Raw genomic sequence first — 112,627 nt, forward strand, 5'->3', positions numbered from 1 at the left:
GCGGTGGGTTTCGGTATTTATTTTCAGTGGCTTAGGGGTATCTGGTTTTGCTGCTTGTGTCAGCCCGCTGTAACACTTTGTGTGGTGTGACGGGCATTGTTTGCAGCCCAGCATTGGTGCCCGTTGAATTGGTATCCCCTACAGAGGCGAAAAACGCCTTCTCGCTCGCTTCATTCATCAAGACTCTTCTCGTTGAAGCGACTTCCCGCGCTTGCAGTTTTTTTCTGCGTGCTGCGGCTTTCTCAGGACAGCCCCCAACAAGCTGCCCAGCCCATCCAGCTTCCCAACATCACTTTTCCCCATGACCTCCATTACCATCGACCTCAACCGGCCCGCCCGCAAAGGCCCCTGTGCGATCTCGCGTGACCTTCTGGAAGACGGACATGCGCCCGATACACTCGTCGCCTTCGTTCGCGGCTCGACACCCTGTTTCAGTCCTGCCCCGCTTTCCAAATGGGCGGGTTTGACCGCCGAAGAGTCAAGCTCCGGTGCTCACATGCGCTTCCGGCCCTATCGCGAACGGTAAACTCCGGTCCGAGATTTGGCCCTTTGGGTGCCCCCAAGTTCCCCCGGGCACCCTCCGCCTACCCCGAGGCCGCAAGGCCATCCTGCGCCCCAAATCCACAGGTCTGCGGATGTCCGGACCAACAACAAGGCAACGCATATCGGTACCCGGTGGGAGACACCCAGCGGCGTCCAAGGATGGCGGTGTGGCGATCCACGCTTTCACCGAGAAAACTCTCCTGACCGATCAAGGGCCGGAAGCGGACTCTGCAAGCCAACCGGAGCCGATCATATACCGTGGCCCTTCGTGTAAGGATGGATGGGGATTTGGCCGAAAGAGTGCCCCCGGGAACTCTCTGGTATCGTGAGGCCCGAGATATCCCGAGTTGGCCTGTGGGGCGCAAATCCACGGGCGTGCGGGCCTGCCAAGGGGCGGAGTTTCCACAGTATCGAGCGCCCCCAAGACGTCGCGGAAGACGTAGCCAGGCGCTTCGGTTTCAAAGGCTTGGATAGGGGGCGTGTACAGCACCGCAAGCGGTGGAAATATGCTCAAGGAGACTTCGGCGCAGGTCGGGCGTCGCGGGGGCGTTTGGGTATTCGGCTTGCCGCACCCTGCATCTTGAGAAACTGGATCTTTATCAATGACTTAGAATTTGCATCCCCTACGGCTGGTTGGGCCGTTTGAGATTTCTATAGATTCTTAAAGAGGTCTCTGAGAGTAACCTGAGGGTTATTATTGTTTTTTTATAGGTGCTTAAGTGTTCTTGGGGTTCCCCAGAGAGTCCCCTTGGTTGGCAACGCTGATCTGTCAGGGCAGCACCTCCCCAACCCCAAACAGGACATTCCCTCGTTTGCATCCCGAGTGGTCCCCGAGGGTATCTTGGGGATGAATGGTCTGCTGGGCCTCCGTCTCTACTGTCACAGGGCAGGCAGCAATTGCGATCCTGCGGCCGCCCCCACCCCATCGGATATTTCCACAGAAAATCTATCATCTTAATGCGCATGGGCGTCCCCCCAGTTTTCCCCCATGGCCCCCCCCGTAGCGACGGCTCAGCGCTCGCCACCTTCCCCATCCCCGATCCTGTGAACACTCCGGGGCAAAGGCGGGTCTGCCGGATGCCCCCCAGAGTGTCCCACAGGGCAAGGTCTAGTGAGTCGTCTCACCGCCCGGCGCAGAATGTCCCATAAACATGGTCTTTCATTTCTGAGACGCTGCGGCCTATAACGTTTAAGATCTTGTGAGACAGTCTTGATGGAGGTGAGACGATGTTGGTGGGATATGCCCGGACTTCGACGCTGGACCAGAGGGCGGGCCTTGAGGGGCAGCAAAGGGACCTTGAGGCCGCCGGGTGCGACCGGGTGTTCGTGGAACAGGTGTCCTCGGTGGACGTGACAGCCCGTGAGAAGCTCGCTGAGGCCCTGTCCTACGTCCGCGAGGGGGACACGCTGGTCGTAACCAAGCTGGACCGTCTGGCCCGCTCAGTGGCGCACCTGCTGGAAATCCTCGACACGCTGACGGAGCGCGGCGCAGCCCTGCGCATCCTGAGCATGGGGATCGACACCGCCAGCCCCACCGGCAAGTTGATGCTGACGGTCCTTGGGGGCGTCGCTGAGTTCGAACGGGAGATCATGCTTGAGCGGCAGCGGGAGGGCATCGCCAAGGCGAAGGCCGCGGGGAAATACAAGGGCCGCAAACCCACCGCACAGGCCAAGGCCGACGAGGTGCGAAAGCTGAGGGCCGAAGGGGTCGGGGCAACGGAGATTGCCCGGCGGCTGGGGATCGGGCGGGCCAGTGTCTATCGGATCATGGGGGGTAGCCCTGAGCGGCCCCAAAGGTAGGGCGGATTGCGGCCATTCACCGTCCCTTTGATCACTGCGTGGATGCTTCAGTATGCATTAACGCCGCCCGCCGAGCCAGAAAACGTCTGGTCGAATTCTCTTTGAACACATATATGCTGGACAGCTAACGTGCGACTGGCGAGGAGCTTTCGGCATGATAATTACGGTTGCCTTTGACGTGAAAAATTATGTCGAGGTTATGGAGGGGTGGCCGCTCAAGGATGATAATATGACTTTCTTTTTGGAGAGGGAGGGCAATGTTCTGAAGAAAGTGTGTCTATCATTTTCCGGTGTTAGTATTGAGCATGCGCCACACTTCAAGCAGTCCACCGAAACAAGCGGAAGAGCGGAGTTGAAAGCAAGCAGTGGCGGTTACGCTGTGTTGGCCAGAAAGAGGATCATGAACTGGCAAGCAGTTGTCAGCGGAATACAAATCGTTGACTTGGACTACGATAGTTTTGACATACGCTTTCACGCCGAGAATATCGAGGAAGAGTCTCGTATTCACCTAAAGTCCTTTAAGTCCAGCTATGATAAAGCCCTCAATTCTGCTTGTGACTTTGAGCAGATCGGTAGGGCCTTTTGCGCTAATTCTATCCCAGATGATCGAATAGAATCGACATCTCACTACCGCGAAGGTCGTCTGGCGTTCGAAGCTGGTCGGTATGTAGATGCATATAATAACATGTTTTTGTTTTTAGAGGCGCGATACTGCGACGGAAAGACTAAAACGGCGCAGCAGGTTGAGCTGCTATCAAAAAACCAAGCTCTCTGCTTGAGCATTGAGGAAGCTACTGCTGAGCATACAAATTCGCACCAAGCCGACAGCAAAGAGAAGTTTGATTTGTTCAAATCTTGCACCAGTGTTGCGGACAAAATTAAGGCCCTTGTCCTTCTTCGAGGAAAGCTCCGCCATCATTCTCTCAAGAGTCCATACCGATGGGATCCTAATGAGCAAGAAAAACACAAAGGCGAGGCTCGGTTTTTAATTGCCGTCGTGCATGATATCGTTATCAGGGAGTCTCTGGAAGATATTTATTCCCCCGCTTCTCTGGAAAATTTCAGGGAGCAGTCCGTTAGCCGTGGGAATGAAATCAAGGTCAGACTTACAACCCGCCGAGTGAATAACGAGCGTGCGCTTGAACTAGAGAAGTTATCCGACAACCGTTGTCTCTAGTTTGCTATGTGTAAACACGGTTCGGTATGCGATTGGGGCGTGTAAAAAGGGCGATCAGCTCGCTGACACGGTCAAGTTTGAGGCTGTCCACAGCGGACGAGGTTTAGAACTGTTTTCAATCGATTTTGATGTTTGGGCATATTCAAAAGCTAGAGAAATTGAGACCAAGCAACCGATTAAATACATACGATGCAGTTTTGAACATTTCCGCAGCGATTTGATAACCAGGCGTGAGTTCTCTATCCCCTGTCAGGGAAATAGGCTCACTGTTTTGGATGTGTGGAATTTGTTACAGCGCAGCTATGATCATATTGAGCACCGGGACCCAACAACGCGAATAATGAGCCTGAAGCTCTTCATTAACGATGGCAATAGAGCAATTGCTTCGTATCGTGTCGGGGCACTGGCGAGGTTTTGACCGTGCCCAATAGGGCCTGTTCAATAACAGGGCAGTGTTTTATGATCAATGCCAGTTTTATAGAGGCTACGATGCAAAATCCATCTCCGCATTGAGTGCCCGCTGTGGGCCGCTTTGCCCATCAGGCCCACCTTCAGGACTTTCGAGCACGACCCTGTGCGCCCGGGCCTTTGCGAACCGCATTTTCCGTGCATTGCGCCGCGTCAGAGCCCCGCGCCGACAACCGGGGTAGCCGGACGATTGCCAAGGGGACGCCTGTGCCTGTTATTCGGGAAGACCCGCCGTCGATGAAAGCACTCAGGGCAGCCCGTGGAACCGCTTGATCTTGCTCAAGTCCACCTCGGGATAGGCAACCTTCGCGATGTGCTCCGCCAGTGTCCCAAGGTGAACCTTTCGGTTCCCGTAGCGGCCCGCCATGCCGCCCGGTGCGTGCCCCTGTAGAATATCGGCAATCTCTGACGGAACGCCGTTGTTCAGGCAGGCATCCTTGAAGTTGTGCCGTAGGGAATGGAACGAGGTCTTGTCCGTCTTGGCCTCCACCTGCTTCAGGTAGCGGGCGAAATCCTTGGACGGCTGGCTTGAGTAGTACCCCTTGCTGTCCCGCTTCAGCGCCGGGAAAAGCATGAGGTCCTTGGCTGCCCGCCGTGCGGCAAGGTAGTCCCAGAAGCCAAGTTGGAGGATGCTGGGATGCAGCGGCACGTCCCGTGTCTTGTGGTTCTTGACGCGCTGGTGTTCCCCGTCCTCCGAGATAGACAGATACCGGACGCCGCCATCCTCGCAGACATCGTCCACGCGGAGTTGGCAAAGCTCATTCAGGCGGGCGCCGGAATAGAGGCCCAGCAGGGGGAGCCAGTACCAATGCGTATGGCTCATGTTCGTCTTCCCAGACCGGGAGCGCCGCCGTTCCGACTCGCAGCCCGTGAACAGGGGGCCGTGAAAGACCTTTTGTAGCTGCGCTGGGCTGAGCGGGTCGCGTTGATCCCGGGGCGCGATCTGGACGTTCAGCTTCATCGGGCCGAAGATGTCGGACACGTCTTCGTCCATCTGCTTGTCGGCCCATTTCCAAATGGCCTGCAAGCGGCCCAGCGCCTTGTTGACCGTTGTCACGCTGAGAAGGGGCAAGCCCAACCGCTTCGCCACCTCGACTTGCTCTTTCGCCGGGCGCCCCCGTGTTTCCGGGTGCTTCTGCCGGTTGCTTGGCAGCCCGACCAGCAGGGTCTTGAAGTCCCGGGCGTCCTGCTTTGTGTAGTCGAGGATGGGGCGGTCTCCGGCGGTTTCCAGAAAGAGCCCGATCCAGCTTTCGTAGTCATCCGAGAGCTTCGCGGTCCACTGGTTCGCGCGGTCGGCTTCGGCCTTGCGGTCCTCGAACAGGGCCGACAGCGGTTTGCCCTTGGGGGCGCTCAGGGGCTCCCTTGGGGCGGCTTCGGGTGTCTCGACCACGTCCCCCTTGTTGCGGCGCTGGATGGCCTCAGCCGCCTGTATCGCCGCCTCCTGCAACGCCCTGACGAGAGGGGCCCAGGACGGCGAGTCCTCGGCAAGCCGGATGTCGATCCCGCCCCAGGTCAGGACTTCTTCGGCCTCCCCCCGGAAGAATGCGTCTCGCTTCCCCCGGGCATAGTTTGCGCGGTTCACCGCGTCGATGTCGTGCCCCAGTTCCTCGTATTCGTCGAAACTGGGCCTTGGGTCGTGCTGTTCCTCGGGAACCGGGCAGGCGGTTCCGGTCTCCTCGAACCCGCTGAGCCTGACGTCCTCGTCCTCCTCCAGACGAAACCGGAAGTATTCCGCCTTGATCCGCTTGATTTGCTCGGGCGCAAGCTCTGAGACCGCTTCCCGGCGCTCCGCCGCCACCTGTCGCCGGTGGGCGTCAAACCTCCGGTCGACCTCGACAGCGGCCATCCTGACCCGCCTGAGGGCTTCCGGGTGGTCCCGCGTGCGCAGGCTGAAGGTTTCTTCGCGCTTTCCGTAGGTATCCCGGATGTCATTCGGGACGGTTGCGCGGTGGTAATAGACAGCGCCGCGGCGGTAGAGTCGGGTGTGACCTGAGGCTTTCACGATCTTGCTCACTGTAACACCTTACCGCAACAGTGGCCTCGGAAAACCCTTTCCTGTCAGCGCTTTACTTGAAAATCAAGGCTTTAGGAAGGAATGGTGGAGCCGAGGGGAATCGAACCCCTGACCTCTTGCATGCCATGCAAGCGCTCTCCCAACTGAGCTACGGCCCCGACCGGCGCGCGATCATTTCGCGTCGCCTGCGTGTGTCTATGGAAGTGCCGGGGGGAGTTCAAGCAAAAAAATGCGCCCCCGATCCTTCAACTTTCGTCGTCGTCATTCGCCGACATGTCGGCGATGTCGTCCAGAGACACATTGTCATCGTCGTCGTCGTCCAGAACGTCGTCGCCAAGATCGACGTCGGTGCTTTCATCGTCGTCGTCGATCACGGCATCATCGTCGTCGATCTCGGGTTGGGCGGCGGCCTTTTGCGGTCTCGGCTTCTCGGCAATCAGCGACCGGCCCTTGCCCGAAGAAAGGCTCTCCAGCGAGAAGCTGTGACCGCAGGACGGGCAGGTCATCGGGTCGCGCTGCAGATCGTAGAAGCGGATCGAGCAGTTCGGGCAAACGCGCTTTACACCCCATTCTTCCTTGGGCATGAAGGTCCTCTCAAAGGGTCTCGTTTCGTGCGGTTGCAGCCACCTGCCACAAGTGCCCAAAGGTGTCAAAGCTCTTTTGGCGCTGTTATAGTCCGTTAAGATTCCGAGGCATCGATGCGTGTAACCACACTGCCGGGTGATCCGCCGCTGGAGGTGACCTTGCGCCGGTCGTCCCGCGCGCGCCGCTACAGCCTGCGGGTTTCGCAACTGGACGGTCGCGTGACACTGACCCTGCCGGCCCGGGCGCCTGTGGCGGACGGGCTGGCCTTTGTCCGGGAAAAGGAAGGGTGGATCAGGGGGCATCTGGCCGCACAGCCCGCGGATCAGCCGGTGCACCTGGGTGGCAGCGTGCCGTTTCGCGGGGGCGCACTGGTGATCGTGGCCGGCGCATCCCGCCGTCCGCGCGTCGTTGACGCGGCCTTGCAGGTGCCGGGAGAGGCGGAGCAGGTGCCCGCCCGGGTGCGCGCTTTCCTGAAGGTCGCGGCGCGCGCGGATTTGGCCGCGGCCGTAGAAAGGCATGCCAGCGCTCTGGGCCGACCCTATGGTCGTTTGACGCTGCGCGATGTGCGGTCGCGCTGGGGCTCGTGCTCCTCGAAAGGGGACCTGATGTTTTCCTGGCGGCTGATCATGGCGCCGCCCGATGTGCTGGACTATGTCGCCGCGCATGAGGTGGCGCATCTGGCCGAGATGAACCACTCCCCGGCGTTCTGGGCGGTGGTGGGGCGCCTGATGCCTAACTATGCCGCACCGCGGGCGTGGCTACGCGAAAACGGGGCAGCCCTGCACCGCGTCCGTTTCGACAATTGACGCCCCGGGTCCGTGTGATCACAATCGATCCCATGTTGATCCAGACCCGCCCGGGCGAGGCCGGCACCGCGGCGCATGAGCGGCTTTACCGGACCTTGCGCACGCAGATCATGCACGGTGAACTGACGCCGGGCGCGGCCCTGACCTTGCGCGGCATCGGCCGGCAATTCGGTGTGTCGATGACCCCGGCGCGGGAGGCGGTGCGCCGTCTTGTGGCCGAAGGGGCGCTGACGCTCTCCTCCTCCGGTCGGGTGTCCACGCCGGAATTGTCGAATGAGCGGATCGAGGAATTATCGGCGCTTCGCACCCTCTTGGAGCCGGAGCTGGCAAGCCGTGCGCTGCCGCGGGCGCATATGGCGCTGATCGAGCGGATGCAGAAGATCAATGCCGAGATCGGGGAGGCCGTCGGCCGGGGCGACGCGGTGGCCTATATCCGGACCAATCTGGAATTCCACCGGGCGCTTTACCTGCGCGCACAGGCCCCGGCGATGCTGGCCATGGCCGAAACGGTCTGGCTGCAACTGGGGCCGACCATGCGGTCGCTTTACGGGCGTCTGGGGCGGACGGAACCGCCACAGCATCACCGGATGATCCTGGCGGCGCTGAAGGCGGGGGATGAACCCGCCTTGCGGCTTGCCGTGCGCACGGATGTGACGCAGGGGCTGCGGATGCTTGCGGCGTGACGGTGGGGCCGTCTGCACGTCTGCGTCAACTGCCCCGGTAGGTCGAATACCCATAGGGTGAGAGCAGGAGCGGCACGTGATAGTGGTCGGCCTCTGTCATCGAAAAGCGCAGCGGGATCACGTCCAGGAAATCCGCCGCAAGCCCCAAGCCTCGCAGATAGTCGCCCGCATGGAACACAAGCTCATATGGGCCGGGTGCGAACGCCGCCTCCGGCAGGATCGGCGCATCGGTGCGCCCGTCGGCATTGGTCTCCATCGTGGCAAGCAGTGTGCGGGTCTCGCCCTCCAGGCGGAACAGCTCGATCTTCAGCCCCGGGGCGGGGCAACCCCGCGCGGTGTCCAGAACATGGGTTGTCAGATATCCGGGCATGGGCGATCCTCCGTGCTGCCATCCTGTTCATGGCGAACTGCGGCGCAAGGATAAACGCCGCCGCGGCCGGAAACACTTTCAAAAATTCCTTGAAAGACGCAAAAGCTTTCATGGTTTATGCGAAAGTGAAAGAGCCGGAGGATGCACGTGATCCGCTACCCACGCGACTTGAGGGGCCACGGCCCGACGCCCCCCGATCCGAAATGGCCCGGCGGGGCAAAGCTTGCCGTTCAGTTCGTCATCAATTTCGAGGAAGGCGGTGAAAACTGCCTGTTGCATGGCGATGCCGCGTCCGAGGCGTTCCTGTCCGAAATCGTGGGCGCGGCCGCGTGGCAGGGCCAGCGTCACTGGAACATGGAGACGATCTACGACTACGGCGCGCGGGCGGGATTCTGGCGCCTGCACCGCCTGTTCACCGAACGCGGCATGCCCGTGACTGTCTACGGCGTGGCCACGGCGCTGGCCCGCGCGCCGGAGCAGGTCGCCGCGATGCAGGACGCGAGCTGGGAGATCGCCAGTCACGGCCTGAAATGGATCGAGTACAAGGATTTCACCGAGGCCGAGGAGCGCGCCCATATGGAGGAGGCCAAGCGCCTGCATGCCGCGGTGACCGGTGAAGCGCCCCGCGGCTGGTACACGGGCCGGACGTCGATGCATACCGTCCGGCTGGCGGCCGAGGATGGCAGTTTCGCCTATGTCGCCGATACCTATGACGACGAACTGCCCTATTGGAAGCGGTACGGCGACCGGCACCAGTTGATCGTGCCTTACACGCTGGATGCCAACGACATGCGCTTTGCCACGCCGCAGGGGTTCAACTCCGGCGAACAGTTCTTTGCCTATCTTCGGGACAGTTTCGACTTGCTTTACGAGGAAGGCACCAACGGCGCGCCGAAGATGATGTCGGTGGGGCTCCATTGCCGTCTGGTCGGCCGTCCGGGGCGGGCCGCGGCGCTGAAGCGGTTTCTCGACTATATTGCCGATTTCGATGATGTCTGGGTGGCCCGTCGCATCGACATTGCCGACCACTGGGCCGCGACCCATCCGCCGGTTGAAATCGAACGGCCCTCGGAACTGGATCGCGACACCTTTGTCGCCCGGTTCGGCGGGGTGTTCGAACATTCCCCCTGGATTGCCGAGGGCGCGCACGGGCTGGAACTTGGCCCTGCCCATGACTGCGCGGTGGGGGTGCACAATGCGCTGGCCCGTGTGTTCCGGATGGCGGATGACGAAAAGCGGCTGGCGGTGCTTAGGGCCCATCCCGACCTTGCCGGCAAACTGGCGCAGGCCAAACGCCTGACGGCAGAGTCCACTGCCGAACAGGCCGGCGCCGGGCTGGATGCGCTGACCGATGCCGAACGCGCGCGTTTTGAGGATTTGAACCGCCGTTATACCGACCGCTTCGGCTTTCCGTTCATCATCGCCGTGCGCGACCATGACAAGGCGTCGATCCTGTCGGCGTTCGAGCGTCGGCTTGAAAATGACGCGGACAGCGAGTTTGCCGAGGCCTGCCGCCAGGTCGAACGCATCGCGCTGCATCGCCTGAAAGACATGCTACCGTGCTGAGGCGTCGGGCGGGGGTGCCTGCCCGCGCAGGCGTCCGGATCGAGAAAGGGGAGGGTGTGCCATGTACCAGCTTTTCATAGGCAACAAGAACTACAGTTCATGGTCGCTCCGGCCGTGGGTGCTGATGAAGGCCCACGGTATCCCGTTTCAGGAGACACTGGTTCCCTTCCATGACCAGGCCGCATGGGCCGCGTATCGCACGCACGTGCCAACCGGGCTTGTCCCGCTGCTGAAAGACGGCGATCTCGCCATCTGGGACTCCCTTGCCATCGCAGAGTATCTGGCGGAGCCGCATCCCGGCATATGGCCCGAGGATCGCGCGGCCCGCGCCTTCGCCCGCTCTGCCACGGCAGAGATGCATTCAGGGTTCTCTGCTGTTCGGCAGGTCTGCGGCATGAATGTCGGTATCCGCGTCGCGCTTGGTGACGCGGCCCGGCAGGCTGTCGCGGCCGATCTTGTCCGGCTCGATGCGCTCTGGTCCGAAGGGCTCGACCGGTTTGGCGGTCCCTACCTCGCGGGGCAGAGTTTCACTGCCGCCGATGCCTTTTTCTGCCCGGTGGCCTTCCGCGTTCAGACCTATGGGCTGGAGCTCTCTGCCGCTGCGGCGACCTATGCCGAAACCCTGCTGGTCCATCCGGCGATGGTCGAGTGGTACGAGGCCGGTCTAGCCGAACCGTTCCGCGACTGGCCGCATGAGGACGAGATTGCCGCGGCCGGTACGCTGATCGAAGACCTGCGGGCGCCGGCCAGCAACCCCAGACCGAATTGAGGCCAGAGACCACCGTGCAGACCCCGACCTATGCCACTCCCCCCGGCGGATTGCCGCCGCAAGGCCAGCTTCATACTGGCCGCGCCGTCTTCACCGAGGCCTACGCCGTGATCCCGCAGGGCGTGATGCGCGACATTGTCACCAGCAACCTGCCGCACTGGGGGGGCACGCGGGCCTGGATCATCGCGCGGCCCCTGACCGGGTTTGCCGAGACCTTTGCGCAATACATCATGGAGGTCGCCCCCGGCGGCGGTAGTGATCGCCCAGAACCCGATGCAGGCGCTGAAGCCGTGCTTTTCGTGGTCGAAGGTGAAATTGCCGTGTCAGTGGCCGGTCAGACCCGCGCATTGGGGCCGGGGGGCTATGCCTATCTTCCCGCGGGCAGCGGCTGGACAGTGACCAATCCCGGCACAGCACCGGCCCGGTTCCACTGGATTCGCAAACACTATCAGGCTGTCGACGGTATCGACCTTCCCGAGCCCGTGTTCGCGACTGAAACCGACATTGCCCCCAGTCCCATGCCGGGGACCGAGGGGCGCTGGGCCACGACCCGCTTTGTCGATCCCGACGACATGCGCCACGACATGCACGTCAATGTCGTTACCTTTGAGCCGGGCGCCTCGATCCCCTTCGAGGAAACCCATGTGATGGAGCATGGGCTCTACGTGCTGGAGGGCAAGGCGGTCTATCGGCTGAATCGCGACTGGGTGGAGGTCGAGGCGGGCGATTTCATGTGGCTGCGTGCCTTCTGCCCGCAGGCTTGTTACGCGGGCGGGCCGGGGCGATTCCGCTATCTGCTCTACAAGGACGTGAACCGGCACCCCGCACTGACGCCCGGGGGGCTGTGAGGATGCTGGCGGCAGAGCCCATCACGGCAGAGGCCTTTGCCCCGTTCGGTGAGGTGATCGAGACCGGTGGCGATTTCGTCACGATCAACCAGGGCGCGTGCCGCCGATTCACCGATCTGGCGACGCTCGACATCGTGGATGGGCGGCCGGGGATCAGCCTGTTCGACGCACAGATCCGGGACCTGCCGTACAAGTGCGACTTCCTGGAACGGCATCCGCTGGGCTCCCAATGCTTCATTCCGATGCAGGGTGCACGATTTCTGGTCATTGTTGCGGCAGACGAAGGCGGGGTGCCGGGAACGCCCCGGGCCTTCGTTGCGGGCGACCATCAAGCAGTGAACATCGCACGGAACACTTGGCATGGCGTTCTGTGCCCGATTTCCGGTTCCGGCCTCTTCGCGGTCATCGACCGTATCGGAGAGGGAGGAAACCTGGAGGAGCACCGCCTGAGCCGGCCTTTGACCGTCACCCTGGGTTGAGGGGTGGCCACCACAACAGGGAGACCAACTGATGGCAGACAGCTCCATCGGAACGCCGGAGCAGCTCCGCGATCCGAACTATACACCCGCGATCCACAAGGCGGTGCCGCTGGGTATCCAGCATGTGCTGGCGATGTTCGTGTCAAACGTGACGCCCGCGATCATCATCGCCGGGGCCGCCGGCTTCGGCTTCGGCTCGCCCGCGGGTGCGCAAGGCTTTCCGGACATGACCTACATGATCCAGATGTCGATGCTGTTTGCCGGGGTCGCGACGCTGTTTCAGACCATCGGCCTTGGCCCCGTGGGGGCGCGGCTGCCCATCGTTCAGGGCACCAGCTTTGCCTTTATCCCGATCATGATCCCGCTGGTCGCGGGCAAGGGGGTCGAGGCGCTGCCTGCGCTGTTCGGCGGTGTGCTGATCGGCGGGTTGTTCCATGCCTTCCTTGGCACCTTCATCGGCAAGATCCGCTTTGCCCTGCCGCCGCTTGTGACGGGCCTTGTCGTAACCATGATCGGTCTGGCGCTGGTCAAGGTCGGCATTCAGTATGCCGCGGGCGGCGTGCCGGCCATCGACAAGCCGGAATATGGCAGCCTGTTGAACTGGTCCGCCGCGTTGGTCGTGATCTTCGTGACGCTCGCGCTTAAATTCTTCACGCGCGGCTTGATCTCTGTGTCAGCGGTGGCCGTGGGTATCGTGGTCGGTTACCTCTATGCGCTGATGATGGGCATGGTCACAATCGACGGCATCACCACAAGCTGGGGCCGCGCTGCACTATTCGAGGTGCCGATGCCCTTCAAATACGGGTTCGAGGTAAGCGTCGCGGCGATTGTCGGCTTCTGCCTGATGGCCTTCGTGTCGGCCGTTGAAACCGTCGGCGATGTCTCCGGTATCACCAAGGGCGGCGCGGGGCGCGAGGCGACCGACAAGGAGATTCAGGGTGCGACCTTCGCTGACGGCTTCGGCACGGCCATTGCCGGTGTCTTTGGCGGGTTGCCCAACACGTCGTTCAGCCAGAACGTGGGCCTGATCGCGATGACCGGCGTGATGAGCCGCCACGTGGTGACCATCGGTGCCCTCTTCCTGATCGTCTGCGGGTTGGTCCCCAAGGTCGGCGCGGTGATCCGCACCATCCCGATCGAGGTTCTGGGGGGCGGTGTGATCGTGATGTTCGGCATGGTCGTGGCCGCCGGTATCTCCATGCTTTCGGACGTGAACTGGAACCGCCGGAACATGGTGACCTTCGCGATTGCGCTGTCGGTGGGCCTTGGCCTGCAACTCGACCCCAAGGCGGTGCAATACCTGCCCGACACGCTGCGCATCCTGATGACAAGTGGCCTGCTGCCCGCCGCGTTGATTGCCATCGTGCTGAACCTCGTCCTGCCGGAAGAACTGGCCGACGAGGCGACCGAGGAGGTCTCTGGCGGCATGTCGGGGCGCGGGGAAGGTAGCCTGCCGCGGTAACAGTTCGTCTAATGAAGAACGCCGCCCGTTTCGGGCGGCGTTTTGCTTTCTTTTTACTTGCAGGGGAAAGAAAGTTCAGACCGACACAGCCTTCACCAGCGTTTCCTTCGCCAGGTCCGCCTTGGCCCCCTCAAGCGTCACGGCACCCCGTTCCATCACGTAGAACCGGTCGGCGAGCCCGTAGGCGAATTCGAAATACTGCTCCACCAGCACGATGGCCATCCGCCCCTGATCGCGCAGATATTCGATCACGCGGCCGATCTGCTGGATGATGTTGGGCTGGATGCCCTCGGTCGGCTCGTCCAGCAAAAGCAGCTTCGGCTTGGTGATCATCGCCCGGGCGATCGCCAATTGCTGCTGCTGCCCGCCGGACAGATCGCCCCCGCGCCGCCCGGTCATCTCTTTCAGCACCGGGAACAGCTCGTAAATTTCGTCGGGCACGAAACGCTCGGATTTCGGCAGGCAGGCATAGCCGGTTTCAAGGTTTTCCCGCACGGTCAGCAAGGGGAAGATGTCACGCCCCTGTGGCACATAGCCGACGCCCCGTCGCGCCATGCCCTGGGCCGGCACGCGCGGTACCTCTGCCCCGTTCAGTTCCACGCTTCCGCCAGAGCGTGGATGGGTGCCCGAGATCGCCTTGAGAAGGCTCGTCTTACCCACGCCATTGGTGCCCATGACGCAGGTCACTTGGCCCGCCGCGGCTTCCATGTCGATCCCGTGGAGGATCTGCGAGCCGCCATAATGCAGCGTCAAACCGGTCGTCTTCAGCATCGCTCAGCGCCCCAGATACACATCGATCACCTGTTGGTTCTTCGTGACATGGTCGAGACTGCCTTCTGCCAGCACCGAGCCTTCGTGCAGCACCGTGACCTTGCAGTCGAGCCGGCGGACGAATTCCATGTCGTGCTCCACCACCACGACGGCGCGGGTCTTTGCGGCCTCTTTCAGCAGGTCGGTGGTGTGTTCGCGTTCCGCCAGCGTCATGCCCGCGGCCGGTTCGTCGACCAGCAGAAGCCGCGGTTCCTGCGCCAGCAGCATGCCGATCTCCAGCCATTGCTTCTGGCCGTGGGATAACTCCCCCGCCTTGCGCGGCAACTGATCGGCCAGGCCGATTTCATCGGCCAGATCTTCGACCCGCATCCTGTCCGCCGCGTTCTGACGATAGAACAGCACCGACCACGGGGCGCGGTCCTTCCGAAGGGCCATCAGCAGGTTGTCGAACACCGACTGATCCTCGAACACGGTCGGGCGCTGAAACTTCCGGCCGACGCCTTCGCGGGCGATCTGGCTTTCGTTCATCTTGAGCAGCGATTTGGAATACTCACCCCACAGCACGCGGCCCTCATCGGGTTTCGTCTTGCCGGTCACGATGTCCATGAAGGTGGTCTTGCCCGCGCCGTTCGGCCCGATGATCGCCCGCAATTCGCGCGGCCCGATCTGGAAGGACAGGTTGTTGATCGCCTTGAACCCGTCAAAGCTGACGGAGACGCCGGAAACCTCTAGTAGCGCGGTCATTGCTCGGCCTCCTGTTCGCGAAGGGCGCCCCGATCCGGGCCGAGGTCAGCGCCGTGACGGTCGGGCGCATGCCGCCCGCCGATCAGGTCAAAGAGCCCGCCGATCCCTTTTGGCGCAAACAGCGTGACCAGCACGAAGCTGAGCCCCAGCAGGATCTGCCACCAGTCCACCCATTTCACGGTGTAAAACCCCAAGGGCACATCCGGCGCCTGTCCGCCGGTGAACCATGTGGACAAAAGCGACACGAAGGCCGCGCCGATCACGGCACCGTAAAGCCGCCCGCGGCCCCCGATCGCGACCCAGACGGCAAGGTAGATCGACGCGATGGGGGCGATTTCCGCGGGGTTGATGATGCCCGCCTGCGGGTAGTACAGCGCCCCGGCAACGCCAGCGATCACCGCGGTCAGGGTGAAGATGAAGAGCTTGTATCCCTCCACCGAGTAGCCAAGGAACCGCACCCGCGCTTCGTCGTCTCGAATTCCGCGGATCACGCTGCCGAATTTGCCCGACACGACGAAGGCCGCCAGAACATAGCCGATGGCCAGCGCCGCAGCCGAGGCCCAGAAGAACCAGATCGAGATCAGCGATTGCGGCACGTTGTCGGCGCCGGGAATGTTCTGAAGGCCCGACAGCCCGTTATTGCCGCGAAGACCACTGTCGTTCTGGAACAGGTACAGCGCCAGCGCCAGCGTCATCGCCTGCGTCAGGATCGACAGGTAGACGCCCGTGACGCGGCTGCGGAACGCCAGCCAGCCGAACACCAGCGCCAGCAGACCGGGGATCAGTACCACCAGGGCCAACTGGATCGGCAGGGAATGGGCAAAGGCCCAGATTGCAGGAAACTCGTTCCCGCCAACCACGCCGAAGATCTGCGTGGCGATGGCGTCGCGGATTTCGTCCGGCGTGGGCGGGATCTCGGCCTGCGCGAGCGAGGAGGCCACGATGCTTTCCGTTCGCGCATACATCAGCCACATCCCGACCATGTAGCCGCCGATGCCGAAAAAGGCGAAATGGCCCAGCGAAAGAATGCCCGTGTAGCCCCAGACCAGATCCATCGCGATGGCAACAAGGCACAGGCACAGCGTCTTGCCCAGCGTCTTGACGAAACTGGTGGAGATCAGGCCCGTCCCCGTGCCCTCACCCAGCAGGGTCACGGCGAGGGTAAAGGCGGCGAGCGCGGCCAGGAAGATCAGGACCGACGGGTTTCGGGCGATGAAGCTTTTCCTCATGCTGTGCGCCCCCCGGCGTTTGCTTGTGTGGCCCCGGCGGGATTTGGGTATTTTTCCCAAGAAGAAGGTGCAGCCATGGCGATCAATCCCCCGCCGCGCGGCCCTTCAGGGCGATGATGCCCCGCGGCCGGAACTGGATGAACAGGATGATGAAGAGGATCATGTAGGTCTGCGCGGCCAGTGTGTTGGACGGGTTCAGCCATTCGATCCCTTTCTGGAGCGAGCCGATCAGCGTCGCGCCCAGAAGCGTACCCCAGATGTTACCGACGCCGCCCACGACCACGGTCATGAAGCTTTGGACGATGTAGTCCTGCCCAAGTTCCGACGTGACCTTGGCGTAGAGCCCGATAGCCACACCGGCCACGCCTGCGATGCCAGAGCCCAGCCCGAAGGTCAGCATGTTGATCCGGTCGGGATTGACGCCCATCGAAGCCGCCATGCGCGGGTTCTGCGTCACCGCACGTACCTCCAGCCCCAGCCGGGTGCGGCGCATGATGAACAGGAAGAGCGCGAGGAAGGCCAGCGCAAGCACGAAGATCGCGATGCGGATATAGCTGATCGAGACAACGTCGTTGATCTGCAGCGCGCCATCCAGCCAGTCGGGGGAGGTCAGCGGGCGCGCCTGCGTGCCGAAGATGTTCTTGGCCAATTGCTGCAGCGCGATCGAGATTCCGAAGGTCGCCAGCAGCGTCTCTAGTGGGCGGTTGTACAGCCAGCGGATCACCAGCCGTTCCATTGCGACGCCCGCGGCGAAGGTCACGGCGAAGGCCAGCGGCAGCGCGACAAGGATCGAGACGGTGTAGTTGGGAATGAACTGCTGGACGACGAAGCCGGTATAGGCGCCCATCATGATGAACTCGCCATGGGCCATGTTGATCACGCCCATCACGCCAAAGGTGATGGCAAGCCCGATAGCGGCAAGAAAATAGATCGAGGCGAGCGAGAGTGCATCCAGCATCAGATCGGCGAACTGGTTGAACCCCACGCGGAACGTGATGGATTCCAGCGTGGCATTGGCGGCGGCGGTGACGGCGGGGTCCGGCTCGGCATAGCGTTCGTAGAAGGTGTGGGCCTCCAGCGCTGCGGCGGCCTCTCCGTCGCTGGCCGCAGGCGGGACCAGCCCGGCGAAGGCCAGGGCGGTGTAGGCACGGTCGCGGTCGGCCTCGGTATCCAGTTCATGCAGCGGCACGCCACCGACCCGGCCATCTTCGACATGGGCGGCAAGGGCGGCACGCTTGGCGTCGGATGTCAGGCGCGGCGGGGCGAGGCCTGCGTCAACCAGAAGGGCATAGGCCTCGTCTTCCGTGAAATCGGCGCTGCCGGGCGTCAGGGTGCGCGCCACGTTTTCCCCGGCCGGCGGGGCGCCCGTCGTCACGGCACGGGTGGTCGCGACCAGCGGGTTCAGGGCGGCGCGGGCATCGACGCCCAGATCACCGGAAAAGCTTTCGATGGCGGCGATGCGCGCCGCGGGGTCATCGTCATAGGCGATGGTCAGCAGGCGTTCCAGACGTTCCTTGCGGGCCTTGAGTGCAGCGTTGGCTTCGCCGTAGATGCTGCGGCGCAGGGCGTCAAGGTGGCTCGCCTCGGCATCGCGGGCAATGGCATCCAGCGCCTCGACCCGCTTTGCCGGATCGGGGTCGTTCAACTGGAACTGCACCAGCGCCGCGCCGATCATCCCGCGGATACCGCTATTGGGTTTCAACTGCTCCAGATCGCCCTTGTCATATGTACCGACCGGCGCGCCGGTGGCGATGTCGATCAGGCGGTAGGTCTTGGAGTCGATCTTTTCGGCAAAGAAGAACAGGCCGTCTTCCTCGCGCTGCCACATCTCCTTGGCCTGCCATCGTTCCAGCACGGTCTGGGCTGCGGGCAGGCCGCTGTCACGCAGGGCGTCGATGGCCGGCCCGATCGTCTTGCGCGAGCTCTTTTCGATGAGCTGGCGGTTGTCCTGCAAAAGCTGCTGGATCGGGCTGTCCTGTGCCAGAGCGGCCGCGGCCATCGAGACGACAAGAAGAAGGGCGGCAAGAAGAATGCGCATGCGGGGTCTGCCTGTGGGAAAGGTCGGGGGGCAGGGCGACCCGCCCCCCTGAAGCCGGTCAGATCAGTAGTTGGACTTGATCTGCACGCAGGTGTTGGTCTCGGTGTTGAACATCCCGCAGTCCAGCGTCTTCCAGTCGGATTTCAGCACCGCGGAGTCCGGCAGGTAGTCGGTCCAGGCATCGCCCGGCACTTCCTCGGTTTCGCTGATGATGTCGAACTGGCCGTCCTCGGTGATCTCGCCGATCAGAACGGGCTTGGACAGGTGGTGGTTCACACCCATCACGGCGGTGCCACCGGTAAGGTTGGGATATTCCTGCCCCCACATGGCTTCGCGCACGGCATCGACATCGGTCGTGCCGGCCGCTTCGACCGCGTTCACCCACATGTTGAAGCCGATATAGTGGGCCTCCATCGGGTCGTTGGTGACGCGGTCTTCGCCCATGCGGGCTTTCCAAGCTTCGATGAACGCCTCGTTGGCGTCGGATTCGGCGGACTGGAAGTAGTTCCACGCGGCGAGGTGACCGACAAGGTTGGTGGTGTCGAGGCCGGAAAGTTCTTCTTCCCCGACCGAGAAGGCGACGACGGGGATGTCATTGGCCGACACACCCTGCGCGGCCAGTTCCTTGTAGAAGCCGATATTGGCGTCGCCGTTGATGGTGGAGATCACGCCCACCTTCTTGCCGTCGGCGCCCAGCGCGATGACGTCGGCCACGATCTTGGACCAGTCGGAATGGCCGAAGGGGGTGTAGTTGACGAAGATGTCTTCCTCGGCGATTCCCTTGTCCTTGAGATAGGCTTCAAGAATGTTGTTCGTGGTCCGCGGATAGACATAGTCGGTGCCAAGCAGGGCGAACTTCTCCACACCCAGTTCCTCAAGGAAATAGTCCGTCGCCGGGATCGCCTGCTGGTTCGGCGCGGCACCGGTATAGAACACGTTCTTGGAGCTTTCCTCGCCCTCGTACTGCACCGGGTAGAACAGCAGGCCGTTCAGTTCTTCGATCACCGGCAGAACCGATTTGCGGGAAACCGAGGTCCAGCAGCCGAACATCACGTCGACATCCTGCACGGTCAGCAGCTCGCGCGCCTTTTCCGCGAAAAGCGGCCAGTCGGATGCAGGATCGACCACCACGGCCTCAAGCTGTTTGCCGAGCACGCCGCCCTTGGCATTCTGCTCGTCGATCAGCATCAGCATGGTGTCTTTCAGCGTGGTTTCCGAAATCGCCATCGTGCCCGAAAGAGAGTGCAGGACGCCCACCTTGATGGTGTCCGCGGCCCAGGCCGGCAAGGCGATGGCGCTCAGGGCGACTGCCCCGGCAAGCATGGTCTTGACTGTCTTCATGTTGTCCTCCGCGCAGAACCGGCCAAAGGGGGGCGGCTCGCGCGGTTGTGGCGCAAATTCCCCAGCTTCGCGGCCTGCAACTGTTCATGTTGCATCCCATGTGACGACCTGTCGCGATTCCTGTCCCGTCGATCATCACACACCCCCTTGTGCGGCAGTGTCGAACCGCCGTCCCGAGGCGTGCGCAGAGTTTCCGCGTGCATCCCCGGGAGCAATTGCGCTCAGGTTTCGACCGCTTCAAAAAACGCGACCAGAAGGCGTTTTGCGCAAATTGTATGCGATCGGTGCGGAGTTGCGTTATTCGCGGGCGCTTTTCGTGCGAATCCACATTCAAAAGCCGATTTACCGTGCATGTGCAGCGTCGTTGCGTGACAAGATGGCGAAGATCGATGTCGGGGGTTGGGCGTATCAACTTTCAGGTGAAAATGCGCGAGTCCGATCAGCCCTGTGCGCAGCCGCGTGCGCGCGGGACGGTGATGGTTGGCAGCAAAGCGGGGCCGGATGGCACGGTGCTTGCCACGCTTCGCCAATCCGGGGCCTTCAAGGCGTTGTTCCCCAATCGGCAAGGCGCAGCGCTCGACTCGATCCTGATCAACACCGCTGGCGGGCTGACGGGCGGGGACCGTTTCACGACCGATGCGATGGCGGGGCAGGGCAGTCATCTTCGTTTCACCACGCAGGCAGCCGAACGCGCCTATCTTGCGCAGCCGGGCGAGGTTGCGCAGGTGCAGAACCGGCTGATCGTCGAGACCGGCGCGCGGCTCGACTGGTTGCCGCAGGAAACGATCCTCTATCGGGGCTCTGCGCTGCACCGGACGCTTACGGTCGAGCTGGCCCCCGGTGCGCGGGTTCTTTTGGTGGAGCCGGTCATTTTCGGCCGCACCGCGATGGGCGAAGTGCTGAGCGAGGCGGAATTCCGCGACCGGATCGAGATTCGGCAGTCGGGTGCACCGCTGTATCTGGATGCCGTGCGGCTGTCCGGCGATGTTTCGACACGTCTATCGCGGCGCGGTGTGGGCGCCGGGGCCGGGGCGATGGCCAGCGTCGTCTTCGCCGCGCCCGAGGCGGACGCCCATCTGGCCCCCTTGCGCGCGCTTCTGCCCGATACCGGCGGGGTCAGCCTGATCCGGCCCGGTCTTCTGGCGTTGCGCCTGCTGGCGGGTGACGGTTACGACTTGCGCAAGGCGCTTTTGCCGGTTCTCATGCGCCTGACCGAGGATGCCATTCCAAGATCGTGGATGACCTGAGATGCAACTGACCCCCCGAGAGAAAGACAAGCTGCTTGTCGCCATGGCCGCCGAGGTTGCGCGCAAACGGCTCGCCCGTGGCGTGAAGCTGAATTACCCGGAGGCCGTGGCCCTGATCACCGATGCCGTTGTCGAAGGGGCCCGGGACGGCCGCAGCGTGGCCGACATGATGCAGGCGGGCGCCGAGGTCATCACGCGCGACCAGTGCATGGACGGCATCCCCGAGATGATCCACGAGGTGCAGGTCGAGGCAACCTTTCCCGACGGCACCAAGCTTGTCACCGTTCACAACCCTATCCGCTGACGAGGTTCCCGATGAAAAAGCTGATCGTTCTCCCCCTGATCGTCGCCGCCGCCCCCGCGCTTGCGCATGAAGGCGCCCATCTGCATCCCCACGGGATCGGGGCTGGCATGCTGCTGCTGGCCGCATCGCTTGTTGCCGGTGGGGCCGCGCTGGTGTGGCTGACGGTGCGGAAATGATCCCCGGAGAGCTGTTTCCGGCGGAGGGAGCGTTGACCCTGAACGAGGGGCGGCAGGCCATCACCGTGATGGTCGCCAATACGGGCGACCGCCCGGTTCAGGTCGGCAGCCACTATCATTTCGCCGAAACCAACCCCGCGCTCGACTTCGACCGGGACGTGGCGCGCGGTACGCGGCTCGACATCGCTGCCGGGACCGCGGTGCGGTTCGAGCCGGGGCAGAGGCGAGAGGTTCAGCTTATCCCCATTTCCGGTGCCCGCCGTGTTTTCGGTTTCAACCAACAGGTGATGGGCGATCTTTGATCGGTCCATCCACGACGAAGGAGGCAGATCAATGACCTGCAACCCAACCCCGCCTTTCTATGCCGCGTTCTCGCCGTTCTGGGCCGTGAATTCGATGTTCGAGCAGCAAATGCGCGTCTTCCAGATGATGACCGAGCTGATGCTGAAGGCGAACCCCTGGATCATCATCGCAGAGGCCGGCACCATCGATCCGCTGACCGCCGATGCGGCCATCGGCAAAGGGGACAATGTGGACGATCTTAACCTTGAAGCCAGCGCCGCATTGGCCAGCAGTCCTGCGCCTCGGCCAGCTGCCCCCGCGGCGTTGAAGGTCGTGCAGCCCGATGGTGCGGAACCCAAAGCGGAGGTCGAGACGCCCCCGGCCGCGCGGGTTGCTGCGCCGTCTGAACCGCCGGCGATGCCTGCGACACCGGCGGTCAAGAAGCCCCCTGTGCGCAAGCGGACCGCGCCGGCGGCCCGAAAGCCTGCCCCCGCGGCGAAGGCGTCAGGGGAGGCCGCCGCCAAACCGGCGGCCGCGCGCGCTGCCGCAACGACGAAAACCCGCGCCCGCCGCAAACCGGCCCAGCCGCCGGTGATGCCGCAAGCGGGCAACGCGCCGTCCGACAAGGACGAGTGAGACAGGAACCGGGTGTGGGCCGACATGGAGCCAGATAGCAGCGTCAAAGCCGGTCGGTCTGGGATCCCCGGGCGTCCGGCCGGGTTGGTCGCCTTGGCCCTTGCGGTGCTGATCGGCCATGTCGGTCCTGCCTTGGCCGCGTGCCCGGGCATGACACAGGCCGAGATGAACCAGTGCGCCGCCAGCGCCTATACCGCTGCGGATGCGGAACTGAACGCGGTCTGGCCCGGGGCCAAGCAGGCAATGGATCAGATGGGCGCAGGTGCATTGCTGCTGGATGCCCAACGGAAATGGATCGCGTTCCGCGATGCCGCCTGTGCCGCGGAGCGGGCCCCGTTCGAGGGCGGCTCCATCGCGCCGCTTATCCACTATGACTGCCTGAAACGCCTGACCGAGCGGCGGACCGAAGACCTCCGCCTGTTGATGAACTGACGAGGGACAGCCCATGCCCAAGCAAATCTCCCGTGCCGATTATGCCGCAATGTTCGGCCCCACCACCGGGGACAGGCTGCGGCTGGCCGACACCGATCTCATCATCGAGGTGGAGCGTGATTTCACCACCTATGGGGAAGAGGTGAAGTTCGGCGGCGGCAAGGTGATCCGCGACGGGATGGGGCAAAGCCAGACCTCCCGCGCCGAGGGGGCGGTCGATACCGTCATCACCAATGCGCTGATCGTCGATCATACGGGCATCTACAAGGCCGATGTCGGGCTGAAGGATGGGCGCATTGCCAAGATCGGCAAGGCGGGCAACCCCGACACCCAACCCGGTGTCGACATCATCGTCGGCCCGGGGACAGAGGCTATCGCGGGCGAGGGCAAGATCCTGACCGCGGGTGGTTTCGACAGCCATATCCATTTCATCTGTCCCCAGCAGATCGACGATGCGCTGCATTCGGGCCTGACCACCATGCTGGGGGGCGGCACCGGTCCGGCGCACGGGACGCTCGCCACCACTTGCACGCCGGGGCCGTGGCATATCGGGCGGATGCTCCAAGCGGCCGATGCGTTTCCGATGAACCTGGCCTTCGCGGGGAAGGGGAATGCCTCGCTGCCCGCTGCCTTGGTGGAGCAGGTGAAGGGCGGGGCGTGTTCGCTGAAACTGCACGAAGACTGGGGCACGACGCCCGGCGCCATCGACTGCTGCCTGTCCGTGGCCGACGACATGGACGTGCAGGTGATGATCCACACCGATACGCTGAACGAAAGCGGGTTCGTCGAGAACACCATCAAGGCCATGAAGGGCCGCACCATCCACGCCTTCCACACAGAGGGGGCCGGCGGCGGCCACGCGCCCGACATCATCAAGGTGTGTGGCGAAGACTTCGTCCTGCCGTCCTCGACCAACCCCACGCGCCCCTTCACGGTGAACACGCTTGAAGAGCATCTGGACATGCTGATGGTCTGTCACCACCTCGACAAGTCGATCCCCGAGGATGTGGCCTTTGCCGAAAGTCGCATCCGGCGCGAAACCATCGCGGCCGAGGATATCCTGCACGACATGGGGGCGTTCTCGATCATCGCGTCCGACAGCCAGGCGATGGGCCGGGTGGGCGAGGTCATCATCCGCACATGGCAAACCGCCGACAAGATGAAAAAACAGCGGGGCCGGTTGGCAGAGGAAACCGGCGACAACGACAACTACCGGGTTCGTCGTTACGTGGCGAAATACACGATCAACCCGGCCATCGCCCACGGCATCGGGCACGAGATCGGATCGATCGAGGAAGGCAAGCGCGCCGACCTTGTCTTGTGGGACCCCGCGTTTTTCGGGGTCAAGCCGAACATGGTGCTGATCGGAGGCACGATTGCCTGTGCGCAGATGGGCGATCCCAATGCCTCCATCCCCACGCCGCAGCCGGTCTATACCCGCCCGATGTTCGGCGCTTTCGGCCGGTCGTTGGAGGCATCGGCGGTGACCTTCGTTTCGGCCGCCGCACAGGCAGAGGGGATCGGCGATGCGCTGGGCCTGGCCAAGCAGACGGTTGCCGTGGCGAACACCCGCAACATCGGCAAGGAGGACCTGATCCTGAACGATGCGACGCCCGAGATCGAGGTGCACCCCGAAACCTATGAGGTGCGCGCCGATGGCGAATTGCTGACCTGCCAGCCCGCCGAAGTGCTGCCGATGGCGCAACGGTATTTCATGTTCTGAGCAGAAAATGGAAATTGCGCCCAATTTCGCCGCAGCGCAGCATTTTCGGAGCGAACAGGCCGTGTCGGCAATGGGCCGACCCCGTCGTAAGCCCTATCTTAAGACCGAAGGGGGGAAACCTGTATTGTTGAGTACGACGGAGGTTTCCGATGGCAACGCCATTCATGACGGTCAAGTACGTGCCCGGCGGCATGTCCGAACGGCTGGATCTGTTCTTCGCGGGGCTTGGGCTGGGGGTCAATCCCTACGGCCTTCGCCGTGCGCGCATGCGTCAGATCCAGAACCTGAATGCCTGCAGCGACGACCAGTTGGCGCAGATCGGCATCACGCGGGACGACATCCCGCGCTATGTCTTCCGCGATCTGTTCGGCTGAACATCCATCGGCCCCTGTCTGGGGACCGGGCGCCATATGTTTCATCTGCCCCCGGGGCAGATCCTGCCATGTTGTCTTTGCATCGCGGATATGGGGAATCGGCGGTTTTGGCGCTCTGTCTGCCTGCCTATCTACGCGCTCTGGGTGAGAGCAAGATAACAGACAGGACAACACTCGATGGCACATGCCGACGCCACAACCGAACAGTATTCGCAGGACTTTGCGCAAGCGGGCCTGATGGCCCGCGTCATGCGGATGCTTCGCAAGATCGCAGAGGAAAACCCCCATCTGCGCCGGGCCCGCTCCCTTCAGGCGATGAACGACGCACAGCTTCGCCGGCTTGGGATCGCGCGCGGAAAGATCGTGCACCACGCCTTCCGCGACGTTTACTATCGCTGATCGCGCCGGGATGCCCGGCCGGGCCGCGGGGGCGTGCATGAACGCGCTTCCCGTGGCACACGAGATCCGCGACAGCATCGACGGCAAGCCCGACGATTGCGTGACGCTGACCTATGACGACCGGTTCCTGCGCCGCAAGTGCCTGCAAAGCGATGGCGGTCTGGCCTTCCTGCTGGACCTGCCAAAGGTCACCTCGCTGAACGAAGGCGACATTCTGTGCCTGTCCGGCGGGCTGACAATAAAGGTGCGCGCGGCGGTGGAGCCGCTTCTGGAAATCCGGGGCCACGATCTGGCCCGGATCGCCTGGCATATCGGCAACCGTCACACGCCCTGTCAGATCGACCCCAAACGCCTGCTGATCCAGCGCGACCATGTCATCCGCGACATGCTGGAAAAGATCGGCGCCGATGTGCGCGAGGTGGAGGAGCCCTTCGTCCCCGAGGGTGGCGCCTATGGCCACGGGCGAACGCATGGCCATGACCACGGGCATTCCCACGACCACGGGCATGGTCACGATCATGCGCATGGGCATGCGCACGACCACCCCCATGACCCCTGACGCACAGGTACTGAAACTGGCGCAGTGGCTGTCGCCTGCCTATCCGGTGGGCGCGTTCACCTACAGTCACGGCCTTGAATGGGCGGTCGAGGCCGGGCAGTTGCGCGATGCCGCGGCGTTGCAGGATTGGCTGGCCGACGTGCTGGAACACGGTTCGGGCCGCTGTGACGTGATCTTTCTGGCCGCGGCCTATCGCGCTGATCCGGCGGCGCTGGCCGGGATCGATGCCGAGGCGCGCGCCTTTCAACCCTCTGCCGAGCGTCTGTTGGAAACCACGGGGCAGGGCGCGGCCTTCGCGCAGATCACCGCCGAGGTCTGGGGAGACGACCTGCCGGGGTTCACCTATCCGGTCGCGCTGGGCCGGGCGGCGCGGTTGCAGGACGTTCCCTTGGCGTTGACGGCAAAGATGTATCTGCATGCTTTCACCTCCAACCTCGTCTCTGCCGGGATCCGGTTGATCCCCATCGGCCAGACCGACGGGCAGCGCGTGCTGACCGCCTTGACACCGCTTTGCGAGAGTATTGCAGAACGGGCCATCGGGCAGGGCCTTGATGACCTTGCCAGTTCCGCTTTCATGGCCGACATTTGTTCGATGAAGCACGAAACCCAGTATTCAAGGTTGTTCCGCTCATGAGTTCCCCCCATGGCCCCCTGCGTGTTGGTATCGGCGGCCCGGTGGGCGCCGGCAAGACCACGCTGACCGCCGCATTGGCCCGCGCCCTTTCTCCGAACCTGTCCGTCGCCGTTGTCACCAACGACATCTATACGCAGGAGGATGCCGAGGCGCTGATGCGGATGCAGGTGCTGCCCTCTGACCGGATCAAGGGGGTGGAGACGGGCGGATGCCCCCATACCGCGATCCGGGAGGATGCTTCGATCAACCTCGCCGCTATTGCCGAACTGTCGGCCAGGTTCCCCGATCTCGACGTGGTTCTGGTAGAATCCGGGGGCGATAATCTGTCTGCCACCTTCAGCCCGGAACTGGCCGACATCACGCTTTACGTCATCGACGTTGCCGCCGGGGAGGAGATCCCGCGCAAGGGTGGCCCGGCGATCACCAAGTCGGACCTGCTGATCATCAACAAGACGGACCTTGCGCCCTATGTCGGCGCCGATCTGTCGGTGATGGAGCGCGACGCAAAGCGCATGCGCGGCACCGGGCAAACCATCTTTGCGGCGCTGCGCCATGGTCAGGGCGTGGACGAGATCGTGCAGGCGCTATGTCATCTCGGGGGGCTGGCCGAGACCGCCTGAGGGACGCTGGGAAAGGAACGGGCATGGAGCATCGCCGGGAAATCCGGTTCCTGCTGAACGACGCGACGGTGGTTCTGGATGCCGTTGCGGCCGAGGACACGCTTCTGGAATTCCTGCGGCTGACCCGACGCCTGACCGGCACCAAGGAGGGCTGTGCCGAGGGCGATTGCGGCGCTTGCACGGTTCTGGTCGGGCGGATTGCAGCGGGGGAACTGGTCTATGAACCGGTCAATGCCTGTATCCGGCTGCTGCCCTCGCTGGATGGATGCCACGTGGTGACGGTGGAGCATCTGGCCGATGCCGTGGGGGGCTTGCATCCCGTGCAGGACGCGATGGTGGCCGATCATGGCAGCCAGTGCGGGTTCTGCACGCCGGGGGTCGTGATGGCGCTGGCCGCGCTGAGGGTGACGACCCCCGCACCCTCCGAGGACGAGATCGAGACGGCCCTGCAGGGCAACCTGTGCCGCTGCACCGGCTATGCGCCGATTGTCCGTGCTGCGCTGGCCGCCTGTCACGAGGATCGCCGCAAGGACAGCCTTGTGTCGGGCCGTGCGGCGGCCCTGGCCCGGCTGCGTGCGCTTCGCGACGGGCGACGGGCGGAGGTGGGCCGCGACGACAGTCATGCGATCCTGCCCGCGGATGTGGACGATCTGGCGGCGGTGCTGGCGGCGCATCCGGACGCGACGGTGGTGGCGGGGGCGACCGATGTCGGCCTCTGGATCACCAAGGGGATGCGCCGGATTTCTCCGGCGGTGTTCATCGGGCATCTGGATGGGTTGCGTCAGGTTGAGACCGAGGCAGGCGGGCTGAGGATAGGCGCCGGCGCGACCTATACAGAGGCAGAGGGGCCGCTGTGCTCGTCCTTCCCGCATCTGCGCGACTACCTTTCCCGTATCGCGGGCTGGCAGGTGCGCAACATGGGGACTATTGGCGGCAACATCGCCAACGGGTCCCCCATCGGGGATATGCCGCCCGTGCTGATCGCGCTGGGTGCGGAATTGACCCTGCGGCAGGGGGACAAGCGGCGGGCGCTGCCGCTGGAGGACTACTTCCTCGACTATGGCAAGCAGGACCGCGCGCCGGGTGAGTTCGTGGAAAGCGTCTTTGTGCCGAAGCCCACGCCGGGCGCAGTGCACGCCGCCTACAAGGTCTCAAAGCGGCGGGACGAGGACATTTCCTCCGTCGCCGCGGCCTTCAACGTGACGTTGCAAGACGGCAAGATCAGCGCGGCGCGCATCGCCTTCGGCGGCATGGCGGCGACACCGCGCCGGGCCACGGCGGCAGAGGCCGCGCTGATCGGGGCGTCTTGGGTCGAAGACAGCCTGATCGCCGCAGCTGCCGAATTGCCCGCCGATTTCACTCCGATCACCGACTGGCGCGCCTCTTCAACCTACCGGATGACGGTCGCCCAGAACCTGTTCCGGCGGTTCTGGCTGGAGCACGCCGAGGGTGCCGATACCGTTCGCCTGCACCGGGCGGCGGAGGGCGTGGAATGAAACAGATCGCTGGGGTCAGAGGCGCCGTCCACCAGGACCATCCGCACGATTCAGGCATCAAGCATGTCTCGGGCCGCGCGGAGTATACCGATGACATCCCTGAACCGGTGGGTACGCTCCATGCCTGCCTTGGGCTGGCAGAGGTCGCGCATGGGCACCTGACCGCGCTCGATCTGTCGGCGGTTCGGGCTGCGCCCGGCGTCTTCGGTGTACTGACCGCGGACGACATTCCGGGGCTGAACGACATCAGTCCGACCCATGCCCATGACGAACCGGTCTTTGCCGAGGATGTCGTTGCGTTTCATGGCCAGCCGATCTTTGCCGTGGTGGCCGAAACCCGTGAAGCGGCCCGACATGCGGCGGCGCTTGCGACGGTCGAGATCGACCCGCTGCCCCATGCGGCCACCATCGAGGACGCGCTGGCGGCGGGCTATCCCCATGTCACCGAACCGCTGAAGCTGGAACGGGGCGACGTCGATACCGCCCTTGCCGCGGGACCGCGCCGCCTGTCGGGCCGAATGGTCGTGGGCGGGCAGGATCACATGTATCTGGAAGGCCAGATCGCCTTTGCCATGCCGGGTGAGGATGACGAGGTGGTGGTTCACGCCTCCACCCAGCATCCGACCGAGGCGCAGGTCATGGTGGCGCAGGTGCTGGGCATTCCGGCCAATGCGGTGGTGGTGAATGTTCGGCGCATGGGGGGCGGCTTTGGCGGCAAGGAAAGCCAGATGAGCCTGTTCTGCGTCGTGGCCGCGCTGGCGGCGAAACGCTGGAACCGCCCGGTCAAGATCCGCCCCGACCGGGATCAGGACATGATCGTCACCGGCAAGCGGCACGATTTCCTGATCGACTATGATGTGGCGTTCGACGACGCCGGGCGGATCGAGGCGGTGGAGGCGACGCTGGCCGCGCGCTGCGGCTGGTCGTCGGATTTGTCGGGGCCGGTGACCGACCGGGCGCTCTTCCATGTGGACAACGGATATTACCTGCCCAATGTCCGGCTGACATCGCGCCCGATGAAGACCAACACCGTATCGAACACCGCCTTTCGGGGGTTCGGCGGCCCGCAAGGCATGTTGGCGGGCGAGCGGATCATCGAGGAGATCGCCTATGCGCTGGGCCGCGATCCGCTGGAGGTGCGCAAGGCGAATTTCTACGGGCTGAATGGTGACGTCACGCCCTATCACCAGAGGGTCGAGGACAACATCCTGCCGCGGCTGGTGGCGGAGCTGGAAGCCAGCGCCGACTATGCCGACCGCCGTCGTGCGGTGCTGGACCACAACGCCAGGGGCGGTGTGATCCGGAAGGGGATCGCGCTGACGCCGGTCAAGTTCGGCATCTCCTTCACCGCGACATGGTACAATCAGGCCGGTGCGCTGATCCACATCTACAAGGACGGGTCGATCCATCTGAACCACGGCGGGACAGAGATGGGGCAGGGGCTGAACACCAAGGTCGCGCAGGTGGTGGCGGATGCGTTTCAGGTGGATATCGGCCGCATCAAGATCACCAGGACCACGACAGAGAAGGTGCCGAACACCTCGGCCACGGCGGCGTCGTCGGGGTCGGACCTGAACGGTATGGCGGCGCTGGACGCCTGCAACCAGATCAAGGCGCGACTGGCGGCCTTTGCGGGCGAGAAGCTTGGCGTAGCCGCGGGGCAGGTCGTGTTCACGCCCGGCGCAGTGCGCGCCGGCGACGCCGCAATCCCCTTCGACACGCTGATTGCAGAGGCCTATACGGCACGCGTCCACCTGTCGGCGGCAGGTTTTTACAAGACGCCCGATATCCACTGGGACCGCGCGGCGGGCAAGGGCCGCCCATTCTACTACTTCGCCTACGGGGCGTCCTGTTCGGAGGTGTCCATCGACACGCTGACCGGCGAATATCAGGTGGACCGGGTGGACATTCTGCACGATGTGGGCCGGTCGCTGAACCCCGCCCTTGATCGTGGGCAGGTGGAGGGCGGGTTCATTCAGGGCATGGGGTGGCTGACCACCGAAGAGTTGTGGTGGGACGACAATGGCCGTTTGCGTACCCACGCGCCCTCGACCTACAAGATACCGCTTGCCTCGGATCGGCCGCGAATCTTCAACGTCGCACTCGCTGATTGGTCGGAAAACCGCGAGATGACGATCAAGCGCTCGAAGGCCGTGGGGGAGCCACCGCTGATGCTGGCCATGTCGGTGTTCGAGGCGCTGTCGATGGCGGTGGCCAGCATCGCCGACTACCGCGAATGCCCGCGTCTGGATGCCCCCGCCACGCCCGAACGGGTGCTGATGGCGGTGGAGCGGTTGCGCGGGGGCTGAGGCAATGCGCAGCGGCGAGGACGTGCGGCGATTTCTGAACCGCATGGCGGAGGTGATCCTGGTCAGTGTCACCGATGTTCAGGGCTCTGCCCCGCGCGAGGCGGGAAGCTGGATGCTGGTTGCGGCGGACGAGGTGATGGGGACCGTGGGCGGCGGGCAGTTGGAATTCAGGACGATCGAGGCCGCCCGGGGGATGCTGCTGCGTGGAGAGGTGACGCACCGGATGGACCTGCCGCTTGGTCCGGGGATCGGCCAGTGCTGCGGGGGACGCGTGGAGATCGGGTTCCGGCGTCTGGATGCGGCGGGCCGGGTTGCGCTTTTGCAGCGGCTTGACCGGGCGCAGGCGACCCGACCTTCGGTCCACATCTTCGGGGCCGGGCATGTGGGGCGGGCGGTGGCGGCGTGCCTGTCGCTGTTGCCGGTTCGCACGGTCGTCATCGACAGCCGGCCCGAGGAACTGAAACGCGTGACGCCCGCGGTTCAGACCCACCTGAGCGTCTTGCCGGAAGAGGTCATCCGGAATGCCGGGGCGTCCGGCGCCTATCTGATCCTCACCCATGATCACGCGCTTGATTTCATGCTCGCGGCCGAGGCGCTGGCCCGCGGGGACGCGGCCTATGTTGGCATGATCGGGTCGGCCACCAAGCGTGCGCGGTTCCGGCACTTTCTTGAGGATACCCGGCCGGATTTGTCCGACGGGCGGCTGGTTTGCCCCGTTGGCGCGGCCGGAAAGGGGGACAAAAGGCCCGAGGTCATTGCCGCCTTTGTGGCCGCCGAACTCCTGTCGGCCATGCTGCCCGTGGTCCCGCCAAATGCTGGCATTGCGGAAACCTTGGATGAGACCGCGGTCTGACCGGTTATCGCAGGACGGCGGTGCCAAGCCAGACAAGAGCGATCAGCACGGGCTGATGCACCAGATAGAGGATCAGGCTGTGCCGCCCGGGCCATGCCAGCAGCGCAAGCAGGCCGGGTGGGTCGTGTGACCGCAAGCGTTCCCAGGCCCCCGCCTGCTGTCCCAACCGGGCCAGCGCCAGCCCCAGAAGGAAGGGGGCGAGCCATGGGAAGACGGGTTCGAAATCGACGCTGGGCCGCGGGTGGTGGGACAGCCCCAGCCAGTCGAGCCAGGGCCCGGGCAGGGCGTCGGTGCGGTATATCCGTGGCAGCAGCCAGACCAGACCGGCGGTGACCAGTGCAACGCCCGCGTGCAGCCGCAGGAAGGCCAGCCCGATCAGGCTGGCCAGAGCGATGGAATGCAGGATTCCGAAATAGACGAAGCCGTGGGGAAACGCGACATAAGTGCCCGCCGTCACCAGCCCCGCCGCCCCTGCAATGCGGACGAAGCGCCGGGCAAAGGCCCGCCACCGGACTCCGTTTCCATGGGCGAGGACAAGGCTGACCCCGGCAAGGCACAGAAACGCCCCGGCCACCGCAATCGAGAGCACGCGCCAGCCGCCGGTGGTGGCCGTGCGCGCTGGCAGATGGCCGAACATCTCCAGATCGTAGACGAAATGGAAGACGGCCATGCCCAGCAGTGCCGCGCTGCGCGCCATATCCAGCGCGACGATCCGGCCTGTGGTCGGTGCTGCGCTCAATCCGGCTGGAACCCGGCGATCAGGCGTTTCAGCCCGAAGAAGGCCCCGGCATAGATCGCGGCCAGCGTCACCGGGGCGGAATAGGCCAGCGTGGCAAAGGCCGTCGCCCCCTGTCCGATGGAGCAACCCAGGGCGACCACGCCGCCCACGCCCATCAGGGCGGCGCCCAAAAACTGCCGCCCCATTTCGCGGGGGTCCTCGCATGCCTCCCACCGGAAACTGCGACTTCGGCGGGAGCCAAGCCATGCGCCCAGCATCACGCCCATGACCGAACCGACCGAGAAGGAAAGCCCGCCCGCCGACGAGGTCATCAGCCACAGAAGCGTCCGGCCGAGGGGGGCGGTGAAGGTATGTCCCTCGACTTCGACCGCACCAAGGGTCAGGTGGTTCACCACCGACGTGCCCCAAAGCGCCCCGGCGATGGCAAGGCCCACGCCTGCGCCCCACCAGATGCGGCGGGGATCTTCGCGCAAGGGCCCGTGGCTCAGCCCCCAGCCAAGGAAACCGGCCGCGACCAGCAGGGCAAACAGAAGGGCCGGAATGCCAAAGGTCGCTTCCGCAAGATGCGCGAAGCCCTGCATCGAATCCGACGGGACCTGCGGAAACAGCCAGTCGCGCAGGGGCGCCAGCGGCCCCGACAGCGTGACAAAGCCGAAGATCGAGATCACGACGACCACGACGAGCGACCGCAGGTCGCCCCCGCCAAAGCGGGCGAGTGCGCCAAAGCCGCAATTGCCGGCCAGCGCCATGCCATAGCCGAAAAGACCCCCGCCAAGGACGCCGGCCAGCGGGTTCCAACTGATCCCGTGCCACGGTGTCTTGATCAGATCGATCTGCCCGACCGAGGCCAGCAGATAGGTTGCCGCGATCGCGGTGCCCAGAACCACGCCCCACATGCGCAACCTGCGCTGGTCTTCCCCGTAGATGGCGCTTTCAATCGCGCCCAGCGTGCAGAAATCGCCCAGCCGCGCGGCCAATCCCAGCACCGTGCCGGTCACAAGGCCGATGAGCGCCGCCCAGGCGCCCGGCGGTATGATGTCCATTCATCCTCCCCGGCCCGGGCCGTTCCTGCCGGCAGCCCTGGCCCTGTTCCTACTGTCAGCCGATCCCCTTCGGCGGGTTCTGTGCGTTGCAGAACATGTCGTGCATCAGTTCCAGCATGCGGCGGGCCTTTTCGTCCGCCAGCGAATAATAGATCGCCTTGCCCTCGCGGCGGTGCGAGACCAGACCTTCCAGCCGCAGGCGTGCCAGTTGCTGGCTGACGGCGGCCTGCCGCGAGGACAGGAGCGTTTCGAGTTCCGTCACCGATTTCTCGCCGGTCGAGAGATGGCACAGGATCATCAGACGGCCTTCGTGCGACAGCGCCTTGAGAAAGCTCGAGGCGCTTTCGGCATGCTCGATCATGTCTTCGGCTTCGATGCCCTCGCGCTGCGGCAAGGACCCGGAACCGGTGCTATGGGCGGATTCGGAAGCCATATCGGGAGCCGGGCCGGTCAGAAGCCCATATCCTCCTCGATTGCCGCGATGCCCCGCCTTGCGCAGACATCGTCAAGATCGGGGCCCGGCGCGCCGGAGACGCCAATGCCCCCCACCAGCGACCCGCCATGTTCGATCGGCACGCCGCCGCCAAGGGCCAGCGGTTCGCTGAGATCGCGGATGCCTGAAAAGAGTGTGCCGGGCGCTGTCAGATCCCCAAGCGCCATGGTGTCGGTGCGAAAACTTGCCGCGGTCCACGCCTTGCGCCGCGCGGTTTCCTCGACATGCGCCCCGGCAAAGCGGTCGCGTATGAAGGCCTGCATCGTGCCGAAACGGTCCACCACCGCCACGCCCACCTGATAGCCTTCGTCGCGGCAGTGGGTCATCGCGGCCACCGCGGCTTTCAGCGCGACCTCCGGCTTCAGGGCCTTGAAGTCGACGAATGCGTCTTCGGCCTGTGCCGTGCTTCCCGCAACCATCAGTGCCGCCGCCAGCCCCGCCTTGCCAATCATCCCTCATGTCCTCCCGTTTCCGCGTGATCTGCCCATTCGGGCTGTTTCTTGAGCATGTTCCCGATCAGCCCCCAGAAGAAGTCCTCCCCCGGATAGCCTTCCAGCCGGTCGACCTCGACCCCGTCGCGCAACAGCACGAAGGTTGGGGTGAATTGCGGCTTGCTGACGAGGGACACATCCTTCGGCAGCCGGGCCTTGAGATCGAACTTGCGCAAAGGCGCGACCTCTCCCTCGGTCGTCTTCGGCCAGATCGGCCCGATCTCGTTGTTCCACATGATACAGTAGGCGCATCCCGACTGCTCGAACATTGCCAAAACGAGATCGGCGCGCACCGGCGCAGCGGTCGCGGCAATCGCCCATACGGCGAAAAGCAGTGGCGAAAATACTCGTTTCATTGGGAACCGTCTCGTTACATTAAAAAATCGTAATGTGTTTTCGCATCTACGGCAAGGGAGGGCCTCGATGCTGGAGATCTCGTATGGTGGGGCGGCAATTGCGGGGATACTGTCCTTTCTCTCGCCCTGTATCCTGCCCATCGTTCCATTCTACCTGTGCTACATGGCCGGCATCTCGATGCATGAATTGCGCGGTGACGGGGCGATTGCGCACGGCGCGGTGAAAAGGCTTGTGATTTCGGCGATCTTCTTCGCGCTGGGCGTGACGTCGATTTTCGTGCTGCTTGGGATGGGGGCAACGGCCCTGGGGCAGGAATTCCGGGCGTGGAAGAACGAATTGTCCTATGTCGCGGCGCTGATCCTGCTCGTCTTCGGGCTGCACTTCCTTGGGGTGGTGCGCATCCCGTTCCTGTACCGGGAAGCGCGAATCGAATCGAAGGCGGAGCCCACGACGATTCTGGGCGCCTATCTGATGGGGCTGGCTTTCGGCTTTGGCTGGACGCCCTGCGTCGGGCCCGCCTTGGCCGCGATCCTGATGGTGGCCTCGGGGATGGGCGATATCACGCGGGGTGCGCTGCTGCTGCTGGTCTATGGGCTGGCGATGACGCTGCCCTTCGTGGTTGCAGCGGTCTTCGCGAAACCATTCCTTGCGTGGATGCAGCGAAACAGGAAGTATCTTGGCCATGTCGAGAAGGCGATGGGGGTGATGCTGATCCTGTTTGCTGTCCTGATCGCCACGAATTCGGTCAGCTACATCGCCGAGTTCATGATCAACAACGTGCCGTGGTTTTCGACCGTCGGTTAGTGTCGGCATATCTGAGGGAGGTATAGGATGAAATTCACAGCACTTCTGGCCGCGGGCGTCATGGCGGCGGCGCTGCCGGTGTTCGCCGCGTCGCCCATGGGCGATGACGGCCTGCACAAGCCCGACTGGCTGCGCGACACCTTCAAGGACATGTCGGAGGACTTGGCCGAGGCCGGGGCCGAGGGAAAGCGCATGCTGGTGATCTGGGAACAGCGCGGCTGCATCTACTGCAAGAAGATGCATGAGGAGGTGTTTCCAGACGAGCGCATCTCCAAGCTGATCGAGGACAACTATTTCGTCGTGCAGATGAACCTGTTCGGCGATGTCGAGGTCACCGATTTCGACGGCACGATGCTGTCTGAAAAGGAAATGGCGCAGCGTTGGGGCGTGTTCTTCACGCCGACGCTGATGTTCATGCCCGAAGAGGTGCCCGAGGGTGGGACCGCCGCCGAGGCCGCCGTGGCCACCATGCCGGGGGCGTTCGGGAAGGGGACCACCCGGTCGCTTCTGAAATGGGTGCTTGAGAAGGGCTATGAGGGGGATGAGCACTTCCAGAAATACGTCGCTCGGACCATGGCCGAGGAAAGTAACTGACATCTGAAAGCCGTATTTTCTGCGGCTATGCGACGGAAATGGTGGAATAATTCTCGTATGCAAAAAATTCTATTCGTTATTGCATGCGATGGCACACCTCCGCTAATGTCCGTTCAGGGAGAAGACACGGGAGGATTCTTGAACATGAAAAAGGTGGCACTCAGCGCCCTGTGCCTCGCGGCGAGCCTTGGCCTTGCACATGCCGAGGTTACGGTTACGCCGCAGGACCTGAAGATCGACGAGTACGGCTTTGTCCCCGAACCGCTGACCGATACGCCCGGCGATCCGGTCAACGGTCGCAAGATCGTGGGCACTAAAAGCCTTGGCAATTGCGTGTCCTGCCACGTGATCTCGGAAATGGCCCATGACGTGCCGTTCCACGGTGAGGTCGGGCCGGAACTGGACGGCGTGCCCGACCGCTACCCCGAGGCGATGATCCGCGGGATCCTCGCAAATTCCAAGAACGTGTTCGAGGGGACGGTCATGCCGGCCTATTACAAGGTCGACGGCTTCAACCGGATTGCCGATGGTTTCACCTCCAAACCGCTGGAGGGCGAGGTCAAGCCGCTTCTGTCGGCCCAGCAGATCGAGGATGTCCTCGCCTATCTGATGACGCTTTCGGACAACTGATCCCGGTCGCGGGGTCACATCCTTAAAAGGAGATAAGACATGGAGTTTACCAGACGAGGTGCGATGGCGGCCGGTGCCGGTCTTGCCGCTGCCCTGCTGCTTCCGGCCCGCGGCGCGATGGCCGCCGCCGAAGACATGATCGCCCAGTTCACCGGCGGTGCCAGTGTCGGGTCCGGTGGCCTGACGTTGACCACGCCCGAAATCGCGGAAAACGGCAACACCGTGCCGATCGAGGTGGATGCGCCGGGCGCGACCGAAATCCTCGTGCTGGCCTCGGGCAACCCGACCCCGGATGTCGCCAAGTTCAAGTTCGGACCGCTGGCCGGTGCGCAGCGCGCCTCCACCCGTATTCGCCTTGCCGGAACACAGGACGTTGTCGCCGTTGCCAAGATGGCCGATGGCAGCTTCGTGCAGGCGGCGAACACCGTGAAAGTCACCATCGGCGGCTGCGGCGGCTAAGAGTTTCTAGGAGACAGAAGACATGGCAGAAGGTGTCAAGCCCCGCGTGAAAGCCCCGAAATCGGCGGCAGCGGGCGAGTCCGTGGTCATCAAGACCCTGATCAGCCACAAGATGGAGTCCGGCCAACGCAAGGATAGCGATGGCAACCTCATCCCGCGCTCGATCATCAACCGCTTCACCTGCGACTTCAACGGGCAGAACGTGATCGACGTTGAACTTGCTGCGGCGATTTCGACCAACCCGTACTTCGAGTTCGAGGCGGTCATCCCCGAGGCGGGCGAGATGAAGTTCACCTGGTACGACGACGACGGCTCGGTCTACGAGGAAGCCAAGTCGGTCGCCATCGGCTGATCGCCGGGTACGTTTCAAGGGAGGGAAACGCATGAACAACACATCGCTCAAGACGATGACGGCAATGGCTGCGGCGCTGGCACTGGTTGCCGGCGGCGCAGTGGCTGGCCCCGACGACGATCTGGTGATCAATGGCGATATCCGGATCGTCACACGGACCGACGCGGCCGCGCATCTTGACGGCCATCTGGACGAGGTTCGCTCTGGCTGGACCTTCCGGACAGACGAAACCCAGGCGCTGGAAATGGACGACTTCGACAATCCCGGCATGATCTTCGTCGATGAGGCGATCGAGGCATGGGATATGGTCGACGGGACCGCGGGAAAATCCTGTGCCTCCTGCCACGGTGACGTGGAAGAGGGCATGGCCGGGGTGCGCGCGGTCTATCCGAAATGGGTCGAAGGCGCGCAGGAAGTCCGCACCATAGAGATGCAGATCAACGACTGTCGTGAAAACCGCATGGGCGCCAAGGTGTGGAAATACAGCGGCGGCGACATGACGAACATGGCGGCGCTGATCGCGTCGGTGTCGCGCGGCATGCCGGTGAATGTCACCATCGACGGCCCTGCACAGACCACGTGGGAGAAGGGCAAGGAGATCTACTATACCCGTTACGGGCAGTTGGATCTTTCCTGCGCGAACTGCCACGAGGAAAACTACGACAACTACATCCGGGCCGACCATCTGAGCCAGGGTCAGATCAACGGTTTCCCGACTTACCGTCTGAAGAATGCCAAGCTGAACTCGGTCCACGACCGGTTCAAGGGCTGCATCCGCGACACGCGCGGTGTGCCTTTCGGTGTCGGGTCGCCGGAATTCGTGGCGCTTGAACTCTATGTCGCGTCGCGCGGCAACGGTCTTTCGGTCGAAGGCCCGGCCGTCCGCAACTGATCTGAAGCACCCGCGCCGGTTGTTGCTGGCGCGGGATTTCTTCACCTTGAAACATTCATGTTCTTGCATGTAAGAATATGATAATCGCTCCAAGAAGGGTGGCACGACGATGATTTCCCGCAGAGACTTCCTTCAGGCCGCAGTGGCGGCCTCGGCCGTCTACGGCGCTTCGGGCATCGGCAACTGGGCCAGGCTGGCGGCGCAGCAGGCGCTGACCCAGGATCAGTTGCTGGACTTCGACACGTTCGGAAATGTGACTCTGATCCATGTCACCGACATTCATGCCCAGATGAAGCCGATCTGGTTCCGGGAGCCGGAAATCAACCTTGGCGTCGGTGCGGTGAACGGCAAGCCGCCCCACGTGACGGGGGCGGATTTCCTGAAGATGTTCAACCTCACCCCCGGCACGCCCGAGGCATACGCCCTGACCTATGTCGACTTCGTCTCGCTGGCGAAGGGCTATGGCAAGATGGGCGGTCTGGATCGCGTGGCGACCGTGATCAACGCCATCCGTGCCGACCGGCCCGAGGCGCTGTTGCTGGATGGCGGCGATACCTGGCACGGCTCCTACACCTGCCTGAAGACGCAGGCGCAGGACATGGTCAACGTGATGAACGCGCTGAAGCCGGATGCGATGACCAGCCACTGGGAATTCACCCTTGGCATCGATCGTGTGACCGAGATTGTGGACACGCTCGACTTCCCGTTCCTCGGCGCGAACATTTTCGACAATGAGTGGGATGAGCCCGCCTACGAACCCTATCAAATGTTCGAGCGGGGCGGGGCCAAGGTGGCCGTGATCGGGCAGGCATTCCCCTACATGCCGATCGCGAACCCCGGCTGGATGTTCCCCGGTCTTTCCTTCGGTGTGCGCGAGGACCGCATGCGCGAGGTCGTTCAGGAGGTTCGCGATGCCGGTGCCGATCTGGTCGTCGTGTTGTCGCATAACGGCTTCGACGTGGACCGCAAGATGGCGAGCCAGGTGCAGGGGATCGATGTGATCCTGACGGGCCACACCCATGACGCACTGCCCGAACCGGTGCTGGTCGGCGACACGATGCTGATTGCGAGCGGTTCGAACGGCAAGTTCGTGACCCGCCTCGATCTCGACGTTCAGAACGGGCAGATGATGGGCTTCCGCCACAAGCTGATCCCGATCTTCTCGGACGTGATCGAGCCAGACAGGGATGTTGCAACCATCATCGATGCGGAGCGCGCACCCTTCAAGGCGGAACTGGAAGAGGTGCTGGGCACGACCGACAGCCTGCTTTACCGCCGCGGCAACTTCAACGGGACGTGGGACGACCTGATCTGCAACGCGCTGATCGAGGAACGCGAGGCCGATATCGCGCTCTCGCCCGGCTTCCGCTGGGGGCCGAGCCTGGTGCCCGGCGCGCCCATCACGCGCGAAGACCTCTTCAACGCCACATCGATGACCTACCCCAATGCCTATCGTTCGGAAATGACGGGCGAGACGCTGCACATCATCATGGAAGACGTCGCCGACAACCTGTTCAACCCCGACCCCTACTACCAGCAGGGCGGTGACATGGTTCGGGTCGGTGGCATGGGCTACGACATCGACGTCTCCAAACCCCAGGGCAGCCGCATCACCAACATGACGCTTCTGAAGACGGGCGAACTGATCGACCCGGCGAAGACCTATGTCGTCTCCGGCTGGGCGAGCGTCAACGAAGGCACCGAAGGCCCGCCGATCTGGCAGGTCGTGGAAGACTACATCAAGCGCAAGGGTACCGTGACCGTCGACCCCAACAAGTCGGTCAAGGTCAGCGGGGCCTGAGCCGCAGGAGAATGAGCGAGATGACTGACCGAAACGAGGAGGGTGCAGACATGACCGACCAGTCCCGGCCCGCAACCACGCGGCGTGGATTCCTGAAGGCCGGCCTTGCCACCGGCGGCGCGATTGCCGCGGGCAGCGCTGCCCGTGCCGCGCAAGAACCCGACCCGCTGATCACCGAGGTTCAGCCTTGGGCGCAAGGCCTTGGCGAAGGCGTCGATGCGGTGCCCTATGGCCTGCCCATCGAGTACGAGGCCGACGTGGTTCGCCGCAACGTGCCGTGGCTGACGGCGGATGTGATCTCGTCCATCAACTTCACGCCCATCCATGCGCTGGACGGCACCATCACCCCGCAGGGCTGCGCGTTCGAACGCCACCATTCCGGCGCCATCGAGTTGCGCAAGGAAGACTATCGCCTGATGATCAACGGTCTGGTCGATCAGCCGCTGATCTTCACCTACGAGGATCTGGAGCGCTTCCCGCGGGTCAATCATACCTACTTCCTCGAATGCGCGGCCAATACCGGCATGGAATGGGCTGGTGCCCAGCTCAACGGCGCGCAATTCACCCATGGCATGATCCACAACATGGAATATTCTGGAGTGCCGCTGCGGACCCTGCTGGAAGAGGCCGGGGTGAAGACCGAGGGCAAGTGGGTCTATGTCGAGGGCGCGGATGCCTCGTCTAACGGCCGCTCGATCCCTTTGGACAAGGCGATGGACGATGTCCTCGTCGCCTTCAAGGCCAATGGCGAAGCGCTGCGCAAGGAACATGGCTATCCCGTCCGCCTCGTCGTGCCGGGCTGGGAAGGCAATATGTGGATCAAGTGGCTGCGCCGGATCGAAGTGACCGATCAGGCCATCGAAAGCCGCGAGGAAACCTCCAAATACACTGACACGCTGGCCGATGGCACCTCGCGGAAATGGACCTGGGTGATGGATGCCAAGTCCGTCATCACCAGCCCCAGCCCGCAATCGCCGATCAAGCACGGCCCCGGCCCACTGGTCATCACCGGGCTGGCGTGGTCCGGCCGTGGTGCCATCGACCGCGTGGATGTGACCATCGACGGCGGCAAGAACTGGCAGACCGCGCGTCTGGCCCAGCCGGGTCAGGACAAGGCGATTTCGCGCTTCTACCTTGAAATCGACTGGGACGGGTCGGAAATGCTGCTGCAAAGCCGCGCTATCGACAGCACCGGTTATGTCCAGCCGACCAAGGCGCAACTGCGCGACGTGCGCGGGCTGAACTCGATCTATCACAACAACTGTATCCAGACCTGGTGGGTGAAGGCCGGCGGGGAGGCTGAGAATGTCGAAATTTCGTAATCTGGTTATCGGAACGGCGCTGGTCTCGACCCTGTCGGCCGCCCCTGCATTTGCCGAGAAATTCGGGCTGGGCCGTCCCGCCCTGCCCGAGGAAGTCGCCGCGTGGAACGTCGATGTGGCACCCGATGGAACCGGCCTGCCGGCGGGCTCCGGCTCGGTCGAGGATGGCGAATGGCTCTTTTCGGAAAACTGTGCGGTCTGCCACGGCGAATTCGCCGAGGGTGTGGACAACTGGCCCAAGCTGGCCGGGGGTGACGACACACTTGACCACGACGATCCACTGAAGACGGTCGGATCCTACTGGCCCTACCTGTCGACGGTCTGGGACTATGTCCACCGTTCGATGCCGTTCGGCGGCGCGCAGACGCTGGAGCCTGACGAGGTCTATGCCATCGTGGCCTACATCCTTTACTCCAACTACATCGTGGAAGACGACTTCGTCCTGTCGAACGAGAACTTCCTCGACGTGGTGATGCCCAATGCCGACGGCTTCATCATCGATGACCGGGCCGAGACCGAGTATCCGCAGTTCAGCCAGCAGCCCTGCATGACCGACTGCAAGGAAAGCGTGCAGATCACCATGCGCGCGGCCGTTCTGGATGTGACCCCCGAAGAGGTGACCGAGAACGAGGCCGAAGCGGCAGCAGAGTTGAAGGCCGCGGCGGATGCGCAGGACACCGCGCCGATCATGATGCCCGACCCGATGCTGGTGTCTGCGGGTGAGAAGGTGTTCAAGCAGTGCAAGTCCTGCCATCAGATCGGCGAGAACGCCTCCCACAAGGTGGGGCCGGTCCTGAATGGTGTCGTGGGACGCGCCGCCGCGCAGGCCGATGGATTCAAGTATTCGCCTGCTTTGCAGAACGCGGGGGAAGAAGGTCTGATCTGGGATCACGATACGCTTGACGCCTATCTCGAAAGCCCGCGGGCGGTGGTGCAACGGGGCCGGATGTCGTTCCAGGGCCTGCGCTCGGAAGAAGACCGGGAAGCGGTAATCGCCTATCTGCGCACCTTCAACTGACGCCGGCCCCCTCCCGAACCGGCGTGTGCGGCCCCCGCTTCCCTAGGGGGTCGCCATTTCGTGTTTCGCACGGGCGCTGTGCCCTGTGCTAGGCTTTGCCGACAAGGGAGGGAATGATGCTGACACGCCGCCATCTTCTGGCGGGGGGAGCGGCGCTTGCGCTGGTCCGCCCCGCCTGGGCCGAGGCGATCCTCGGCGACGACGGTCTTCACAAGCAGGACTGGTTTCTCGACAGTTTCCTTGAACTCGGCGATGACCTGAACACCGCCGCGGCAGGGGACAAGGGGCTGATCGTGCTGTTCGAACAGGCAGGCTGCCCCTATTGCCGCGAACTGCACCGCGTGAATTTCGCCCGGCCGGAGATCAGGGACTACCTGATCGCGCATTTCGATGTCGTGCAACTCGACATGTGGGGCTCCCGCGCGGTTCTGGATTTCGATGGCGAGGAACTGGAAGAGCGCGCGCTTGCCGCGAAATGGGGTGTGAATTTCACGCCGACGACCGTGCTGTTCCCCTCGGTCAGCGCAGGCGCAGCCGATCGCGCGGCGGCGGAGGCGTTCCGCCTGCCGGGATATCTGAAGCCGTTCCACTACCTGTCGGCGCTGGAATATGTCAGCACCGGCGCCTATCGGGACCAGCCGTTCCAGCGATTCCTGCAGGACAAGTTCGCAACCCTGCGTGCACAGGGAATCGACCCCGACGTGTGGTAGACGCCCGATCCCGTCGGCGAACTATCCCGCGCGGGCGAAGCTGACGGTGGTGCCCTGATCGTATCCGTCGGCGCACAACTCTCTGACCAGGGCCTTCAGCCGGTCCGACCCGTCGCGTAGCGTGACGGCAGCGGCCAGCGTCTGTTCGACCATCGCGGCGTTTTGCTGGGTCATGTTGTCCATGTCGGCGACGGCCACGTTGATCTGTTCGATCCCGCTGGCCTCCTCCTCGGCCGAGACGGCGATTTCCCGCAGCAGCCGGTCGATTTCGGAAACCTTGTCGGCGGTGCGATCCAGCGCCTCGCTGACATCGGAGATGATCTTCACGCCGTTTTCCACATGCTGCGTGCTGGAGCCGATCAGCCCCCGAATCGACTTGGCCTCATTCGCGGACCGGTGGGCCAGTGCGCGCACTTCCGACGCCACGACGGCAAAGCCCTTGCCAGCGTCACCTGCGCGGGCAGCCTCGACCGTGGCGTTAAGCGCCAGAAGATTCGTCTGAACCGAGATTTCGTCAATAACGGTCAGGATCTTGGCGATCTCGGCCGAACTGGCGGAAATCTCGGTCATCGCCTTTTCGGCGGAATCCATGATCGTGCTGGATTGCGTGACCATTTCGCTGGCGGCCGATGCGGCGCCGGTCGCCTCTCGCGCGCCGATCGAGGTGCGCTTGACCGTTTCGGTGATTTCCGACAGCGAGGCGGCGGTTTCTTCCAGCGCGGCGGCCTGGTTTTCGGTCCTGCGCGAGAGGTCCTCCACCGCGCGGGCGATCTCATGGGTGCCGTTGCCGACTTCCTCTGCGTTGTTGCCGATGCCGCCGATCACACCTTCGATCGCTTCCATGGCTTCGTTGAAGTCCTGCCGGGTGCCCGCGATCTTTGCCGGCACATCGTCCCCGATCCGGTGGGCAAGATTGCCCGACGCCAGCGCCTTCATTGCCGTGCCGAGGATGTCCATCGCTTCGATATCGGCCTTGGCGTCACGCTCGAAGAACTGCTGCATCGCGACGGCAACATCGGCGAAGATCGAAAGAAGCAGGCTTTGGAACAGCTCTGCACGGGCAGATTCGCGTTTGCCTTTCGTGGCGGCACTCAACGCTGCGACCAGCCCGCTGGCATAGTAGCCGTAACCTTCGAGGTACTTCGCGAAACTGATCTGATCGGCGATATTCTTGGCGAGGTCTTCCTGAATCCGGAAGTATTCGGGCGAGAAGTCCCCGGTCGCGATATGCTTGAATTTCCGGCTTTCAACCTCGAAAAGGTCCTCCGGCAGCGCGCGGATATTGGGGTCCACGACAGTATAGGCCGTCATCAGCGCATCGTGGAGTTTGCCCGAAATGAGCTTGTGGACGTCCTGCCCCCGCGCTTTCCGATCGTTCGACCAAGGGCGGATTTCGTCTTCGATCTTCATTCCTGTGCTCCGGTAGGGACGGCGACGCTCCACCAGCGTTGGGCGGACGACGGGTTTCTGCTCCAAGTAAAATGTGTTGATTCGGTAAGCTTTCTCCTAACGTCGACCGGTTTGCGCGGGCTGCTTGGAGGGAGCATCATGAATGACTCGCGCTTACGCGGGACTCTGACTCTGCTCGGCAAACGCGCGCCTAAGCTCGGCAGTTCGTTGCCCACAGAGCAAAGGCATCAAGCGCGGAGACCTCAAATATCGCAGCGCTTGATGCCTTTGCGGTCAACCGTCCCACTGGCCGCCAAGCTCGAGTTTTTCTGGCAGGTATTCATAAGGTACGACTTGTGTCGCCAATTCCATCCCGGATGGCGCGAGGCGTCTTCGCTCGCATATAGGGGCGCCAAAGAAGTCACGGACAGGACTAATGCCTGTGTGATCGGGCACTTATGGGCATCTAACGTCGATCCATTCCCGGCATTCGCTGCGCCGATGCCGAAATGGGAGGTCGGTGGACGGGACTGCCGGCCGCTGCGAGTGGTCGATTTATGCCGCTGCCGCGAGGGAGCCGGAAGGATGGGCGGGAACCAGACATTCGCCGCGAATGCGAACCATGAATGCGGCAATCGATGTAGGAGACACTCGCAAGACGCGGCTGCAGTCCTTCATTCCGGACCGCCCCGAGGTGGCTCTAGAGCCCATTCTTCCTCACCGCGCGGACGCAGCACTTCGCAAGCGCAGCGATTCGTTGATGGTAAAGCCGACCCCTTCCGCTCGTAAGACTGGCCACTCAGTACGGCAGCGCAATTTACGCATAGCAGCAATCCCTCAATTCCAAGGAATCTCGAGAAACGATCCAGAGTGATCTCGATCGCAAGCACCGCATGACCCGTTGCCATCGAAATTGGTCGTACTGTCGTTCATCGTCGCACTCGCCGCGATGTTCTTGCCAGAAGTAAAGGCCGAGATTATTCAATCGAGCATCGCATTGCTTCTGTCATGACATGGTTCCACAGGGTTAGTAGCTGAGATCACCACAGAAGTGGGAGACTTTCGGAATGGGTAGCATTCGAAAACGGGTCGGGCTGTTTTTGACGATCGCCGCAGCGGCACCGTTCGCATTCCCGATCTCCGCTGCCGCGGGCGGCTGCACCTTCCGCGGGGAAATCGTCTACGCCGAGGACTTCCCAAGAATCGTGATCGACCGGGCCGATCCCGAGCATGGCGGTCAGGCTCTCGGTCCGCACGCCCCTCTTTACCCCGGCGATGTGCTGCTGGTGCAGGGTGATCAGGTCGCCTGGATCCGGGACGAGCCCGGGGGCGATCTGCGCGAAATCACCGCCGGCGACGGCCGTGTAACCATCGGCCAGCCCGAGACCTGCGACGTCCACGCCGGTTTCGCGGTGACACTCCGCGGACTTTATGCCTCGCTCAACGCCATCATCGGCGGCCCCGTGACCGATCAGCCGATTGTTACTTATCCGCGGCGCGGCGACCCTGCCCCAGGCGGCCTGAAGCTTGCCTTTGGGGACGGACAACTGCTGGCGGCCGGTACAGAGTTCCTGAGCGTCAGTTGGACCGGGCTCGACGCGGAGGTGGCCCTCAGGTCAACGACCGACGACACCGTTCTCATCAATCTGCGCAGCGCAGGCGTGCCCCTTGTCGAGGGGGCCATCGAACGCCCGCTGCAGCCGGGCGAGGCGCTGCGCCTGGAGTTCGAGACCGAGAAGGGGCGGGTCACACGCACGATCCGCGTCGTGCCGCGGGGCGATCTTCCAAAGCCGGCGGGCGTGGAGAGCCTTGACGATCTCACACCGGCCGAGGCCACGATCTACGCGATCTGGCTCGCCACCGAGGGTCCGCCCGAATGGCGCCTGCAAGGCATGAGCCTGCTCGCCCGGGCCGCCCGGGACGACTACATGGCCTGGAAGGTGCTTCGCGGGCTGCGATCCGAGCCTCCAGGATGATCTCTTTCTTTAAGCGCCAGGCCGGAGGCGTCCTGGTCCAATGAGGTAGGTGGTTGCGATGGTAAGAGTTCTGCTGATTGCCAGCATCGTCCTGTTGGGGATTTCGTCGGCCCGAGCTCAGGACCTGGCGACCGAGTGGTCCGCCGGAAACGCGGCTGCTGTGCAGGCTTACCGCGATGGTGACTACACCACAGCGCTGGACCTTGCCCGGCAGATGCTTGTTCTGGCGGAAGCGGCGTTCGGGCCGGAGCATCCCGATACCCTTCGGAGCGTGAACAACCTTGCGGTTCTCTATCAGAGCACCGGTCGCTACGAGGACGCGGAGCCGCTCTTTCGCCGCGTGCTGGAGGCCCAGGAGCGCGTGCTCGGGCCGGAGCATTCCGATACCCTGATCAGCGCGAACAACCTTGCGGCTTACTATGAGGCCACCGGTCGCTACGAAGAAGCGAAGCCTCTCTTTCGCCGCGTGCTGGAGACCCGCGAGCGCGTGCTCGGGCCGGAGCATTCCGATACGCTCATGAGCGTGAACAACCTCGCGTTTCTCTACTTAAGAACCGGTCGCTACGGGGACGCGGAGGTGCTCTTTCGCCGCGCGCTGGAGGCCCAGGAGCGCGTGCTCGGGCCGGAACATTCCGATACTCTGGTCAGCGTGATCAACCTCGCGACTCTCTATGAGGCCACCGGTCGCTACGGGGAGGCGGAGCCGCTCTTCCGCCGCGCGCTGGAGGCGTCCGAGCGCGTGCTCGGGCAGGAGCATCCCTTTACCCTGAGCAGCGGAAGGAGCCTCGCGGGTCTCTATCAGGCCACCGGGCGCTACGGGGACGCGGAGGTGCTCTTTCGCCGCGCGCTGGAGGCCCGCGAGCGCGTGCTCGGGCCGGAGCATCCCGAAACCATCGGGAGTGTGCACAGCCTCGCGGGTCTCTATCAGGCCACCGGTCGCTACGGGGAGGCAGAGCCGCTCTATCGCCGCGCACTGGAGGCGTTCGAGCGCGTGCTCGGACCGGAGCATCCCGATACCCTGGGCATCGTGAACAACCTCGCGTTGTTCTATCAGGCCACCGGTCGCTACGGGGAGGCAGAGCCGCTCTTTCGCCGCGCGCTGGAGGCGTTCGAGCGGGCGCTCGGGCCGGAGCATCCCGATACCCTGACCAGCGTGAACAACCTCGCGGCTCTCTATCAGGCCACCGGTCGCTACGGGGAGGCAGAGCCGCTCTATCGCCGCGCGCTGGAGGCGCGCGAGCGCGTGCTCGGGCCGGAGCATCCCGATACCCTGACCAGCGTGAACAACCTCGCGTTTCTCTATCACCCCACCGGTCGCTACGGGGAGGCAGAGCCGCTCTTTCGCCGCGCGCTGGAGGCGTTCGAGCGGGCGCTCGGGCCGGAGCATCCCGATACCCTGACCAGCGTGAACAACCTCGCGGGTCTCTATGAGGCCACCGGTCGCTACGAGGACGCGGAGCCGCTCTATCGCCGGGCGCTGGAGGCCCGCGAACGCGTGCTCGGGCCGGAGCATCCCGATACCCTGACCAGCGTGAACAACCTCGCGGGTCTCTATGAGGCCACCGGTCGCTACGGGGAGGCGGAGCCGCTCTATCGCCGCGCGAAGGAGGCGTTCGAACGCGTGCTCGGGTCAGAGCATCCCGTTACCCTGCGCAGCGTGAACAACCTCGCGGGTCACTATGCGGCCACCGGTCGCTACGGGGAAGCGGAGCCGCTCTACCGCCGCGCGCTGGAGGCGTCCGAGCGGGTGCTCGGGCCGGAACATCCCAATACGCTGACCATCGTGAACAGCCTTGCCGCGCTTCGGATCGCGCAGGGCAGACCTGCCGAGGCTGCAGCGATCCTTGAGCAGGGTGTTATTGCCTCCGGTCGTTGGGCCGGGCAGGAGGCCGATTCCGCGTCCGGGGCGGGGCAGCGGCGCGCGGCGCTGGAGCGGGCGGGAACGTCGGCTGCTGCAGCCCTGGCGCTGGCGGCGCAGGCGCCGTCGGCTGAAACGGCGGACCTGGCGGCGCTGGTGGTCTTGAACCGCAAGGGGTTGGCCGGGGAGCGGGAGGCGGCGCTCCTTAGGCTTGCCCGGTCGGCCGAGACCGAGGAAGCGCGGCGGATCGCGACGGAACTGCTGGTCGCGCGGCGAAATCTGACCGCAGCTTTTCGGCAAGTCGCCTTCGGCGACGGCGGGGCGGCCGCCGAGCAGATCTTCCAGCTGGCGACCGAGCGCGTGGACGGGCTGGAACGGGATCTCGCGCTTGCCGATCCGACCTACCGCGCCCCCCGTGACATCACCGCCGAGGCGGTCACGGCGTCGCTGCCGCCGGGCGCGGCGCTGATCGACTACACGCTCTTCACACCCTATGATTTCGAAACGCGCATCTGGGCAGAGGACCGACATGTGGGCGCGGTGGTTCTGCGCCCGGGCGCGACGGCGGTGTTCGTTGACCTCGGGCCACTGGCCGAGATCCAGCCTGCAATCGAGAATCTGGGCGCGACGCTCGGCATGGGGGACCGGGGCAAGATCGCCGGGATGACGCTGCATCGGGCGCTGCTGGCGCCGCTCGACGCGCATATCGCCGGAGCGGAGACCCTCTTCATCTCGCCCGCGGGCCCGCTCGGGCTGATCCCCTTCGACATGCTGCGGACATCGCCGTCGGACCAGTCGACCCTGGCCGCCTCCGGTCCCGCGATCAGGCTTCTGGCCACCGGCCGGGCCTTGGTTGCCAAGGCGCCCGAAGTGACGGGACAGGGTCTCGTCGCCTTTGGCGCCATCGACTATGAGCAGGCGGGTGGCAGCACGTCGACATCCGCGGACACAGCTGAGACGCTTCTGGCGCTCGTCGAACGAGCCCGGGCATCGGACGTCGCTTCCATGATCCAGGCGGGCGGGCAGCAGGACTTCGCTCCGTTGGCGCATACGGCTGTGGAGATCGACGCCATCGCACGGATCTGGCGCGAGGCGGGCGGCGACACGGCGGACCTCTACATCGGCGCGAACGCCCGGGAAGCGCGTCTGACCTCACTGACCACCGCCCCCAGAGCGCTGCACCTCGCCACCCATGGCTTCGTCAAGGAGACGGAAGCGGCGGGCGCGCGCGCGGCGCTGCTGACGGGCATCGCACTGGCCGGCGCCAATCGGATGGCTGAGACGGAGACCAGTAGTGCCAGTGGTGACGGCGTCCTCTTCGGCTACGAGATCGAACCCCTGGACCTGGCGCGAACCGAGCTGGTGGTGGTCTCGGCCTGCGAGACGGGCCTTGGCCGGGTCGATACGACCGAGGGTGTCTACAGCTTGGCGCGCGGCTTTCGGCTGGCGGGCGCAGGCGCGGTGTTGGTGACGCTGAAGCAGATCGACGATGCGCTGACGGCGGATTTCATGGCGGACTTCTACCAGGCTTGGCTCAGCACTCCGGGAACCACGCCCACGCAGGCGCTCAAATTCACCAAGCAGAATTGGGCCAAGAGTTCCGATCCCCGCCGGAGCCGCTCCAGCACCTGGGCCGCCTTCATTCTCATCGAAAACAGGGTGTGAGGGACAGGAAATGGCGAGGGAGGACTCAAGCAGCGCAACGTCGGCACCCTCTGTGCTCAACGAGGCGGTAGAGCGCGTACGGCGAACGGTGGGTTCGTCCGCGTCTCGGGATCCTTTCAAATGCTGCGGCCTGCAGGAATGACCGGTTCGGTGAAGCTGCACTGCAGCGTCAGCGGCCAAGATGGAAGTCCGAAAAGGGCCGTCATCCAAAATCATCGAGGCCACGCCATCGCGGATCAACCATCTATTTTCGCAAGGCGTGGCGTCGGGCGATCCAGGACGGCAGCACCGCGCGAAGCGTTGTACCATCCCCGCCCTTGGCGATCAGTCCAATGTCGCGCAGGACACGCTTGTCGTCAGCAGCCAGCGACTTTGCCGGCCAGGATTGTCGGGTCGCCGCCACGAGGTCGTCGAAGCCTGTCGCCCAATCCCGCAGGCCGTCTTCGTTGAGCGCGGCAAGCGCGTGGGCTGTGGTCTCCGGGTCGCCGGCGTCATCGTCGGCGAGGTTGGCCTGCACAACAACGAACTCCATCAGCTGATCGAGCGCGCCTTGGCCCGGAAACTCGATTCCGCCGACCAGCGCTCCCAGCCAGGCCTCCGGCTCGGTTTCCAGCGGTGTGATCGCCAGCGCTGCGAGATAGCCGTGAAGATAGGCCTCGGTCATCCCGGCATGCGCGAGAAGAGAACCGACCCCATCCTGCTCTTCGCGTCGTGGCACCGGCGCAGCATTCCCTTCGTGCTCGGAATGAGCTTCCAACGTCATCGCCACGATCTCGGCCATGATCGGGATGCGCTTGAGCGGCCGACCGTCCAGAAGCGCCTGCGCCACCGCGGCGAATGACAGCCAGAGCATCGGGTGCACCTCACTCGCGGCCTTCAGAGTCGTCGCCGAAACCGCGAAATGCCGTGCCCACCAGTCCCGCCGGGTCCCGAGGTGTTTCCAGACAGCGGCTTCGCGCCCCTTGTCCGTGCGCGCCCGCGTGATGGCGGCGCGGAGCGTGCCGGTATCCACGAACCAGCTATCGGCCTGATCGAAGAACTCGATCCAGTCGGCGCTGGCCTTCACAAGCTCGGTGCGGTGGGCCGCCGGAAGGCCGGCGAGCGTCTCGGCCGCGCCGATGGACGCAAGAATGTCCTCGGTCTCCGCAGCGGCGGGGATCAGCGCAGCGAGGCCAAGGCGTTCGGCCAGCTCCACTATCCCGGGCGCGGGCAGGCGCCCAAGAGCCAGGCCCTCACCAAGACCGCGCGCCAGAGCCGCGGCCAGCGCATCGGGCGAGATGTCGAAGGTTTCGATCTCGTCCAGGACGCCAGCGAGCATCTGCCTTTGCTCGGTTGCGCTTGAGCACGGGATGATAAAGGCATCCTTCACACCGTGGCCCTGCTTCAGCATTGCCATCGCTACGCCGCGACGGCTGCCGGTCTGGACGGCCGCGATCAGGCTCTGAGCGCCGGCGCCATCCGGCAGGCTGGCGGCGGCCCGGTGAATCTTTGCGGTGGGCGCCCCGGTCTGTGCCATGCCGCCGCGCATCTGACACCGGATTGCCCCGTCGAGGCTGGCGCGGGTGGAATCGTCGGGCAGCCACTTCCGGATGGCGGGGAGAAGCGCGGCAAGGTCCGGGTCCAGCAGCCCTGCCTCAGCGCGGGACAGGAGCGCCGTCGCGGCGGCAAGGCGGAGATCCGCTTGAGGATCCAGCAGCCAGTAGAGCCCGAGCCGCGCCTCCACAGCGCCGGGCCGCGCGAGGATCATGGAAACCAGCATGGCGGCAAGCTCGGCCGGCAGCCCCGCGAGGAGTTCGCCCAGTGCGGCATGGACCTGCAGGGGCTCATCGCCAATCTCCTCCAGGATTGGGTCGAGCAATGCATTGAGGTCGGGCATGTCCTCGGAGGCGGCTCCGGCCTCCGCCATGACATCGGCGGTCAGGGTGGCGAAGAGCGGCGGCGCCAGGCCCGCGCGAGCATAGATCCGGGCCAGTCGGAGACGCTGGGCCGGCGCGAGCGGCTGAGTGGAATCCTGCGCGGTGATCGCGGCGGCGACGGCGTCGAGCAGCGCGGCGCCCTCGGGCGCGTCGTTCTCCGCGGCCATGCGGGCCTCGTCGAGTGCGCTGGACAGGAGCGCCGCAGCCGCCTGCGTCGTGGCATCGTCCTCTGGGTCCGCGGCGGTAGCGGCCACATTTGCAATGGTCGCGGGATTGGCCAGCAGGACGCGGGCGCCGTCTCGGAGCAGGCGGGTATGGGTCGCGTCATCCGGAGCGTTGGCGATGGCGTCAATCAGGGGCTTGGATGTATCGGTCATGCTGGCAGAGTTACGGCACCGGGTAAAACATGCCAACTACCACACCGCATGGCGATACGTCCGAACTGCCGCATCTGGATCGCGCAACCCGGGACAGGGCTGCCGTAGCAGGCCGAGATGCTGCATGCTCAAGTTCACCAGTAAAACGCGTAAGTGATTGATATCGTTATGGCGAGATTGGCCAAAATGTAACTACGCGAGGGTGATCAGGCGGGTTTTGGCAGGTTCAGGGTGTCGAAGAGGTCCAGTTGTTCGGGGGTCGGGGTGGTGAGGCCGTCGAGCTTTCGGTCGGCGATCCGGGCTTCGTGGCGGTGGATGCGCGCGAGCATGTCGAGGGCGGTTCGTGGGCTGGCGTCATGTCCTTTTGCCTTCAGCCGCATGCGCATGACGCGGTAGAGGACGAGGGCGAGAAAGCAGATCAGCGCGTGGGCGCGGATGCGGTCGGGCAGCCGATGGTGGACGGGGGCGATCTCGATATCGGATTTCAGGACGCGGAAGCCGCGTTCGATATCGGCCAGCGACTTGTAGCGGGTCACGGTTGCGGTCGGCGTCAGGTCGGGGGCATTGGTCAGCAGGGCGAGCTTGCCGTCGAAGAGTTCGGCTCGGGCGACGGCGTCTTCGTCGATGCTGTAGCTGAACCGGTCGGCCTGCAGGTCTGCCTTGAGGAACCGGGTCAGTTCGGCCTCGGCCACGGCGCGCGTGAAGCGGCTATAGGCGCCGCGGTCGGAGGCGCGGCGGCCCCGCGCCGTCTGGCCGTCGTCTTGCGCATCGAGCTTGGCGACCATCTTTTCGGCCTGGGCTTCAAGTTCGGCGATGCGGGCGCGACGTCGTTCGGATTGGTCGGCGGCTCGAACGGGATCATGGGCGACGATCAGGCGATGGCCGGCAAAATTGCTTTCCGCCAGGCCGCCTTCGTCGAAGGCAAGGCCCCGAAAGGTCTCGACCAGATCGGCATAGCGACGGGCGGGGACGGCGAGGATGAACTCCAGCTTGCGGTCGTCCTGATCGGCCAGGGCGGTCAGTTCGTCGATGTTTTCAAGGCTGAGCAGGCCACGGTCGGCGACCAGGATGACACGCTGCACGGGAAACCGCTGCAACACCGTCTGCAGCATGCCCTGCAGGGTTTTCGTCTCCCCGACATTGCCGGGGTGGACCGTGTGCATGAGCGGCAGGCCGTCGGCGGTTTGCACGACGCCGAGCACGAATTGCCGGGCGATGCCACCGGTTTCCTTGTTCATGCCATAGGCGCGGAGGTCGTCGTCAACCTCTCCGTCGCCATGGATGCGCACCGTGGTCAGGTCGTAGAAGACCACGGCCAGGTCCCGATCGACCAGCGGACGGATTTGTCTGGCCAGTTCCATCTCGACCCGCTCGGCATGGTCCATCAGCGCATCCATGGCGCGGAGCAGATGTTGATGCGTGACGGTGTCCGGCATCGCGGGCATCGCGACCGTTTCCAGCCAGCGCAGGCAGCCCAGCTTGCTTGTGGGGTCGCACAACCGATTGAACACCATGGCGCGGACCAGCGCCTCCACGTCGACTTTCCGCTTGCCGGAACGCAGCGCACGGCCGAGGGCATGATCGAAACCAAGGTCCTTCCACAACTCGTGCAGGGCAAAGACGTCGCCATAGCTGCGCGCCGCCTCGTAGGTGATCTCGGCCTTCTCGGGCTCGACCCGACCCGCGGCGCGACTGAGCCCCCGGATCAGCGCATCGAGCTGGCCATCCTTCATCCCGTCCACGCGCCCCAGATTGGCCACGACGCGCAGCCGGGGCTTGCCCGCCTCGTTACGGAAGGACTCGACAATCTGCAGATAGCGACGCCCGCCGCTCTCGGTGATGCGCGTGAACATGGCATGCAGGATATCGCACGTTTGGGCGCATTCATAGGGTCTTAAACATCATAACGTGTAACTACACGACTTCGGCCGAACTGCCCACCTCGCGCGCCTTAAGCTATTGAAATCCCATACCTGCGCTGAACGCGCTCACGCAGATTCCCCCGGATTTTGTCGAAGTTCGGCTTTCTCGACGAACGCGGCAGTTTGCCCGAAATGGCGGCTTTGCGCAGATTGCGGTCATCATTGAGCACATGCCAAGCCATGGAGGCGGCGGCTGGATTAGGAGATAAACGATCGTTTATGGCCCTATCTTCTTCGTCAGCTCGTGGCTGAGTTCTTCGATCACGTCGGCAAACTCCCGTACCACGGAATCTCGAATTAGAAGGCGTTGCCCTGCGGCGTAGGTCTTGTCGCCGCTTCGATCAATGTAGTCCTGATCCACGATACCCTGCTGATGCGCGAGAAGATGGCGCTGCTGAAAATAAATCTTGAGCTGGTCAAGTTTGGCCTGGCCAATCAAATCGACATAGGCATGTCCAATCTCGGCCTTCCACAAGTCCGAACCCACATCGAGATTCTGGAAGGCATTGCGGCGGGCCGTCTTGCCGCTCTGACGTTCATACAGCTGCTCGTTTAACCTCTGGAACGACATTACCGTGTCCTGGATCGCCTTTTCCAAAAGTGTGCGGATCATCACCTCGGCCTCATCTGGGCCGAGTGTATTCCGTAGAGTTTCGCCAAGTCCCGCAGCGGTGCGGATCGTGTTCAAGGTTTGCGTGAAGGTATGGCTTGCAGAGTTCTCCCCACAGCTCGGGCAGAAATATGCAGCGCCAACGTAGGAATAGCGGCAACCGCAGCTCTCGCAGGTTGTACGCAGCCGCATCGGCTCGGCTGCTGCTACTGGCACAAGTACGGCGTCCCGTCCGCCTTTCACCGAACTTCGACAAAATCCGGGGGAATCTGCGTGAGCGCGTTCAGCGCAGGTATGGGATTTCAATAGCTTAAGGCGCGCGAGGTGGGCAGTTCGGCCGAAGTCGTGTAGTTACACGTTATGATGTTTAAGACCCTATGAATGCGCCCAAACGTGCGATATCCTGCATGCCATGTTCACGCGCATCACCGAGAGCGGCGGGCGTCGCTATCTGCAGATTGTCGAGTCCTTCCGTAACGAGGCGGGCAAGCCCCGGCTGCGCGTCGTGGCCAATCTGGGGCGCGTGGACGGGATGAAGGATGGCCAGCTCGATGCGCTGATCCGGGGGCTCAGTCGCGCCGCGGGTCGGGTCGAGCCCGAGAAGGCCGAGATCACCTACGAGGCGGCGCGCAGCTATGGCGACGTCTTTGCCCTGCACGAGTTGTGGAAGGACCTTGGTTTCGATCATGCCCTCGGCCGTGCGCTGCGTTCCGGCAAGCGGAAAGTCGACGTGGAGGCGCTGGTCCGCGCCATGGTGTTCAATCGGTTGTGCGACCCCACAAGCAAGCTGGGCTGCCTGCGCTGGCTGGAAACGGTCGCGATGCCCGCGATGCCGGACACCGTCACGCATCAACATCTGCTCCGCGCCATGGATGCGCTGATGGACCATGCCGAGCGGGTCGAGATGGAACTGGCCAGACAAATCCGTCCGCTGGTCGATCGGGACCTGGCCGTGGTCTTCTACGACCTGACCACGGTGCGCATCCATGGCGACGGAGAGGTTGACGACGACCTCCGCGCCTATGGCATGAACAAGGAAACCGGTGGCATCGCCCGGCAATTCGTGCTCGGCGTCGTGCAAACCGCCGACGGCCTGCCGCTCATGCACACGGTCCACCCCGGCAATGTCGGGGAGACGAAAACCCTGCAGGGCATGCTGCAGACGGTGTTGCAGCGGTTTCCCGTGCAGCGTGTCATCCTGGTCGCCGACCGTGGCCTGCTCAGCCTTGAAAACATCGACGAACTGACCGCCCTGGCCGATCAGGACGACCGCAAGCTGGAGTTCATCCTCGCCGTCCCCGCCCGTCGCTATGCCGATCTGGTCGAGACCTTTCGGGGCCTTGCCTTCGACGAAGGCGGCCTGGCGGAAAGCAATTTTGCCGGCCATCGCCTGATCGTCGCCCATGATCCCGTTCGAGCCGCCGACCAATCCGAACGACGTCGCGCCCGCATCGCCGAACTTGAAGCCCAGGCCGAAAAGATGGTCGCCAAGCTCGATGCGCAAGACGACGGCCAGACGGCGCGGGGCCGCCGCGCCTCCGACCGCGGCGCCTATAGCCGCTTCACGCGCGCCGTGGCCGAGGCCGAACTGACCCGGTTCCTCAAGGCAGACCTGCAGGCCGACCGGTTCAGCTACAGCATCGACGAAGACGCCGTCGCCCGAGCCGAACTCTTCGACGGCAAGCTCGCCCTGCTGACCAATGCCCCCGACCTGACGCCGACCGCAACCGTGACCCGCTACAAGTCGCTGGCCGATATCGAACGCGGCTTCCGCGTCCTGAAATCCGATATCGAGATCGCCCCCGTCCACCATCGGCTGCCCGACCGCATCCGCGCCCACGCGCTGATCTGCTTTCTCGCCCTCGTCCTCTACCGCGTCATGCGCATGCGGCTGAAGGCAAAAGGACATGACGCCAGCCCACGAACCGCCCTCGACATGCTCGCGCGCATCCACCGCCACGAAGCCCGGATCGCCGACCGAAAGCTCGACGGCCTCACCACCCCGACCCCCGAACAACTGGACCTCTTCGACACCCTGAACCTGCCAAAACCCGCCTGATCACCCTCGCGTAGTTACATTTTGGCCAATCTCGCCATAACGATATCAATCACTTACGCGTTTTACTGGTGAACTTGAGGAACACGGGCCAGTGTCCAACTGCGCGTGGGCAATGGCGCGCTCTAGTGAGTCATCGACGTGCCACAGCGGGGCAGGTGTGCAGGACCGAGTCGTATCCGCTCGCAAGCGTGAGTCATCTTGCTAGCATCCTCCACTGCTGGCGCGGACTGGGATCGCGTGCCGCTCAGCCGACGCTTCGGCGCTCGTTGCCCAAGGTATCGGTTGGGCCGTTTCGGACCTGCGGCCAAAGTGACGGGTCGGGGCGGTTGCCGTGGCCGGGCATCTGACGCATTGTCCCGCCGCAGACGTCAGGGAAGGACATCAAGCCCATGGAGCGATTTATCCCCGGCCCCGAGACCGAGCGCGCCTATCGCGACGCCCTTGGCTGTTTTGCGACCGGTGTGACCGTCGTGACCGTTCGGGCCGCGCATGGACCGCTGGGGATCACGGTGAACAGTTTCTCGTCGGTCTCGCTCGACCCGCCGCTGGTGTTGTGGTCGCCGGCACGCGGATCTACCCGGTTCGAGGCCATGACCGCGGCAGAGCATTTCGCCATTCACGTGCTCGGCGCGGGAGAGGAGGACCTCGCCATGCGTTTTGCCCGGTCAGGACATGATTTCGATGGTGTGACGATGGAGCAGCCCTTGGACACAGCCCCGTTGCTGGACGAGGGGTGGATCGCGCGCTTCCTGTGCCGGCGCGTTGCGGTGCATGACGCGGGCGATCATGCCATTGTTGTCGGCCGGGTCGAGAGTGTCGCCCGACGCGAGGGGCCGCCGCTTGTCTTTGCCGGGGGGGCATATGGCGATTTCAGCCCAAAGGGCTGAGCGGCCGGTCGTTCCGTTCCGCTTGTTCGCGACAAAGGAAAAGGGACGATCCATACGGATCGTCCCGTCACCCTTCTGAACGACTGCCTGAAATGTTCGATCGCCTCGCGGCGTAAACTTGGGGGTCGGACATCGACCGGCCTTCGGGATCATCTATCGACGAAGAGTATGACGCAGGCGTAAAACATGCGTCAAGATCGGATCAAAAACGGCTGCGCGGGCCCTATTCGGCCGCTACGGCCATGTCGAGCGCATTGATGCGATGGGCGAACCGGTGCGCGGCCTCTCCGGCGAGATAGGTGAGTCGCCCGCCCGAGATCGTCATTTCCACCGCGCGGGTTTCCTCGTTCACCACGCACAGATCGGCCCGCCGCCCGAAATCGAGCCGCCCGCGATCGGGCAGGCGCAGGATTTCCGCCGGTTTTTCCGATACCATGGCCCAGGCTTGGGGGAGCGTCTTCAGCCCACGGTCGACCAGGTGCCAGACCGCGTGCAAGAGTGCGGGATAGTAGTAGTCGGAGACGAGCGCATCGCACAGGCCCTGCGAGATGAGGTCCGCCGCCGAGACGTTGCCCGATTGCGACCCGCCGCGAACGACGTTCGGCGCGCCCAGAATGACCGGATCGTTCATTGCTTTCGCTGCTGCGGCAGCGCGGCGCGAGGTCGGGAATTCCGCGATCCGTGCGCCGATCATCGAAAAGCGTTCGCGCGTCTCGCCGTCGGGATCGTCATGCGAACCGTACAGGACACCGATTTCGTCGAACATCTCGGCCAGATAGCACAAATGGCGCGGCACTTCCGGGGTCCGCTTGCGGGTGGCCTCGATCGCGGCGAGGTGTTCTTCGACGGTGCGGCCGGCAGACTGGGCCCAGTGGGTCAGCCGGGCAGGTTCGGTCCGGGCAAGTTCCACGGCTTCGTCAAGATGGTTGTTGAAGACCACATAGTCGATACGGTGGCGACGCACGGCTTCCAGCATGCGGGCGGCGGTATCGACCAGATGGGTTTCGCAGCGGATCTGAATACGCAGGTCCGTCAGCATCTGGGCGCGGTAGGCGTCGAGCGTGGCCATCAGGGCCTCGGCCCGGTCAGGGCCACGATGACCGCCCTCCCAAGACCAGCCTTGCGCCAACCATGCCGTTGTCACGCCATTTGCTGCGGCTTCCCTGTCGGTTGCGGCAAGGCCCAGCCCAATGGAAAAATCCGCCGCCGGGCGCGGCACGATATGCCGTTCGAAGGCATCGCCATGCAGGTCGATGATGCCGGGCAGAATCAAATAGCCTGACAGGTCCACCTCGGGCAGGGGGCCCTTGGTGATGCGTCCGTCGGTGATCGCAAGCGATCGTTTCTGCAGTTCACCGTCGCGCAAGATTCTTGCGCCGGTAAACCGCAAGGGCTGAAGAAACTGGGGCATTGGACTGCTCTGGCCGTTCTTGGGTGCAATGTGGATAAGGCCATTCTGTATCGCGCATATGACACTGAGTCCGGATTGAGAAAATTGTATGCATTTCGATGAATTCCCGGGCGTAACGTACCTGATTGCAGGGCGGCTTGGCGGAGTGTGCGGTCTTGACCATTTGCAGCTCGTTCTTGGCCGCACAGGCACAGGGGGCGGGCAGGCGCGGTCTGTGGGCGGGCCTGTGTCTGTGATCGGTCGCAATGCTATACGGAACGGCGTGCAGGCTGTGTCGCCAAGCGTGCGGCGTGCCAGAACCGCGTGACGGGGGCGGTACCTGGGGGGCGGTTGGACGACCGAAGCGTGAGCCGCGCGGCATCTTGACGGGACCGACGCAAGCGCATTCCAAATGGTGACTGACTTGGTCGGGGAAATTGTCAGAACGGACCCACATTACCTGAAGAACGTGGTCACGTCGGCCCGGGGTGAGATGTCAGATATTACGGAAAATATAATGGTATCAAGTGGTTATGCTTGCGCGTCGCGGCTCTTGCTTGACAGGGCGCGATGTCTGCCGACAGCCTGCCGGCGCCTCGAACCTCCGGAACCTGCCTGAAAGGCGACGACATCGCGACCGTACAAGCGTCGACGTGACACTTTGCTCGCACCGCTGTTGGCAGCGGCCCATTTTGTTCGTCAGGCGGTCTTCTGGCCCATGCACTCAGACCGGAATTTTCACCGTAGGCTTGCAAGGCGATAGTCGTCCAACACCCTCCCAGTAAAACGGCTTGCGTGCATTTTGGGCGGGCATGTGTACGACCTGACCTGCGCCTGTGGATCGGTGCATCGGCCGCAAACGGGACGCGCGTTCTGGTTGTCCGGCGTTCTTTCTCAGCGGCCGCCGGGGATGCACCAGAGTCTCGCCAAGAAGGCTTGGAAACCCCCTGGTGAGCCTGTGGATAAGTCTGGGTATGGAGTCCCGTTCGGACAGACATACACCACCGACTACCGGCGCGAGAACGGTCGCTGGTCAATTTAGCGAGATTTGCCGAAATCAACCTAATGGGTTACTGAATAATGAACACACCTCAGGATTGCAAGGCCGTGTGGCGGTTCGTCACGGCACTTTTTCGAAGGGGTTTGCAGACGGCCCTTATGGCTATGCCTTCTTTTCAGCCGCGGGTCGCACCGCGCAACGCGTGAGGGAAACGAAAAGCCCGAAAAGCGTGTCGAGCGTTCAGAACGCTAGCGTTGGCGGCGACAGGGCGGACTCCGGTGCCTGTGGATGAGTCGGCCTTGGGTCCGCACAATCGCCAACCAAATGCTCGGCATCACCCCGAAAGCGAATACCGATGCAGGTTGTGGAAACGCCCGTCATCGGCCTCGCCAAACAGGCACAGGCTGGCAATCCGGAACGGGCGGTTCAGTTGCGAGGCAAGAAGCGGCTCCAGCACGTCGCGCGTGGCCTCGGCCTCCTCGTCCTTCAGCGGTCCCGTAAGGGTAAGGTGGAACCGGAACTCTTCCATCACATACGGATAGCCCCATTTCTGCAGAAGCTGCCTTTGCCTTGCACTCAGCCTGTCGGGGTTGCGCCGCGCGATCTCCTCATCCGTGGGGGCGGCGCGGAACCCGTCCAGCGCCTCGACAACGCTGCCGGCCAGGGCACCAAGCGCCCCTGTGTCGCCCCGCGGGGTCAGCGCAAGGAAGCCACCGATGCGTGACAACTGCAGCCCGTCCAGCAACACCGGTTTCAACTGCGCACATAACGCAGCGGCGGATCGGTGCAGAAGACCGATATCGCTGCCTTCGATCAGGCGGAAGGGCGGCTTGACTGTGCCGTGAAAGCCGTACTTCCGGGGTTTTTCGGTCAACTCGCCAATCGGGCGGGGCAGATTTTCAAGGCGAAGATGGGCGCGCGGCGACCCTGCCTTCGGATCCCAGCCCAGCCATGCTGCGCCGAAATCGGCCAGCGGTCCGGCCTCGGGCGCATAATAGATCGCGTAACGCTTGTACCCTTCCATCGGCCGGTCCAAACCCCCTTCATGTACCACGGGCACAGTCCTGCCCCAAACCGTGCCCGTCATCAAGGAGCGTCGCATGCCTGACCTTGTGCTTTCCAATGCCCTGCTGGTCCTGCCGCATGAAACCGTGACCGGGTCCGTGCGGGTCTGCGATGGCCGGATCGCGGATATCGCGCAAGGGGGCGGCGTTCTGCCCGGGGCCGTCGATTGCGGCGGCGACATGGTGATGCCGGGGCTGATCGAGTTGCACACGGATAATCTTGAACGCCACATCCAGCCGCGGCCAAAGGTGGACTGGCCCCATGCCAGTGCCATTATCGACCACGATGCCGAACTTGCCGGGGTTGGAATCACCACCGTCTTCGATGCCATGCGGGTGGGCTCTGTCCCCTCGGGCAAGGCACGCTACACCGCCTATGCGCGCAGGCTGGCGAGCGAGTTGCTGGACCTGCGCGCCAAGGGGGCGCTGAGGATCAGCCATTTCCTGCACCTGCGGGCCGAGGTCTGTTCCGAAACGCTGATCGCGGAAATGGCAGAGTTCGGCCCCGAGGACCGGGTCGGTATCGTCAGCCTGATGGATCACACGCCGGGGCAGCGCCAGTTCCGCGACACGTCGAAGCTGAAGGCCTATGTGATGGGCAAGAACAACTTCTCCGAGGCGGATTTCGAGGACCATGTCGCGAATCTGCACAGCCTGCGCAGCCGGCATGGTGATGACCATGAACGCGCCGCTGTGGCCGAGGCCCGCCGTTTTGGCGCGATCCTTGCCAGTCATGACGACACCACGGCCGATCATGTGACGGTGTCGGCGGCCCACGGGATCCGCCTGGCGGAGTTTCCGACGACGGTTGAGGCCGCCGAGGCCTGCCACGCCCACGGGATCTCTGTAATGATGGGGGCGCCGAACCTGATCCGGGGCGGATCGCATTCCGGTAATGTTGCGGCACGCGATCTGGCAGAGCGCGACCTGCTGGACATCGTGTCGTCGGACTATGTGCCCGGTGCGTTGTTGATGGCCGGGGTCATGCTGGGCGATCTGTGGAGCGACATGGCGCGCGGCGTTGCCACGGTCACGCGGGCGCCCGCCGATGCCGTGACCCTGTCCGACCGGGGCCGGATCGAGATCGGCGCCCGGGCCGACCTGATCCGGGTGGCGCGGATCGACGGGGCGCCCCTTGTCCGCGGGACGTGGGTTCAGGGGCACCGGGCGGCCTGAGCCCCGCGTTTCCCCGGCTATATGTACGCCATCTGGGTTTTGACCTTCCCAAGCGCTTCGCCTATTTCATGGCGGTCAGGAACGTCTATGCGGGAGCATTGTTCATGCAACAGGATGGACGCCGGAAGAACGGGGGCGCTGTCGAGGCGACCTTGAAGGCGCAGGCCGAGGGACTGGGCATGATGGCCTGGGTCGGGGCCGCAATGATGGACCACGTAAGGCGCACGAGCAGCGAACTGGCCGGTTTCGCCCGCGATCAGGCGCGGCAGGACCTCGACACCCTGTCCGGGATGCTGACCTGCGGGTCGCCGGAACGGGCGGCCAAGATGCAAGGCGCCTATATCGAAGCGAAAATGTCCGCGCTGGTCGAGGAGGCTGAGCGCCTGGGCCGGATGCATGCCGATATGTGCGAAACGACGCACAAACGCCTGACCGACTGGCAGGAGTGAGCAGGGCGACCGGCCTGCAGGCTGGGCCGCCCTTGCGCTGAGTTACCCAACAACCATCGATTTGGCCCATTTCGGGCGGCGGGTGTTCTGCAAAAGGCTGACCCGCGGTGCATAGCGCCCGCCGAGCGCCAAGGTGGCCTTGCGCAGTAGTTCTATCCCGTCCTCGGACCGGACCGGCAGGGCACTGGGTGCGATCGGTTCGCCAATGGTCATCCGATAGGGCTGACGGTCCTTGTTCAGGGTCTCGTGGAACAGGGTGATGTCCCGCAGCGTCGGGTGGATCAGGTCGAACAGGTAGAACAGCACCGAGTTGCGTGAGCGGATGTTGATCGGGATCACCGGCAGGTCGAACTTGCGGGCGATCATCGCGGCCGAGGCCATCCAGGGGCGTTCATGCAAGCTCAGCCCCCGGCGCTTGGCCAGGCGGCCCGACGGGAAGATCACGCCGATCCGGCCCTTCTCGATCGCTTCGCGGGTATAGGTCATTGTCTCCCGCGTCTTGGAGCGGCTGCGCTTTTCCTCACGCCATTCCACGGGGGCGATGATCTCGCTCATTTGCGGCAGGACACGCAGGATATCGCTGTTGGCGTAGAAGAAGAGATCGGGCCGGATATCGCGCAGCAGGCTCCACATCATGATGCCGTCGGCGATGCCGGTGGGGTGGTTCGCCACGATAAGCGCCGGTCCCGACCGCGGAATGTTCTCCAACCCCGTGGCCTTGACGTCCAGCGCCAGAAGGCGGGCCATTTCGTCCATGATCACCGGGGCTGGGTGGTTTTGCAGCACTTCACCAAGGGCAATCGTCCGCGGATAGCCCAGAAGGCCGGTCAGCACCTTCCGTGAAGGCGCGCTCCACGGGTGTCTGGCGAACAGCCAAGGCGCCCGTTCTTCGATAAGGGGATCGATTCGTTCCTGCATGCGCCTTGTCACCACAGTGTCGTAAAACTCATATGACAGGAGACCATATTCGCGTCTGACGGGTCAAAGGAAAAGCCCATATCTCATGCCCCCTGCGGCCCTGTGGCAAGCAGCCGGCCCACCATTTCACCCATGTCGCGGCTGAGCCCGTCCTGCCCGGCGATGCGCTGCAGGGCCGCCCGGATCCTGCCCTGACGGGCGCTGTCATAGCGGGACCAGGTTTCGAAAGCGGTGGACATCCGCGCGGCGGTTTGCGGGTTCACCCCGTCCAGCCGGATCAACCAGTCTGCCACCAGGTCGTAGCCCGCGCCCGATGGGTCATGGAAGCCCGCCGCGTTCATCGTCAGCCCGCCGATCACCGCCCGGAAACGGTTGGGGTTCTTCCAGTTGAAGTCGGGATGGTCGGTCAGCGCCCGTGTCGTGGCAACCGCCCGATCCGGCGCGGCCAGAGAGGTCTGCAGGGCGAACCACTTGTCCATCACCAGCCGGTCATGGACCCAGCGGCGGGCGAAGCGGTCCAACTCCTCTTCCCCGCTGCCGATTTCCAGAAGAATCGAAAGGGCGCCCAATTCGTCGGTCATGTTGTTGGCGTTTGCGAAATGGCTGCGGGCGCTGTTGCCCCCGTCCAGCCGCGCCATGTGGCCAAGGGCCGCCAACCTAAGCGACCGGCGCCCGGCATCGGCGGCACCAGGGCTGTAGGGGCCGGGGCAGGTCATCTGGTCGTAAAGCGCTGACCAGATCGGGCCCAGATGCGCCGCGACGGCGGTCTTCAGCGTCTCGCGCGCAGCGTGGATCGCCAGCGGGTCGGGGGTGATACCGGCCGAATGCAGCGTTTCGGCCATGTCGTCCTCGCTGGGCAGGCGCAGTGCGAGCGCCCGGAAAGCGGGGTCGAGCGTCTCGTCGCGGGCCATGGCGGCAAGCGCGTCCAGATAGGCCGGGGCGGGCGCGGCGTTCGCGGTGATCATGGCGACCAGCACGTCCTTGGCCAGCGCGCGGCCCGCCTCCCACTTGTTGAAGGGGTCGGTGTCATGGGCCAGCAGGAAAGCGCGTTCCTCGGCACTTGTTTCCCGCTCAAGGATCACGGGGGCGGAAAACCCGCGCAGGAGCGACGGGACAGGTTTCGCGCCCAGACCTTCAAAGGTGAACTCCTGCGCGGCCTCGGCGACTTCCAGAACGGTGGTCGGCACCACCTCGTCGCCATTCGGGCCGATCAACCCGACCGCCAGAGGGATTACCTGAGGCGCCTTGTCGGCCTGTCCCGGCGTGGGTGGCGTGGCCTGTTCGACATTCAGGGTATAGGTCCCATCGCTGAACGCATCGGTTACCCTGACCCGCGGTGTGCCCGCCTGAGAATACCACCGCTTGAACTGGCTCAGATCGCGGCCTGTGGCGTCCTCGAAAACCTTCAGCCAGTCCTCGATCGTCGCGGCTTGCCCGTCATGGCGGTCGAAATAGAGCGACAGCGCCTTGTCATAGCCCTCGGGCCCGACCAACCGGCGCAGCATGCCGATCACCTCGGCCCCCTTCTCGTAAACCGTCGCGGTGTAGAAGTTGTTGATCTCGGTAAAGCTCTCGGGTCGCACGGGATGGGCCAGCGGGCCGTTGTCTTCCCGGAACTGGCGGGCGCGGAGCGTGATGACATCCTCGATCCGCTTCACCGCGTGGGACCGTGCATCGCCCGCGAATTGCTGGTCGCGGAACACGGTCAGCCCCTCTTTCAGGCACAGTTGAAACCAGTCCCGGCAGGTGATGCGGTTGCCCGTCCAGTTGTGGAAATATTCATGCGCGATGATGCGTTCGATATTCTCATAATCGCGGTCGGTGGCGGTTTCGGGGCTGGCCAGAACATAGCGGGAGTTGAAGATGTTCAGCCCCTTGTTCTCCATCGCGCCCATGTTGAAATCGTCCACGGCCACGATGTTGAACACGTCAAGGTCATAGGCCCGGCCGTACACCTCTTCGTCCCAGCGCATCGAACGGACCAGCGAATCCAGCGCATAGTCCGCCTTGCCCTGGTCGGCGGGCCGGACCCAGATGTTCAGGTCGACCTTGCGGCCCTCGGACGTTGTGAAGGTGTCGGAAGTCGCCAACAGCTCGCCCGCCACCAGCGCGAAGAGATAGCTGGGTTTCGGCCACGGGTCATGCCATTCGGCCCAGCCTTCGCCCGCGCCCACGGGGTTGCCGTTCGACAGTAGAACGGGCAGATCGCTTTCCACGCGGACATGGAACGGGGCCATCACGTCGGGGCGGTCGGGGTAGTAGGTGATCTTGCGGAAGCCCTCGGCCTCGCACTGGGTGCAGTACATGCCGTTGGACATGTAAAGGCCTTCCAACGCCGTGTTGGCCTCTGGCGCGATCTCGACTTCGGATTCCCATGTGAAGGGCGCGTCGGGCACGGCGCAGGTCAGCCCCTCTGCGGTCAGGTCGGGGGAAACCGGCGCGCCGTCGATGGACGCGGCAATCAGCTTTAGCCCCTCTCCATGCAGGAAGAACCGGGTATCGGACGCCGCGGGATTGGGCCGGAACGCGATCTTCGACAGCACGCGCGTTGCGGTGGGGTGCAGGCGAAAGGTCAACTCCACCCTGTCCACCAGATAGGCCGGCGGCGTGTAATCCTTCAGATAGACCGGTTGCGGCGCGGCATCTTTCATCGGGCTCTCCTCAAATATTTCCCAAGACCTATCTTTTCGCGCGTCAAGCGCAAGATGCCTGCATTGCGCGCAGCGATGTTCGATTTATGTTCCGATCATGGACGTGACGATTCTCTGGTTCAAGCGCGACCTGCGGGTCGCGGATCACCCGGCGCTGGCCGTTGCGGCGGCTGGGGAGGGCGCCGTGCTGCCCCTTTATATCGTTGAGCCCGATTACTGGGCGCTGCCCGACACATCGGCGCGGCAATGGCGGTTCACGGCGGAGTCATTGCGCGATTTGGGGGAAGCGCTGACCGGTCTGGGCGTCCCCTTGCAGGTGGCGGTCGGCGACGCGGTTCAGGTGCTCGACGCTCTGGCGGAGCGTTACCGCGTGGTCCGGTTGGTCAGTCATGAAGAAACCGGAAATGGCTGGACCTATGCGCGCGACAAGGCGGTGGCAGCCTGGGCACGCGGGCGCGGGATCTTGTGGCAGGAATGCCCGCAATCGGGCGTGGTGCGGCGCTTGAAAGGGCGCGACGGGTGGTCGACCGCGCGCGACGGGTTCATGCGGCAGCCAGTGATAGAGGCGCCGAAGGCGCTGCGCGGCCAGCCCGGTCTGGTGCGGGGGCGATCCCGGATGCCCGCGATCTGGGTCTGTCCTTCGATCCCTGCCCCGGACGGCAGAAAGGCGGCCGGGCCGAGGGGCTGGCCCTGCTGGACAGCTTCCTGACGGTGCGGGGACAGGACTATCGCTGCGCCATGTCGTCACCGCTCTCGGGCGCTTCTGCCTGTTCGCGCCTGTCGCCGCATATCGCGCTGGGCACAGTGTCGCTGCGCGAGGTGGAGCAGGCCAATGCGGCCCGGCGGCGCACGGTCAAGGGGACGCGGGACGGCTGGTCCGGCAGCCTGAGAAGCTTCTCGGCGCGTCTGGCCTGGCGCGACCACTTCATGCAAAAGCTGGAGGATGAGCCGGCGTTGGAGGTCCGTTGCCTGCACGCCGCCTATGAGGGCCTGCGCCCGAAGGAGCCGGACGCCGGGCGTCTGGCGGGATGGGAAAAGGGCGAAACCGGCCTGCCCTTTGTCGATGCCTGCATGCGGTATCTGATCCATACCGGCTGGCTGAACTTCCGGATGCGCTCGATGCTGATGGCCGTGGCTTCTTACCACCTTTGGCTCGATTGGCGCAGCACCGGCCCGCATCTGGCGCGGATGTTCACCGATTACGAGCCCGGCATTCACTGGCCGCAGGTGCAGATGCAGTCAGGCACGACGGGGATGAACACGATCCGCATCTATAACCCCGTCAAGCAGGGCCATGATCAGGACCCGACCGGCGAATTCACCCGCAAATGGGTGCCGGAACTTGCCGAGGTCCCCGATGAATACCTGCAGGAGCCGTGGACATGGGACGGGGCACGCCGCCTTCTCGGGCGGCGCTATCCCGCGCCGGTCGTCGATGTGGCCGCCGCGGCACGCGCCGCGCGAGAGGCCGTCTGGGCCGTGCGCAGACGCGATGGTTTCCGGGAGGAGGCTGCGCGGATCGTCACGCGCCATGCCTCTCGCAAGGATGGGGCGGGGCGGTTCGTCAATGACAGGGCACCGCGGCGAAAGCGTGGCGATGCGCGGCAGATGAGCCTTGATCTGTAATGGCGAAGATGCGGCGGAAGGGCGATTTGCCGTCGAAAGTCTGTGGCGCCTGCGGCCGGCCTTTCGCGTGGCGGAAGAAATGGGCAAAGAACTGGGAGTCGGTGCGCTATTGCTCCGACCGCTGCCGCAGAGGGCATGTGCGCGCCGGTGACTGTTCCCAAGGCGAAAAAGGGCCTATATCCTGAGGCAGGGCAACAGGAGAGGACCACATGGCGCGCCCCCGGGTCGGCATCATCGGCAACAGTTATCTGATCAACGACGAATACCCCGCCCATGCCGGCGGCACGATGAATTCCGAGGCTGTGGCGGAGGTTTCCCACGCCATGCCGCTGCTGATCCCTGCCGATCCCCGGTTTGTCTCCGTTCCCGAACTGCTGGAGAGCTTCGACGGGTTCCTGTTCACCGGCGGGCGCCCGAATGTGCATCCCGAAGAATATGGCGAGGCTGCGACCGAGGCCCACGGTGCCTTTGACCGGGCGCGCGACGCCATCGCCCTGCCTTTGATCCGCGCACTTGTTGATCGCGGACAGCCGCTCTTCGGCATTTGCCGCGGCTTTCAGGAGGTCAATGTCGCTATGGGCGGCAGCCTGTACCCCGAGATCCGGGAGTTGCCGGGGCGGATGAATCACCGGATGCCGCCCGACGGCACGCTGGAAGAAAAATTCGCCCTGCGTCACAAGGTGACGTTCACCGAGGGGGGCGTGTTCCACCGTATCCTTGGGGCGACCGAGGTCATGACCAACACGCTGCACGGGCAGGGCATCAAGACACCGGGCCCTCGGATTGTGATCGAGGGGCACGCGCCCGACGGCACGCCCGAGGCACTGCATGTGGCCGACGCCCCCGGTTTCGCCATCGCGGTGCAGTGGCACCCCGAATACAAGGCCGCCTGTGATCCTGTCTCCCGCCCCTTGTTCGAGGCCTTCGGGCGCGCGGTGGCCGCTTGGGCCGCGGGGGAGCGGACATCGGTTCTGCGCACGGCCTGATCTCTCTCCGGCCCGCGTTCGGTGGGATTTCTCTACGTTGGCCGAACTGATGGGGCCAGCCCGTCAGGGTGCCGCGGCCAGCGACAATTCCATTCGGAAATTCGTCAGAGCCACGCCATGTCGGATCACACTCTGGCGTGCGGTTTCGCGCCAGCCGAGATGGGCGAAGACCGGGCGCGCGACGAGGCTGGCCTCGGTCGAGAGAAGCGACAGGTTCGCGGAGCGCGCAGCGTCCAGAACACGATCATGCAAAAGCCGCCCGACACCTTGGCCCATGACATCGGGTGCCACATAGGCGAGGTCGAGATAGCCGTCCGGACCAAGTGTCATGAAACTCAGTACATGGCCGAAACGCTCGGCGATCAGGGTCGTTCCTGCCAGCAGGCGCGCCTCCCAGTCGGCCGGGGGCGCGGTGGAGGGCGCCCAGGCGGCGCGTTCCTCGGCCGAGTAGGCCGCGCGCGCCCCCCGATGCACCGCGGCGTGGAATACCGCGAAACAGGCCGGCCCATCGCCCGGTCGGACGGGCCGCAGGCCGGTCAGGTGACGGCGGCGCGGGCCCGATAGGCGGGGTCGTCCCATGCGCGGGTCTCCATCACATGTCCAAGGATCTCGGCGGCGCGGCGGATGTCTTCCTCTCCGACATAGAGTGGCGCGATGCCGAAACGCATGATGTCGGGCGCGCGGAAGTCGCCGATCACGCCACGGGCGATCAGGGCCTGCATGGCGGCATAGCCTTCCGCGAAGCGGAACGAGACCTGGCTGCCGCGGCGTTCGGGATCGCGGGGGGAGGCAAGCGCCAGCATGGGGCAGCGGGCCTCGACCTCTGCGATGAAAAGCTCCGTCAACGCGATCGACCGGCGGCGCAGCGCGGTCATGTCGACCCGATCCCAGATGTCCAGGGAAGCCTCCAGCGCGGCCATCTGCAGCACCGGCGGCGTGCCGACGCGCATCCGCTCGACCCCCGCACCGGGCCTGTAGGCAAGATCGAAGTCGAAGGGTGCGGCGTGGCCGAGCCATCCCGACAGCGCCGGACGGACCGTATCGGCATGGCGGGGGGCGACATAGATGAAGGCGGGGCCGCCCGGCCCGGCATTGAGATACTTGTAGGTACAGCCGGCGGCGAAATCGGCCCCGCCCCCCGCGACATCGACGGGCAAGGCCCCCGCGGAATGGGCCAGATCCCAGATCGCCAGCGCGCCCGCGTCATGGGCGGCGCGGGTCAGCGCGGGCATGTCATGGCGCCGCCCGGTGCGATAGTCGACCTCGGTCAACATCAGCACGGCAACCTCTTCGGTGATGTGGTCGGCAACCTCTTCGGGGGCCACTGTCACCAGGCGGTGCCCTTGGCCCAGCGTCTCGATCAGCCCCTCGGCCATATAAAGATCGGTTGGGAAATTGCCGCTATCGCTGAGGATCACCCGGCGGTCCGGCCGCATCTGCAGGGCGGCGGCGAGTGCCTGATAGATCTTGATCGACAGCGTGTCGCCCAGAATCGTGCTGCCCGGTTCTGCCCCGATCAGCCGCCCGATCCGGTCGCCAAGGGCACGCGGCATCGCCATCCAGCCTGCCCGGTTCCAACCGGTAATGACCATCTCTCCCCATTCCTGTTCCACCGTCCGGGCCAGCCGGGCGGATGTCGCCCTGGGCAGGGGCCCCAGCGAATTGCCGTCGAGGTAGATCACCCCGTCCGGCAGGTGGAAAAGCGCGCGGGTCGCGTCGAAATCGGTCATGGGCCGGCCCTCCTGACAGCGATGGTTCGCCCAGTTGTGACATTTCCGCAAGGGATTGGGCGATTCTGCATCTTGATCGGGCAGTATGTGCACGACTAAACCGGCGCGACGTGATTGGGGAGGCACGATGAAGAAACGACTGCACATCCCGCTGCACTATCTGGAACTGCCGCCCGTCTGGCTGGCCGTGTTCGCGGCGCTGGCCTGGGGGCAGGCGCAGATCCTGCCGATGACCGTGCTGGGCCTGTTCGGTGATATCGCCGGTTATGTGCTGGTGGGGGCCGGGTTGGTGGTGTCGGGCTACGCGGCGCTGCATTTCCTGCTGGAGCGGACCTCGCTGATCCCGCGGGAAAAGCCCGACACGCTGGTGACGACGGGCATGTATCGCTTCTCCCGCAACCCGATCTACCTTGCGGATGCGGCGATCCTGACCGGGCTGATCCTGATCTGGGATGCGATCCCCAGCCTGATCCTTGTCCCGGTCTTCATCAAGCTGATCGAATGGCGATTCATCCACCGGGAAGAGGCCCTGATCCGCGACCATTTCGGCGAGGCGTTCGACGCCTATTGCGCCCGGGTGCGGCGTTGGATCTGACGAAATCCAACGGCAGATCCGGCATGTTCGCGATCTGCTTGTGAAACAATGTTGCGCAATGGTATTAGGCGTCCTGACCTGAAGCGGCCATTGCCTGAAAGAGGGGACGAGACACGTGAAAATCGGCGCACCGAAGGAGATTGCGGCGGGCGAGGCGCGGGTGGCCATGACGCCCGACAGCGCGCTGCAATTGCAGAAGCTGGGTTATGACTGCCTGATTGAAACCGGCGCGGGGGAGGCGGCGGGCTTCCACGACTCCGCTTATGTCGATGCGGGTGTCGAGGTCGTGCATACCGCCGCGGCGCTTTGGCAGGCGGCCGACATCGTGGCCAAGGTTCGCGAACCCGAGGATGCAGAGGTCGAGCATCTGCGCAAGGGCCAGACGCTGATCAGCTTTTTCTGGCCGGCGCAGAACGAAGCGCTTCTGGAAAAGTGCAAGGCCAGGGGCGCCAATGTCATCGCGATGGACATGGTGCCGCGGATTTCCCGTGCGCAGAAGATGGATGCGCTGTCGTCCATGGCGAATATCGCGGGCTACCGCTCTGTCATCGAGGCGGGGAACAATTTCGGCCGCTTCTTCACCGGTCAGGTGACCGCCGCGGGCAAGGTGCCGCCGGCAAAGGTTCTGGTCGTGGGCGCGGGTGTGGCCGGTCTGGCCGCCATCGGCACGGCGACGTCGCTGGGCGCGATGGTCTATGCCTTCGACGTCCGCCCCGAAGTGGCAGAACAGATCGAATCTATGGGGGCGGAATTCGTCTTCCTCGACTTCGAGGAACAGGCGCAGGACGGGGCCGCGACCGGCGGCTATGCCGCGCCGTCCAGCCCCGAGTTCCGGGAAAAGCAGCTTGAGAAATTCCGCGAGCTTGCGCCGGATATGGACATCGTCATTACCACCGCGCTGATCCCGGGACGTCCGGCGCCCAAGCTGTGGCTGGAGGACATGGTCCTGGCGATGAAGCCGGGGTCTGTCGTCGTGGACCTCGCTGCGGAGAAGGGTGGCAACTGCGACCTGACCGTTGCCGGCGAAAAGGTCGTCAGCGAAAACGGCGTGACTGTCGTCGGCTACACCGACTTCCCCAGCCGCATGGCGACACAGTCGTCCACGCTCTATTCCACCAACATCCGCCACATGATGACCGACCTGACGCCCGAGAAGGACGGCAAGGTCTTGCACAACATGGAGGATGACGTCATCCGCGGTGCGACGGTGACCTATGAGGGGGAGATCACCTTCCCGCCGCCGCCGCCGAAGGTGAAGGCGATAGCCGCCGCGCCGAAGAAGGACAAGCCCAAGGAACTGACGCCGGAAGAGAAGAAGGCGCAGGAAGCGGCGGCGTTCCGCAAGCAGACGATCACGCAGGTGGGTCTCTTGGGTCTTGGCGGTGCGCTCCTGCTGGGTGTCGGGCTCGTGGCGCCAGCCAGCTTCATGCAGCATTTCATCGTGTTCGTGCTGGCGGTCTTTGTCGGCTTCCAGGTGATCTGGAATGTCAGCCATTCGCTGCACACGCCGCTGATGGCGATCACCAACGCGATCTCGTCGATCATCATCCTCGGCGCCCTGATGCAGATCGGGTCCGGGTCGTTCCTGGTGATCATCCTTGCCGCGCTGGCCGTCTTCATGGCCGGGATCAACATCTTCGGCGGCTTCCTCGTGACACGGCGCATGCTCGCCATGTTCCAGAAATCGTAAAGGGGGGTGGAGACCATGGAATTCGGCTTCACGACGGCGGCCTATGTGGTCGCGGCTGTTCTCTTCATCCTCGCGCTGGGCGGGCTGTCGGGACAGGAAAGCGCCAAGCGCGCGATCTGGTACGGTATCGTCGGCATGGCGCTGGCCGTGGCGGCGACGCTGACCGGCCCGGGACAGGGCCTTTGGTACGTCTCGCTGGTGATGATCGCCGGCGGCGCGGCCATCGGTTACCAGCTGGCCACCAAGGTGCAGATGACCCAGATGCCCGAGCTTGTGGCGATCATGCACTCGCTGGTCGGTCTGGCGGCGGTCTTTGTCGGCTTTAACGCCGATATCGAGCTTGGCCGGGTGCTGGCGATGGACGACACGGCGCGCGAGGCCCTGACCGGCTTTGCCGCGATCCTCGCCCACAAGACACCGGTCGAGGTCAACATCCTGCGCGTCGAACTGGTGCTTGGCATCTGGATCGGGGCAGTGACCTTCACCGGGTCGGTCATCGCCTATGGCAAACTGGCGGGCAAGGTGAACTCGGCTGCGAAGAAGCTGCCGGGCGGTCATGCCCTGAATGCCACCGCGGCGCTTCTGTCGCTGGCGTTGGCGGCGTGGTACTTCACCGGCGGCGGTTTCCTTGCGCTGTTCCTGCTGACGCTCTGTGCGCTGTTCATCGGCTACCACCTGATCATGGGGATCGGCGGGGCGGACATGCCTGTCGTGGTCTCGATGCTCAACTCCTATTCGGGCTGGGCGGCCGCGGCGATCGGCTTCAGCCTCGGCAATGACTTGCTGATCGTGGTCGGTGCACTCGTCGGCTCCTCCGGTGCGATCCTGTCCTACATCATGTGTCGCGCCATGAACCGGCATTTCGTCAGCGTGATCCTGGGCGGCTTTGGCGGCACAGGCGGCCCCGCGGCCGAGGTCGAGGGCGAGATGATCGCCATCGAGGCAGAGGGCGTGGCCAACGCGCTTGAAGATGCTGACAGCGTCATCATTGTGCCGGGTTACGGCATGGCCGTGGCGCAGGCGCAAAACGCCGTGTCGATCCTGACCGAGCATCTGCGCAAGCAGGGCAAGAGCGTGCGTTTCGCCATCCACCCGGTCGCCGGCCGCCTGCCGGGGCACATGAACGTGCTTCTGGCCGAGGCCAAGGTGCCCTATGACATCGTGCTGGAGATGGACGAGATCAACGACGACTTCCCCAACACGGATGTGGTCATCGTCATCGGCTCCAACGACATCGTGAACCCCGCGGCGCAGGACGACCCGAACTCGCCCATCGCCGGCATGCCGGTTCTGGAAGTGTGGAAATCCAAGCAGGTCATCGTCATGAAGCGGGGCAAGGGCACCGGCTATTCGGGCATCGAGAACCCGCTGTTCTTCAAGGACAACACGCGGATGTTCTATGGCGACGCGAAGGCCAGCCTCGACAAGCTTCTGGCGCTGGTCCGCTGAAGGCAACACCATACCCGTAACGGGCGCCCCGCTTCGGCGGGGCGTTTTCGTTCGGGGCGCCGGGACCTGGATTGCGCGCCTGCGGCGCACGCCTTTTCCCGGCCCGTGCCGGGCCGGCGGATCGGGTATTTTTCCCAAGAAGAAGGGGTAGGGCGCGCATGGCCGCGTTTACAACGGCGCGATCTGCGCTAGAGCTTTCAGGGACTGCGCAAGAAAGGCCACCGCCCCCATGAGCTCCATCGAGGATCACCCGCTGCGTTACATGCTCACCAACGAGCTGCACGCACGCCCGTTCCCGGAACTTGAACCGCCCTGCCACGCCGCGTTTCTGGCGATCAAGCCGCCGAAGGACGCCGTCAACCGGGACCGGAACGCCGACCGGGCGCATCTGATCAATCTGCTGGACCGCTTCGGTGCCCAGCATCCCAAGCCGGACGACACGCATTTCTTCGGCAAGATGGGGCGCCACAAGATCAAGTGGGAAAGCCATACCGAGTTCGTCACCTACACGATCTTCACGCCCTTCGTGGCCGACCGTCCGTTCGATCCGGCGATGTTCGAGGTATTTCCCGACGATTGGCTGGAACAGGCCCCGGGCAAGCGCCTGACCTCGGCCCTGATCCGGGTGGAGCAGTTGCAGGACGGGCGCGATGACATCGAGGACCGGCTGGCGGAATGGTTCGTGCCCGAAAGCCTGTCGGCGTCCTCGATCCTCGACAATGCCGCGGTGATGGCGACCGATTTCCGGATCGACAGCGGCGGGCATATGCGCATGGCCGTGTTCGCCCGGCCAGGCATCGGGGCGCGGCGCGTGGGTCGCGTCGTGCAGCGCATGACCGAGATCGAGACCTACAAGGCGATGTCGATGCTGGGCCTGCCGCGGGCGCGGATGCTCAAGGCGCGACTGGCCGAGATCGACCCGCAATTGTCGGATCTGATGGCAGAGATGTCCGTGGGCATGCGCGGGGCGGAAGAAACGCTGAGCCATCTGCTGGACGTCTCGACCGAGCTTGAACTGATCCAGGCGCAAAGCGCGTACCGTTTTTCGGCGACCGTGGCCTATGAGGCGCTGGTCCACCAGCGGATCGAGGTTCTGCGCGAGGAACGCTTTGCCCATCGCCAGACCTTTCGCGAATTCATGATGCGCCGGTATGACCCGTCCATGCGAACCGTCAAAGCGGCCGAGGCGCAGCTTGATTCAATGACCCGCCGGGCGGTGCGCGCGGCGAACCTTCTGCGAACCAGCGTGGATGTGGAACGGTCGGCACAGAACCAGAAGCTTCTGGAAAGCATGGACCGGCGTGCGGACATGCAGTTGCGGCTGCAGCGCACGGTGGAAGGGCTGTCGATCGTCGCGATCAGCTATTACGCGGTCAGCCTTGTGTCCTACCTGATCTATCCGCTGGCCGACGCGGTCGACATGTCCAAGGGGATGCTGACGGCGATTGTCACGCCCTTCGTCGTGTTTGCCGTCTGGCTGATGATCCGGCGGATACGGAAGGAAATCGAGCACTGAGCCCGGTCACCGCCCGCGGATCCGCGGGTCGAGCGCGTCGCGCAACCCGTCGCCCATGTAGTTCACGCTGAGCACCGTGAGCGAGATGGCAAGCCCGGGCCAGATCACGCGTTCGGGGTATTGCTGCAAGTAGTCCGTCGCGTCGAACAGCAGTCGGCCCCATGTGGGAAAGTCCGACGGGAAGCCGAGGCCGAGGAACGACAGCGCGCTTTCAGTGATGATCGCGTTGGCGATGCCCAGCGTGGCCGAGACCATGATCGGCGACAGCACATTGGGCAGGACATGCCGCGTGATCATCCGGTGCGATGGCGTGCCGATAGAGCGCGCGGCAAGGACGAATTCGCGCTCCTTCAGTGCCAGAACGTCACCGCGCACGATCCGCGCGGTCTGCATCCAGGACGTGATCCCGATGACGAACACGATCAGGATGAAGATGCCGCCCTCTGGCCCGAAGGCCGCGCGCAGCGCATCGCGGAACAGCATGATGATGACCAGCAACAGGGGCAGCAGCGGCAGGGCGAGAAACAGGTCGGTCAGACGCATCAAGGGGCCGTCGAGGCGTTTGAAATAGCCGGCCAGCACGCCGATGAAGGTGCCGAGGATCAGCGCAAGCGCCATTGCGGTCATGCCCACGGCCAATGACACCTGTCCACCCGCGAGCATGCGGGCAAAGGTATCGCGGCCCAGCTGATCGGTTCCGAAAGGATGGGCGAAGCTGGGCCCCTGATTGCGCGCGCGGATGTCGATATAGGTGGGGTCGATGGTCCAGAGCCACGGCCCAAGGAAACACGCAAACAGGATCGCCGCGAAGAAGGCCGCGCCCATCAGCGCGCCCTTGTGTGTCTTGAACTGGTCCCAGACATCCAGCCACTGGTTGCGCGGAGGGCGGATCGTCTCGGTCTCGGAATAGGCGCTGTCAGTCATAGCGGATCCTCGGGTCAAGGAGGCCGTAGAGGATATCGGCGATCAGGTTGAACAGGACGATCAGCACCGCGAAGATGAAGGTCAGCGTCTGCACCGTCGGCACGTCGCCCCCCTGGATCGCGATGATCAGAAGTTGGCCGATCCCGTTCACCTTGAACACCTGTTCGGTGATGATCGCGCCGCCAAAGACGGTTGGCACCCCCAGCGCGATGACGGTGACCACCGGGATCATCGAATTGCGCAGCACATGAACCAGCACCACCACCTGTTCGGTCAGCCCCTTGGCGCGGGCCGTGCGCACATAGTCCTGGTTAAGGTTGTCGAGCATCGAGGCCCGCATGAACCGGCTGATCTGCGCGGCGTTGTATAGCGCCAGAACCGCGACCGGCATGATCATCTGCTTGACCTGAAAGACGAAGGACGACCAGTCGGTCACCTGATGCGTGGTATCGTAGATCGACGGGAACCAGCCCAGTTCGACCGAGAAGACCACGATCAGCAGAACGCCGGTGAAGAAGGTCGGCACCGAGAAGCCCACCATCGACACGAAGGTCCCCGCCTGGTCGAAGATGCTGTATTGCCGATAGGCCGATATGATACCAATGGGCAGCGCGATCAGGACACCGACCACATAGGACGTGCCCACCACCCACAGCGTCTGCGGCAGGCGCTGGACGATCAGGTCGGCCACCGGGCTGCGGGTCTGCCATGACAGGATGCGCTGCATGTCCTCGCTGGCAAGGGTCCAGCCGAAAGCCTCGTCCAGCATGTGCAGCGGTTCGTAGATGAAGAATTGCCTGAGCCAGAGCAGGTAGCGCACCAGCAAGGGTTCGTTCAGGCCCAGCGATTCCCGGATTTGGGCGCGCACCTCGGACGGGATCGACAGCGGCAGGTTGGCGGTGGGATCGCTGGGCGCCAGCGTCACCACAAGGAAGATGATCAGACTGATGACCAGAAGCGTCGGGATCGCGATCAGCAGACGGCGGATCGTGTAGGTGAACATTACGGCGCCTCGGGGCAGAAGTCTGGGAAGGGGCGCGCCGTCCGGCGCGCCCCGATAGGTTTACTTGATGCGGTACCAGTCTGCCGCGTTCCACAGCTCGCTGTCCCAGGTGTTCAGGATCACGCCACCAAGGCTGTTGGAATGGGCAGACACCCGGCCGCGATCGACCAGCGGCAGCAGGGCATAGTCCTGCATCAACATGTCATTCATGGCCTTGGCCAGTTCCGCCCGCTTCTCCAACTCGCCGGTCGTGGCCATCTCTGCCACCAGCGCGTCATAGGCTTCGGTGCAGTAGCGGTTGATGTTGTTGCCCTGCCACTGGGTTTCCGGGCTGGGGATTTCCTTGCACAGCCAGTTGGCCATGTAGGACTCGGGGTCGGTGCCGTCGAAGTTGTTGGCGTACATCTCGACATCGGCATAGAACTTCTGGAACGTATCCGGGCTGCCCGGATCGCCGCCGAAGAAGACTGATGCGTCGATATTGCGCAATTCGGTTTCCACGCCGATTTCCGACCACCACTGCTTGATCAGGGCCTGGAAATCCTGGCGCACGGCGTTGGTGGAGGTCTGGTAGAGAATACTCAGCCGCATGCCGTCCTTCACGCGCACGCCGTCGGCGCCGGGCACCCAGCCGGCTTCGTCCAACAGCTTCTTGGCGCCTTCGATGTCCTGTACAAGGCAGGCGTCATTGGCGGTGGAGCGGTAGATTTCCGGCGCAGGCAGCACGTTGCAGGTGGCACGCCCGGCTTCGCCATAGCCGATCTCGGTCAGCAGTTCCCGGTCGATGGCCATCGACAGCGCCTTGCGCACGGCCATGTCGGTCAGGAACGGGTGCGGGTGATCCACGGTCGACCGGCGGTCGCCATGACTGGGCGCAGGATCGGTGAAGTTGATCATGATCCGCTCCACCAGTGTGCCGAAGCCCGACACGATCTGGCCCTTGCCGGCACCTGCCATGTTAGCCAGCACATCGGGCGCCAGCTGCAGGTTCCACGCGTAGTCGAACTCGCCCGTTTCCAGAACCGAGCGGCCCGCGGCCATCGCATCGCCGCCGCCCTTGAAGGTGACAGTCGCAAAGGCGGGTTTGGCCGGATCGCGATAGTTCGGATTGGCCTTCATCTGGATCACGTCATTGGGCCGGAAATCGGTGACCGTGAAGGGGCCGGTGCCTTGCGGCATGAAGTTGGCATCGGTGCATTCGGGCGCCTTGGCGCCGAGGCAGTCCGCGAACTGCGCGGCCTGAATGATCGGGGCCTGTGCGCCCACGAACGGGCCATAGGGGAAGGGTTTCGCCACGCTGAAATGCACGATTGCGGTCAACTCGTCCGGTGTTTCGACATCGGCCACGTCGTTGTATTTCTCGGACTGGGCGCAGCCGCCGCCCTCTGCGGTGCAGTATTGCCATGAGAACTTGACGTCCGCGGAGGTGACGGGCGAGCCATCGGCCCATTTCAGGCCCGGCTTCAGCTTCCATGTCACGGTCTTGAGGTCTGCCGACACGCCGCCATTCTCGACGGTCGGGATGCTCTCGGCAAGGAACGGCACCATGTTGCCGTCCTGATCATAGCGGGCAAGCGGTTCCAGAACGAGGGAGGCGGCCTCAAGCTCCTTGGTGCCGCCCGACAGGTAGGGGTTCATCGTCGAGGGCGCCTGCCAGTAGATAATGTTCACCTGCCCGTCGCTGCCGCGTTCGGCGAAGGCGGCCGGCGCGAGGGCGGTCACCGCAGCAGCGCCCAGAAGCGCGTGTCTCAGTTTCATGTCAACCTCCGTGTTGGGTGTTCGGTTGGGCCGTTGTTGCCGCCTTGCCGGCGGGTTCTGCATGGTCGGGGTCGTGCAGGTGGCAGGCCACCACGTGGCCGGGCCTGATCTCGCGCATCTCGGGGTCGATCCGGCGGCAGATATCCATAACCTTGGGGCAGCGGGTGCAGAAGTTGCAGCCTTCGGGCGGATTGGCGGGCGAGGGCACATCGCCTTTCAGGATGATGTGGCGGCGCCGGGCCTCGATATTGGGGTCGGGTTCGGGCACCGCGGACAAAAGCGCCTGCGTATAGGGGTGCAGCGGTTCGCCATAAAGCGCGTCGCGTGGCGCAAGTTCGACGACCTTGCCCAGATACATCACCGCCACCCGGTCGGCGATGTGGCGCACCATCGACAGATCGTGGCTGATGAACAGGTAGGTCAGACCGAACTGCTTTTGCAGATCTTCAAGCAGGTTCACCACCTGCGCCTGGATCGACACGTCCAGTGCGGCGATGGGTTCGTCGCAGACGATGAAGCCCGGATTCAGCGCAAGCGCCCGGGCAATGCCGATCCGCTGCCGCTGGCCGCCGGAAAATTCATGCGGATAGCGGTTGGCGAAATTGCGGTTCAGGCCGACGGCGTCCATCAATTCGTAGATGCGATCGAGTTTTTTCTGGCGCGACAGGCGCGTGTGTTCGTCCAGCGGTTCGCCGATGATGCGGGCCACGGTCATGCGGGGGTTCAGGCTCGCCTGCGGGTCCTGAAACACCATCTGCATCTTCGGCCGCTTGGCGCGCAAGGTCTGCTGGCCGGCATCGCCGATCTCTTCGCCGTCGATGCGGATGGAGCCCGAGGTGATATCGTAAAGCCGCAGGATCGCCCGGCCGCAGGTGGATTTCCCGCAACCGGATTCGCCCACAAGCCCCAGTGTCTCCCGCTCGTAGATGTCGAAGCTGACCCCATCGACGGCGCGTACCTCTCCCACCCGGCGGCGCAGGATGCCGCCAAAGATCGGGAAGTGCATCTTGAGATCGCGGACCTCCACCAGCTTGCGGGCGCTGACGTCAAACATTGCGCGGGGCCCCTGTGCCGATGTCCCAGAAACAGGCGGCATCATGGCCGAGGCCGACCGCCACGCGGGGCGGGTTCTGGGCATTGCAAAGCTCGAACCGATAGGCGCAGCGCGCGCGGAACGGACAGGCCCGCGGCGGGGCGGACAAGACGGGCGGCTGGCCCTCGATCACCTTCAGTCGTTCGGCGCGCTCCCCCGTGACATGGGGCACGGTCTTGAGAAGCGCATGGGTATAGGGATGCTGGGGATTGGCGAACAGGTCCTTCACCGGCGCCTGTTCGACGATCTGCCCGCCATACATGACGATGACCCTGTCCGCGATGCCGGCGATCACCCCAAGGTCATGCGTGATCCAGATCACCGACATGCCCAGTTGCTGGCGCAGCTTCTTCATCAGGTCGAGGATTTGCGCCTGGATCGTGACATCGAGCGCCGTGGTCGGTTCGTCGGCGATCAGCACCTCCGGATCGCAGGCCAGTGCGATGGCTATCATAACGCGCTGACGCATGCCCCCGGAAAACTGATGCGGGTAATCGTCAAGCCGCCGCTTCGCATCGGGGATGCCCACAAGTTCCAGCAATTCCTGCGCGCGGGCGCGGGCCTTCGATTTCGACATGCCCAGATGTTTGCGCAGCGGTTCCATCAACTGGTAGCCGACGGTGAAAACCGGGTTCAGGCTGGTCATCGGGTCCTGAAAAACGAAGCCTATGCGCGCGCCGCGAATATCGCGCAAGGTTCGCTCCGGCACCTTCAGCAGGTCCTGCCCGGCGAAATGCACGCTGCCCGACCGCACCTCGGCGGGGGGGCTGGGCAACAGCCCGATCAGCGACATCATCGTGACCGACTTGCCCGACCCGCTTTCCCCCACCACACCCAGAAGTTCACCGGGTTCGAGGTGGAAGTCGACAGAATTGACCGCGTGCACGTCACCCGAGCGGGTGCGAAACACGGTTTGAAGGCCCTTCACATCAAGGATGGGCATTCCCCCGTCGGGCATGGAGTCTCCCTGAACTCTATGTAATCCAACACGAATTCCCGCCGGCCGGTCCCCCCGCCCGATGGCCGTTTACCAAAGTGTTAGCACGTCTTTGCTATCCAGCAACTGGAAACTGCCGATGGAACGGGCGACGTGGCGAAATTTTTGACCTTGTGGTCAATTCATGTGCGCCGGGCCTTGACCTATCGCGTGGGGGCGCTCAGTTTGCGCCCTATAACCGGTTTGGAGCCCCTTATGGCCACGCCGCTTTCCCCGCGCGAACTACTTGAAAAAATTGTCTCTTTTCCCACGGTCAGCCGTGACAGCAACCTGTCCCTGATCGATTGGGTCGAGGACTATCTGACCACCTTTGGAATCCCCGTCACCCGCGTCTGGAATGCCGCCCGGTCGAAGGCGAGCCTTTACGCCATCGCGGGGCCGGCGCAGGACGGGGGCGTGATGCTGTCGGGACATACCGACGTCGTGCCGGTGGACGGCCAGGACTGGTCCACCGATCCGTGGCAGGTGGTGGAGCGTGACGGCCGGCTGTACGGCCGTGGCACCTGTGACATGAAGGGGTTTAACGCGTTGGCGATCTGGGCGCTGGTCCGGGCGCAGACGGAAGGTTTGGCGCTGCCCCTGCAACTGGCGCTTTCCCATGACGAGGAGGTCGGATGCCTTGGCGCCCCGCCGATGATCGAACACATGGCGGCGCAGGGCTTTCCCAAGGCCGCGACCGTGTTCGTGGGGGAGCCGTCGATGATGCAGGTCGTGACCGGGCAAAAGGGCAATATCGGCTTCCACGTTCACATCAAGGGGTTCGAGGTTCACTCCTCGATCATGCATACCGGGGTGTCTGCGGTGATGGAGGCCGCGCGGCTGATCTGCTGGGCCAATGACCGCAACGCCGAGAATGCCGCGCGTGACCCGCAGGGCGACGATGCGTTGTTCGATCCGCCCTGGACCACCGTGCATGTGGGGCAGGTGAACGGGGGAACCGCGCATAACATCACCGCGCTCGACTGCCGGTTCGGGCTCGATTTTCGCTGTGTGCCGTCGGAAGGGGTGGATCGCTGGCGCGACGCCTTCAGGGCCGAGGTCGCGCGGATCGAGGCCGCCATGCAGGCCGTGCGCCCCGAGGCCCATATCGAGCTTGAGGAATATTTCACCGTGCCCGCGCTGACCTCCGAAACCGATGGCTCGGCCGAGGCTTTGGCCCGGCGCCTGACCGGGGACAATGGCACCCATGCGGTCGCTTATGCCACCGAGGCAGGGCAGTTTCAGGAGGGCGGATATTCCACCGTCATCTGCGGCCCCGGCGACATCGCGCAGGCGCATCAACCCGACGAATACATCACCATTGACCAGTTCCGGCAGGGGGAGGCCTTCATGGACCGCCTGCTGACCCATCTCAAGGAGTAGGCCCCATGCCCGTGAAGAACCGCATTGCCGACATGCATGATGAAATCACCGCCTGGCGGCGCGACATCCACGAACATCCCGAACTGATGTATGACCTGCCGCGGACGTCGGCGCTTGTGGCGGAAAAGCTGCGCGCTTTCGGCTGCGACGAGGTGGTGGAAGGGATCGGGCGCACCGGCGTTGTCGGCGTCATCAAGGGCAAGTCGGACAGCAAGGGCCGGGTGATCGGGTTGCGCGCCGACATGGATGCCCTGCCGATCATCGAGGCGACGGGTCTGCCCTATGCCAGCAAGACCAACGGAAAGATGCATGCCTGCGGCCATGACGGGCATACCGCGATGCTGTTGGGCGCGGCGCGGTATCTGGCCGAGACACGCAATTTCGACGGCACCGCGGTGGTGATCTTCCAACCCGCCGAAGAGGGTGGCGCGGGCGGCAAGGCGATGGTCGATGACGGGCTTATGAGCCGTTTCGGCATTGGCGAGGTCTACGGCATGCACAACATGCCCGGCCTTCCCGTGGGCCGTTTCGCGATCAAGCCGGGGCCGATCATGGCGGCGACGGATGAGTTCGATATTACCGTCACGGGGAAGGGCGGCCATGCCGCCAAGCCCCATGAATGCGTCGACACAACGCTTGTGGCCAGCCATATCGTCGTGGCCCTGCAATCGATCGCGTCGCGCAATGTCGACCCGCTGAAACAGGTGGTGGTGTCGGTCTGCACGTTCAAAACGGAATCCGAGGCGCATAACGTGATCCCGCAGACGGTGTTCCTGAAAGGGACCGTCCGCACGCTGGAGGAAGACGTGCGCGATCTGGCCGAGGCGCGGCTGAAGGCGGTGGCCGAGAATACGGCCGCGGCCTTTGGGGCGGTGGCGGATGTGACCTATCGGCGGGGCTATCCGGTTACCGACAATGCGCCCGACCAGACCGATTTCGCCCGCGAGGTTGCAGATCGGATTGCGGGGCAAGAGGCGTTGGAGACCCCGCCGCTGATGGGGGGCGAGGATTTCAGCTATATGCTGAACGAACGGCCCGGCGCCTATATCTTCCTTGGCAATGGCGATACCGCCTCGGTCCATCACCCCGAATACAACTTCAACGACGACGCCATCCCCTTCGGCTGTTCGTGGTTTGCCGAAATCGTCGAATCGCGGATGCCCGCCGGATGACGGGCGGGACATCTGCGGTATTCGGCCATCTGGTGCGGCTCAACCGACGCGATTAGCCTTTCCCAAACTTGTCGCGGTTTGGGAGAGAATGGCCAATGACGGGGATGGACGACACGCGGTTTCCGAAAAGCCTGATGGGTTCGGACCGGATCGTGACAGACAACCAGTGGGATCTGGCGACCTACGGCTCGACCCCGTTTTCCGATTTCTTCGGGCTACCGATGCTGTCGGCGATGTCTGTCTGGACGGGCCTGATGACCCGGCGGCCGACGCCGCTGTCCTCGGCGGTTCACCTGCCGACAATCGCCCGGCGCCGCTCCAAGACTCGGTTGCGCACGGGCATGCGGCTTCTGTCGCTGGGGCGGCGTTGACGCCCGTCAGCGCCGGGGGGCGAGGAAGGTTTCTAGATCGCCATAGACGGTGACGCGGCGCGCATAGGCAAGGCCCAGTCGCTCGGCACAGCGCTGTGCGGCAAGATCGAGCGCGGGGTCGTCGGTCTGTGCCAGATAGACCAGACGTTCGTAATTGCCGAAATAGGCTTCGATCAGTTCAGGATGACGGTCGAGCCCGAGGGGGCGCCAGACGAAGGCGTCGAACTGCCGGGTCAGGAAATCGGTCAGGTAAAAGGATGTGATCTCGTCCTCCGCATGTGCGTCGAACGAGGCGAGACCGTCATAGAAGGCATAGCAATGGGGGCCGGCAATCATTGCGACACCCATCTCGGTACATAGGCGGGCAAGCGCCCCGCCGGTGCCGCAATCGGCATAGGCGACAAGAATGCTGTCATAGCCCTCTCGGTGGCGTTCCACCGCGTCCCGCACACCCGGCACGATCCGGTCGGGGTGGTTGTGCCAGATCGCCGGAAGGCAGGTCAGATCGAGGTGCGACCAGCCATTCAGGCTTTTGAGCGCAAGGATTTCATGGGCAAGTGCGCCGCAGCCGATCACCAGAATCCGCCCTCTGCCGTCGGGGGCAAGGCCGCGGGAGGTCAGGCTGTCATCCGTCGGGTTAGTCAGGGGGAACCTCCACAGGATGCCGGGCACGGGTCCGCGTTCCGATGGCACGGTCGCGTGCCCTTGCCTTTCACCTCAGGATATGGTCGCTTCCAGCGGACTGTCAAAACCCCGGCCGCGGTAATGTCGTTACGCAAATCCCTTCTCGCGCATGTGTTTCCGCGGTTCAGCCAGCGGTTCTTCGATTTCGCCTATGCCCTGCCGTTGCCCGGCATGACCTTTTTCAATCTTGGCGTCACGCCGGTGCCGGAAAGCGTCGCCGCCGATCCGCAGGGCCGCCGCGAACCCTATCAGGCCGCGCTTTACGACCTTGTGCTTGGCCAGTTGCCCGAGGTCGGGGCCGAGGACCTGATCGTCGAGGTCAGCTCGGGCAAGGGGGCGGGGGCGGCCTATCTGCGGCGGCATTGTCCCGCCCGCCTGCATGCTTTTGAGCCGGCCTGGACGGGGCGGATGTGGAGCATGCTGCTCTTTGGCCTTCGCGCGCGGTACGCGTTGGCCGAGGCCCTGCCGGTCGAGGATGGCACGGCCGCGGCACTGATCTCGGTCGAATCCGCCCATAACTACATGACCGAGGCGTTCGCGGCCGAGGCATGGCGGCTCTTGCGGCCGGGCGGGCGGTTGATCATCGCCGATTTTCCCCTGATGCGGCCAGAGAACCAGGCCCGCAAGATCCCCGCCTGGCTTGAAAAGGGGGGCTTCGTGATCGAGTCGTTCACCGACCTTACGCCGCGGGTCATTGCGGCTTGTGAGGCGGACGATGCCCGCAAGCGCCGCATCTTCAGGTTCCTTCCCAAACCCTTGCGGGAAGAAGCGCAGACATCGTTTTCCTGCGACCCCAGCCCCCGCTTGAACAGCTTCCGCACGGGGGAGCGCGGCTACTACTTCGTGGTTGCGACAAAGCCGGCGACGGCCGGGGCGACCTGACCCGAGGGGCAGGCTATCGGCGCGACCACATGGCGCGCAGAAGCAGGACCGCGATCATCGCCGGGGGAATTACCCATGCGATGGGGGCCTGCAAGCGCGTGCCAACCCAGACGGTCACCGCACCCGCGCACAGGACGGCGACAACCAGCAAGACCATGACTTTCGGCGGCATGCCACCCTCCTTCAGCGTCCGTGGCCCTGAAGGTATTCCGAAAGGCCAGCAGGAAAACCCGCCGCGCGTCCCGATGCCGAAGCTCAGCCCGCCGCGATCTGGTTGTGTCGCCGTGCGACCCATTCCTTCGCGGTTTCGACGGCGACGGCCGCATCCCGGCAATAGGCGTCTGCGCCGATGGACTTCCCGAATTCCTCGTTCAGCGGTGCGCCGCCCACCAGCACGATATAGTCCTCCCGGATGCCCCTGTCGGTCATCGTGTCGATGACCGTCTTCATGTAGGGCATGGTGGTTGTCAGCAGCGCGGACATGCCCAGAATGTCGGCCTCTTCCCGCGCGATGGCCTCCAGATAGGCGTCGACATCTGTGTTGATGCCCAGATCGACGACCTCGAACCCGGCGCCCTCCATCATCATCGACACGAGGTTCTTGCCGATGTCGTGGATGTCGCCCTTGACCGTGCCGATCACCATCTTGCCCATCTTCGGCGCGCCGGTTTCGGCCAGAAGCGGTTTCAGGATCGCCATGCCCGCCTTCATCGCATTCGCGGCAAGGAGCACCTCGGGAACGAACAGGATGCCGTCGCGGAAGTCGTGGCCGACGACGGTCATGCCCGCGACCAGCGCTTCGGTCAGCACGCGATAGGGGGCCCAGCCACGCTCAAGCAGGATATTCACGCCCTCGGCGACCTCGTCTTTCAGGCCGTCATACAGATCGTCGCCGATCTGGGGGACGAGTTCCTCATCAGACAGGTCGGACAGGATCAGGTCGTCTTCGTCGTCGTCGGCCATGGCAATCTCCACTCATGCGCGCGGCTATGTATCCTCCAGATAGTTAAGCCGGAGTTTGGCGTTGGAATACATATCAAATTGCGACGCGTGGTCTTACCGATGCGACCTTGGCCTCAAATCCCGTGCATGCGCCGACGGCCGACCAATACCAGCCCCCCAAATGCGGTCAGGATCAGGACGCCGCCCGCGGGTAATGGCACCGCGGCGGGCGCGGCTTCCAGCGTGTCGCGGACCGCTTCGGCAAGGATCGCATGCATCGCCTCGGTCGGGTGGACATCGTCGTAAAAGACAAAGCCGGTGCAATCGTTCACGAAGCCGCCCAGAAGCGCCGGAAGGCAGGCATCGGTCGAGTTGACGAAGCCATAGGCAGCCGGGTCGTCGAACAGCGGGGCGAAGATGCCGAACGTGTCGACATACATCACGTTCGCGCTGCTTGGCAGCCGGGCCAGTTCGGAGCGCAGTTCGGTGTTGAACAGGAATGATGCCTGCGTCAACGCGGCCGCCGTTACAGGATCCGGCACTTCGGGCAGGCGCCCCAGATCGGGCAATCCCAGCACAAGAAAATCGTTCAGCCCGTCGCCCATCAACTCGGTAATGCCATAGCTGATCGCCTCTATGGCGGCTTGCATGGCGGCGAGCAGTTCGGCCTGAGAGTTCGCATCGCGCAGGTCATTGCCACCGAACATGATGGACGCGACAGGGCGATTGCCGGTCTGCAGCCCGTTATTGACCGCATCCCGGAACAGCCCGATCTGATCGGCGAAATCGACCGAGTCGTAGCCGGATATATTGAAGCCCGGGACCGGTTCCCGGTTGATCAGGGTGGGGTCGGTTGCGGCCTTGGCCCAGCCCCGTGCGAAATTCGTCCCCGACTCGAACGTGGCACCCAGTTGGACGGCCCAGTTGTTGCCATCGGTGAACTGGCCCGTGGGGTAGAACTGGGGCAGGGGGATCGGTGTCCCGGTCAGGTCGAAGAAGACATTCCCCGGATCGCTGAGGCTGTCACCGAAGACGAGGAATTCGGTGAACGGGCCAACCTGCGCGGCCAAAGCCGGGAGCGGAGCGAACAGCAGCGAAGCTGCTAGGATCAAATTTTTCATCGGCAAGGTCCTCATGGCGCATGTCTGACACATGGTTAACACGATTCACGCGGCTTCGATCAACGCATTGTCGGTTCAGGTTGTAAATGTTCCTTAAATGTTCCAATGTTGACGAATGGATCGTCCGCTTGCCCGAACACCCGGCCGCGGGGCGTCTTCGAACCCCGCCAACCGCTATGACCGGCTGAGCATCGCGGTGGAGGCCGATGGCTGGGCGCCTGAGGACGACCTGCCGGTTCTGCGGACCGAGGTGCAGGTGGAGCGCCCGCGCAAGGTCATCACCCGGAACACATCGCCCGACATATGTTTCGACAGGTCGATCAATCCTTACCGGGGCTGTGAACATGGATGCGTGTACTGCTATGCCCGGCCGAGCCACGCCTGGTTGGGGATGTCACCGGGGCTCGATTTCGAAACGCGGCTGATCGCCCGGCCCGATGCGCCCGAACTGCTCCGGACGGAGCTGTCAAAGCCGCGCTATTACCCCGCGCCGCTGGCCATCGGGACGAATACCGACCCATATCAACCGGTAGAGCGTGAGTGGCAGATCATGCGCCGGATTCTGGAGGTCTTGCTGGAGTTTCGCCACCCGGTCGCAATCGTCACCAAGGGCACGATGATCGAACGCGACCTCGACATTCTTTCAGAGCTTGCGAAGCTGGACCTTGTTCGAGTTGGGGTGTCGGTGACGACCCTCGATGCGGGTCTCGCCCGGTTGCTGGAGCCGCGGGTGCCGGCGCCGGACCGGCGGTTGCGGACCATCGCCCGCCTGTCTGGGGCTGGCATCCTTGTCCGGGCCATGGTGTCGCCGGTGATTCCGGCGCTGACCGATCACGAGATCGAGGCGATCCTGGCAAGGGCGCAACAGGCCGGGGCGCGGGCCGCAAGCTGGATCATGTTGCGCCTGCCGCTGGAGGTGTCCGGCTTGTTCCGGGAGTGGTTGGCAGAACACTACCCCGACCGTGCAGCCCGGGTGATGGCGCGGTTGAGAGAGATGCATGGCGGTCAGGATTACGACCCGGAGTTCGGGCGCCGGATGCGGGGCGAGGGGCCATATGCGGAGATGATTGCGCAGCGGTTCCGGGTGGCCGCGGCGCGCCTTGGCCTGTCCGAACATCTGCCGGAACCGACCGACAGCCTGTTTCGGGTGCCCCCGAAGCCCGGTGATCAGCTTTCCCTATTCTGAGCTGCGCCGGCGGCGGCGGGGCCTGTCCGGTGTGTCGCTGTCCTCTCCGGTTCCGTCGGAGGACGAGGAAAACCCGCCAAGACGTTCCGCAATGTCCTCAAGACTGGGGCGCGGGCCGCGGGGGCGGGTTTCCAGCGCCTCGTGCATGGCGCGCAGGTGATCGGGTGTGGTGCCGCAGCACCCGCCGATGATCCTTGCGCCACAGTCGCGTGCCAGCACGGCATAGTCGCCCATCAATTCGGGCGTTCCGTCATAGTGGATATGGCCGTCGACATATTTCGGAATGCCGGCATTCCCCTTCGCGATGATCGGCCGTTCCGTCCCCGCCGCGGCAAAGCCCAACACCGTGCGCAGCAGGTCGGATGCGCCGACGCCGCAATTGGCGCCAAAGGCCAGCGGTTTGTGCGGCAGCTTTTCCACCAGTTCGGCAAGATTGGCAGACGTAACGCCCATCATGGTGCGCCCGGCGGTGTCGAAACTCATCGTCCCGCACCATGCCATGTCGGCCAGTCGGGCGGCCTCGGCCGCGGCGCGGAACTCGTCTGGGGCCGAGATCGTCTCCACCCACAGGACATCGACGCCGCCGTCTTTCAGGGCCTCGGCCTGTTCATGGAAGATCTCGACCGCGCTGTCATAGGACAGCGGTCCCATCGGTTCCATGATTTCACCGGTCGGGCCGATCGAACCGGCCACGACCAGATCGCGTCCGGCCTTGTCCGCGATCTCGCGCGCCAGTTCCGCGGCAACGCGGTTCAACTCGCCCACGCGGTTCTGTGCATCGTGGAGCTTGAGCCGAGCGGCATTGGCCCCGAAGCTGTTGGTCAGGAAGATGTCCGATCCCGCCTCGACCGCGCCGCGGTAAAGCGCGCGGATATTGTCGGGCTGGTCGGTGTTCCACAATTCCGGTGCCTCACCGGAACTCAACCCCATGTTGAACAGGTTGGTGCCGGTGGCGCCATCGGCCATCAGCCAGTCGCGGGACGCCAGCATGCGGGAAAGCGCGTCGGTCATGGGGCTGGTCCTTCTGCACTGAAAAGGGCGGCAATGGCCTTGCCGTTGCCGCGACATGTGCCACGTCGCAGGGGCGCGCGGCAATCCCGTTCACAGGGGCGGGCCGCGGGCCCGTCAGCGGCGCTGTCAGGCCTCGTTCATCACCTGCTCTTTGGCGACGGTCATCAGTTCCGCCATCTTGGCGCGAATCGTGGCTTCGTCGGCCTTGCTGCCCAGATCGCCAGCGAGCTTGCGATAGACGTCTTCGTCGCCGGCCTCTTCGAAATCGGCTTTCACCACTTCCTTTGCGTAGTCGAGAGAGGCCTCTTCGGCCAGCCCCATCAACTCTGCCGCCCAAAGGCCCAGAAGCTTGTTGCGCCGTGCCTCTGCCTTGAACTGCAGTTCGGAATCATGGGCAAACTTGTTCTCGAATGCGTTTTCGCGCTCATCGAATGTGGTCATCGGCCTGAGACCCTCCTCCGTTTTTGGTTAGTGTGCATTTAAGGGAAAGCGCAGGCAATGCCTAGGTCTTCATTGGCCCGAAAAGACGCATCCCCCTGCCGCTCAAGTTCACCAGTAAAACGCGTAAGTGATTGATATCGTTATGGCGAGATTGGCCAAAATGTAACTACGCGAGGGTGATCAGGCGGGTTTTGGCAGGTTCAGGGTGTCGAAGAGGTCCAGTTGTTCGGGGGTCGGGGTGGTGAGGCCGTCGAGCTTTCGGTCGGCGATCCGGGCTTCGTGGCGGTGGATGCGCGCGAGCATGTCGAGGGCGGTTCGTGGGCTGGCGTCATGTCCTTTTGCCTTCAGCCGCATGCGCATGACGCGGTAGAGGACGAGGGCGAGAAAGCAGATCAGCGCGTGGGCGCGGATGCGGTCGGGCAGCCGATGGTGGACGGGGGCGATCTCGATATCGGATTTCAGGACGCGGAAGCCGCGTTCGATATCGGCCAGCGACTTGTAGCGGGTCACGGTTGCGGTCGGCGTCAGGTCGGGGGCATTGGTCAGCAGGGCGAGCTTGCCGTCGAAGAGTTCGGCTCGGGCGACGGCGTCTTCGTCGATGCTGTAGCTGAACCGGTCGGCCTGCAGGTCTGCCTTGAGGAACCGGGTCAGTTCGGCCTCGGCCACGGCGCGCGTGAAGCGGCTATAGGCGCCGCGGTCGGAGGCGCGGCGGCCCCGCGCCGTCTGGCCGTCGTCTTGCGCATCGAGCTTGGCGACCATCTTTTCGGCCTGGGCTTCAAGTTCGGCGATGCGGGCGCGACGTCGTTCGGATTGGTCGGCGGCTCGAACGGGATCATGGGCGACGATCAGGCGATGGCCGGCAAAATTGCTTTCCGCCAGGCCGCCTTCGTCGAAGGCAAGGCCCCGAAAGGTCTCGACCAGATCGGCATAGCGACGGGCGGGGACGGCGAGGATGAACTCCAGCTTGCGGTCGTCCTGATCGGCCAGGGCGGTCAGTTCGTCGATGTTTTCAAGGCTGAGCAGGCCACGGTCGGCGACCAGGATGACACGCTGCACGGGAAACCGCTGCAACACCGTCTGCAGCATGCCCTGCAGGGTTTTCGTCTCCCCGACATTGCCGGGGTGGACCGTGTGCATGAGCGGCAGGCCGTCGGCGGTTTGCACGACGCCGAGCACGAATTGCCGGGCGATGCCACCGGTTTCCTTGTTCATGCCATAGGCGCGGAGGTCGTCGTCAACCTCTCCGTCGCCATGGATGCGCACCGTGGTCAGGTCGTAGAAGACCACGGCCAGGTCCCGATCGACCAGCGGACGGATTTGTCTGGCCAGTTCCATCTCGACCCGCTCGGCATGGTCCATCAGCGCATCCATGGCGCGGAGCAGATGTTGATGCGTGACGGTGTCCGGCATCGCGGGCATCGCGACCGTTTCCAGCCAGCGCAGGCAGCCCAGCTTGCTTGTGGGGTCGCACAACCGATTGAACACCATGGCGCGGACCAGCGCCTCCACGTCGACTTTCCGCTTGCCGGAACGCAGCGCACGGCCGAGGGCATGATCGAAACCAAGGTCCTTCCACAACTCGTGCAGGGCAAAGACGTCGCCATAGCTGCGCGCCGCCTCGTAGGTGATCTCGGCCTTCTCGGGCTCGACCCGACCCGCGGCGCGACTGAGCCCCCGGATCAGCGCATCGAGCTGGCCATCCTTCATCCCGTCCACGCGCCCCAGATTGGCCACGACGCGCAGCCGGGGCTTGCCCGCCTCGTTACGGAAGGACTCGACAATCTGCAGATAGCGACGCCCGCCGCTCTCGGTGATGCGCGTGAACATGGCATGCAGGATATCGCACGTTTGGGCGCATTCATAGGGTCTTAAACATCATAACGTGTAACTACACGACTTCGGCCGAACTGCCCACCTCGCGCGCCTTAAGCTATTGAAATCCCATACCTGCGCTGAACGCGCTCACGCAGATTCCCCCGGATTTTGTCGAAGTTCGGCTGCCGCCGCATTACGCAAGTTGGGCAGGGCGACACTGACGCGCAACGGATGGACGGGGGCTGCGGCTGCGAGCGTGTTCCTGCATCTGCCTTGCGACAAGAGCGGCCATGCAGTAGAAGCGCGCTGACATGGCGCGGCCGGGTCCCCCCGCCGCGCATTCGCGATTCGGAGTTTCCATGGCAAGGCGCAAGAAGATCTACGAAGGCAAGGCGAAGATTCTGTACGAAGGCCCCGAACCCGGCACCATCGTGCAGTACTTCAAGGACGACGCCACCGCCTTCAATGCCGAGAAACACGACGTGATCGAGGGCAAGGGGGTTCTGAACAACCGCCTGTCGGAGTTCTTCATGGCCGGCCTGAACGCCATCGGCGTTCCGACCCATTTCATCAAGCGCATCAACATGCGCGAACAGCTTGTCCGCCAGGTGGAGATCATCCCGCTTGAGGTCGTTGTGCGCAACGTCGCTGCGGGCAGCATGACCAAGCGCCTTGGGATCGAGGAGGGCACGCAGTTGCCCCGCCCGATCATCGAGTTCTACTTCAAGGACGATGCCTTGGGCGACCCGCTGGTGACCGAAGAGCATATCATCGCTTTCGGCTGGGCGTCGCAGCAGGATCTGGACGACATGGTCGCGCTGGCGCTTCGCGTGAACGACTTCCTTTCGGGGGTGATGATGGCCGTCGGGATCAAGCTGGTGGACTTCAAGATCGAGATCGGCCGCATCTGGGACGGCGATTTCATGCGCCTTGTCGTGGCCGACGAGATCAGCCCCGACAGTTGCCGCCTGTGGGACGTCAAGACAGGCCAGAAGCTGGACAAGGACGTGTTCCGCCGCGACCTGGGCAGTCTGACCGATGCCTATACCGAGGTGGCGAAACGGCTGGGCGTGCTGCCCTCGAACGTGACGCATGCAACGAAGCCCACGCTGATCAATTGAAAGGGAGAGCGTGTCCGGCTTGTGTCATCACAAATTCGCGCCGGACATGACCCCAACCGCAAGGGTGTGACGGGCCGCGGGTCCGGGCGCCGGTGACAGACGCAACGGAAGGACGACGCGATGAAGGCCCGGGTGCATGTGATGCTGAAAGACGGCGTGCTCGATCCGCAGGGACAGGCGGTGCAGCATGCCCTTGGCACGCTTGGTTTCGACGGGGTGGAAGAGGTGCGGCAGGGCAAGGTGATCGACCTTGAACTGGCCGACACCGATGCCGAGGCCGCGCGCGCAAGGCTGGGTGAGATGTGCGAGAAGCTGCTCGCCAACACGGTGATCGAGCGTTACGACATCGAGATCGGGTAAGATGCGCGCCGCGCTTCTGACCGGGTGGCGCAAGCCGCTGGATCTGGCCACGGTCGATGACCCCGACTGCCCGCCCGATGGCGTGGTGCTGAAGGTTCTGGCCTGCGGCATCTGCCGGTCGGATTGGCATAGTTGGACGGGGGCGGACGCCGATGTGCAGTTGCCCCATATTCCCGGTCACGAATACTGCGGTGTGGTCGAAGAGGTCGGGCCGGCGGTCACCCGCTGGCGGGAAGGCGATCGGGTGATCGCCCCGTTCATCCTTGCCTGCGGGCACTGCCCCGATTGCGCGGCGGGGAACCAGACGATCTGCCTGAACCAGCAACTGCCGGGGTTTACGCGCGCCGGGGCCTTTGCCGAACGGATCGCGGTGCCCTTTCCCGATACCAACCTGTCCCCTTTGCCCGATAGCATGGACCCGGCATTGGCCGCGGCGCTGGGGTGCCGGGTGACGACGGCATGGCAGGCGCTGACGGGGCGCGCCGCCCTCAAGCCCGGGGAATGGCTGGCCATTTTCGGCGGGGGCGGTGTCGGTATCTCGGCGCTGCTGCTGGGCCGGGCATTGGGGGCGCGGGTCGTCGTTGTTGACGTGGTGCCCGCGAAACTGGATTTCGCGCGCAACCTTGGCGCCGATGCCGTGATCGATGCGCGCGAGGGCGATGCCGCCGAAGCCGTGCGCTTTGCAACCGAGGGCGGCGCCCATGTCGCGGTGGAGGCGTTGGGCATTCCAGAAACAACCACCGGCGCGCTGCGCAGTTTGCGCAAGCTGGGCCGGATGGTGCAGATCGGCATGCCCGCCGGCGAACACACGATGATGGAATTGCCGATGGACGCGGTCTATTCGGGGCAGCTGGCCGTCTATGGAACCCGTGGCATGCCCGCCTGGCGCTATCCCTCGCTTCTGTCAATGATCGATGGCGGGCATGTGGACCTGACGCCGCTGATCGCGCGCCGCGTCGCGCTGTCGGATGCCAGTGCAGAGCTTGCCGCTTTCGATGCACCCGCCCCGCCGGGCGTGGCCGTCATAACCGATTTCAAGGCCTGAAAGGACCGACCCCATGAAAGCCGCCGTTCTCGTTTTCCCCGGCTCCAACTGTGATCGGGACCTTGCCGTGGCCTTTTGCAATGCCGGGGCCGATGTCACCATGGTCTGGCACAAGGACAGCAGCCTGCCCGCGGGAATCGATGTTGTGGGCATTCCCGGCGGATTTTCCTTCGGGGACTACCTGCGTTGCGGGGCGATCGCGGCGCGCTCTCCCATCACGCGCGCGGTGATCGAGCATACCCATCGGGGCGGCTATTGCCTTGGCATTTGCAACGGGTTTCAGGTGCTGACCGAAACCGGCATTCTGCCGGGCGCCCTGATGCGCAATGCGGGTCTGAAATTCGTGTGCAAACCTGTCGACCTGACGGTCGCAACCGCCGACAGCGCGTTCACCGCGGATTATGCGACCGATCAGACGATCACGATTCCCGTGGCCCATCACGACGGCAACTACGTCGCCGACGCCGATCTTGTCGAACGGCTGAAGGGGGAAGACCGCGTGGCCTTTACCTATCGTAACAATCCCAACGGGTCCGCTGCCGATATCGCCGGTATCCTGAGCGAGAACCGCCGCGTTCTGGGGATGATGCCGCATCCCGAACGCGCTGCCGAACCGGCACATGGCAACACCGACGGGGCGGCGCTTTTCCGCGCGTTGATCGGCGCGTTGACGCCCGCCTGAGCGCAGGCCGCTTGAGGACCCTTCTGGCAAGGCATACCCTTGCGCCATGACGACGAAGCGAACCAGACGTGACCGCAGCCTGAGGGCGCGCCGGACGTGGCGGCTGCGTCTGGCGTTGTCGCTTCTGGTGGCGCTGGCCGTCGCCACCGTCTGGGTGACCAATAACTGGCTGACAGAACGCTTCACCGAATCGACCCGGAACCGCGCACAGGTGCGCCTGGCGCTTTATTCCGGCAACGTCGTCAGCGAGTTGCAGCGTGCCTCTGTCGTGCCGCTGCTGCTGTCGCGCGACCCCACGCTGATCGGCGCGCTGACATCGGGCGACTTTTCGCAAAGCTCGCAACGGCTGATTTCCTATGTGGACGAGATCGGCGCGGCGTCGCTCCAGCTGCTTGACGAAAGCGGCCGGGTGGTCGCCGCGACCGACCGCAACCGGATCGGGACCAACTTGCGCAACGCACCCTTCTTCGTCGATGCGCTGCGGTCCAACGATACCGTCTTCATCACCTCGCGGACCGAGGCCGGGGCCTTCAGCTTTACCTATTCCCGGTCGATCACGCTGGACCGCAAGCTTGCAGGCGTGATCGTCGTGGGTGTCGACCTTGCGCAATTCGAGTGGCGATGGGCCGGGATTTCCGACGCCATCATCGTCACCAACAGCGAGGGGAAGATCATCCTTGCGACCGAACCGCGTTGGCGTGGCCGCACGGTCGAGGAAGCCCTGGCGGCGCGGTCGGCGCCCTCGGCCATCTCTCGCGCGCTTCAGGCGACGGCCGATTGGGGTGCGCTGCCGCCCGATGCCTATCTGATGGGGCAGGCGGTGATGCGGAACGAGGCGCGCATCCCCTTCCGCGGTTGGCGCATCATCTCCTTTACCTCCTATGTGTCGATCCGCGACAGGGTCAACGCGGTCTTGGCGATGGAGATCATGGGCTTCGCCATCCTGCTGGCGCTGACCTTCTACCTGTTGTCGCGCCGGGCACAGCGCCGGACCCTGGGGCTTCAACGGGAAACCGCGGAATTGCGCCAGTTGAACGCCCGCCTTCAGCGCGAGATTGCCGAGCGCGAACGCGCCGAACGCAACCTGGAAGTGGCCGAGCAGACATTGGCGCAAAGCTCCAAGCTTGCCGCGCTGGGTGAGATGTCGGCGGCGGTCAGCCACGAACTGAACCAGCCGCTTGCGGCGATGAAGACCTATCTGGCCGGGGCGCGGCTGTTGCTTCAGCGTCGCCGGGCAGAAGAGGCGCTGTCCTCCTTCCAGCGGATCGATGACCTGATCGAACGGATGGGCGCGATCACGAGGCAACTGAAAAGCTATGCCCGGAAAGGCGGCGATGCGCTGGAACCGCTGGACATGCGGACCTCCGTCTCGGGCGCCCTGTCGATGATGGAGCCGCAACTTAAGCGCCGGCAGGTCACCATCACGCGAACCCTCCCGCGAGAGCCGGTGATGGTCATGGCCGATCGCATCCGGCTGGAACAGGTGATCATCAACCTGTTGCGTAATGCGCTGGACGCCACGCGCAAGGTCGCCGATCCGCAGGTCGACCTGATCCTGTCAGCGGGGGAAACCGCGGTTCTGACCGTGCGCGATAACGGCCATGGGATCGAGGACATCGACAGCCTGTTCGAACCTTTTTACACCACCAAGGCCCCCGGCGACGGCGTCGGCCTCGGCCTCGCGATCTCCTCGGGTATCGTGGGCGATCTGGGCGGGCGCTTGACCGCGCGCAACGGGCGGGAGCGTGGCGCGGTGTTCGAGGTTCAGCTTCCCATTCTCACACAAGACAACAAAGCCGCAGAGTGAAAAGAATATGCCCCAGGCCATGAAGATTTCCATAGTCGATGACGAGCAGGACATGCGCCAGTCGATCAGCCAGTGGCTGGCCCTGAGCGGGTTCGAGACCGCCACCTTCGCCTCTGCCGAGGATGCGCTGAAGGAAATCGGTGCCGATTATGCGGGCGTGGTCGTCACCGATATCAAGATGCCGGGGATGGACGGTCTGGCCTTCCTCAAGAAGCTGATGAGCCTCGATTCCGGTCTGCCGGTGATCATGATCACCGGCCATGGCGACGTGCCCATGGCGGTGGAGGCGATGCGGATCGGCGCCTATGATTTCCTTGAGAAACCCTTCAATCCCGACCGGATGACGGAACTGGCAAAGCGCGCCAGCCAGGCCCGGCGATTGACCCTCGACAACCGGGCGCTGCGCCGGGAACTGGGCGACGGCACCGTTCTGGTCAAGAAGCTGATCGGCTCGTCCTCGGTGATGGAACGGCTGCGGGAGGATATCCTCGACCTCGGTCAGGCCGACGGCCATGTGCTGATCGATGGAGAGACCGGCACCGGCAAGACACTGGTCGCCCATGCCCTGCACGCGGTGGGGCCGCGGGCGTCCAAGAAGTTCGTCCAGATCGCCTGCGCGGGGTTCGAGCCCGAGGCGCTTGCCGGGCGGCTGTTCGGACCGGTGGAGGAAGGCGGCGTGCTGCCCGCGGTGGAGGAAGCCCGCGGCGGAACCCTTTGCCTTGAGGATATCGAGGCGCTGTCGCCCGCGCTTCAGGCCCGTCTTCTGACCTTCATCAACGAGCAGGGCAGCCCGCCGGAAACCCGGATCATCGCCGTGTCGAACCTGCAGGAACAGGACAAGAGCTGTGAGGACGTTCTGCGCCCCGATCTCTACTACCGTCTGGCGGCGATGAAGATCACCCTGCCGCCGCTCCGCTCCCGCGGGGACGATATCGTGACGCTCTTCAACCGCATGTCAGAACAGTTCGCCGAGGAATACGGCTGCGATATCCCCGAGGTCGGCGCGCAGGAAGCCGCGCAACTGATGCAGGCGCCCTGGCCGGGCAATGTCCGGCAACTGATCAACATCGCCGAACGGGCGGTTCTGCAAAACCGCCGTGGGTCGGGCACCATCGCCAGCCTTCTGATGGCGGACAACGAGGCCGTGCAACCGGTGATGACCACCGAAGGCAAGCCCCTGAAGGAATATGTCGAGGCGTTTGAGCGGATGCTGATCGACAACACCATGCGCCGCCACAAGGGCTCCATCGCCGCGGTGATGGAAGAACTGTGCCTGCCGCGCCGGACCCTGAACGAGAAGATGGCCAAATACGGGCTGAGCCGGTCGGATTATCTGGGGTAGGGGGTGTTGGTAGGCCCGGAGGGACTTGAACCCCCAACCAAAGCGTTATGAGCGCTCTGCTCTAACCAATTGAGCTACAGGCCCGACCTGACACAACTCCCTAGCAGACCGGCGCGATCCGTCAAGGCGGGCCGTGGACAGGCGGGCGGCGATGGGCTAACGCTCTGCGCCAAAGAGCAGGAGTACCCCATGACCGAACCCAAGACGGGCCTGACCTATGCGCAGGCGGGTGTGGATATCGACGCTGGCAATGCGCTGGTGGAGCGGATCAAGCCCGCGGCCATGCGCACCGCCCGGCCCGGCGTGATTGCGGGGCTGGGGGGCTTTGGCGCACTGTTCGATTTGCGCGCGGCGGGCTATAGCGACCCGGTGCTGGTGGCCGCGACCGACGGGGTGGGCACCAAGCTGCGCATCGCCATCGACACCGGCGAAGTGTCGGGCGTCGGCATCGACCTTGTCGCCATGTGCGTCAACGATCTGGTCTGCCAGGGGGCGGAGCCGCTCTTCTTCCTCGACTATTTCGCAACCGGCAAGCTGTCGGTCGAGGCCGCGGCGCAGGTGGTCGAGGGCATCGCCGAGGGGTGTGCGCGCGCGGGCTGTGCCCTGATCGGGGGCGAGACGGCCGAGATGCCGGGCATGTATGCGGATGGCGATTTCGACCTTGCCGGCTTCGCCGTGGGCGCGATGGAGCGGGGGTGCGATTTGCCCGCGGGTGTGGCTGAGGGCGATGTGTTGCTGGGGCTGGCCTCGGACGGGGTGCATTCCAACGGCTACTCGCTCGTCCGCAAGGTGGTGGAGGTCGCGGGGCTGTCATGGGACGCGCCGGCGCCTTTCGCCGATGGCCCGCTGGGCGCGGCACTGCTGACGCCCACGCGACTCTATGTCAAACCCGCGCTGGCGGCGATCCGGGCGGGCGGGGTGCATGCGCTGGCCCATATCACCGGCGGCGGACTGACAGAAAACCTGCCCCGCGTCCTGCCCGAGGGGCTGGGGGCCGAAATCGACCTGTCCGCATGGGAGATGCCGCCGGTCTTCCGCTGGCTGGCAGAGACTGCGGGCATGGACGAGGCGGAGGTTCTGAAAACCTTCAACGCCGGGGTCGGCATGGTGCTGGCCGTTGCACCTGACCGGGCCGAGGCGCTGACCGACCTTCTGACCGGCGCGGGCGAGACTGTGGTCCGCATCGGCCGGGTCGTGCCGGGGCAGGGGGTCAGCTATTCCGGGCGGCTGCTTTGAAACGGGTGGCCATCCTGATTTCCGGGTCGGGGTCCAACATGGTCGCGCTGGTCGACAGCATGACCGGTGATCATCCGGCCCGCCCCGTTCTGGTCCTGTCGAACGTCCCCGGTGCGGGTGGTCTGGAAAAGGCCGCGGCCCGCGGCGTGCCGACCACCATCGTCGACCACAAGCCCTTCGGCAAGGATCGCGAGGCGTTCGAGGCCGCGCTTCAGGCCGAGCTGGAGCGCGCCGCGCCCGATATCCTGTGCCTTGCCGGTTTCATGCGTGTGCTGACGCCGGGCTTTGTCAATCGCTGGGCCGGGCGAATGCTGAACATCCACCCGTCCCTTCTGCCGAAATACCGGGGGCTGAACACCCATGCCCGCGCGCTTGAGGCTGAAGACTCCGAGGCTGGGTGCAGCGTGCACGAAGTGACGGCGGAGCTGGACGGCGGACCGATCCTTGGCCAGGCACGGGTGCCGATCCTGCCGGGAGACACGGCCGAGACGCTGGCCGCCCGTGTCCTGCCGGTGGAGCATCGGCTTTATCCGGCGGTGTTGCGCCGATACGCCCAAGGCGACCGCGCGCCGGTCATGCTGGGCTGACGCAGATTTCAATGGACACTTCCCAACCGCGGCCGGGTTCTTTATCACGGGCGGGCAGGTGCGCGGTGGGGATGGTATGGGCAAGACACGGGCAGAGATGGAGACACTGACCACTACCGAGGAATTGGCCGCCTTTTGCGAACGCGCCGCCCGCGCCCCCTATGTCACGATCGACACGGAATTTCTGCGCGAACGGACCTATTACGCCAAGCTCTGCCTTGTTCAGCTTGCCCTGCCCGGGGACGGCGACACCGAAGGCCCGGCGGTGCTGGTCGACCCCTTGGCCGACGACCTGTCCTGGGCGCCGTTATACGAGCTTTTCCGAAACGAAAGCGTGGTCAAGGTCTTCCACGCGGCCCGTCAGGATCTTGAGATCTTCTTCACCGAAGGCTCGGTCTTCCCCGAGCCGCTGTTCGACACGCAGGTGGCCGCAATGGTCTGCGGATTCGGAGAGCAGGTGGGTTATGAGACGCTCGTGCGCAAGATCGCGAAGACCAGTCTCGACAAGACATCCCGGTTTACCGACTGGTCGCGGCGGCCCCTGTCGGATGCGCAGAAAAGCTATGCCCTTGCCGATGTCACCCATCTGAGGGCCATCTACGAATACCTTGCTGCCGATCTGGAACGTACGGGTCGGGCCAAATGGCTGCGCGAGGAACTGGGCGTGCTGACCGATCCCGAAACCTATATCGTGCATCCGTCCGAGGCCTGGAAACGGGTCAAGACGCGCACCAATTCCGGCAAGTTCCTGGTCGTCGTGCAGGAATTGGCGCGGTTTCGCGAAGGTTATGCCCAGTCACGCAACATCCCCCGCAACCGGGTGTTCAAGGACGACGCGCTGCTGGAACTGGCGTCGACCAAGCCGCAGAACCTGAACGACCTGTCCCGCTCACGCCTGCTGCTGCGGGAAGCGCGCCGGGGTGAGATTGCCGAGGGGATCATCGAGGCGGTGAAGACCGCGCTGGAGGCCGATCCGAAAGACTATCCCAAGGTTCCCAAGATCGATGCTAAGTTGCAGGTCAATCCGGCCCTGGCAGACCTCTTGCGTGTGCTTCTGAAGGCCAAGTCGGAAAAGGCCGGGGTCGCGCAGAAACTGATTGCGACCTCTGCCGATCTGGATGCCATCGCGGCCGGGCGGCGTGACGTGGCCGCGTTGCGCGGATGGCGGGAAGAGGTGTTCGGCAACGATGCGTTGCGGCTTTGTGCGGGCGAGATCGCGCTTGCGGCCCGTGGCAGTTCGGTCGAGGTCGTGCCTCTTTGATCCTGCGCCAAGGGAAGGGCCGATACGGCCGCCGGAGTCGGCGTCAGGCGTGGCCCAGATCGGCGCCGGGATTGAACTGCGTCAGCACGTTCGACAGCGGGGCTGGCTTGCCGATCAGGTAGCCCTGGATGAAGTCGCACTCATATTGGCGCAGCTTGGCGATCTCGTCCTCATGCTCGACCCCTTCGGCGACAACGGTCATGCCCATCGAATGGGCCAGCGAGACCATGGTGTTGATCATCCGGAAGGATTCGCTGCCCAGGCTGCCCGAGACGAAGGATCGATCGATCTTGAGTGAGTTGAACGGCATCCGCCACAGGTAGCCCAGCGAGGAAAAGCCGGTCCCGAAGTCGTCGAGCGCGACCGAGAACCCGGCGGATCGCAGGATGTGGAGTTGCCGGGACACGGCCTCGTCATCCTGGAAGGCGACATTCTCGGTGATCTCGACCTCGATCCGTTCGCAATCGATGTTGTTCTTGAGCACGCGGGAGCAGAACTCCACCGCGAAGCCCGGGATCATGACCTGCATCGGCGAGACGTTGATCGCGACTTCAAGCCCGGGGTTCTGGCGCAGATCCTCGCACACCTTGTCGAGCATGATCCAGCCAAGCGGAATGATCAGGCCGGTCGCTTCCGCGATGCGGATGAAGTCACCCGGTGAAACGGATCCCAGGGCCCGGCTGTGCCAGCGTGCCAGCGCCTCCACCCGGACCAGCTTGCGGTTGTCGCTGGCGTTGACGATGGGCTGGTAGGCAACCGAAAACTCGTCCCCCTTCACCAGTGCGGAGCGAAGCGCCTTTTCGATCCGGTTGTCGCCAAGATCGGATGCCTGCATCTCGCGGTCGTACCAGACGACATCCTCGCATTGATGGGCCTTGGCGTGATACATCGCGCGGTCGGCCCGGCGCAGCAGTTCTTCGGGCGAATGGTCGCCGTTGCGGGAAACCGCCAGACCGCGGGAGACCGAGAAATCGAAGAGGAACCCGCCGACACGGATCGGTTCGGACAAGGTGTCGTTGAGGTTTTCGATTTTCGTCTGCACGGTTTCAAGGATGTTGTTGTCGTGCCAGAAGACGGCAACGAATTCGTCGCCGCCGTTTCGGGCCACGAAGGTCTGTTCATCAAGAAGGGCCCTGACCCGTTCGGCAAAGGCCTTGAGAAACCGGTCGCCGCCATCGTGCCCGATGACATCGTTGACCTGTTTGAAGCGGTTCAGGTCAAGCGCGAGGATCGCGTATTCGCCCCTGTGGCGGTCGGCGAGCGTTCTGAGATGCTCCAGCAAGGCCAGGCGGTTGGGCAGGCCGGTCAGCACATCCGTTCGCGCAAGATCGGCGGCCTCGGATTCCTTGCGCATCAGCGCCCGGGCATTGGCGTGGACAAGTCGCGTTCCCAGAAGCGTAATTGCGGCGAAGGCAATCGTCACGCCGATCAGGATGGTCAGCATCTTGTCGAAGAGGTTCGTGCCCGGTTTGGGAGGGTCCCAGAACAGAAAGGCCACGGTTTCACCGGAAGGCCCCCTGAGCGACAGGCTGGGCAGGCCCTCGGGCGCAGACTCAAAGCTGTAGCCAAGCGAGGAAACCGACAGCTCCTTTTCGATCTGCTGCAGCCGGTCCCGGCTGAGAATCTTGCCGATGGAGGCGATCGCCAGATCGTTAACGTTAATCTCGCCCAGAAGCGACGTGTCTTCCGGAAGCAGATAGGACGAGCTGAACATCACGAGGTTGCCGTCCAGCGCGAGGAAGAAGTCGTAGGTTTCCCGGTCTTCGGTCCGAAGATCGGACACCTCGACGCGGAGTGCATCCATCGTCGAGGTGGCGAAGAAGATCGCTTGCGGCGCAAGGCCCTGCCCTGACACCCATGCCACGGGCTGATCGAAGGGGCCGTCATACATTGCCGCGTATTCGAAGACGTCCCCGCGTGCTGCCGTGATCCCGTAGTTGGAGGCCAGCTTTTCGATGTCGACCTCTTCGGCTGCCTGGTAGACATCCGTCCAGTTGTGATAGTCGCTCGCGATCAGGGCGACCTGTTCCTGCACCGCCGAGATCCGGCCTTCCATCAGTTTTCGCGACTCTCGAAACGCCTCGGCATCCATCGCGCTGCGGATCGAAAAGACGGAAAACCACATCGCGGCGATGAACAGCAACAGCGCGACACTGGCCATGAAAATGATCTGCCGGGGCAGCGAGAGTGTTTTCATTGTGCCAACTGATCCAAGGGTTCGCTTTCTGGTGGGTTGAATCCAAGGACGTGCACGGACCGGTAGTCGCAGGTCAGTTCATCCCCGGGCTTGAGATCCCTTGCGGCGACCATCTCTTCGCCCCTGTCTACCAGTGTGGGCTGGTCACTGTGGTTCATGAAGATGTCGCCATCGTTGCCAAGCCTGAACACCCGCTCAGAGGTGAGATACTCGGCGTTGTGCTTGATCACCTCAACATAGGGGTCGAGAAGATAATCAAGAAGTTTCTCAGGGATCTCGGTGTCAAAGGTTGGTTCATATTTCCAGATGCGTTGCCCGCATGTAACAGCCTCTCCCAGAAACAACCCGAGGCCATGAATCTTACTTCGCGAAACGTAGTGTCTTACAAGAAGCATCGAAGAAGTCCCCTTCACCCGGCTTCGACATCCATGAGGAATACCGCAAGCATCGATGCGACGACGCCCGCGACCTGCCGTCCCGTGATCGTCTCGTCGAAGGCGACATAGCCGATCGCGGTCAGCGCCAGGATCGTTGCCGAACTGTACAGCACGGCAACCTGGGCCAGGCTGTGGGTCTGCATCAGCATGATCCAGCCGGCTGCGGTGATCCCGTAGAGAATGGCCCCGTGTACGAACCAGTGCGAAACGAACGGCGATGCCTTTCCCGACGCCATCTTGAGCGCGTAGTCTCCGGCCAGGGTCATCGCGATGATTGCCGCCAGGATAAGGTAGGACTTTAACATGTGGCGTTACCCTTTTCTTGTTGTGCCACCAACCAGCGTCTGGCGGGAGAGTTGCACGTGTGGGTAAACGAAGGCTTAGTGCGAACCGCTTGTTTTGCCCGTAGATGTGCAAAGGCAGAATAGTTCAGACCAATTTTGTATGGATTTGAAAGCATTTGGTAATGCCCGCCGCGGCGGGGTGCCGGCCGGTATCACGTCGTGGCGTGGTCGCGCAACGCGGTTTCGGACCCCGTACAGGCTGGGTGCTTCGCCCCTGTCAGGCAGCGGTCACAACAGGAAAGACCGGCAAGTCCTGGGCGGAGTGATCAGCGGCGCGCCCTGCGTTGGTTGCGTGCACCCCGGACGATGATCGTGCGGTGCCCGGCCAATGCCTGATCGGACAGGAAGGTGGCGACAGAGAGTTCGCGGGACTGGGGCGTTCCCGTCCGCGTGCTGCCATCGGGCGGGGCGATACGGAAATCGAAGACCCGCGTGCCCTTCTTGACCTCGTCGCCGGTCACCGGCACCAGTTCTGCCGCCCAGTAGCCCTGCCGCGCCGGGCGGCCGACAGCGCGCACGATGGCACCGCCCGGGATACGCTCCACCGCCATTGCGGTCACTTCATCGACCAGGGGCCGCGGATCGGTTTCCAGTGATACCGTCGGGGCCGTGGCCACGCGTTCTTCGGTCGATCTGCCGAACCAGTTGACCGGGTTCAGTCGCGATTCGCAGGCGGTCAGGAACAGCGTGGCTGAAAGGATGACCAGGAACGGTGATCTCATGTGCATTCCCCAAGACTGGCGCATTCCGGGTTAGCCGAAACGGGCCGGATTGAAAAGCCGCGTCCGCAGGGTGCTGGACCTTTGACGATCCCGCGCCTAAACGAAACGGACCAGAGACGGAGGTGAACCGGTGGCGAGCGAGGCGTTTGAAGAGATCGTGGAAACCTTCGAGTTTCTGGATGACTGGGAAGACCGGTATCGCCACGTCATCGACCTTGGCCGCGCGATGGAGCCGCTGGGCGAGGCCTTCAAGGTGCCGGCAACAAAGGTTGACGGCTGTGCCAGCCAGGTCTGGCTGATGCCGGAGATCGACGGGACGGGGCCGGGTGCGATCTATCACTTCAAGGGCGACAGCGACGCGATGATCGTGCGCGGGCTGATCGCGGTTCTGCGCGCGCTTTACGACGGGTTGAGCGCGACGGAGGTTCTGGAAACCGATGCGGGCGCGCAACTCGCACGGCTCGGCCTTGACGAACACCTGTCGGCCCAGCGGTCCAATGGCCTGCGCGCGATGGTGGAGCGTATCCGCACACAGGCCGCTGGCGCCGCCGAGGGAGTGTGAGCCCAAAGGCCCACGGCTGCGTCAATAGCTGAGCAGCGTGGCCTTAAGGATCGGCGGCCAATGGTCCCGGTCAAGCGAGGGCACCCGGCAGGTCGCCCCGCTATGGGTCTCGTCCGCGGTATAAAGGCTTGGGGTCACGACCACCCGCAAACCGGCATCGAGCGCGGAATTCAACCCGATCCGGCTATCTTCGAAGGCGATGCAATCGCGCGGCGGAAGGTCCAGCCGGCGCAGGGCCAGCAGATAGATCTCCGGATCAGGCTTTTTCCGCTGCACCTCGTCGCCTGACGCGATCACGTCGAATATCCGGTCGGCGGGTTTGCCGAAGGTGGCCTGCATCAGCGCATCGACGTTCGGCCGCGATGTCGTCGTCGCAATGGCCAGTTGTAGTTCCGCCTCACGCGCCTTTAGGATCAGGTCCTCCACCCCCGGACGCAAGGCCAGTTCGCCCTTGGCCACCAGATCGCCGAAGAGCGCCGTCTTGTCCTTGTGCAGGGCAACGATGTCCTCATCCGAAAGACGTGGCGCGCCGTCGGGCAGCTTGTCCTGAAAGGCACGCAGCCTTTCCTTGCCGCCCCCGGTTTTCAGCAGGACGCGGTAGTCTTCCCGGCTCCAGTTCCAGTCGAGACCCCATTTGGCAAAGGTCTCGTTGAATGCCTGCCGATGGGTTTCCTCGGTTTCGGCCAGCGTTCCGTCGACATCGAAGATCAGGGCTTTGAGGGTCATCAGATCGCGTCTGCCATGCGGGTCACGATGGTATCGACCATGTCGAAATCGTTGAACCGTGCCTCGTGCGGGATGTCGTCGATTTCTTTCTTGCGATAGCCCTCGGTAAAGAGCGCAAAGCGAATGCCGGCCTTCTGCGCGCATTCCGCATCGATTTCGCTGTCGCCGACATAGACCGCCACGCGCGCGCCCAGTTTCTCCTTGACCGCCAGCAGGGGCGCAGGATCGGGCTTCTTGACGCCGATCGTGTCGCCACCGACGACCGCCCCGAAATACTTGTCGATCCCGAAGGCTTCGAGGATCGCGCGGGTCGGGCCCTCGGGCTTGTTGGTGCAGACGCCGAGCGCATAGCCCTCCCCATGCAGGGTCTCGACCGCGTCCTGCACGCCGGGATAAAGCTTGGTCAGCGTCGCCGGGTCTGCATCGTAGTGCTTGAGGAACTTCTCAAGCAGTTCGGCGTGCCGTCCTTCGTCAAGCGACCGGGCCGCGATCACCCGGTCGATCAGGACATGCACGCCGTTCCCGATGAAGCTGCGCACCGTTTCAAAGTCCAGTTCCCCATCGGCGGCTTCCGCCAGCGCCTTGTTGACCGCGGCGTGGATATCGGGCGCGCTGTCGATCAGCGTTCCGTCGAGGTCGAAAATAATAGCCTTCACGCGGCGTCCTTCCATTTGATCGAGCAGCCCATCGACGGGATTTGCTCGGCCGGTCCCTGGCCGGTTTCGGCCACTTGTTTCATTGCCTCGAACAGGTCGCGGCGCAGGTCGGGCGGCCCGGCCTCCTTGCGAGAGGCATCCAGACGGCCGCGATATTGCAGACCGATCTCGGCATTGAAGCCGAAGAAATCGGGGGTGCAGATGGCGTCATAGGTCTTGGCGACCGATTGATCCTCGTCATAGAGGTAAGGGAATGGCAGCGCCAGATCCTCGGCCATCTTCTTCATGTTGTCGAAGCTGTCGGCGGGATAGGTTTCCGCGTCGTTGGAACTGATCGCCACCACGCCGATACCAAGGCCCTGCAACTCCTTCGCATCGCGGATGATCCGGTCGCGCACGGCGATGACATAGGGGCAGTGGTTGCAGATGAACATCACAAGGGTTCCATTCGGCCCCTTGATGTCGTCAAGCGTGTACGTCTTGCCATCGGTGCCGGGCAGCGAGAAGTCGGGGGCTTTCCAGCCGAAATCGCAGACGGGGGGGGAGACAGCCATTATTCGAACTCCATTTCCGTGTAGACCACGCCCGCATTCTTGGTCGCCAGTTCCTCATATGTGTCGAGATGGGCGTACGGGCTTTGATCGACATAGTAGGCGTCGTCGAGCGATCCACCACTGTCGAGATGCTCTCCGATCTTGCCGCGGAGATAGACCAGATAGTCACGGGTATAGCGACGCACCTGCGCCACGTTGGTCGGGTGGCCGTGACCGGGGATGACATAAAGCGCGCCAAGCGGTTCGAACGCGGTTTCCCAAGTCTCGATCCAGCAGCTTGTGCAGGTCTCCGCAAAGATCGGCGGCATGCGTTCGTGAAAGGCCACGTCGCCGGCAACCACCAGCCGCTGTTCGGGCAGCCAGACGGAGATGTCGCCCTCTGAATGCGCGGGGCCAAGGTGCAGCACCTCGATATGCATGTCACCCATGTCGATGATGTATTCATCCTCGAAGGTCAGGTTCGGGCCGATCGCTTCGGTGCCTTCGGCGTTTTCCCGGGCATAGCGCTTCATGCCTTCGAGGATCTGGAAGGCGTTATCCTCGAACACCGCCTTGGCATCCGCATGCGCCAAGATATCGACCCCCTGCGCCGCCCAATAGCTGTTGCCCAGCATCGCGTGGCCCTGGCCGTTTTCGTTGATCACCAGCTTGACCGGTTGGTCGGTTACGGCCCTGATCTCATCGTGTAGCGCCTCGGCCAGTTTTGCGTTGGCCCCGCCATTGACGACGATCACCCCGTCGCCGGTGACGATGAAGCTGAGATTGTTGTTGTGGCCCGCATTCTCATAGGTCGGCGGCGCGGTCGCCCCGATGGCCGAGAAGACATGCGGGATGACCTCGACCGGCTTGGAGTACAGGATGGATTGCGGATATTGATCGGGGATGTCCTCGCTGGCATGCACAGGCATTGCCAGCAAGGCACATAAAAGTGCTTTGCGGATCATGCTTCGGGTCCTCCCTCTCGCCCAAAGCATTGTCACAATTGAATGTGTATTTCCACCGCTATTGCGGACGTACCCCTGCCCAAGATCAGGCACGTCCCGTGTGCCTTGGTCTGGCCATCAAGGGCGGCGACCCCGCGCGTTGCGCAGGGCACGCGATCTGTCACCTTCAGTGCGATACGGAAACCGCAGGCACTTGTTCGGCCGAGATGACCACCTCGTCCGCGCTCCGCACGAAGGTATAGAGCGTCCGCGGTTCCGATGGCGTCGCGAACCGGACCTGATCCTGATCCTGAAGGCGGAGCATGACGCGTTCCGGCTGGGCCCATTGCGTCCGGGCGCGGAAATAGGCCGTCACCTCATATGCGCCGTCGCCAAGGTCGGTGCGATAGGCGACCATGTCGACATCACCGACATGCATGGTCTGCGCCTCAAGCGCGGTGGTCAGCACAACACCGTTGGCAAGGGCAGCCGTCCCCATGGCCATCGCGGCGAGGGTGGAAAGCAGAAGCGTTTTCATGGCGATTCCAGTTCTGGTTTGCGCGGATATGCGGAATCCGCCTGAATGATATCACGCTAAAATATTGCTGCGCCGCAGCAATGTCCAATTGAATTCACGAAAGGCGGATATGCGTTTGGCGGGATGCTCTGTAAGGATTTATTCAACGAACGTGTCCGGTGGGCTGAGATCGCGGCTAGTCTTTGCACCTGCCTGGTGTCCGTAGTATTTCGTAAGGTCCAGATAATACGTTACTTTATTTCGCGGGCTGGGCGCAGTATGCGGTTGAATGATGGAATTGTAATTTCTGAATGTACGAAAATACGCAGCATTTTCCTGTTTTCGATGCATTTTATTAAAATGCCGCGCGTCAGGATGCCCTATTTTCCAGGGGTGACTCTCTGCTTTCCGCAGTTCGTGAAAGTGCAGAAGAACGCCACGGCGGGTACAAGAAAACGCCCGGCGGACTCCACCGGGCGCTTCTGTCTGATATCCGGTCCACCCTCGGGGCAGCGCCTGCTGCCCTGTCAGGTCAGGCCGCTTTCAATGCGCCTTCGGCCGCTTCGCGGATGGCCTTGATGTTGGCGCCATAAACCTCGGGGGTATCGACGGACCCGCCCTTGAACACTGCCGACCCGGCGACAAGGCAGTCGGCCCCGGCCGCGGCCACCAGCGGCGCGGTTTCGGGCGTCACGCCGCCATCGATCTGGATGTGGATTTCACGGTCACCGATCATCTGGCGGATCTTGCGCGTCTTTTCCACGCCGGAGTGAATGAACTTCTGCCCACCGAAGCCCGGGTTGACAGTCATGATCAGGACCATGTCGCACAGGTCGAGCACGTCGGCCACGGCCTCGGCCGGGGTGCCGGGGTTCAGCACGACGCCCGCCTTGACCCCCTGGGCCTTGATCGCCTGCAGCGTGCGATGGATATGCGGCCCCGCCTCGATATGGGCGGAGATCATGTCGGCGCCCGCCTCGGCATAGGCCTCGATATACGGATCGACCGGCGCGATCATCAGGTGCACGTCCATGAAGGTTTTCACATGCGGGCGGAACGCCTTCACCGCGGGCGGGCCGAAGGTCAGATTCGGGACGAAATGCCCGTCCATGACGTCCACGTGCACCCAGTCACAACCTTGGGCTTCAATGGCCTGAATCTCCTGACCGAAATTCGCGAAATCGGCCGACAAAATCGACGGTGCGATCTTGATGGAACGGTCAAACATGTGTTTCCTCCCGAGTTAAAGGGTGCGCGGCGCGGGGTTAAAGGGAACGAAGGGACAACCCGCGCCGCGCTGGGGACTGAACGTTACTCCGCCGCGGCGGGCACGCCCAGTTTCTCACGCCAGCCCGGATAGAGGGTGTCGGCGTCTTTCTGGAAGCTCTCGAAGGCGCGCGCCAGTTCCCGATGCTCTTTCGCGTAGTCGATCAGGTTGACGCCCGATTTCCATGCATCATGCGCTTGCTTCAGCGACTTGGCACCGGCCGTGCCGCCATCGACGTGACCGAAGGCGCCGCCGCCAGAGGTCTGGATGACGTTCGAATGGCCCAGGTTGTCGAAGAAGCCCGGCAGACGCAGCGCGTTCATCCCGCCCGAGATGATCGGGGTGGTGGCTTTCATGCCCTGCCAGCCCTGCTTGTAGAACGGCCCCTCGGCCTCGTCACGCTCCAGCATGAAGGCGATGGCCTTGTCGGAGGCGTCGCCCTCCATCTTGCCATAGCCCATGGTGCCGGTGTGGATGCCCGATGCGCCCGACAGACGCGACATCTTGCAGTGCACGAAGGCGGTGTAGCCGCGCTTGGACTGGGGCGAGGTCACGGCGCCGTGGCCCGCACGGTGGTAGTGCAGGAACTGGCCGGGGAAGTTGCGGCGGCAGGCGGTGACGGCGGTCGGGCCGGCGACGTAGCCGTCCACAAGGAACGCGACGTGGTCGGCATCGGGGCCGAAGGTCTCAAGGATGTACTCGCCGCGGGCGATCATCTCGGCCGGGTCATCGGCGGTGATGTTGGCCGAGAACAGCTTGGCCTCGCCGGTGGCGTCCTGCGCGCGCTTCATCGCGTCGGCGACAAGGGCGATGGTTTCCTTCAGCGGCGCGAAGGTCTGGTTGCCCTGCGGTTCGTCGTTCTTGATGAAGTCGCCGCCCAGCCAGAATTCATAGCAGGCATCGGCAAAGGGCTGCGGGCGCAGGCCGAGTTTCGGCTTGATGATCGTGCCCACGACCATGCCGCCATCGTTCACGTCGCGGCCGAGAACGCGCCACATGTCCTGGATGTTCATCGCCGGGCCGTCGAACAGGCGCAGATAGGCCGGCGGCACGTAGAAGTCGTGCATCTTGGCGTATTCGACGTCGCCCATGCCCTGGTTGTTGCCGATGGTCAGCGTCAGGAAGGACGCCAGCATCGCGCGGCCGTCGATGATGTTCCGGTCGAACAACTCGATCGG

110 protein-coding genes and 2 tRNA genes (1 of these 112 only partly in view) are annotated in these 112,627 nt (G+C 63.8%); 64 read left to right on the forward strand and 48 right to left on the reverse strand.

What is annotated here, in order from left to right; genetic code table 11:
- Positions 1-301: 301 nt before the first annotated feature.
- The 3 genes from RGUI_RS21515 to RGUI_RS16065 all read left to right on the forward strand — a co-directional run bounded on the left by RGUI_RS21515 (position 302) and on the right by RGUI_RS16065 (position 3,520).
- Positions 302-526: a hypothetical protein gene (locus RGUI_RS21515; protein ID WP_156882912.1), complete on the forward strand. Its 225-nt coding sequence runs from the start codon at positions 302-304 to the stop codon at positions 524-526.
- A gap of 1,244 nt (positions 527-1,770) precedes the next feature.
- Positions 1,771-2,343: a recombinase family protein gene (locus tag RGUI_RS16060; RefSeq protein ID WP_081534796.1), complete on the forward strand. Its 573-nt coding sequence runs from the start codon at positions 1,771-1,773 to the stop codon at positions 2,341-2,343.
- Between the two features lie 154 nt (positions 2,344-2,497).
- Positions 2,498-3,520 (forward strand): hypothetical protein, encoded by a 1,023-nt coding sequence (locus RGUI_RS16065; protein WP_081534798.1) that lies wholly within the window; start codon positions 2,498-2,500, stop codon positions 3,518-3,520.
- Positions 3,521-4,235: 715 nt separating this feature from the next.
- Here RGUI_RS16065 and RGUI_RS16070 read toward each other — a convergent pair.
- The 3 genes from RGUI_RS16070 to RGUI_RS16080 all read right to left on the reverse strand — a co-directional run bounded on the left by RGUI_RS16070 (position 4,236) and on the right by RGUI_RS16080 (position 6,586).
- The gene (locus RGUI_RS16070) at positions 4,236-6,002 is read right to left on the reverse strand and encodes a site-specific integrase (RefSeq protein WP_081534800.1); all 1,767 of its coding nucleotides are present in this window, start codon (positions 6,000-6,002) and stop codon (positions 4,236-4,238) included.
- Positions 6,003-6,084: 82 nt separating this feature from the next.
- A tRNA-Ala gene (locus tag RGUI_RS16075) sits at positions 6,085-6,160 on the reverse strand.
- Between the two features lie 87 nt (positions 6,161-6,247).
- Positions 6,248-6,586 carry a TIGR02300 family protein gene (locus RGUI_RS16080; RefSeq protein ID WP_081534802.1) on the reverse strand — a complete coding sequence of 113 codons (339 nt, stop codon included), beginning with the start codon at positions 6,584-6,586 and terminating at the stop codon, positions 6,248-6,250.
- Positions 6,587-6,700: 114 nt separating this feature from the next.
- On the opposite strand from RGUI_RS16080, the gene RGUI_RS16085 reads away from it, so the two are divergent.
- The gene (locus tag RGUI_RS16085; RefSeq protein WP_081534804.1) at positions 6,701-7,393 is read left to right on the forward strand and encodes a M48 family metallopeptidase; all 693 of its coding nucleotides are present in this window, start codon (positions 6,701-6,703) and stop codon (positions 7,391-7,393) included.
- A 32-nt stretch (positions 7,394-7,425) separates the two neighbouring features.
- Positions 7,426-8,076, forward strand: coding sequence for a GntR family transcriptional regulator (locus RGUI_RS16090; protein ID WP_156882999.1), 651 nt, complete (start codon positions 7,426-7,428; stop codon positions 8,074-8,076).
- A 25-nt stretch (positions 8,077-8,101) separates the two neighbouring features.
- Here RGUI_RS16090 and uraH read toward each other — a convergent pair whose 3' ends face one another.
- Positions 8,102-8,446 carry a hydroxyisourate hydrolase gene (gene uraH / locus RGUI_RS16095; RefSeq protein WP_081534806.1) on the reverse strand — a complete coding sequence of 115 codons (345 nt, stop codon included), beginning with the start codon at positions 8,444-8,446 and terminating at the stop codon, positions 8,102-8,104.
- A gap of 147 nt (positions 8,447-8,593) precedes the next feature.
- Between uraH and puuE the strand changes: the two genes are divergently transcribed.
- The 5 genes from puuE (at position 8,594) to RGUI_RS16120 (ending at position 13,570) form a co-directional block, all read left to right on the forward strand.
- The gene (gene puuE, locus RGUI_RS16100; RefSeq protein WP_081536133.1) at positions 8,594-10,012 is read left to right on the forward strand and encodes an allantoinase PuuE; all 1,419 of its coding nucleotides are present in this window, start codon (positions 8,594-8,596) and stop codon (positions 10,010-10,012) included.
- Positions 10,013-10,073: 61 nt separating this feature from the next.
- Complete coding sequence (locus RGUI_RS16105; RefSeq protein ID WP_081534808.1) at positions 10,074-10,781, forward strand: glutathione S-transferase family protein; 708 nt, start codon at positions 10,074-10,076, stop codon at positions 10,779-10,781.
- 14 nt (positions 10,782-10,795) lie between these two features.
- Positions 10,796-11,629 carry a bifunctional allantoicase/(S)-ureidoglycine aminohydrolase gene (locus tag RGUI_RS16110; RefSeq protein ID WP_081534810.1) on the forward strand — a complete coding sequence of 278 codons (834 nt, stop codon included), beginning with the start codon at positions 10,796-10,798 and terminating at the stop codon, positions 11,627-11,629.
- 2 nt (positions 11,630-11,631) lie between these two features.
- Entirely contained in the window at positions 11,632-12,108 is a 477-nt protein-coding gene (locus RGUI_RS16115; RefSeq protein ID WP_081534812.1) for an ureidoglycolate lyase, read from the forward strand.
- A gap of 31 nt (positions 12,109-12,139) precedes the next feature.
- The gene (locus tag RGUI_RS16120; protein ID WP_081534814.1) at positions 12,140-13,570 is read left to right on the forward strand and encodes a uracil-xanthine permease family protein; all 1,431 of its coding nucleotides are present in this window, start codon (positions 12,140-12,142) and stop codon (positions 13,568-13,570) included.
- A gap of 75 nt (positions 13,571-13,645) precedes the next feature.
- Here the strand turns inward: RGUI_RS16120 and urtE are convergent, their stop codons facing one another.
- From urtE to urtA, 5 genes are all read right to left on the reverse strand, one after another.
- Positions 13,646-14,341, reverse strand: coding sequence for an urea ABC transporter ATP-binding subunit UrtE (urtE, locus tag RGUI_RS16125; protein ID WP_081534816.1), 696 nt, complete (start codon positions 14,339-14,341; stop codon positions 13,646-13,648).
- Between the two features lie 3 nt (positions 14,342-14,344).
- Complete coding sequence (gene urtD, locus RGUI_RS16130; RefSeq protein ID WP_081534818.1) at positions 14,345-15,085, reverse strand: urea ABC transporter ATP-binding protein UrtD; 741 nt, start codon at positions 15,083-15,085, stop codon at positions 14,345-14,347.
- The gene (gene urtC, locus RGUI_RS16135) at positions 15,082-16,314 is read right to left on the reverse strand and encodes an urea ABC transporter permease subunit UrtC (protein ID WP_081534820.1); all 1,233 of its coding nucleotides are present in this window, start codon (positions 16,312-16,314) and stop codon (positions 15,082-15,084) included. The genes urtD and urtC overlap by 4 nt, the downstream gene beginning before the upstream one ends.
- Positions 16,315-16,396: 82 nt before the next feature.
- Positions 16,397-18,352: an urea ABC transporter permease subunit UrtB gene (gene urtB / locus RGUI_RS16140; protein WP_081534822.1), complete on the reverse strand. Its 1,956-nt coding sequence runs from the start codon at positions 18,350-18,352 to the stop codon at positions 16,397-16,399.
- 63 nt (positions 18,353-18,415) lie between these two features.
- On the reverse strand, positions 18,416-19,693 hold the full coding sequence (gene urtA, locus RGUI_RS16145; protein WP_081534824.1) for an urea ABC transporter substrate-binding protein: 1,278 nt from the start codon (positions 19,691-19,693) through the stop codon (positions 18,416-18,418).
- Positions 19,694-20,169: 476 nt separating this feature from the next.
- Here urtA and RGUI_RS16150 point away from each other — a divergent pair, with 476 nt between their 5' ends.
- The 15 genes from RGUI_RS16150 to xdhC all read left to right on the forward strand — a co-directional run bounded on the left by RGUI_RS16150 (position 20,170) and on the right by xdhC (position 31,737).
- Positions 20,170-20,940, forward strand: a complete 771-nt coding sequence (locus RGUI_RS16150) for an urease accessory protein UreD (protein WP_081536134.1) — start codon at positions 20,170-20,172, stop codon at positions 20,938-20,940.
- A 1-nt stretch (position 20,941) separates the two neighbouring features.
- A complete protein-coding gene (locus tag RGUI_RS16155; protein WP_081534826.1) occupies positions 20,942-21,244 on the forward strand; it encodes an urease subunit gamma in 303 nt (100 codons plus the stop codon).
- Between the two features lie 11 nt (positions 21,245-21,255).
- Positions 21,256-21,420 carry a peptidase M23 gene (locus RGUI_RS21520; RefSeq protein ID WP_156883000.1) on the forward strand — a complete coding sequence of 55 codons (165 nt, stop codon included), beginning with the start codon at positions 21,256-21,258 and terminating at the stop codon, positions 21,418-21,420.
- A complete protein-coding gene (locus RGUI_RS16160) occupies positions 21,417-21,722 on the forward strand; it encodes an urease subunit beta (RefSeq protein WP_081534828.1) in 306 nt (101 codons plus the stop codon). Before RGUI_RS21520 ends, RGUI_RS16160 begins: the two co-directional genes overlap by 4 nt.
- Positions 21,723-21,753: 31 nt before the next feature.
- A complete protein-coding gene (locus RGUI_RS16165) occupies positions 21,754-22,338 on the forward strand; it encodes a hypothetical protein (protein ID WP_081534830.1) in 585 nt (194 codons plus the stop codon).
- A 150-nt stretch (positions 22,339-22,488) separates the two neighbouring features.
- Positions 22,489-22,770 (forward strand): lysozyme inhibitor LprI family protein, encoded by a 282-nt coding sequence (locus RGUI_RS16170; RefSeq protein WP_081536135.1) that lies wholly within the window; start codon positions 22,489-22,491, stop codon positions 22,768-22,770.
- 13 nt (positions 22,771-22,783) lie between these two features.
- Positions 22,784-24,493, forward strand: a complete 1,710-nt coding sequence (gene ureC / locus RGUI_RS16175; RefSeq protein WP_081534832.1) for an urease subunit alpha — start codon at positions 22,784-22,786, stop codon at positions 24,491-24,493.
- A 149-nt stretch (positions 24,494-24,642) separates the two neighbouring features.
- Complete coding sequence (locus RGUI_RS16180) at positions 24,643-24,867, forward strand: DUF1127 domain-containing protein (protein WP_081534834.1); 225 nt, start codon at positions 24,643-24,645, stop codon at positions 24,865-24,867.
- Positions 24,868-25,044: 177 nt separating this feature from the next.
- Positions 25,045-25,266, forward strand: a complete 222-nt coding sequence (locus tag RGUI_RS16185; RefSeq protein WP_081534836.1) for a hypothetical protein — start codon at positions 25,045-25,047, stop codon at positions 25,264-25,266.
- Between the two features lie 37 nt (positions 25,267-25,303).
- Complete coding sequence (ureE, locus tag RGUI_RS16190; protein ID WP_081534838.1) at positions 25,304-25,825, forward strand: urease accessory protein UreE; 522 nt, start codon at positions 25,304-25,306, stop codon at positions 25,823-25,825.
- Entirely contained in the window at positions 25,815-26,459 is a 645-nt protein-coding gene (locus tag RGUI_RS16195; RefSeq protein WP_081536136.1) for an urease accessory protein UreF, read from the forward strand. The genes ureE and RGUI_RS16195 overlap by 11 nt, the downstream gene beginning before the upstream one ends.
- A complete protein-coding gene (ureG, locus tag RGUI_RS16200) occupies positions 26,456-27,079 on the forward strand; it encodes an urease accessory protein UreG (RefSeq protein ID WP_081534840.1) in 624 nt (207 codons plus the stop codon). Before RGUI_RS16195 ends, ureG begins: the two co-directional genes overlap by 4 nt.
- A 23-nt stretch (positions 27,080-27,102) precedes the next feature.
- A complete protein-coding gene (xdhA, locus tag RGUI_RS16205) occupies positions 27,103-28,575 on the forward strand; it encodes a xanthine dehydrogenase small subunit (protein WP_081534842.1) in 1,473 nt (490 codons plus the stop codon).
- Positions 28,572-30,884 carry a xanthine dehydrogenase molybdopterin binding subunit gene (gene xdhB / locus RGUI_RS16210; protein ID WP_081534844.1) on the forward strand — a complete coding sequence of 771 codons (2,313 nt, stop codon included), beginning with the start codon at positions 28,572-28,574 and terminating at the stop codon, positions 30,882-30,884. Before xdhA ends, xdhB begins: the two co-directional genes overlap by 4 nt.
- A gap of 4 nt (positions 30,885-30,888) precedes the next feature.
- Positions 30,889-31,737 (forward strand): xanthine dehydrogenase accessory protein XdhC, encoded by an 849-nt coding sequence (gene xdhC / locus RGUI_RS16215; RefSeq protein WP_081534846.1) that lies wholly within the window; start codon positions 30,889-30,891, stop codon positions 31,735-31,737.
- 4 nt (positions 31,738-31,741) lie between these two features.
- Here the strand turns inward: xdhC and RGUI_RS16220 are convergent, their stop codons facing one another.
- The 5 genes from RGUI_RS16220 to RGUI_RS16240 all read right to left on the reverse strand — a co-directional run bounded on the left by RGUI_RS16220 (position 31,742) and on the right by RGUI_RS16240 (position 34,859).
- The gene (locus tag RGUI_RS16220; protein ID WP_253798542.1) at positions 31,742-32,476 is read right to left on the reverse strand and encodes a heparan-alpha-glucosaminide N-acetyltransferase; all 735 of its coding nucleotides are present in this window, start codon (positions 32,474-32,476) and stop codon (positions 31,742-31,744) included.
- Entirely contained in the window at positions 32,473-33,519 is a 1,047-nt protein-coding gene (locus RGUI_RS16225) for a YeeE/YedE family protein (protein ID WP_081534850.1), read from the reverse strand. The genes RGUI_RS16220 and RGUI_RS16225 overlap by 4 nt, the downstream gene beginning before the upstream one ends.
- A gap of 55 nt (positions 33,520-33,574) precedes the next feature.
- Positions 33,575-33,880 (reverse strand): helix-turn-helix transcriptional regulator, encoded by a 306-nt coding sequence (locus RGUI_RS16230; protein WP_156883100.1) that lies wholly within the window; start codon positions 33,878-33,880, stop codon positions 33,575-33,577.
- Between the two features lie 89 nt (positions 33,881-33,969).
- Positions 33,970-34,464, reverse strand: coding sequence for a heme-binding protein (locus tag RGUI_RS16235; protein ID WP_081534854.1), 495 nt, complete (start codon positions 34,462-34,464; stop codon positions 33,970-33,972).
- Positions 34,461-34,859 (reverse strand): hypothetical protein, encoded by a 399-nt coding sequence (locus tag RGUI_RS16240; protein WP_081534856.1) that lies wholly within the window; start codon positions 34,857-34,859, stop codon positions 34,461-34,463. The genes RGUI_RS16235 and RGUI_RS16240 overlap by 4 nt, the downstream gene beginning before the upstream one ends.
- Before the next feature lie 67 nt (positions 34,860-34,926).
- Between RGUI_RS16240 and RGUI_RS16245 the strand changes: the two genes are divergently transcribed.
- The 10 genes from RGUI_RS16245 (at position 34,927) to RGUI_RS16290 (ending at position 43,442) form a co-directional block, all read left to right on the forward strand.
- Positions 34,927-35,664: a cytochrome c biogenesis CcdA family protein gene (locus tag RGUI_RS16245; protein ID WP_081534858.1), complete on the forward strand. Its 738-nt coding sequence runs from the start codon at positions 34,927-34,929 to the stop codon at positions 35,662-35,664.
- Positions 35,665-35,691: 27 nt separating this feature from the next.
- Positions 35,692-36,258, forward strand: a complete 567-nt coding sequence (locus RGUI_RS16250) for a thioredoxin family protein (protein ID WP_081534860.1) — start codon at positions 35,692-35,694, stop codon at positions 36,256-36,258.
- A gap of 144 nt (positions 36,259-36,402) precedes the next feature.
- On the forward strand, positions 36,403-36,888 hold the full coding sequence (soxX, locus tag RGUI_RS16255; protein WP_156883001.1) for a sulfur oxidation c-type cytochrome SoxX: 486 nt from the start codon (positions 36,403-36,405) through the stop codon (positions 36,886-36,888).
- A 39-nt stretch (positions 36,889-36,927) separates the two neighbouring features.
- Positions 36,928-37,347: a thiosulfate oxidation carrier protein SoxY gene (gene soxY / locus RGUI_RS16260; protein ID WP_081534862.1), complete on the forward strand. Its 420-nt coding sequence runs from the start codon at positions 36,928-36,930 to the stop codon at positions 37,345-37,347.
- A 22-nt stretch (positions 37,348-37,369) separates the two neighbouring features.
- Positions 37,370-37,699, forward strand: coding sequence for a thiosulfate oxidation carrier complex protein SoxZ (gene soxZ / locus RGUI_RS16265; protein ID WP_081534864.1), 330 nt, complete (start codon positions 37,370-37,372; stop codon positions 37,697-37,699).
- Between the two features lie 31 nt (positions 37,700-37,730).
- On the forward strand, positions 37,731-38,591 hold the full coding sequence (soxA, locus tag RGUI_RS16270) for a sulfur oxidation c-type cytochrome SoxA (RefSeq protein WP_081534866.1): 861 nt from the start codon (positions 37,731-37,733) through the stop codon (positions 38,589-38,591).
- A gap of 109 nt (positions 38,592-38,700) precedes the next feature.
- A complete protein-coding gene (gene soxB / locus RGUI_RS16275) occupies positions 38,701-40,392 on the forward strand; it encodes a thiosulfohydrolase SoxB (protein WP_081534867.1) in 1,692 nt (563 codons plus the stop codon).
- Positions 40,393-40,442: 50 nt separating this feature from the next.
- On the forward strand, positions 40,443-41,714 hold the full coding sequence (gene soxC / locus RGUI_RS16280; RefSeq protein ID WP_081536138.1) for a sulfite dehydrogenase: 1,272 nt from the start codon (positions 40,443-40,445) through the stop codon (positions 41,712-41,714).
- Positions 41,698-42,732 carry a c-type cytochrome gene (locus tag RGUI_RS16285; RefSeq protein ID WP_081534869.1) on the forward strand — a complete coding sequence of 345 codons (1,035 nt, stop codon included), beginning with the start codon at positions 41,698-41,700 and terminating at the stop codon, positions 42,730-42,732. Before soxC ends, RGUI_RS16285 begins: the two co-directional genes overlap by 17 nt.
- Before the next feature lie 116 nt (positions 42,733-42,848).
- Positions 42,849-43,442 (forward strand): thioredoxin family protein, encoded by a 594-nt coding sequence (locus tag RGUI_RS16290; protein WP_081536139.1) that lies wholly within the window; start codon positions 42,849-42,851, stop codon positions 43,440-43,442.
- Between the two features lie 21 nt (positions 43,443-43,463).
- Here the strand turns inward: RGUI_RS16290 and RGUI_RS16295 are convergent, their stop codons facing one another.
- A complete protein-coding gene (locus tag RGUI_RS16295) occupies positions 43,464-44,852 on the reverse strand; it encodes a methyl-accepting chemotaxis protein (protein WP_081534871.1) in 1,389 nt (462 codons plus the stop codon).
- A 1,046-nt stretch (positions 44,853-45,898) separates the two neighbouring features.
- On the opposite strand from RGUI_RS16295, the gene RGUI_RS16300 reads away from it, so the two are divergent.
- Both RGUI_RS16300 and RGUI_RS16305 read left to right on the forward strand, forming a co-directional pair.
- Positions 45,899-46,807, forward strand: coding sequence for a hypothetical protein (locus tag RGUI_RS16300; RefSeq protein WP_081534873.1), 909 nt, complete (start codon positions 45,899-45,901; stop codon positions 46,805-46,807).
- A 58-nt stretch (positions 46,808-46,865) separates the two neighbouring features.
- Positions 46,866-50,330, forward strand: coding sequence for a CHAT domain-containing protein (locus RGUI_RS16305; RefSeq protein WP_081534875.1), 3,465 nt, complete (start codon positions 46,866-46,868; stop codon positions 50,328-50,330).
- Positions 50,331-50,574: 244 nt separating this feature from the next.
- Here the strand turns inward: RGUI_RS16305 and RGUI_RS16310 are convergent, their stop codons facing one another.
- The 3 genes from RGUI_RS16310 to RGUI_RS16320 all read right to left on the reverse strand — a co-directional run bounded on the left by RGUI_RS16310 (position 50,575) and on the right by RGUI_RS16320 (position 55,233).
- Positions 50,575-52,623 (reverse strand): UPF0149 family protein, encoded by a 2,049-nt coding sequence (locus RGUI_RS16310; RefSeq protein ID WP_081534877.1) that lies wholly within the window; start codon positions 52,621-52,623, stop codon positions 50,575-50,577.
- Positions 52,624-52,829: 206 nt separating this feature from the next.
- On the reverse strand, positions 52,830-54,476 hold the full coding sequence (locus tag RGUI_RS16315) for an IS1634 family transposase (RefSeq protein ID WP_081532493.1): 1,647 nt from the start codon (positions 54,474-54,476) through the stop codon (positions 52,830-52,832).
- 286 nt (positions 54,477-54,762) lie between these two features.
- The gene (locus tag RGUI_RS16320) at positions 54,763-55,233 is read right to left on the reverse strand and encodes a hypothetical protein (RefSeq protein ID WP_216640081.1); all 471 of its coding nucleotides are present in this window, start codon (positions 55,231-55,233) and stop codon (positions 54,763-54,765) included.
- 334 nt (positions 55,234-55,567) lie between these two features.
- Between RGUI_RS16320 and RGUI_RS16325 the strand changes: the two genes are divergently transcribed.
- Together RGUI_RS16325 and RGUI_RS16330 are read left to right on the forward strand one after the other, a co-directional pair.
- On the forward strand, positions 55,568-57,214 hold the full coding sequence (locus RGUI_RS16325; protein ID WP_081532493.1) for an IS1634 family transposase: 1,647 nt from the start codon (positions 55,568-55,570) through the stop codon (positions 57,212-57,214).
- Between the two features lie 389 nt (positions 57,215-57,603).
- Complete coding sequence (locus RGUI_RS16330) at positions 57,604-58,101, forward strand: flavin reductase family protein (protein ID WP_081534879.1); 498 nt, start codon at positions 57,604-57,606, stop codon at positions 58,099-58,101.
- A gap of 223 nt (positions 58,102-58,324) precedes the next feature.
- Here the strand turns inward: RGUI_RS16330 and RGUI_RS16335 are convergent, their stop codons facing one another.
- Both RGUI_RS16335 and RGUI_RS16340 read right to left on the reverse strand, forming a co-directional pair.
- Positions 58,325-59,512: an alpha-D-ribose 1-methylphosphonate 5-triphosphate diphosphatase gene (locus RGUI_RS16335; RefSeq protein WP_081534881.1), complete on the reverse strand. Its 1,188-nt coding sequence runs from the start codon at positions 59,510-59,512 to the stop codon at positions 58,325-58,327.
- Between the two features lie 1,313 nt (positions 59,513-60,825).
- Entirely contained in the window at positions 60,826-61,515 is a 690-nt protein-coding gene (locus tag RGUI_RS16340; protein ID WP_081534883.1) for a DUF1045 domain-containing protein, read from the reverse strand.
- A gap of 76 nt (positions 61,516-61,591) precedes the next feature.
- On the opposite strand from RGUI_RS16340, the gene RGUI_RS16345 reads away from it, so the two are divergent.
- Both RGUI_RS16345 and RGUI_RS16350 read left to right on the forward strand, forming a co-directional pair.
- Complete coding sequence (locus tag RGUI_RS16345) at positions 61,592-62,731, forward strand: alpha-D-ribose 1-methylphosphonate 5-triphosphate diphosphatase (protein ID WP_081534885.1); 1,140 nt, start codon at positions 61,592-61,594, stop codon at positions 62,729-62,731.
- Positions 62,732-62,835: 104 nt separating this feature from the next.
- On the forward strand, positions 62,836-63,180 hold the full coding sequence (locus RGUI_RS16350; protein WP_156883003.1) for a hypothetical protein: 345 nt from the start codon (positions 62,836-62,838) through the stop codon (positions 63,178-63,180).
- A 42-nt stretch (positions 63,181-63,222) separates the two neighbouring features.
- Here RGUI_RS16350 and RGUI_RS16355 read toward each other — a convergent pair whose 3' ends face one another.
- Together RGUI_RS16355 and pepN are read right to left on the reverse strand one after the other, a co-directional pair.
- Positions 63,223-64,098 carry a lysophospholipid acyltransferase family protein gene (locus RGUI_RS16355; protein WP_081534888.1) on the reverse strand — a complete coding sequence of 292 codons (876 nt, stop codon included), beginning with the start codon at positions 64,096-64,098 and terminating at the stop codon, positions 63,223-63,225.
- Positions 64,099-64,181: 83 nt separating this feature from the next.
- Positions 64,182-66,749 (reverse strand): aminopeptidase N, encoded by a 2,568-nt coding sequence (gene pepN, locus RGUI_RS16360; RefSeq protein WP_081534890.1) that lies wholly within the window; start codon positions 66,747-66,749, stop codon positions 64,182-64,184.
- Between the two features lie 97 nt (positions 66,750-66,846).
- Here pepN and RGUI_RS22225 point away from each other — a divergent pair, with 97 nt between their 5' ends.
- Genes RGUI_RS22225 through RGUI_RS16375 form a run of 4 tightly spaced genes read left to right on the forward strand, consistent with a single transcriptional unit; the run spans position 66,847 to position 69,361 of the window.
- On the forward strand, positions 66,847-67,458 hold the full coding sequence (locus RGUI_RS22225) for a deoxyribodipyrimidine photo-lyase (protein ID WP_253798545.1): 612 nt from the start codon (positions 66,847-66,849) through the stop codon (positions 67,456-67,458).
- A gap of 29 nt (positions 67,459-67,487) precedes the next feature.
- A complete protein-coding gene (locus tag RGUI_RS22230; RefSeq protein ID WP_253798548.1) occupies positions 67,488-68,375 on the forward strand; it encodes an FAD-binding domain-containing protein in 888 nt (295 codons plus the stop codon).
- Positions 68,376-68,383: 8 nt separating this feature from the next.
- Positions 68,384-68,560 carry a DUF2256 domain-containing protein gene (locus RGUI_RS16370; protein WP_081536140.1) on the forward strand — a complete coding sequence of 59 codons (177 nt, stop codon included), beginning with the start codon at positions 68,384-68,386 and terminating at the stop codon, positions 68,558-68,560.
- A gap of 24 nt (positions 68,561-68,584) precedes the next feature.
- Positions 68,585-69,361: a gamma-glutamyl-gamma-aminobutyrate hydrolase family protein gene (locus RGUI_RS16375; RefSeq protein WP_081534892.1), complete on the forward strand. Its 777-nt coding sequence runs from the start codon at positions 68,585-68,587 to the stop codon at positions 69,359-69,361.
- A 63-nt stretch (positions 69,362-69,424) separates the two neighbouring features.
- Here the strand turns inward: RGUI_RS16375 and RGUI_RS16380 are convergent, their stop codons facing one another.
- Both RGUI_RS16380 and kynU read right to left on the reverse strand, forming a co-directional pair.
- A complete protein-coding gene (locus RGUI_RS16380) occupies positions 69,425-69,940 on the reverse strand; it encodes a GNAT family N-acetyltransferase (RefSeq protein ID WP_081534894.1) in 516 nt (171 codons plus the stop codon).
- Positions 69,898-71,091, reverse strand: coding sequence for a kynureninase (gene kynU / locus RGUI_RS16385; protein ID WP_081534896.1), 1,194 nt, complete (start codon positions 71,089-71,091; stop codon positions 69,898-69,900). Before kynU ends, RGUI_RS16380 begins: the two co-directional genes overlap by 43 nt.
- 127 nt (positions 71,092-71,218) lie before the next feature.
- On the opposite strand from kynU, the gene RGUI_RS16390 reads away from it, so the two are divergent.
- The 4 genes from RGUI_RS16390 to RGUI_RS16405 all read left to right on the forward strand — a co-directional run bounded on the left by RGUI_RS16390 (position 71,219) and on the right by RGUI_RS16405 (position 76,341).
- The gene (locus RGUI_RS16390; protein ID WP_081534898.1) at positions 71,219-71,686 is read left to right on the forward strand and encodes an isoprenylcysteine carboxylmethyltransferase family protein; all 468 of its coding nucleotides are present in this window, start codon (positions 71,219-71,221) and stop codon (positions 71,684-71,686) included.
- A 115-nt stretch (positions 71,687-71,801) separates the two neighbouring features.
- Positions 71,802-73,376, forward strand: a complete 1,575-nt coding sequence (locus RGUI_RS16395; protein WP_081534900.1) for a Re/Si-specific NAD(P)(+) transhydrogenase subunit alpha — start codon at positions 71,802-71,804, stop codon at positions 73,374-73,376.
- A gap of 15 nt (positions 73,377-73,391) precedes the next feature.
- The gene (locus RGUI_RS16400; protein WP_081534902.1) at positions 73,392-74,825 is read left to right on the forward strand and encodes an NAD(P)(+) transhydrogenase (Re/Si-specific) subunit beta; all 1,434 of its coding nucleotides are present in this window, start codon (positions 73,392-73,394) and stop codon (positions 74,823-74,825) included.
- Between the two features lie 229 nt (positions 74,826-75,054).
- Positions 75,055-76,341, forward strand: coding sequence for a DUF3422 family protein (locus RGUI_RS16405; protein WP_081534904.1), 1,287 nt, complete (start codon positions 75,055-75,057; stop codon positions 76,339-76,341).
- Positions 76,342-76,347: 6 nt separating this feature from the next.
- On the opposite strand, the gene RGUI_RS16410 is transcribed toward RGUI_RS16405, so the two are convergent.
- From RGUI_RS16410 to RGUI_RS16430, 5 genes are read right to left on the reverse strand one after another with little or no spacing between them, the layout of a single operon-like run.
- Positions 76,348-77,265 carry an ABC transporter permease gene (locus tag RGUI_RS16410; RefSeq protein ID WP_081534906.1) on the reverse strand — a complete coding sequence of 306 codons (918 nt, stop codon included), beginning with the start codon at positions 77,263-77,265 and terminating at the stop codon, positions 76,348-76,350.
- Complete coding sequence (locus RGUI_RS16415) at positions 77,258-78,268, reverse strand: ABC transporter permease (protein WP_081534908.1); 1,011 nt, start codon at positions 78,266-78,268, stop codon at positions 77,258-77,260. The genes RGUI_RS16410 and RGUI_RS16415 overlap by 8 nt, the downstream gene beginning before the upstream one ends.
- A gap of 60 nt (positions 78,269-78,328) precedes the next feature.
- Positions 78,329-80,026 (reverse strand): peptide ABC transporter substrate-binding protein, encoded by a 1,698-nt coding sequence (locus tag RGUI_RS16420; RefSeq protein WP_081534910.1) that lies wholly within the window; start codon positions 80,024-80,026, stop codon positions 78,329-78,331.
- A gap of 1 nt (position 80,027) precedes the next feature.
- Positions 80,028-81,080 (reverse strand): ABC transporter ATP-binding protein, encoded by a 1,053-nt coding sequence (locus RGUI_RS16425; RefSeq protein WP_081534912.1) that lies wholly within the window; start codon positions 81,078-81,080, stop codon positions 80,028-80,030.
- Positions 81,073-82,077 carry an ABC transporter ATP-binding protein gene (locus RGUI_RS16430; protein WP_081534914.1) on the reverse strand — a complete coding sequence of 335 codons (1,005 nt, stop codon included), beginning with the start codon at positions 82,075-82,077 and terminating at the stop codon, positions 81,073-81,075. The genes RGUI_RS16425 and RGUI_RS16430 overlap by 8 nt, the downstream gene beginning before the upstream one ends.
- Before the next feature lie 234 nt (positions 82,078-82,311).
- On the opposite strand from RGUI_RS16430, the gene argE reads away from it, so the two are divergent.
- The 3 genes from argE to RGUI_RS16445 all read left to right on the forward strand — a co-directional run bounded on the left by argE (position 82,312) and on the right by RGUI_RS16445 (position 85,021).
- Positions 82,312-83,478 (forward strand): acetylornithine deacetylase, encoded by a 1,167-nt coding sequence (argE, locus tag RGUI_RS16435; RefSeq protein ID WP_081534915.1) that lies wholly within the window; start codon positions 82,312-82,314, stop codon positions 83,476-83,478.
- 5 nt (positions 83,479-83,483) lie between these two features.
- Complete coding sequence (locus RGUI_RS16440; protein WP_081534917.1) at positions 83,484-84,650, forward strand: M20 aminoacylase family protein; 1,167 nt, start codon at positions 83,484-83,486, stop codon at positions 84,648-84,650.
- 95 nt (positions 84,651-84,745) lie between these two features.
- Positions 84,746-85,021 (forward strand): hypothetical protein, encoded by a 276-nt coding sequence (locus RGUI_RS16445; protein ID WP_081534919.1) that lies wholly within the window; start codon positions 84,746-84,748, stop codon positions 85,019-85,021.
- 6 nt (positions 85,022-85,027) lie between these two features.
- Here RGUI_RS16445 and RGUI_RS16450 read toward each other — a convergent pair whose 3' ends face one another.
- Positions 85,028-85,714: a DUF1638 domain-containing protein gene (locus RGUI_RS16450; protein ID WP_253798551.1), complete on the reverse strand. Its 687-nt coding sequence runs from the start codon at positions 85,712-85,714 to the stop codon at positions 85,028-85,030.
- A gap of 72 nt (positions 85,715-85,786) precedes the next feature.
- On the opposite strand from RGUI_RS16450, the gene RGUI_RS16455 reads away from it, so the two are divergent.
- Positions 85,787-86,587, forward strand: coding sequence for a class I SAM-dependent methyltransferase (locus tag RGUI_RS16455; protein ID WP_172841172.1), 801 nt, complete (start codon positions 85,787-85,789; stop codon positions 86,585-86,587).
- A 13-nt stretch (positions 86,588-86,600) separates the two neighbouring features.
- Here RGUI_RS16455 and RGUI_RS21525 read toward each other — a convergent pair whose 3' ends face one another.
- The 3 genes from RGUI_RS21525 to RGUI_RS16465 form a co-directional block, all read right to left on the reverse strand.
- A complete protein-coding gene (locus RGUI_RS21525) occupies positions 86,601-86,759 on the reverse strand; it encodes a hypothetical protein (protein WP_156883005.1) in 159 nt (52 codons plus the stop codon).
- An 83-nt stretch (positions 86,760-86,842) separates the two neighbouring features.
- Positions 86,843-87,550, reverse strand: a complete 708-nt coding sequence (locus RGUI_RS16460) for a B12-binding domain-containing protein (protein WP_081534923.1) — start codon at positions 87,548-87,550, stop codon at positions 86,843-86,845.
- Between the two features lie 113 nt (positions 87,551-87,663).
- Positions 87,664-88,650, reverse strand: a complete 987-nt coding sequence (locus RGUI_RS16465) for an SGNH/GDSL hydrolase family protein (protein ID WP_172841173.1) — start codon at positions 88,648-88,650, stop codon at positions 87,664-87,666.
- 115 nt (positions 88,651-88,765) lie between these two features.
- Here RGUI_RS16465 and RGUI_RS16470 point away from each other — a divergent pair, with 115 nt between their 5' ends.
- Complete coding sequence (locus RGUI_RS16470) at positions 88,766-89,836, forward strand: PA0069 family radical SAM protein (protein ID WP_081534925.1); 1,071 nt, start codon at positions 88,766-88,768, stop codon at positions 89,834-89,836.
- On the opposite strand, the gene bmt is transcribed toward RGUI_RS16470, so the two are convergent.
- From bmt to RGUI_RS16485, 3 genes are all read right to left on the reverse strand, one after another.
- Entirely contained in the window at positions 89,828-90,847 is a 1,020-nt protein-coding gene (gene bmt, locus RGUI_RS16475; protein WP_081534927.1) for a betaine--homocysteine S-methyltransferase, read from the reverse strand. The genes RGUI_RS16470 and bmt overlap by 9 nt on opposite strands.
- A gap of 126 nt (positions 90,848-90,973) precedes the next feature.
- Entirely contained in the window at positions 90,974-91,288 is a 315-nt protein-coding gene (locus RGUI_RS16480) for a DUF1476 domain-containing protein (protein WP_081534929.1), read from the reverse strand.
- A gap of 180 nt (positions 91,289-91,468) precedes the next feature.
- Positions 91,469-93,115 carry an IS1634 family transposase gene (locus tag RGUI_RS16485; RefSeq protein WP_081532493.1) on the reverse strand — a complete coding sequence of 549 codons (1,647 nt, stop codon included), beginning with the start codon at positions 93,113-93,115 and terminating at the stop codon, positions 91,469-91,471.
- A gap of 347 nt (positions 93,116-93,462) precedes the next feature.
- Between RGUI_RS16485 and purC the strand changes: the two genes are divergently transcribed.
- The 6 genes from purC (at position 93,463) to RGUI_RS16515 (ending at position 99,460) form a co-directional block, all read left to right on the forward strand.
- Entirely contained in the window at positions 93,463-94,224 is a 762-nt protein-coding gene (gene purC / locus RGUI_RS16490; RefSeq protein WP_081536143.1) for a phosphoribosylaminoimidazolesuccinocarboxamide synthase, read from the forward strand.
- Positions 94,225-94,344: 120 nt separating this feature from the next.
- On the forward strand, positions 94,345-94,584 hold the full coding sequence (gene purS / locus RGUI_RS16495; protein WP_081534931.1) for a phosphoribosylformylglycinamidine synthase subunit PurS: 240 nt from the start codon (positions 94,345-94,347) through the stop codon (positions 94,582-94,584).
- 1 nt (position 94,585) lies between these two features.
- Positions 94,586-95,629 carry a zinc-dependent alcohol dehydrogenase family protein gene (locus RGUI_RS16500; RefSeq protein ID WP_081534933.1) on the forward strand — a complete coding sequence of 348 codons (1,044 nt, stop codon included), beginning with the start codon at positions 94,586-94,588 and terminating at the stop codon, positions 95,627-95,629.
- Positions 95,630-95,642: 13 nt separating this feature from the next.
- The gene (purQ, locus tag RGUI_RS16505; RefSeq protein WP_081534935.1) at positions 95,643-96,311 is read left to right on the forward strand and encodes a phosphoribosylformylglycinamidine synthase subunit PurQ; all 669 of its coding nucleotides are present in this window, start codon (positions 95,643-95,645) and stop codon (positions 96,309-96,311) included.
- A 46-nt stretch (positions 96,312-96,357) separates the two neighbouring features.
- On the forward strand, positions 96,358-98,118 hold the full coding sequence (locus tag RGUI_RS16510) for an ATP-binding protein (protein ID WP_081534937.1): 1,761 nt from the start codon (positions 96,358-96,360) through the stop codon (positions 98,116-98,118).
- Between the two features lie 7 nt (positions 98,119-98,125).
- Positions 98,126-99,460: a sigma-54 dependent transcriptional regulator gene (locus RGUI_RS16515; RefSeq protein ID WP_081534939.1), complete on the forward strand. Its 1,335-nt coding sequence runs from the start codon at positions 98,126-98,128 to the stop codon at positions 99,458-99,460.
- Between the two features lie 7 nt (positions 99,461-99,467).
- On the opposite strand, the gene RGUI_RS16520 is transcribed toward RGUI_RS16515, so the two are convergent.
- Positions 99,468-99,544, reverse strand: a tRNA-Ile gene (locus tag RGUI_RS16520).
- A gap of 105 nt (positions 99,545-99,649) precedes the next feature.
- Here RGUI_RS16520 and purM point away from each other — a divergent pair.
- The 3 genes from purM to rnd all read left to right on the forward strand — a co-directional run bounded on the left by purM (position 99,650) and on the right by rnd (position 102,544).
- Positions 99,650-100,696: a phosphoribosylformylglycinamidine cyclo-ligase gene (gene purM, locus RGUI_RS16525; protein WP_081534941.1), complete on the forward strand. Its 1,047-nt coding sequence runs from the start codon at positions 99,650-99,652 to the stop codon at positions 100,694-100,696.
- Positions 100,693-101,283: a phosphoribosylglycinamide formyltransferase gene (gene purN / locus RGUI_RS16530; protein WP_081534943.1), complete on the forward strand. Its 591-nt coding sequence runs from the start codon at positions 100,693-100,695 to the stop codon at positions 101,281-101,283. Before purM ends, purN begins: the two co-directional genes overlap by 4 nt.
- 97 nt (positions 101,284-101,380) lie before the next feature.
- Positions 101,381-102,544, forward strand: a complete 1,164-nt coding sequence (gene rnd, locus RGUI_RS16535; RefSeq protein WP_081534945.1) for a ribonuclease D — start codon at positions 101,381-101,383, stop codon at positions 102,542-102,544.
- Positions 102,545-102,587: 43 nt separating this feature from the next.
- On the opposite strand, the gene RGUI_RS16540 is transcribed toward rnd, so the two are convergent.
- The 4 genes from RGUI_RS16540 to RGUI_RS16555 form a co-directional block, all read right to left on the reverse strand.
- A complete protein-coding gene (locus RGUI_RS16540) occupies positions 102,588-104,705 on the reverse strand; it encodes a bifunctional diguanylate cyclase/phosphodiesterase (protein WP_216640082.1) in 2,118 nt (705 codons plus the stop codon).
- A gap of 32 nt (positions 104,706-104,737) precedes the next feature.
- Positions 104,738-105,136, reverse strand: a complete 399-nt coding sequence (locus tag RGUI_RS16545) for an SET domain-containing protein-lysine N-methyltransferase (protein WP_081534949.1) — start codon at positions 105,134-105,136, stop codon at positions 104,738-104,740.
- 14 nt (positions 105,137-105,150) lie between these two features.
- A complete protein-coding gene (locus RGUI_RS16550; protein WP_081534951.1) occupies positions 105,151-105,483 on the reverse strand; it encodes a hypothetical protein in 333 nt (110 codons plus the stop codon).
- Positions 105,484-105,788: 305 nt separating this feature from the next.
- Complete coding sequence (locus RGUI_RS16555; RefSeq protein ID WP_081534953.1) at positions 105,789-106,244, reverse strand: hypothetical protein; 456 nt, start codon at positions 106,242-106,244, stop codon at positions 105,789-105,791.
- A gap of 130 nt (positions 106,245-106,374) precedes the next feature.
- On the opposite strand from RGUI_RS16555, the gene RGUI_RS16560 reads away from it, so the two are divergent.
- Entirely contained in the window at positions 106,375-106,806 is a 432-nt protein-coding gene (locus RGUI_RS16560; protein ID WP_081534955.1) for a SufE family protein, read from the forward strand.
- A gap of 21 nt (positions 106,807-106,827) precedes the next feature.
- Here RGUI_RS16560 and RGUI_RS16565 read toward each other — a convergent pair whose 3' ends face one another.
- The 7 genes from RGUI_RS16565 to RGUI_RS16595 form a co-directional block, all read right to left on the reverse strand.
- A complete protein-coding gene (locus RGUI_RS16565) occupies positions 106,828-107,532 on the reverse strand; it encodes an HAD family hydrolase (RefSeq protein WP_081534957.1) in 705 nt (234 codons plus the stop codon).
- A complete protein-coding gene (gene gph, locus RGUI_RS16570) occupies positions 107,532-108,188 on the reverse strand; it encodes a phosphoglycolate phosphatase (RefSeq protein ID WP_156883006.1) in 657 nt (218 codons plus the stop codon). The genes RGUI_RS16565 and gph overlap by 1 nt, the downstream gene beginning before the upstream one ends.
- Positions 108,185-108,742, reverse strand: coding sequence for a thioredoxin family protein (locus RGUI_RS16575; RefSeq protein WP_081534961.1), 558 nt, complete (start codon positions 108,740-108,742; stop codon positions 108,185-108,187). The genes gph and RGUI_RS16575 overlap by 4 nt, the downstream gene beginning before the upstream one ends.
- On the reverse strand, positions 108,742-109,686 hold the full coding sequence (locus RGUI_RS16580) for an MBL fold metallo-hydrolase (RefSeq protein ID WP_081534963.1): 945 nt from the start codon (positions 109,684-109,686) through the stop codon (positions 108,742-108,744). The genes RGUI_RS16575 and RGUI_RS16580 overlap by 1 nt, the downstream gene beginning before the upstream one ends.
- A gap of 166 nt (positions 109,687-109,852) precedes the next feature.
- On the reverse strand, positions 109,853-110,203 hold the full coding sequence (locus tag RGUI_RS16585) for a hypothetical protein (RefSeq protein WP_081534965.1): 351 nt from the start codon (positions 110,201-110,203) through the stop codon (positions 109,853-109,855).
- A gap of 511 nt (positions 110,204-110,714) precedes the next feature.
- A complete protein-coding gene (rpe, locus tag RGUI_RS16590; RefSeq protein ID WP_081534967.1) occupies positions 110,715-111,410 on the reverse strand; it encodes a ribulose-phosphate 3-epimerase in 696 nt (231 codons plus the stop codon).
- Between the two features lie 83 nt (positions 111,411-111,493).
- Positions 111,494-112,627, reverse strand: partial view of a ribulose-bisphosphate carboxylase gene (locus tag RGUI_RS16595; RefSeq protein WP_081534969.1) — the 3' portion only. The gene runs 258 nt beyond the window's last position; the window shows 1,134 of its 1,392 coding nt (coding positions 259-1,392); the start codon falls outside the window, past its right edge — the gene reads right to left on this strand; the stop codon is at positions 111,494-111,496.

Origin of the sequence: Rhodovulum sp. P5 (genome assembly GCF_002079305.1) — a bacterium.
Lineage (GTDB): Bacteria > Pseudomonadota > Alphaproteobacteria > Rhodobacterales > Rhodobacteraceae > Rhodovulum.

Bases quoted from the DNA above. Each gene is read 5' to 3' on its own strand.
- RGUI_RS21515 (WP_156882912.1), top strand. From the start codon at position 302: ATGACCTCCATTACCATCGACCTCAACCGGCCCGCCCGCAAAGGCCCC.
- RGUI_RS16060 (WP_081534796.1), top strand. From the start codon at position 1,771: ATGTTGGTGGGATATGCCCGGACTTCGACGCTGGACCAGAGGGCGGGC.
- RGUI_RS16065 (WP_081534798.1), top strand. From the start codon at position 2,498: ATGATAATTACGGTTGCCTTTGACGTGAAAAATTATGTCGAGGTTATG.
- RGUI_RS16080 (WP_081534802.1), bottom strand. From the start codon at position 6,586: ATGCCCAAGGAAGAATGGGGTGTAAAGCGCGTTTGCCCGAACTGCTCG.
- RGUI_RS16085 (WP_081534804.1), top strand. From the start codon at position 6,701: ATGCGTGTAACCACACTGCCGGGTGATCCGCCGCTGGAGGTGACCTTG.
- RGUI_RS16090 (WP_156882999.1), top strand. From the start codon at position 7,426: ATGTTGATCCAGACCCGCCCGGGCGAGGCCGGCACCGCGGCGCATGAG.
- uraH (WP_081534806.1), bottom strand. From the start codon at position 8,446: ATGCCCGGATATCTGACAACCCATGTTCTGGACACCGCGCGGGGTTGC.
- RGUI_RS16105 (WP_081534808.1), top strand. From the start codon at position 10,074: ATGTACCAGCTTTTCATAGGCAACAAGAACTACAGTTCATGGTCGCTC.
- RGUI_RS16115 (WP_081534812.1), top strand. From the start codon at position 11,632: ATGCTGGCGGCAGAGCCCATCACGGCAGAGGCCTTTGCCCCGTTCGGT.
- RGUI_RS16120 (WP_081534814.1), top strand. From the start codon at position 12,140: ATGGCAGACAGCTCCATCGGAACGCCGGAGCAGCTCCGCGATCCGAAC.
- urtE (WP_081534816.1), bottom strand. From the start codon at position 14,341: ATGCTGAAGACGACCGGTTTGACGCTGCATTATGGCGGCTCGCAGATC.
- urtD (WP_081534818.1), bottom strand. From the start codon at position 15,085: ATGACCGCGCTACTAGAGGTTTCCGGCGTCTCCGTCAGCTTTGACGGG.
- urtC (WP_081534820.1), bottom strand. From the start codon at position 16,314: ATGAGGAAAAGCTTCATCGCCCGAAACCCGTCGGTCCTGATCTTCCTG.
- urtB (WP_081534822.1), bottom strand. From the start codon at position 18,352: ATGCGCATTCTTCTTGCCGCCCTTCTTCTTGTCGTCTCGATGGCCGCG.
- urtA (WP_081534824.1), bottom strand. From the start codon at position 19,693: ATGAAGACAGTCAAGACCATGCTTGCCGGGGCAGTCGCCCTGAGCGCC.
- RGUI_RS16150 (WP_081536134.1), top strand. From the start codon at position 20,170: ATGGTTGGCAGCAAAGCGGGGCCGGATGGCACGGTGCTTGCCACGCTT.
- RGUI_RS16155 (WP_081534826.1), top strand. From the start codon at position 20,942: ATGCAACTGACCCCCCGAGAGAAAGACAAGCTGCTTGTCGCCATGGCC.
- RGUI_RS21520 (WP_156883000.1), top strand. From the start codon at position 21,256: ATGAAAAAGCTGATCGTTCTCCCCCTGATCGTCGCCGCCGCCCCCGCG.
- RGUI_RS16160 (WP_081534828.1), top strand. From the start codon at position 21,417: ATGATCCCCGGAGAGCTGTTTCCGGCGGAGGGAGCGTTGACCCTGAAC.
- RGUI_RS16165 (WP_081534830.1), top strand. From the start codon at position 21,754: ATGACCTGCAACCCAACCCCGCCTTTCTATGCCGCGTTCTCGCCGTTC.
- RGUI_RS16170 (WP_081536135.1), top strand. From the start codon at position 22,489: ATGACACAGGCCGAGATGAACCAGTGCGCCGCCAGCGCCTATACCGCT.
- ureC (WP_081534832.1), top strand. From the start codon at position 22,784: ATGCCCAAGCAAATCTCCCGTGCCGATTATGCCGCAATGTTCGGCCCC.
- RGUI_RS16180 (WP_081534834.1), top strand. From the start codon at position 24,643: ATGGCAACGCCATTCATGACGGTCAAGTACGTGCCCGGCGGCATGTCC.
- RGUI_RS16185 (WP_081534836.1), top strand. From the start codon at position 25,045: ATGGCACATGCCGACGCCACAACCGAACAGTATTCGCAGGACTTTGCG.
- ureE (WP_081534838.1), top strand. From the start codon at position 25,304: ATGAACGCGCTTCCCGTGGCACACGAGATCCGCGACAGCATCGACGGC.
- RGUI_RS16195 (WP_081536136.1), top strand. From the start codon at position 25,815: ATGACCCCTGACGCACAGGTACTGAAACTGGCGCAGTGGCTGTCGCCT.
- ureG (WP_081534840.1), top strand. From the start codon at position 26,456: ATGAGTTCCCCCCATGGCCCCCTGCGTGTTGGTATCGGCGGCCCGGTG.
- xdhA (WP_081534842.1), top strand. From the start codon at position 27,103: ATGGAGCATCGCCGGGAAATCCGGTTCCTGCTGAACGACGCGACGGTG.
- xdhB (WP_081534844.1), top strand. From the start codon at position 28,572: ATGAAACAGATCGCTGGGGTCAGAGGCGCCGTCCACCAGGACCATCCG.
- xdhC (WP_081534846.1), top strand. From the start codon at position 30,889: ATGCGCAGCGGCGAGGACGTGCGGCGATTTCTGAACCGCATGGCGGAG.
- RGUI_RS16225 (WP_081534850.1), bottom strand. From the start codon at position 33,519: ATGGACATCATACCGCCGGGCGCCTGGGCGGCGCTCATCGGCCTTGTG.
- RGUI_RS16230 (WP_156883100.1), bottom strand. From the start codon at position 33,880: ATGATCGAGCATGCCGAAAGCGCCTCGAGCTTTCTCAAGGCGCTGTCG.
- RGUI_RS16235 (WP_081534854.1), bottom strand. From the start codon at position 34,464: ATGATTGGCAAGGCGGGGCTGGCGGCGGCACTGATGGTTGCGGGAAGC.
- RGUI_RS16240 (WP_081534856.1), bottom strand. From the start codon at position 34,859: ATGAAACGAGTATTTTCGCCACTGCTTTTCGCCGTATGGGCGATTGCC.
- RGUI_RS16245 (WP_081534858.1), top strand. From the start codon at position 34,927: ATGCTGGAGATCTCGTATGGTGGGGCGGCAATTGCGGGGATACTGTCC.
- RGUI_RS16250 (WP_081534860.1), top strand. From the start codon at position 35,692: ATGAAATTCACAGCACTTCTGGCCGCGGGCGTCATGGCGGCGGCGCTG.
- soxX (WP_156883001.1), top strand. From the start codon at position 36,403: ATGAAAAAGGTGGCACTCAGCGCCCTGTGCCTCGCGGCGAGCCTTGGC.
- soxY (WP_081534862.1), top strand. From the start codon at position 36,928: ATGGAGTTTACCAGACGAGGTGCGATGGCGGCCGGTGCCGGTCTTGCC.
- soxZ (WP_081534864.1), top strand. From the start codon at position 37,370: ATGGCAGAAGGTGTCAAGCCCCGCGTGAAAGCCCCGAAATCGGCGGCA.
- soxA (WP_081534866.1), top strand. From the start codon at position 37,731: ATGAACAACACATCGCTCAAGACGATGACGGCAATGGCTGCGGCGCTG.
- soxB (WP_081534867.1), top strand. From the start codon at position 38,701: ATGATTTCCCGCAGAGACTTCCTTCAGGCCGCAGTGGCGGCCTCGGCC.
- soxC (WP_081536138.1), top strand. From the start codon at position 40,443: ATGACCGACCAGTCCCGGCCCGCAACCACGCGGCGTGGATTCCTGAAG.
- RGUI_RS16285 (WP_081534869.1), top strand. From the start codon at position 41,698: ATGTCGAAATTTCGTAATCTGGTTATCGGAACGGCGCTGGTCTCGACC.
- RGUI_RS16290 (WP_081536139.1), top strand. From the start codon at position 42,849: ATGCTGACACGCCGCCATCTTCTGGCGGGGGGAGCGGCGCTTGCGCTG.
- RGUI_RS16295 (WP_081534871.1), bottom strand. From the start codon at position 44,852: ATGAAGATCGAAGACGAAATCCGCCCTTGGTCGAACGATCGGAAAGCG.
- RGUI_RS16300 (WP_081534873.1), top strand. From the start codon at position 45,899: ATGGGTAGCATTCGAAAACGGGTCGGGCTGTTTTTGACGATCGCCGCA.
- RGUI_RS16305 (WP_081534875.1), top strand. From the start codon at position 46,866: ATGGTAAGAGTTCTGCTGATTGCCAGCATCGTCCTGTTGGGGATTTCG.
- RGUI_RS16310 (WP_081534877.1), bottom strand. From the start codon at position 52,623: ATGACCGATACATCCAAGCCCCTGATTGACGCCATCGCCAACGCTCCG.
- RGUI_RS16315 (WP_081532493.1), bottom strand. From the start codon at position 54,476: ATGTTCACGCGCATCACCGAGAGCGGCGGGCGTCGCTATCTGCAGATT.
- RGUI_RS16325 (WP_081532493.1), top strand. From the start codon at position 55,568: ATGTTCACGCGCATCACCGAGAGCGGCGGGCGTCGCTATCTGCAGATT.
- RGUI_RS16330 (WP_081534879.1), top strand. From the start codon at position 57,604: ATGGAGCGATTTATCCCCGGCCCCGAGACCGAGCGCGCCTATCGCGAC.
- RGUI_RS16335 (WP_081534881.1), bottom strand. From the start codon at position 59,512: ATGCCCCAGTTTCTTCAGCCCTTGCGGTTTACCGGCGCAAGAATCTTG.
- RGUI_RS16340 (WP_081534883.1), bottom strand. From the start codon at position 61,515: ATGGAAGGGTACAAGCGTTACGCGATCTATTATGCGCCCGAGGCCGGA.
- RGUI_RS16345 (WP_081534885.1), top strand. From the start codon at position 61,592: ATGCCTGACCTTGTGCTTTCCAATGCCCTGCTGGTCCTGCCGCATGAA.
- RGUI_RS16350 (WP_156883003.1), top strand. From the start codon at position 62,836: ATGCAACAGGATGGACGCCGGAAGAACGGGGGCGCTGTCGAGGCGACC.
- RGUI_RS16355 (WP_081534888.1), bottom strand. From the start codon at position 64,098: ATGCAGGAACGAATCGATCCCCTTATCGAAGAACGGGCGCCTTGGCTG.
- pepN (WP_081534890.1), bottom strand. From the start codon at position 66,749: ATGAAAGATGCCGCGCCGCAACCGGTCTATCTGAAGGATTACACGCCG.
- RGUI_RS22225 (WP_253798545.1), top strand. From the start codon at position 66,847: ATGGACGTGACGATTCTCTGGTTCAAGCGCGACCTGCGGGTCGCGGAT.
- RGUI_RS22230 (WP_253798548.1), top strand. From the start codon at position 67,488: ATGTCGTCACCGCTCTCGGGCGCTTCTGCCTGTTCGCGCCTGTCGCCG.
- RGUI_RS16370 (WP_081536140.1), top strand. From the start codon at position 68,384: ATGCGGCGGAAGGGCGATTTGCCGTCGAAAGTCTGTGGCGCCTGCGGC.
- RGUI_RS16375 (WP_081534892.1), top strand. From the start codon at position 68,585: ATGGCGCGCCCCCGGGTCGGCATCATCGGCAACAGTTATCTGATCAAC.
- RGUI_RS16380 (WP_081534894.1), bottom strand. From the start codon at position 69,940: ATGGGACGACCCCGCCTATCGGGCCCGCGCCGCCGTCACCTGACCGGC.
- kynU (WP_081534896.1), bottom strand. From the start codon at position 71,091: ATGACCGATTTCGACGCGACCCGCGCGCTTTTCCACCTGCCGGACGGG.
- RGUI_RS16390 (WP_081534898.1), top strand. From the start codon at position 71,219: ATGAAGAAACGACTGCACATCCCGCTGCACTATCTGGAACTGCCGCCC.
- RGUI_RS16400 (WP_081534902.1), top strand. From the start codon at position 73,392: ATGGAATTCGGCTTCACGACGGCGGCCTATGTGGTCGCGGCTGTTCTC.
- RGUI_RS16405 (WP_081534904.1), top strand. From the start codon at position 75,055: ATGAGCTCCATCGAGGATCACCCGCTGCGTTACATGCTCACCAACGAG.
- RGUI_RS16410 (WP_081534906.1), bottom strand. From the start codon at position 77,265: ATGACTGACAGCGCCTATTCCGAGACCGAGACGATCCGCCCTCCGCGC.
- RGUI_RS16415 (WP_081534908.1), bottom strand. From the start codon at position 78,268: ATGTTCACCTACACGATCCGCCGTCTGCTGATCGCGATCCCGACGCTT.
- RGUI_RS16420 (WP_081534910.1), bottom strand. From the start codon at position 80,026: ATGAAACTGAGACACGCGCTTCTGGGCGCTGCTGCGGTGACCGCCCTC.
- RGUI_RS16425 (WP_081534912.1), bottom strand. From the start codon at position 81,080: ATGTTTGACGTCAGCGCCCGCAAGCTGGTGGAGGTCCGCGATCTCAAG.
- RGUI_RS16430 (WP_081534914.1), bottom strand. From the start codon at position 82,077: ATGCCCGACGGGGGAATGCCCATCCTTGATGTGAAGGGCCTTCAAACC.
- argE (WP_081534915.1), top strand. From the start codon at position 82,312: ATGGCCACGCCGCTTTCCCCGCGCGAACTACTTGAAAAAATTGTCTCT.
- RGUI_RS16440 (WP_081534917.1), top strand. From the start codon at position 83,484: ATGCCCGTGAAGAACCGCATTGCCGACATGCATGATGAAATCACCGCC.
- RGUI_RS16445 (WP_081534919.1), top strand. From the start codon at position 84,746: ATGACGGGGATGGACGACACGCGGTTTCCGAAAAGCCTGATGGGTTCG.
- RGUI_RS16455 (WP_172841172.1), top strand. From the start codon at position 85,787: ATGTCGTTACGCAAATCCCTTCTCGCGCATGTGTTTCCGCGGTTCAGC.
- RGUI_RS21525 (WP_156883005.1), bottom strand. From the start codon at position 86,759: ATGCCGCCGAAAGTCATGGTCTTGCTGGTTGTCGCCGTCCTGTGCGCG.
- RGUI_RS16460 (WP_081534923.1), bottom strand. From the start codon at position 87,550: ATGGCCGACGACGACGAAGACGACCTGATCCTGTCCGACCTGTCTGAT.
- RGUI_RS16465 (WP_172841173.1), bottom strand. From the start codon at position 88,650: ATGAAAAATTTGATCCTAGCAGCTTCGCTGCTGTTCGCTCCGCTCCCG.
- RGUI_RS16470 (WP_081534925.1), top strand. From the start codon at position 88,766: ATGGATCGTCCGCTTGCCCGAACACCCGGCCGCGGGGCGTCTTCGAAC.
- bmt (WP_081534927.1), bottom strand. From the start codon at position 90,847: ATGACCGACGCGCTTTCCCGCATGCTGGCGTCCCGCGACTGGCTGATG.
- RGUI_RS16480 (WP_081534929.1), bottom strand. From the start codon at position 91,288: ATGACCACATTCGATGAGCGCGAAAACGCATTCGAGAACAAGTTTGCC.
- RGUI_RS16485 (WP_081532493.1), bottom strand. From the start codon at position 93,115: ATGTTCACGCGCATCACCGAGAGCGGCGGGCGTCGCTATCTGCAGATT.
- purC (WP_081536143.1), top strand. From the start codon at position 93,463: ATGGCAAGGCGCAAGAAGATCTACGAAGGCAAGGCGAAGATTCTGTAC.
- purS (WP_081534931.1), top strand. From the start codon at position 94,345: ATGAAGGCCCGGGTGCATGTGATGCTGAAAGACGGCGTGCTCGATCCG.
- RGUI_RS16500 (WP_081534933.1), top strand. From the start codon at position 94,586: ATGCGCGCCGCGCTTCTGACCGGGTGGCGCAAGCCGCTGGATCTGGCC.
- purQ (WP_081534935.1), top strand. From the start codon at position 95,643: ATGAAAGCCGCCGTTCTCGTTTTCCCCGGCTCCAACTGTGATCGGGAC.
- RGUI_RS16510 (WP_081534937.1), top strand. From the start codon at position 96,358: ATGACGACGAAGCGAACCAGACGTGACCGCAGCCTGAGGGCGCGCCGG.
- RGUI_RS16515 (WP_081534939.1), top strand. From the start codon at position 98,126: ATGCCCCAGGCCATGAAGATTTCCATAGTCGATGACGAGCAGGACATG.
- purM (WP_081534941.1), top strand. From the start codon at position 99,650: ATGACCGAACCCAAGACGGGCCTGACCTATGCGCAGGCGGGTGTGGAT.
- rnd (WP_081534945.1), top strand. From the start codon at position 101,381: ATGGAGACACTGACCACTACCGAGGAATTGGCCGCCTTTTGCGAACGC.
- RGUI_RS16540 (WP_216640082.1), bottom strand. From the start codon at position 104,705: ATGGCCAGTGTCGCGCTGTTGCTGTTCATCGCCGCGATGTGGTTTTCC.
- RGUI_RS16545 (WP_081534949.1), bottom strand. From the start codon at position 105,136: ATGCTTCTTGTAAGACACTACGTTTCGCGAAGTAAGATTCATGGCCTC.
- RGUI_RS16550 (WP_081534951.1), bottom strand. From the start codon at position 105,483: ATGTTAAAGTCCTACCTTATCCTGGCGGCAATCATCGCGATGACCCTG.
- RGUI_RS16555 (WP_081534953.1), bottom strand. From the start codon at position 106,244: ATGAGATCACCGTTCCTGGTCATCCTTTCAGCCACGCTGTTCCTGACC.
- RGUI_RS16565 (WP_081534957.1), bottom strand. From the start codon at position 107,532: ATGACCCTCAAAGCCCTGATCTTCGATGTCGACGGAACGCTGGCCGAA.
- RGUI_RS16575 (WP_081534961.1), bottom strand. From the start codon at position 108,742: ATGGCTGTCTCCCCCCCCGTCTGCGATTTCGGCTGGAAAGCCCCCGAC.
- RGUI_RS16580 (WP_081534963.1), bottom strand. From the start codon at position 109,686: ATGATCCGCAAAGCACTTTTATGTGCCTTGCTGGCAATGCCTGTGCAT.
- RGUI_RS16585 (WP_081534965.1), bottom strand. From the start codon at position 110,203: ATGAAAACGCTTCTGCTTTCCACCCTCGCCGCGATGGCCATGGGGACG.
- rpe (WP_081534967.1), bottom strand. From the start codon at position 111,410: ATGTTTGACCGTTCCATCAAGATCGCACCGTCGATTTTGTCGGCCGAT.